Source organism: Rossellomorea oryzaecorticis, from assembly GCF_045897515.1.
Lineage (GTDB): Bacteria > Bacillota > Bacilli > Bacillales > Bacillaceae_B > Rossellomorea > Rossellomorea enclensis.
Genome location: NZ_JBJOSA010000005.1, coordinates 1 through 115,343, shown reverse-complemented (window position 1 = coordinate 115,343; position 115,343 = coordinate 1). Strand labels below are relative to the sequence as shown.

Annotated in this window: 120 protein-coding genes, 2 pseudogenes and 2 riboswitches (1 of these 124 running past the window's edge); of the genes and pseudogenes, 60 read left to right on the top strand and 62 right to left on the bottom strand. The window is 41.8% G+C overall.

The window, feature by feature from the left end; genetic code table 11:
- On the bottom strand, window positions 1–753 hold the 5' portion of the coding sequence (locus tag ACKA06_RS08060) for a D-alanyl-D-alanine carboxypeptidase family protein (RefSeq protein ID WP_411159404.1). It extends 555 nt beyond the left edge of the window; only the first 753 of its 1,308 coding nucleotides appear in the window; it begins with the start codon at window positions 751–753; its stop codon lies off the left edge, out of view.
- Between the two features lie 167 nt (window positions 754–920).
- Between ACKA06_RS08060 and ACKA06_RS08055 the strand changes: the two genes are divergently transcribed.
- The 5 genes from ACKA06_RS08055 to ACKA06_RS08035 all read left to right on the top strand — a co-directional run bounded on the left by ACKA06_RS08055 (window position 921) and on the right by ACKA06_RS08035 (window position 5,038).
- The gene (locus ACKA06_RS08055; RefSeq protein WP_032088547.1) at window positions 921–1,790 is read left to right on the top strand and encodes an ABC transporter permease subunit; all 870 of its coding nucleotides are present in this window, start codon (window positions 921–923) and stop codon (window positions 1,788–1,790) included.
- Window positions 1,787–2,794, top strand: coding sequence for an ABC transporter permease (locus ACKA06_RS08050; RefSeq protein WP_214874120.1), 1,008 nt, complete (start codon window positions 1,787–1,789; stop codon window positions 2,792–2,794). The genes ACKA06_RS08055 and ACKA06_RS08050 overlap by 4 nt, the downstream gene beginning before the upstream one ends.
- 75 nt (window positions 2,795–2,869) lie before the next feature.
- Complete coding sequence (locus ACKA06_RS08045; protein WP_214874121.1) at window positions 2,870–3,883, top strand: S66 family peptidase; 1,014 nt, start codon at window positions 2,870–2,872, stop codon at window positions 3,881–3,883.
- An 80-nt stretch (window positions 3,884–3,963) separates the two neighbouring features.
- A complete protein-coding gene (locus tag ACKA06_RS08040; RefSeq protein ID WP_058298751.1) occupies window positions 3,964–4,464 on the top strand; it encodes a P-loop NTPase family protein in 501 nt (166 codons plus the stop codon).
- 31 nt (window positions 4,465–4,495) lie between these two features.
- Entirely contained in the window at window positions 4,496–5,038 is a 543-nt protein-coding gene (locus ACKA06_RS08035; RefSeq protein WP_214874122.1) for a GNAT family N-acetyltransferase, read from the top strand.
- 46 nt (window positions 5,039–5,084) lie between these two features.
- On the opposite strand, the gene ACKA06_RS08030 is transcribed toward ACKA06_RS08035, so the two are convergent.
- Window positions 5,085–5,588: a GNAT family N-acetyltransferase gene (locus ACKA06_RS08030; RefSeq protein ID WP_214874123.1), complete on the bottom strand. Its 504-nt coding sequence runs from the start codon at window positions 5,586–5,588 to the stop codon at window positions 5,085–5,087.
- A 115-nt stretch (window positions 5,589–5,703) separates the two neighbouring features.
- On the opposite strand from ACKA06_RS08030, the gene ACKA06_RS08025 reads away from it, so the two are divergent.
- From ACKA06_RS08025 to ACKA06_RS07965, 13 genes are all read left to right on the top strand, one after another.
- Window positions 5,704–6,159 carry an HIT family protein gene (locus ACKA06_RS08025; protein WP_197670910.1) on the top strand — a complete coding sequence of 152 codons (456 nt, stop codon included), beginning with the start codon at window positions 5,704–5,706 and terminating at the stop codon, window positions 6,157–6,159.
- Entirely contained in the window at window positions 6,149–7,387 is a 1,239-nt protein-coding gene (locus ACKA06_RS08020; RefSeq protein WP_197670911.1) for an aminopeptidase, read from the top strand. The genes ACKA06_RS08025 and ACKA06_RS08020 overlap by 11 nt, the downstream gene beginning before the upstream one ends.
- A gap of 66 nt (window positions 7,388–7,453) precedes the next feature.
- Window positions 7,454–7,852, top strand: a complete 399-nt coding sequence (locus tag ACKA06_RS08015; protein ID WP_058298584.1) for a VOC family protein — start codon at window positions 7,454–7,456, stop codon at window positions 7,850–7,852.
- Window positions 7,849–8,886 carry a DUF2332 domain-containing protein gene (locus tag ACKA06_RS08010; RefSeq protein ID WP_214874124.1) on the top strand — a complete coding sequence of 346 codons (1,038 nt, stop codon included), beginning with the start codon at window positions 7,849–7,851 and terminating at the stop codon, window positions 8,884–8,886. Before ACKA06_RS08015 ends, ACKA06_RS08010 begins: the two co-directional genes overlap by 4 nt.
- Window positions 8,887–8,937: 51 nt before the next feature.
- A complete protein-coding gene (locus ACKA06_RS08005) occupies window positions 8,938–9,465 on the top strand; it encodes a GNAT family N-acetyltransferase (protein ID WP_214874125.1) in 528 nt (175 codons plus the stop codon).
- A gap of 201 nt (window positions 9,466–9,666) precedes the next feature.
- Complete coding sequence (locus tag ACKA06_RS08000) at window positions 9,667–10,434, top strand: DeoR/GlpR family DNA-binding transcription regulator (RefSeq protein ID WP_214874126.1); 768 nt, start codon at window positions 9,667–9,669, stop codon at window positions 10,432–10,434.
- A 150-nt stretch (window positions 10,435–10,584) separates the two neighbouring features.
- Window positions 10,585–11,145: a glycerol-3-phosphate responsive antiterminator gene (locus ACKA06_RS07995; RefSeq protein WP_032088537.1), complete on the top strand. Its 561-nt coding sequence runs from the start codon at window positions 10,585–10,587 to the stop codon at window positions 11,143–11,145.
- A 279-nt stretch (window positions 11,146–11,424) separates the two neighbouring features.
- The gene (locus ACKA06_RS07990; RefSeq protein WP_214874127.1) at window positions 11,425–12,255 is read left to right on the top strand and encodes an MIP/aquaporin family protein; all 831 of its coding nucleotides are present in this window, start codon (window positions 11,425–11,427) and stop codon (window positions 12,253–12,255) included.
- A 19-nt stretch (window positions 12,256–12,274) separates the two neighbouring features.
- The gene (glpK, locus tag ACKA06_RS07985; protein ID WP_411159403.1) at window positions 12,275–13,765 is read left to right on the top strand and encodes a glycerol kinase GlpK; all 1,491 of its coding nucleotides are present in this window, start codon (window positions 12,275–12,277) and stop codon (window positions 13,763–13,765) included.
- A gap of 199 nt (window positions 13,766–13,964) precedes the next feature.
- The gene (locus ACKA06_RS07980) at window positions 13,965–15,626 is read left to right on the top strand and encodes a glycerol-3-phosphate dehydrogenase/oxidase (RefSeq protein ID WP_411159402.1); all 1,662 of its coding nucleotides are present in this window, start codon (window positions 13,965–13,967) and stop codon (window positions 15,624–15,626) included.
- Between the two features lie 122 nt (window positions 15,627–15,748).
- Entirely contained in the window at window positions 15,749–16,330 is a 582-nt protein-coding gene (locus ACKA06_RS07975; RefSeq protein WP_411159401.1) for a hypothetical protein, read from the top strand.
- Between the two features lie 257 nt (window positions 16,331–16,587).
- Window positions 16,588–17,433 carry an SDR family oxidoreductase gene (locus tag ACKA06_RS07970; RefSeq protein WP_032088532.1) on the top strand — a complete coding sequence of 282 codons (846 nt, stop codon included), beginning with the start codon at window positions 16,588–16,590 and terminating at the stop codon, window positions 17,431–17,433.
- Window positions 17,434–17,589: 156 nt separating this feature from the next.
- The gene (locus ACKA06_RS07965) at window positions 17,590–18,018 is read left to right on the top strand and encodes a DUF4064 domain-containing protein (protein ID WP_081941157.1); all 429 of its coding nucleotides are present in this window, start codon (window positions 17,590–17,592) and stop codon (window positions 18,016–18,018) included.
- A gap of 79 nt (window positions 18,019–18,097) precedes the next feature.
- Here the strand turns inward: ACKA06_RS07965 and ACKA06_RS07960 are convergent, their stop codons facing one another.
- From ACKA06_RS07960 to ACKA06_RS07950, 3 genes are all read right to left on the bottom strand, one after another.
- The gene (locus tag ACKA06_RS07960) at window positions 18,098–18,289 is read right to left on the bottom strand and encodes a GNAT family N-acetyltransferase (protein ID WP_411159400.1); all 192 of its coding nucleotides are present in this window, start codon (window positions 18,287–18,289) and stop codon (window positions 18,098–18,100) included.
- A 1-nt stretch (window position 18,290) separates the two neighbouring features.
- A complete protein-coding gene (locus ACKA06_RS07955) occupies window positions 18,291–18,446 on the bottom strand; it encodes a hypothetical protein (RefSeq protein WP_411159399.1) in 156 nt (51 codons plus the stop codon).
- 248 nt (window positions 18,447–18,694) lie between these two features.
- On the bottom strand, window positions 18,695–18,790 hold the full coding sequence (locus ACKA06_RS07950) for a putative holin-like toxin (protein ID WP_224874344.1): 96 nt from the start codon (window positions 18,788–18,790) through the stop codon (window positions 18,695–18,697).
- A 265-nt stretch (window positions 18,791–19,055) separates the two neighbouring features.
- Here ACKA06_RS07950 and ACKA06_RS07945 point away from each other — a divergent pair, with 265 nt between their 5' ends.
- From ACKA06_RS07945 to map, 8 genes are all read left to right on the top strand, one after another.
- Window positions 19,056–20,153, top strand: a complete 1,098-nt coding sequence (locus ACKA06_RS07945; protein ID WP_411159398.1) for a M24 family metallopeptidase — start codon at window positions 19,056–19,058, stop codon at window positions 20,151–20,153.
- 149 nt (window positions 20,154–20,302) lie between these two features.
- Window positions 20,303–20,743 (top strand): DUF6376 family protein, encoded by a 441-nt coding sequence (locus tag ACKA06_RS07940; protein ID WP_411159397.1) that lies wholly within the window; start codon window positions 20,303–20,305, stop codon window positions 20,741–20,743.
- Between the two features lie 167 nt (window positions 20,744–20,910).
- Window positions 20,911–23,073 carry a DNA topoisomerase III gene (locus ACKA06_RS07935; protein ID WP_411159396.1) on the top strand — a complete coding sequence of 721 codons (2,163 nt, stop codon included), beginning with the start codon at window positions 20,911–20,913 and terminating at the stop codon, window positions 23,071–23,073.
- Between the two features lie 29 nt (window positions 23,074–23,102).
- Window positions 23,103–24,527, top strand: a complete 1,425-nt coding sequence (locus ACKA06_RS07930) for a PAS domain-containing sensor histidine kinase (protein ID WP_032088528.1) — start codon at window positions 23,103–23,105, stop codon at window positions 24,525–24,527.
- Window positions 24,528–24,648: 121 nt separating this feature from the next.
- Window positions 24,649–25,305, top strand: coding sequence for a type 1 glutamine amidotransferase domain-containing protein (locus tag ACKA06_RS07925; RefSeq protein WP_214871483.1), 657 nt, complete (start codon window positions 24,649–24,651; stop codon window positions 25,303–25,305).
- 189 nt (window positions 25,306–25,494) lie between these two features.
- Window positions 25,495–25,869 carry a CidA/LrgA family protein gene (locus tag ACKA06_RS07920; RefSeq protein ID WP_411159395.1) on the top strand — a complete coding sequence of 125 codons (375 nt, stop codon included), beginning with the start codon at window positions 25,495–25,497 and terminating at the stop codon, window positions 25,867–25,869.
- On the top strand, window positions 25,853–26,539 hold the full coding sequence (locus ACKA06_RS07915) for an LrgB family protein (RefSeq protein ID WP_214871485.1): 687 nt from the start codon (window positions 25,853–25,855) through the stop codon (window positions 26,537–26,539). The genes ACKA06_RS07920 and ACKA06_RS07915 overlap by 17 nt, the downstream gene beginning before the upstream one ends.
- 113 nt (window positions 26,540–26,652) lie before the next feature.
- Window positions 26,653–27,396 carry a type I methionyl aminopeptidase gene (map, locus tag ACKA06_RS07910; RefSeq protein WP_032088526.1) on the top strand — a complete coding sequence of 248 codons (744 nt, stop codon included), beginning with the start codon at window positions 26,653–26,655 and terminating at the stop codon, window positions 27,394–27,396.
- Between the two features lie 46 nt (window positions 27,397–27,442).
- Here map and ACKA06_RS07905 read toward each other — a convergent pair whose 3' ends face one another.
- Window positions 27,443–27,598, bottom strand: a complete 156-nt coding sequence (locus ACKA06_RS07905; protein WP_098151210.1) for a hypothetical protein — start codon at window positions 27,596–27,598, stop codon at window positions 27,443–27,445.
- 327 nt (window positions 27,599–27,925) lie between these two features.
- Between ACKA06_RS07905 and ACKA06_RS07900 the strand changes: the two genes are divergently transcribed.
- The 7 genes and pseudogenes from ACKA06_RS07900 to ACKA06_RS07870 all read left to right on the top strand — a co-directional run bounded on the left by ACKA06_RS07900 (window position 27,926) and on the right by ACKA06_RS07870 (window position 36,314).
- Window positions 27,926–28,720: a 3D domain-containing protein gene (locus ACKA06_RS07900; protein ID WP_032088525.1), complete on the top strand. Its 795-nt coding sequence runs from the start codon at window positions 27,926–27,928 to the stop codon at window positions 28,718–28,720.
- A 258-nt stretch (window positions 28,721–28,978) separates the two neighbouring features.
- The gene (locus ACKA06_RS07895) at window positions 28,979–29,572 is read left to right on the top strand and encodes a 3D domain-containing protein (RefSeq protein WP_411159394.1); all 594 of its coding nucleotides are present in this window, start codon (window positions 28,979–28,981) and stop codon (window positions 29,570–29,572) included.
- A 282-nt stretch (window positions 29,573–29,854) separates the two neighbouring features.
- Window positions 29,855–31,384, top strand: coding sequence for a glycine betaine uptake BCCT transporter (locus ACKA06_RS07890; RefSeq protein WP_032088523.1), 1,530 nt, complete (start codon window positions 29,855–29,857; stop codon window positions 31,382–31,384).
- 260 nt (window positions 31,385–31,644) lie between these two features.
- A pseudogene (locus ACKA06_RS07885) lies at window positions 31,645–31,722 on the top strand (YjcZ family sporulation protein); the annotation flags it as partial.
- Between the two features lie 154 nt (window positions 31,723–31,876).
- Window positions 31,877–32,503 carry a lytic transglycosylase domain-containing protein gene (locus ACKA06_RS07880; RefSeq protein ID WP_411159393.1) on the top strand — a complete coding sequence of 209 codons (627 nt, stop codon included), beginning with the start codon at window positions 31,877–31,879 and terminating at the stop codon, window positions 32,501–32,503.
- A gap of 139 nt (window positions 32,504–32,642) precedes the next feature.
- Entirely contained in the window at window positions 32,643–33,935 is a 1,293-nt protein-coding gene (locus ACKA06_RS07875; RefSeq protein ID WP_411159392.1) for a protoglobin domain-containing protein, read from the top strand.
- 129 nt (window positions 33,936–34,064) lie between these two features.
- Window positions 34,065–36,314: an AAA domain-containing protein gene (locus ACKA06_RS07870; protein WP_411159391.1), complete on the top strand. Its 2,250-nt coding sequence runs from the start codon at window positions 34,065–34,067 to the stop codon at window positions 36,312–36,314.
- A 57-nt stretch (window positions 36,315–36,371) separates the two neighbouring features.
- Here ACKA06_RS07870 and selD read toward each other — a convergent pair whose 3' ends face one another.
- Window positions 36,372–37,424, bottom strand: a complete 1,053-nt coding sequence (gene selD / locus ACKA06_RS07865; protein WP_214871490.1) for a selenide, water dikinase SelD — start codon at window positions 37,422–37,424, stop codon at window positions 36,372–36,374.
- Window positions 37,425–37,627: 203 nt separating this feature from the next.
- Here selD and ACKA06_RS07860 point away from each other — a divergent pair.
- Window positions 37,628–37,816: pseudogene (locus ACKA06_RS07860) on the top strand (Rdx family protein); the annotation flags it as partial.
- A 32-nt stretch (window positions 37,817–37,848) separates the two neighbouring features.
- Here the strand turns inward: ACKA06_RS07860 and ACKA06_RS07855 are convergent.
- Window positions 37,849–38,259, bottom strand: coding sequence for a hypothetical protein (locus tag ACKA06_RS07855; RefSeq protein WP_032088520.1), 411 nt, complete (start codon window positions 38,257–38,259; stop codon window positions 37,849–37,851).
- Window positions 38,260–38,359: 100 nt separating this feature from the next.
- Here ACKA06_RS07855 and selA point away from each other — a divergent pair, with 100 nt between their 5' ends.
- Window positions 38,360–39,790 carry an L-seryl-tRNA(Sec) selenium transferase gene (gene selA, locus ACKA06_RS07850; RefSeq protein WP_411159390.1) on the top strand — a complete coding sequence of 477 codons (1,431 nt, stop codon included), beginning with the start codon at window positions 38,360–38,362 and terminating at the stop codon, window positions 39,788–39,790.
- A gap of 42 nt (window positions 39,791–39,832) precedes the next feature.
- On the opposite strand, the gene ACKA06_RS07845 is transcribed toward selA, so the two are convergent.
- Window positions 39,833–40,093 (bottom strand): hypothetical protein, encoded by a 261-nt coding sequence (locus tag ACKA06_RS07845; RefSeq protein WP_198257609.1) that lies wholly within the window; start codon window positions 40,091–40,093, stop codon window positions 39,833–39,835.
- Between the two features lie 118 nt (window positions 40,094–40,211).
- Here ACKA06_RS07845 and ACKA06_RS07840 point away from each other — a divergent pair, with 118 nt between their 5' ends.
- Window positions 40,212–40,349, top strand: coding sequence for a small acid-soluble spore protein P (locus ACKA06_RS07840; RefSeq protein ID WP_032088517.1), 138 nt, complete (start codon window positions 40,212–40,214; stop codon window positions 40,347–40,349).
- Between the two features lie 123 nt (window positions 40,350–40,472).
- Here the strand turns inward: ACKA06_RS07840 and sspO are convergent, their stop codons facing one another.
- Complete coding sequence (gene sspO / locus ACKA06_RS07835) at window positions 40,473–40,622, bottom strand: small acid-soluble spore protein O (RefSeq protein ID WP_214871491.1); 150 nt, start codon at window positions 40,620–40,622, stop codon at window positions 40,473–40,475.
- 327 nt (window positions 40,623–40,949) lie between these two features.
- Between sspO and acnA the strand changes: the two genes are divergently transcribed.
- From acnA to ACKA06_RS07800, 7 genes are all read left to right on the top strand, one after another.
- Window positions 40,950–43,658, top strand: coding sequence for an aconitate hydratase AcnA (acnA, locus tag ACKA06_RS07830; RefSeq protein WP_197670929.1), 2,709 nt, complete (start codon window positions 40,950–40,952; stop codon window positions 43,656–43,658).
- Window positions 43,659–44,015: 357 nt separating this feature from the next.
- The gene (locus ACKA06_RS07825; protein ID WP_318293516.1) at window positions 44,016–44,615 is read left to right on the top strand and encodes a peroxiredoxin family protein; all 600 of its coding nucleotides are present in this window, start codon (window positions 44,016–44,018) and stop codon (window positions 44,613–44,615) included.
- Between the two features lie 94 nt (window positions 44,616–44,709).
- Window positions 44,710–44,856 carry an FbpB family small basic protein gene (locus ACKA06_RS07820; RefSeq protein WP_071617582.1) on the top strand — a complete coding sequence of 49 codons (147 nt, stop codon included), beginning with the start codon at window positions 44,710–44,712 and terminating at the stop codon, window positions 44,854–44,856.
- A 113-nt stretch (window positions 44,857–44,969) separates the two neighbouring features.
- Complete coding sequence (locus ACKA06_RS07815; RefSeq protein WP_032088514.1) at window positions 44,970–45,113, top strand: acid-soluble spore protein N; 144 nt, start codon at window positions 44,970–44,972, stop codon at window positions 45,111–45,113.
- A gap of 81 nt (window positions 45,114–45,194) precedes the next feature.
- On the top strand, window positions 45,195–45,428 hold the full coding sequence (gene tlp / locus ACKA06_RS07810) for a small acid-soluble spore protein Tlp (RefSeq protein WP_032088513.1): 234 nt from the start codon (window positions 45,195–45,197) through the stop codon (window positions 45,426–45,428).
- Window positions 45,429–45,583: 155 nt separating this feature from the next.
- Window positions 45,584–46,015 (top strand): acyl-CoA thioesterase, encoded by a 432-nt coding sequence (locus ACKA06_RS07805; RefSeq protein ID WP_032088512.1) that lies wholly within the window; start codon window positions 45,584–45,586, stop codon window positions 46,013–46,015.
- An 18-nt stretch (window positions 46,016–46,033) separates the two neighbouring features.
- Window positions 46,034–46,393: a hypothetical protein gene (locus ACKA06_RS07800; protein WP_411159389.1), complete on the top strand. Its 360-nt coding sequence runs from the start codon at window positions 46,034–46,036 to the stop codon at window positions 46,391–46,393.
- Here the strand turns inward: ACKA06_RS07800 and ACKA06_RS07795 are convergent.
- Window positions 46,375–46,665 carry a HesB/YadR/YfhF family protein gene (locus ACKA06_RS07795; RefSeq protein ID WP_032088510.1) on the bottom strand — a complete coding sequence of 97 codons (291 nt, stop codon included), beginning with the start codon at window positions 46,663–46,665 and terminating at the stop codon, window positions 46,375–46,377. The genes ACKA06_RS07800 and ACKA06_RS07795 overlap by 19 nt on opposite strands.
- A gap of 129 nt (window positions 46,666–46,794) precedes the next feature.
- On the opposite strand from ACKA06_RS07795, the gene ACKA06_RS07790 reads away from it, so the two are divergent.
- The gene (locus tag ACKA06_RS07790) at window positions 46,795–47,055 is read left to right on the top strand and encodes a hypothetical protein (protein WP_064565588.1); all 261 of its coding nucleotides are present in this window, start codon (window positions 46,795–46,797) and stop codon (window positions 47,053–47,055) included.
- Between the two features lie 330 nt (window positions 47,056–47,385).
- On the opposite strand, the gene ACKA06_RS07785 is transcribed toward ACKA06_RS07790, so the two are convergent.
- On the bottom strand, window positions 47,386–48,540 hold the full coding sequence (locus ACKA06_RS07785) for a CapA family protein (RefSeq protein ID WP_198257606.1): 1,155 nt from the start codon (window positions 48,538–48,540) through the stop codon (window positions 47,386–47,388).
- Window positions 48,541–48,769: 229 nt separating this feature from the next.
- Window positions 48,770–49,357, bottom strand: a complete 588-nt coding sequence (plsY, locus tag ACKA06_RS07780; RefSeq protein ID WP_411159388.1) for a glycerol-3-phosphate 1-O-acyltransferase PlsY — start codon at window positions 49,355–49,357, stop codon at window positions 48,770–48,772.
- A gap of 244 nt (window positions 49,358–49,601) precedes the next feature.
- Between plsY and ACKA06_RS07775 the strand changes: the two genes are divergently transcribed.
- The 11 genes from ACKA06_RS07775 (at window position 49,602) to ACKA06_RS07725 (ending at window position 62,514) form a co-directional block, all read left to right on the top strand.
- Window positions 49,602–50,897: a purine/pyrimidine permease gene (locus ACKA06_RS07775; RefSeq protein ID WP_411159387.1), complete on the top strand. Its 1,296-nt coding sequence runs from the start codon at window positions 49,602–49,604 to the stop codon at window positions 50,895–50,897.
- Window positions 50,898–51,033: 136 nt separating this feature from the next.
- Window positions 51,034–52,011, top strand: a complete 978-nt coding sequence (locus ACKA06_RS07770) for an ABC transporter ATP-binding protein (RefSeq protein WP_411159386.1) — start codon at window positions 51,034–51,036, stop codon at window positions 52,009–52,011.
- Complete coding sequence (locus ACKA06_RS07765; RefSeq protein ID WP_032088505.1) at window positions 52,008–52,667, top strand: ABC transporter permease; 660 nt, start codon at window positions 52,008–52,010, stop codon at window positions 52,665–52,667. Before ACKA06_RS07770 ends, ACKA06_RS07765 begins: the two co-directional genes overlap by 4 nt.
- 22 nt (window positions 52,668–52,689) lie before the next feature.
- The gene (locus ACKA06_RS07760; protein ID WP_411159385.1) at window positions 52,690–53,589 is read left to right on the top strand and encodes an ABC transporter substrate-binding protein; all 900 of its coding nucleotides are present in this window, start codon (window positions 52,690–52,692) and stop codon (window positions 53,587–53,589) included.
- 148 nt (window positions 53,590–53,737) lie between these two features.
- On the top strand, window positions 53,738–54,148 hold the full coding sequence (locus ACKA06_RS07755) for a CoA-binding protein (RefSeq protein ID WP_197670936.1): 411 nt from the start codon (window positions 53,738–53,740) through the stop codon (window positions 54,146–54,148).
- 317 nt (window positions 54,149–54,465) lie between these two features.
- Entirely contained in the window at window positions 54,466–56,415 is a 1,950-nt protein-coding gene (gene parE / locus ACKA06_RS07750; protein WP_098151233.1) for a DNA topoisomerase IV subunit B, read from the top strand.
- A gap of 3 nt (window positions 56,416–56,418) precedes the next feature.
- Window positions 56,419–58,848 carry a DNA topoisomerase IV subunit A gene (parC, locus tag ACKA06_RS07745; RefSeq protein WP_411159384.1) on the top strand — a complete coding sequence of 810 codons (2,430 nt, stop codon included), beginning with the start codon at window positions 56,419–56,421 and terminating at the stop codon, window positions 58,846–58,848.
- 286 nt (window positions 58,849–59,134) lie between these two features.
- A complete protein-coding gene (locus ACKA06_RS07740; protein ID WP_032088500.1) occupies window positions 59,135–60,562 on the top strand; it encodes an alanine/glycine:cation symporter family protein in 1,428 nt (475 codons plus the stop codon).
- Window positions 60,563–60,660: 98 nt separating this feature from the next.
- A complete protein-coding gene (locus tag ACKA06_RS07735; RefSeq protein WP_032088499.1) occupies window positions 60,661–61,452 on the top strand; it encodes a hypothetical protein in 792 nt (263 codons plus the stop codon).
- 40 nt (window positions 61,453–61,492) lie between these two features.
- Window positions 61,493–61,963 (top strand): staygreen family protein, encoded by a 471-nt coding sequence (locus tag ACKA06_RS07730; protein ID WP_198257601.1) that lies wholly within the window; start codon window positions 61,493–61,495, stop codon window positions 61,961–61,963.
- A 95-nt stretch (window positions 61,964–62,058) separates the two neighbouring features.
- Entirely contained in the window at window positions 62,059–62,514 is a 456-nt protein-coding gene (locus ACKA06_RS07725) for a PH domain-containing protein (protein ID WP_411159383.1), read from the top strand.
- 620 nt (window positions 62,515–63,134) lie between these two features.
- On the opposite strand, the gene ACKA06_RS07720 is transcribed toward ACKA06_RS07725, so the two are convergent.
- Genes ACKA06_RS07720 through ACKA06_RS07700 form a run of 5 tightly spaced genes read right to left on the bottom strand, consistent with a single transcriptional unit; the run spans window position 63,135 to window position 69,506 of the window.
- Window positions 63,135–64,316, bottom strand: coding sequence for a hypothetical protein (locus ACKA06_RS07720; RefSeq protein WP_159362043.1), 1,182 nt, complete (start codon window positions 64,314–64,316; stop codon window positions 63,135–63,137).
- A gap of 44 nt (window positions 64,317–64,360) precedes the next feature.
- On the bottom strand, window positions 64,361–65,938 hold the full coding sequence (locus tag ACKA06_RS07715) for a TniQ family protein (protein WP_159362044.1): 1,578 nt from the start codon (window positions 65,936–65,938) through the stop codon (window positions 64,361–64,363).
- Entirely contained in the window at window positions 65,935–66,915 is a 981-nt protein-coding gene (locus ACKA06_RS07710; protein WP_159362045.1) for an ATP-binding protein, read from the bottom strand. Before ACKA06_RS07710 ends, ACKA06_RS07715 begins: the two co-directional genes overlap by 4 nt.
- 19 nt (window positions 66,916–66,934) lie before the next feature.
- Window positions 66,935–68,842: a hypothetical protein gene (locus ACKA06_RS07705; RefSeq protein WP_411159382.1), complete on the bottom strand. Its 1,908-nt coding sequence runs from the start codon at window positions 68,840–68,842 to the stop codon at window positions 66,935–66,937.
- Window positions 68,832–69,506, bottom strand: a complete 675-nt coding sequence (locus ACKA06_RS07700; RefSeq protein ID WP_159362047.1) for a TnsA endonuclease N-terminal domain-containing protein — start codon at window positions 69,504–69,506, stop codon at window positions 68,832–68,834. Before ACKA06_RS07700 ends, ACKA06_RS07705 begins: the two co-directional genes overlap by 11 nt.
- Before the next feature lie 548 nt (window positions 69,507–70,054).
- Between ACKA06_RS07700 and ACKA06_RS07695 the strand changes: the two genes are divergently transcribed.
- On the top strand, window positions 70,055–70,639 hold the full coding sequence (locus ACKA06_RS07695; protein WP_159362048.1) for a hypothetical protein: 585 nt from the start codon (window positions 70,055–70,057) through the stop codon (window positions 70,637–70,639).
- Window positions 70,640–70,743: 104 nt separating this feature from the next.
- Here ACKA06_RS07695 and ACKA06_RS07690 read toward each other — a convergent pair whose 3' ends face one another.
- The 4 genes from ACKA06_RS07690 to ACKA06_RS07675 form a co-directional block, all read right to left on the bottom strand.
- Entirely contained in the window at window positions 70,744–71,763 is a 1,020-nt protein-coding gene (locus tag ACKA06_RS07690) for an ABC transporter permease subunit (protein WP_159362049.1), read from the bottom strand.
- Window positions 71,756–72,640, bottom strand: a complete 885-nt coding sequence (locus tag ACKA06_RS07685) for an ABC transporter permease subunit (RefSeq protein ID WP_159362050.1) — start codon at window positions 72,638–72,640, stop codon at window positions 71,756–71,758. Before ACKA06_RS07685 ends, ACKA06_RS07690 begins: the two co-directional genes overlap by 8 nt.
- Window positions 72,641–72,995: 355 nt before the next feature.
- Window positions 72,996–73,565 (bottom strand): LAGLIDADG family homing endonuclease, encoded by a 570-nt coding sequence (locus ACKA06_RS07680; protein WP_318293517.1) that lies wholly within the window; start codon window positions 73,563–73,565, stop codon window positions 72,996–72,998.
- 45 nt (window positions 73,566–73,610) lie between these two features.
- Window positions 73,611–73,961, bottom strand: coding sequence for an LAGLIDADG family homing endonuclease (locus tag ACKA06_RS07675; protein ID WP_411159381.1), 351 nt, complete (start codon window positions 73,959–73,961; stop codon window positions 73,611–73,613).
- A gap of 441 nt (window positions 73,962–74,402) precedes the next feature.
- On the opposite strand from ACKA06_RS07675, the gene ACKA06_RS07670 reads away from it, so the two are divergent.
- Complete coding sequence (locus ACKA06_RS07670) at window positions 74,403–74,588, top strand: CsbD family protein (RefSeq protein ID WP_032088496.1); 186 nt, start codon at window positions 74,403–74,405, stop codon at window positions 74,586–74,588.
- A gap of 59 nt (window positions 74,589–74,647) precedes the next feature.
- On the opposite strand, the gene ACKA06_RS07665 is transcribed toward ACKA06_RS07670, so the two are convergent.
- The 27 genes from ACKA06_RS07665 to ACKA06_RS07535 form a co-directional block, all read right to left on the bottom strand.
- A complete protein-coding gene (locus ACKA06_RS07665) occupies window positions 74,648–75,445 on the bottom strand; it encodes a serine hydrolase (RefSeq protein WP_411159380.1) in 798 nt (265 codons plus the stop codon).
- Window positions 75,445–76,449 carry an ABC transporter ATP-binding protein gene (locus ACKA06_RS07660; RefSeq protein WP_064565573.1) on the bottom strand — a complete coding sequence of 335 codons (1,005 nt, stop codon included), beginning with the start codon at window positions 76,447–76,449 and terminating at the stop codon, window positions 75,445–75,447. Before ACKA06_RS07660 ends, ACKA06_RS07665 begins: the two co-directional genes overlap by 1 nt.
- Window positions 76,446–77,372: a C40 family peptidase gene (locus ACKA06_RS07655; protein ID WP_411159379.1), complete on the bottom strand. Its 927-nt coding sequence runs from the start codon at window positions 77,370–77,372 to the stop codon at window positions 76,446–76,448. The genes ACKA06_RS07660 and ACKA06_RS07655 overlap by 4 nt, the downstream gene beginning before the upstream one ends.
- Window positions 77,373–77,391: 19 nt before the next feature.
- The gene (locus ACKA06_RS07650) at window positions 77,392–78,474 is read right to left on the bottom strand and encodes a dipeptide epimerase (RefSeq protein ID WP_411159378.1); all 1,083 of its coding nucleotides are present in this window, start codon (window positions 78,472–78,474) and stop codon (window positions 77,392–77,394) included.
- On the bottom strand, window positions 78,474–79,412 hold the full coding sequence (locus tag ACKA06_RS07645; RefSeq protein WP_411159377.1) for a S66 peptidase family protein: 939 nt from the start codon (window positions 79,410–79,412) through the stop codon (window positions 78,474–78,476). The genes ACKA06_RS07650 and ACKA06_RS07645 overlap by 1 nt, the downstream gene beginning before the upstream one ends.
- Before the next feature lie 73 nt (window positions 79,413–79,485).
- The gene (locus ACKA06_RS07640) at window positions 79,486–81,108 is read right to left on the bottom strand and encodes a peptide ABC transporter substrate-binding protein (protein WP_411159376.1); all 1,623 of its coding nucleotides are present in this window, start codon (window positions 81,106–81,108) and stop codon (window positions 79,486–79,488) included.
- 34 nt (window positions 81,109–81,142) lie between these two features.
- Entirely contained in the window at window positions 81,143–82,156 is a 1,014-nt protein-coding gene (locus tag ACKA06_RS07635; RefSeq protein ID WP_064565561.1) for an ABC transporter ATP-binding protein, read from the bottom strand.
- Window positions 82,157–82,162: 6 nt separating this feature from the next.
- A complete protein-coding gene (locus ACKA06_RS07630; protein WP_032088490.1) occupies window positions 82,163–83,116 on the bottom strand; it encodes an ABC transporter permease in 954 nt (317 codons plus the stop codon).
- Window positions 83,116–84,048 carry an ABC transporter permease gene (locus tag ACKA06_RS07625; protein ID WP_058298623.1) on the bottom strand — a complete coding sequence of 311 codons (933 nt, stop codon included), beginning with the start codon at window positions 84,046–84,048 and terminating at the stop codon, window positions 83,116–83,118. Before ACKA06_RS07625 ends, ACKA06_RS07630 begins: the two co-directional genes overlap by 1 nt.
- Window positions 84,049–84,063: 15 nt before the next feature.
- Window positions 84,064–84,888 carry a M55 family metallopeptidase gene (locus ACKA06_RS07620; RefSeq protein WP_411159375.1) on the bottom strand — a complete coding sequence of 275 codons (825 nt, stop codon included), beginning with the start codon at window positions 84,886–84,888 and terminating at the stop codon, window positions 84,064–84,066.
- Between the two features lie 191 nt (window positions 84,889–85,079).
- Window positions 85,080–86,369, bottom strand: a complete 1,290-nt coding sequence (locus tag ACKA06_RS07615) for a nucleobase:cation symporter-2 family protein (protein ID WP_198257585.1) — start codon at window positions 86,367–86,369, stop codon at window positions 85,080–85,082.
- On the bottom strand, window positions 86,366–86,965 hold the full coding sequence (locus ACKA06_RS07610) for a xanthine phosphoribosyltransferase (RefSeq protein ID WP_058298626.1): 600 nt from the start codon (window positions 86,963–86,965) through the stop codon (window positions 86,366–86,368). Before ACKA06_RS07610 ends, ACKA06_RS07615 begins: the two co-directional genes overlap by 4 nt.
- A gap of 135 nt (window positions 86,966–87,100) precedes the next feature.
- Window positions 87,101–87,202, bottom strand: a riboswitch (purine riboswitch).
- Between the two features lie 89 nt (window positions 87,203–87,291).
- A complete protein-coding gene (locus ACKA06_RS07605; RefSeq protein ID WP_411159374.1) occupies window positions 87,292–88,422 on the bottom strand; it encodes an MBL fold metallo-hydrolase in 1,131 nt (376 codons plus the stop codon).
- A 125-nt stretch (window positions 88,423–88,547) separates the two neighbouring features.
- A complete protein-coding gene (locus ACKA06_RS07600) occupies window positions 88,548–89,897 on the bottom strand; it encodes an L-cystine transporter (RefSeq protein WP_411159447.1) in 1,350 nt (449 codons plus the stop codon).
- Between the two features lie 159 nt (window positions 89,898–90,056).
- On the bottom strand, window positions 90,057–91,079 hold the full coding sequence (locus tag ACKA06_RS07595; protein WP_058298629.1) for a ThiF family adenylyltransferase: 1,023 nt from the start codon (window positions 91,077–91,079) through the stop codon (window positions 90,057–90,059).
- Window positions 91,076–91,840: a thiazole synthase gene (locus ACKA06_RS07590; protein ID WP_058298630.1), complete on the bottom strand. Its 765-nt coding sequence runs from the start codon at window positions 91,838–91,840 to the stop codon at window positions 91,076–91,078. Before ACKA06_RS07590 ends, ACKA06_RS07595 begins: the two co-directional genes overlap by 4 nt.
- 1 nt (window position 91,841) lies before the next feature.
- Entirely contained in the window at window positions 91,842–92,045 is a 204-nt protein-coding gene (thiS, locus tag ACKA06_RS07585; RefSeq protein ID WP_032088481.1) for a sulfur carrier protein ThiS, read from the bottom strand.
- Entirely contained in the window at window positions 92,046–93,149 is a 1,104-nt protein-coding gene (gene thiO, locus ACKA06_RS07580) for a glycine oxidase ThiO (protein WP_411159373.1), read from the bottom strand.
- The gene (locus ACKA06_RS07575) at window positions 93,146–93,760 is read right to left on the bottom strand and encodes a thiamine phosphate synthase (protein WP_411159372.1); all 615 of its coding nucleotides are present in this window, start codon (window positions 93,758–93,760) and stop codon (window positions 93,146–93,148) included. Before ACKA06_RS07575 ends, thiO begins: the two co-directional genes overlap by 4 nt.
- A gap of 11 nt (window positions 93,761–93,771) precedes the next feature.
- Complete coding sequence (locus tag ACKA06_RS07570) at window positions 93,772–94,575, bottom strand: energy-coupling factor transporter transmembrane component T family protein (protein WP_411159371.1); 804 nt, start codon at window positions 94,573–94,575, stop codon at window positions 93,772–93,774.
- A complete protein-coding gene (locus ACKA06_RS07565; protein WP_411159370.1) occupies window positions 94,572–96,008 on the bottom strand; it encodes an ABC transporter ATP-binding protein in 1,437 nt (478 codons plus the stop codon). Before ACKA06_RS07565 ends, ACKA06_RS07570 begins: the two co-directional genes overlap by 4 nt.
- Before the next feature lie 12 nt (window positions 96,009–96,020).
- Entirely contained in the window at window positions 96,021–96,599 is a 579-nt protein-coding gene (locus ACKA06_RS07560; RefSeq protein ID WP_032088476.1) for an ECF transporter S component, read from the bottom strand.
- A complete protein-coding gene (gene tenA, locus ACKA06_RS07555) occupies window positions 96,600–97,301 on the bottom strand; it encodes a thiaminase II (protein ID WP_058298634.1) in 702 nt (233 codons plus the stop codon).
- Between the two features lie 115 nt (window positions 97,302–97,416).
- Window positions 97,417–97,525: riboswitch (TPP riboswitch) on the bottom strand.
- A gap of 60 nt (window positions 97,526–97,585) precedes the next feature.
- Window positions 97,586–98,185, bottom strand: a complete 600-nt coding sequence (locus tag ACKA06_RS07550; protein WP_058298635.1) for a response regulator transcription factor — start codon at window positions 98,183–98,185, stop codon at window positions 97,586–97,588.
- A gap of 1 nt (window position 98,186) precedes the next feature.
- Window positions 98,187–99,302, bottom strand: coding sequence for a sensor histidine kinase (locus ACKA06_RS07545; protein WP_032088576.1), 1,116 nt, complete (start codon window positions 99,300–99,302; stop codon window positions 98,187–98,189).
- 129 nt (window positions 99,303–99,431) lie between these two features.
- Window positions 99,432–99,629, bottom strand: coding sequence for a hypothetical protein (locus ACKA06_RS07540; protein ID WP_032088473.1), 198 nt, complete (start codon window positions 99,627–99,629; stop codon window positions 99,432–99,434).
- Between the two features lie 169 nt (window positions 99,630–99,798).
- On the bottom strand, window positions 99,799–100,104 hold the full coding sequence (locus ACKA06_RS07535) for a DUF6509 family protein (RefSeq protein ID WP_321174896.1): 306 nt from the start codon (window positions 100,102–100,104) through the stop codon (window positions 99,799–99,801).
- A gap of 133 nt (window positions 100,105–100,237) precedes the next feature.
- Between ACKA06_RS07535 and ACKA06_RS07530 the strand changes: the two genes are divergently transcribed.
- Window positions 100,238–100,546 (top strand): hypothetical protein, encoded by a 309-nt coding sequence (locus ACKA06_RS07530; protein ID WP_032088471.1) that lies wholly within the window; start codon window positions 100,238–100,240, stop codon window positions 100,544–100,546.
- 35 nt (window positions 100,547–100,581) lie between these two features.
- On the opposite strand, the gene ACKA06_RS07525 is transcribed toward ACKA06_RS07530, so the two are convergent.
- From ACKA06_RS07525 to speD, 10 genes are all read right to left on the bottom strand, one after another.
- Window positions 100,582–101,046: a branched-chain amino acid aminotransferase gene (locus tag ACKA06_RS07525; RefSeq protein ID WP_197670956.1), complete on the bottom strand. Its 465-nt coding sequence runs from the start codon at window positions 101,044–101,046 to the stop codon at window positions 100,582–100,584.
- 22 nt (window positions 101,047–101,068) lie between these two features.
- Complete coding sequence (locus ACKA06_RS07520; protein ID WP_198257575.1) at window positions 101,069–101,833, bottom strand: exodeoxyribonuclease III; 765 nt, start codon at window positions 101,831–101,833, stop codon at window positions 101,069–101,071.
- 525 nt (window positions 101,834–102,358) lie between these two features.
- Window positions 102,359–103,756 carry a DEAD/DEAH box helicase gene (locus ACKA06_RS07515; RefSeq protein ID WP_411159369.1) on the bottom strand — a complete coding sequence of 466 codons (1,398 nt, stop codon included), beginning with the start codon at window positions 103,754–103,756 and terminating at the stop codon, window positions 102,359–102,361.
- Between the two features lie 281 nt (window positions 103,757–104,037).
- A complete protein-coding gene (locus ACKA06_RS07510; protein ID WP_032088468.1) occupies window positions 104,038–104,418 on the bottom strand; it encodes a peroxiredoxin family protein in 381 nt (126 codons plus the stop codon).
- A gap of 16 nt (window positions 104,419–104,434) precedes the next feature.
- Window positions 104,435–104,776 carry a DsrE/DsrF/DrsH-like family protein gene (locus tag ACKA06_RS07505; protein WP_032088467.1) on the bottom strand — a complete coding sequence of 114 codons (342 nt, stop codon included), beginning with the start codon at window positions 104,774–104,776 and terminating at the stop codon, window positions 104,435–104,437.
- 94 nt (window positions 104,777–104,870) lie between these two features.
- A complete protein-coding gene (locus tag ACKA06_RS07500) occupies window positions 104,871–105,266 on the bottom strand; it encodes a DsrE/DsrF/DrsH-like family protein (protein WP_411159368.1) in 396 nt (131 codons plus the stop codon).
- 63 nt (window positions 105,267–105,329) lie between these two features.
- The gene (locus ACKA06_RS07495) at window positions 105,330–105,623 is read right to left on the bottom strand and encodes a rhodanese-like domain-containing protein (RefSeq protein WP_064565533.1); all 294 of its coding nucleotides are present in this window, start codon (window positions 105,621–105,623) and stop codon (window positions 105,330–105,332) included.
- Window positions 105,624–105,751: 128 nt separating this feature from the next.
- On the bottom strand, window positions 105,752–106,849 hold the full coding sequence (locus tag ACKA06_RS07490; RefSeq protein WP_064565531.1) for a PRK06851 family protein: 1,098 nt from the start codon (window positions 106,847–106,849) through the stop codon (window positions 105,752–105,754).
- 325 nt (window positions 106,850–107,174) lie between these two features.
- The gene (locus ACKA06_RS07485; protein ID WP_411159367.1) at window positions 107,175–107,969 is read right to left on the bottom strand and encodes a TIGR00266 family protein; all 795 of its coding nucleotides are present in this window, start codon (window positions 107,967–107,969) and stop codon (window positions 107,175–107,177) included.
- Between the two features lie 123 nt (window positions 107,970–108,092).
- Window positions 108,093–108,908, bottom strand: coding sequence for an adenosylmethionine decarboxylase (gene speD, locus ACKA06_RS07480; protein ID WP_214871510.1), 816 nt, complete (start codon window positions 108,906–108,908; stop codon window positions 108,093–108,095).
- 197 nt (window positions 108,909–109,105) lie between these two features.
- On the opposite strand from speD, the gene ACKA06_RS07475 reads away from it, so the two are divergent.
- A complete protein-coding gene (locus ACKA06_RS07475) occupies window positions 109,106–110,236 on the top strand; it encodes a CAP domain-containing protein (RefSeq protein WP_032088460.1) in 1,131 nt (376 codons plus the stop codon).
- A 70-nt stretch (window positions 110,237–110,306) separates the two neighbouring features.
- On the opposite strand, the gene ACKA06_RS07470 is transcribed toward ACKA06_RS07475, so the two are convergent.
- The 3 genes from ACKA06_RS07470 to ACKA06_RS07460 form a co-directional block, all read right to left on the bottom strand.
- On the bottom strand, window positions 110,307–112,883 hold the full coding sequence (locus ACKA06_RS07470) for a helicase-related protein (RefSeq protein WP_318293520.1): 2,577 nt from the start codon (window positions 112,881–112,883) through the stop codon (window positions 110,307–110,309).
- A gap of 214 nt (window positions 112,884–113,097) precedes the next feature.
- Window positions 113,098–113,553 (bottom strand): CoxG family protein, encoded by a 456-nt coding sequence (locus ACKA06_RS07465; protein ID WP_032088459.1) that lies wholly within the window; start codon window positions 113,551–113,553, stop codon window positions 113,098–113,100.
- A gap of 80 nt (window positions 113,554–113,633) precedes the next feature.
- Entirely contained in the window at window positions 113,634–114,419 is a 786-nt protein-coding gene (locus tag ACKA06_RS07460; protein WP_032088458.1) for an HAD family hydrolase, read from the bottom strand.
- A 169-nt stretch (window positions 114,420–114,588) separates the two neighbouring features.
- Between ACKA06_RS07460 and ACKA06_RS07455 the strand changes: the two genes are divergently transcribed.
- The gene (locus ACKA06_RS07455; protein WP_032088457.1) at window positions 114,589–114,885 is read left to right on the top strand and encodes a DUF948 domain-containing protein; all 297 of its coding nucleotides are present in this window, start codon (window positions 114,589–114,591) and stop codon (window positions 114,883–114,885) included.
- Window positions 114,886–115,343 lie beyond the last annotated feature (458 nt).

Sequence of the window (115,343 nt, the reverse complement as noted above, 5' to 3'; positions counted from 1 at the left end):
GCCATCTGCCCCTTTAAAAGAATACGCACGGTCTTTCAGAAGTGCATTTGTATTCTTCATCAAGTACTCTTCATCCGTTCCTTTCCTGAAGTACTTATAATTCGTACCCGATGTTTTCAAAACTTCAGGATAGTCTTTGATCAAACGATACGCAAGTGTCGCCATATCTTCTGCAGATACCATATTTTCATCATCTACATCTGTCCCTTCAGGGTGCATGCCGAGCATGTCATAATTGCTCAATCCACTTGAATTGACAAATTTATAATGCTCCATTCCAAGCTGAGCCGCTTTGGCATTCATCCTTTTGACAAATTCTCCTTCGCTGCCGGCAACCGCTTCTGACAGTGCAATGGCCGCACCATTTCCGGATTTGATGACCATCGCTTCATATAGTTCTTTTATTGTATAAGCTTCTCCTGCACGTAAAGGCACATTGCTCAAGCCGGGAGCATTGGCAAGCTGATATACTTTATCACTTATCTTATACGTATCCGTCCACTCTATCTTTCCCTTATCGATTGCTTCAAGGACAAGATACTCTGTCATCATCTTTGTCATCGAGGCAATTCCGAGCGGCTGATCTTCATTATATTTATCAACGATTTTTCCGGTTTCTGCATTTACTAAGATTGCCGCATCTGCATTGATCCCTGTTTTGGACTCCCCATGAACGGTTCCCCCAAAAGAGGACAACGCCAAGAGTGAGATCATTGCTGCAGATAAATTCTTTTTCAATGTGACTTTTTTCAAACCAGTACCTCCAAGTGAATTTTTCACAACTAAATTAGTTTACCATAGAATCATGAAATTTAGATGAGATTCAAGAAGTCACAAAATTGTAAAAAAGTATTGCTATATAAAAGTAAAATGTTACCATTATTTAGTGTGGGTAAAAGTCAGAAAGGGGGAGAAAGCTAATGCCCAAAAAAATCATATCTATGGCAGGAGAGGTTTTACTTATCATAACCGGTATCATCTTTGTGAGTGCCTCTTCAGTACTTTTTGAAAACCAATCACTTTCAGTTTTCTCTTATATGAGGCAAATTGGGGAAGTATTCAAAGATTTACTGTCACCAGGAGACCTTGTTTACGTTAACCCGATTTCTGATATCGAGAGAGAGTTATTCCCTATTCTTTTCCTGGCATACTGGAGCAGTGCACGCATTTTCTTTCTATCATTAATACTGGCATTATTTTTTTCTGTCATTCTGTTAACCTTTTATTTCTCTATGAACAGGTTATTTAAAAAGGGTGTAAAAGCATTCTCATTCTTAATTGGATCTTTACCCGATATTTTCATTATCATCTTGACCCAATTGTCAATCATATGGTTTTTCAAGAAGACCGGTCTTCTCCTGATTGATACTGCGGCTGTCGGGGAAAATCAGGTGATATTGCTTCCCGCCGTCACATTGAGTGTACTTCCATCATTCTTCTTCTTCAGCAATATGGTCGGATTTCTCCGCGAAGAAGAGGGAAAGCCATATGTTGAACTGGCAAAGAGCAAAGGGCTTACTCAATTCAGGATCCTGTTTATCCATATGATGAGAAATGTCCTGGTCAGCCTTACATATCACGGCAAGCAGATTGCTTGGATGATGATCTCCAATCTATTGATCCTTGAGTATTTATTCAACGTTTTTGGCATAACGTCTTTCCTGTTCACTTATAATACCCCTTCAATCTTTGCAGTGGCCTCGATCCTGCTTTTTCTTCCGCTTTACCTGTGTTTAAAACTATTACAAGTGTTAATCCTTAATAAGACTGGAAAGGAGATGAGCCTTTGAAGACAGCTGCATTTTATCGGATCGGTTTGATTATATGTACAAGTTCCATTCTCCTGCTCCTGATCTCCAGTCTTATATACAACCTGCTTCCTGATAACGACATTCCACAAATGCTGCTTCTTCGGAATGATGATGGCAGGATTATAGGGGATGCACCTTTTGCCCCTTCATGGCAATTTCCTTTTGGGACTGACCGCGAAGGGTACGACATCGGATATAAGTTGCTGGAAGGTGCAATTTATACAATCGGGGCTGCAATTATCATTTCTCTCCTAAGTTTCATTGTTGCATTCGGAATTGGTATATTCGGGGGCTTTTCTAAGTTCAGGGTAAAATCTTTTGCCCATAAATTCTTTACAGCATTTTATTTCATCCCTCAGTCCATTATCGCCTATAACATTTTGTACCCGGTCATATGGGAGCCGATGGAAGGATTCACAACTACCCTTTCTGAAAGAATCGTTATAGAAGTACTTGTACTCGCTCTCATTACTGTTCCGACTACATCCATTCTTATATCGAACGAAACGGAACAGATTCTCAGCGAAGAATTTATTGCATCTGCCAGGGTATTGGGGGGGAGCCCATTATTCATTTTTTATAAACATGTGTTCCCTCATTTGAAGATGCGTCTGTTTATCATTTATCCAAAAATCGTCATCCAGATGCTTCTGATCATTGCACACTTAGGTTTTTTCACCCTTTATTTCGGGGGGACCGATGTATGTTACACCCCGTTTTGTCATCCCCCAAAGCCGTTCATTCAAGAATGGTCCGGGATGATGGGAACAAGCTATAAGGAGCTTGGTCTCTCGTGGTGGATATTCATGGGGCCGCTGCTGTGTTTCACCGTGACGATCTTACTGCTCAACGGCATCACGAAATGCATAGCGGGGCTCGTTGAACATGACCGTTATCAAAGGAAGCAGAACTCCTGTGAAGATGAGACTCATAGCTTTGAATCAGAATCGGATAAAGAAAGGTTTATCTTACTTAAAAACTAATATTAATGGAAAATAATTCTTGTTACCCATCAATTAATCTGCTAAAATTCTAAAAACGCATTGGGAGGTAAACAAATGATAACGTATCCAGTTTTAAATACACATTCAAAAATAGGCGTCACCGCACCTTCATCGGGGGTGTCTTCTGCCTATCACCCTTTATTGAGACAGTCAAAACAGAGATTAGAAGAAAAGGGATATACCGTATCATTTGGAGAAACTGTGTGGACACAGGAAAAAGTGAGGGCTGCAAGTGCAGAAAAGCGGGCATCAGAATTCATGGGGATGATGGGGGATGACGAGATTGAAGCTATTATTCCACCATGGGGAGGGGAGCTTCTTACTGAAATTCTTGAGTTCCTTGATTTTGAAAAAATGAAGGCTAAATGGGTACTGGGATATTCAGATATCAGCCCTTTGCTTCTCGCGATTACACTCAAAAAAGGAATCGCCACCGCTCATGGCACGAATTTCATTGATTTAAGGGGAGAATATTGGGACGAGACGACTGCGATGTGGGAGAAAGTACTGACCACAAAGCGTGGAGAATCCATTTCTCAGACATCTTCTATTAAATATCAAGATCAATGGGAGCACGAAAATCCATCTCCATGTGTCTTTCACCTTACCCATGAAACAGAATGGAAAACCGTCAGCAATAAAGATGAAAACCTTAAAGGAAGACTGCTTGGCGGCTGCATTGATATTATTCATCACCTGGCAGGCACACCTTATGGGGACGTTAAAGCATTTCATGAGACATTTGCGGACGGGGAACCATTGTTATGGTATTTTGAAAATTGTGAATTGAATACGACCGGGCTGCGCTGCGCTCTGGTCCATATGAAAATGGCAGGATGGTTTGATCACTGCTCCGGAATCATCTTTGGTAGAAGTGCCGCGAATACTCCTGTAAATGGCTATCTTGTAGAAGACGTTTACAGGGAATTGTCGGAAGAGCTTGGGATCCCTGTAATCTATGATATTGACTGTGGACACCAGCCTCCTCAAGTGACGCTTGTCAACGGTGCTTGTGCAGAGGTTAATGTTTCTGGGGGCAAAGGAGTTATAAGGCAATTTTTTAAATAGAACACAGTTAACTTGAGGCGTATATGTTTACAAAGTGGTAATCCAGGAAGATACGGAGATTGGAAAGGAACACTATATTCATGTTTAGAAAGAAAGAAAGTATCAATTCTAAACGGATCCACATCATTGGCTCTGTTGCCAGCGGTAAATCTACTTTAGCGAGAAAATTATCTGATGATATGAATATAGCATACTATGAACTGGATAATATCATGTGGGAGCGAAGGGAAAAGGGAGACCGGCGCAGGTCGGAAGAAGAGCGGACGGCCATCCTTCATTCTATCGTGTACCAGGAATCCTGGATCGTCGAAGGCGTGCATCACCAGGAATGGATGAGGGAAAGTCTCGAACAATCAGACCTCATCATTTTACTGGATACACCTAAACAAAAACGCACCTTCCGTATTATCAAAAGATTTATAGAAGAAAAAGCTGGAATCAAGAAAGGAAACTACAAACAAACACTTCGCATGCTAATGAAGATGTTCGAATGGAGTCGACGATTTGAGAATGAAGAAAAAGAAACAATACTCAGGCTGCTGAAACCTTACCACTCCAAAGTGAAAATTATGAAAAGCTAAGCCATGTCATTTAATGGAAGGAATTAATCAAATGAAAAGAACTGGAAACAACATTTATATAAGACCTTATTATCTTGATGACGCAGATGCCATGCTCTCATTTGAGCTTGAAAACAGGGACTTTTTCAAGGATTTCTCGCCCTTGATGAATGACGATTTCTATTCGATTCAGTCTCAGAGAGAGCGGGTGGAGCGGACTGCAGGAAGAATGGAGAGGGATGAATACTATGCTTTCGGTATCTTCCTTATCGGAACAGATGAACTAATCGGCAATATTTCGCTTTCTGATGTCATAAGAGGTCCGTTGCAGTGCTGTTATATAGGCTATTCTCTTTCAAAAAAGCATAATGGAAAGGGATATACAACGGAGGCGGTGAGGCTTGCAGTGGATTATGCCTTTAAAGAATTGAAGCTTCACAGGGTGGAAGCCGGGGTGATGCTTCAAAATATCGCATCGATGAGAGTACTGGAGAAAGCAGGTTTTCACAAAGAGGGGATATTTGTGAAAAATGTGAAGATCAATGGAAAGTGGGAAGACCATCAGCATTACGCAATCATCAATCCCGAAGATTGACCAATAGGAAAGAACGAAGATATCTGGTTCTTCGTTCTTTCCTGTATTAAAGAAATAAAACCATATATTCTTCGTCAAAATATTCTCCCTTATATTTGATCGCCCTTTTTTCAGTTCCATAACTATGAAACCCGATTGAGCTATACAACCTTTTTGCAGAATCGTTAGTGGTAACGACCGTCAGGTTTACCTGTTCAATACTTTTCAGATTCCCTGCTTGTAAGAGTGCTTTCTCAAGCAATGCTCTGGCAATCCCATTCCCTCGATGCTCAGGCGTCACATACATACCGAATATAGATGCCTTATGCTTCATTTTTTCAGCGGTTTCAGGAATCAGTACAAGCATGCCGGATAATGAATCGCCGATGTATGCACCAAATGTATAATTTTCTCTCTGATCAAGCCTCGCAGCGATGTGCTTAAGCGGATTTTCTCTGGATGCAGTTTCCTCATAGCTTGCCCCGAAAGCCTCTGGATTTGTCTTAAGAGCTTCCAGTCTAAGCTTAAGGTAGTCCTCCGCATGGGAGCTATCCAATCGCAAAACTTCCATTATTTACAACCCTTCTTTCTATAAAGTGTTATGATAGTAGAAACGTAAAGTTTCCGAATAGTATTTTATTCGATCAAAACTTTTTATTCCCTTTAATTTTGAAGGAGGCCGGAAATTGTATAAACAGGATTGCCTTGGCTGCAGGCTGGCCAACAAAGAGGAAAAGGTTTTCACGGTGTATGAAGATTCTTTTTTAAGCTGCATACTTGATCACGATCCCTTCAATCCAGGACATGTATTGATCCTCCCTAAGGAGCACTTTGAAGAAGGCGTGGATTTTGACATGAAAATGAATATAGCCGTTATGAAAGCCGTACAGCTGATTTCGAAAACGATAGAAGAAATTTATCTTCCTGATGGCATCACCATCTGTCAGAATGGAGGGATCTTCAGTGAATTGAAACACTATCATATGCATGTTGTCCCGAGATATAAAGGACAAAACTTTGCAGAGTTTTATCAAGATAGCCCTGATATCGCTGATCCGCATGAACCATTACCCTCTACAATGGTAAAGATGAAATCAATGATTGAAAGTTTAGTAGAAAGGGAGAAAGAAAATGTTACATAAAGAGTTTCAACAGAAATTGGATCAATATGCAGAACTTGCAGTCAAAGTTGGTGTAAATGTGCAGGAGGGTCAGGATTTATGGGTGGCCGCACCGCTTGGAACCGAAGAACTGGTAAGAAAAGTAGTACGGCATGCTTATAAGGCGGGTGCAAGAAGTGTGCATGTTCAGTGGGAGGATGAAGACATCATCCGTACACATTATGAGCTTGCACCTGAGGAAACTTTTCAGGAGTACCCTATCTGGCTGGCCGAAGCGCATGAATGGGTCGTTGATCGGAAGGGTGCCTTCCTGCAAGTGGAGGCGCCTGATCCTGATTTACTGAAAGGAATTGATCCTAATCGCATCCAGGATTTTGAAAAGGCAAAGGGCCTAGCACTCGACCATTTTTTTGAGGCGATTGACAATGATTCCGTTAGCTGGTCGATCATCGCAATGCCTTCCCATAAATGGGCGTCAAAGGTGTTTCCGCAGCTGGAAGTAGAAAAAAGGGTAGAAGCTCTTTGGGAACGCATCTTCACCGCGGTCAGAATAGATGCTGAAGACCCTGTGTCAGAGTGGAAGAACCACATTGAAACACTGAAAGCGAAAGCTGAAGAACTTAATAACATGAACATAAGAACGCTTCACTACAATGCTGAGGGCACCGATCTGACGATTGAGCTGCATGAAGATCACTTGTGGCTTACCGGGGCAAGCAAGACCCCGGAAGGCACCGACTTCATCGCCAACATGCCCACTGAAGAAGTCTATACGGTACCAGTCAGAACAGGGGTGAACGGGATAGTAAAAAGCACCAAACCGCTCGCATACAACGGCAATGTGATAGAAGATCTCACACTGAGGTTCGAAAATGGAAAGATTGTTGAGATGGAGGCACGGGAAGGTAAAGATATTTTAAAAAAGATGATTGAAACGGATGAAGGAGCTTCCTATTTAGGAGAAGTCGCACTTGTCCCTCACAGATCTCCAATTTCTGATACTGGAGTTCTCTTCTTTAATACATTATTCGACGAAAATGCGTCCAATCATCTGGCGATTGGTTCATCTTACCCTACATGTATCAAAAACGGCAATAACCTCACTGATGAAGAAAAACAGGAAAAAGGGCTGAACGAAAGCATTGTTCATGAGGATTTCATGATAGGTTCTTCCCAGATGGATATTGACGGAATATTAAGTGACGGCAGCAGGATTGCAATATTCAGGGATGGGAATTGGGCGTTTTAAATTATTAAGCAGGGAACAGTGCGGTGAGCACTGTTCTCCTTCATGTTCAGGAAAGGGGTAATGTTGATGATTTATGAAATGACCATACAAGTCCGTGTTCCAAACATGAGAGAAGGACAAAATTGGTATGAAAAACTTTTAAATAGAGGGCCTGACTTTGTTCCTCATGAAGGATTTGCTGAATGGGAACTCATTCCGGGGTGCTGGCTTCAGGTTGCAGAAGGTGAACCGTCTCTAAAAAGCGGACCGCTCCGACTTGGTGTGGCTGACATTGAAACAGAAAAAGCACGATTGATCCACTTATTGAATGTGGAAGATTTCATTATCCATTCAAGGAAAGAAGTACCCGTGAAATGGGCGACATTCGAAGACCCGTGGGGGAATGGAATCGGGCTGTTCCAATATCACGATCAGCAGGAAATCCAAAAGAGGATCATACCTATTTTAGGGAGGCACATCCAATGAATAAACAAGAGATATCACAGCGCTTTAAAACATTTGCAGAAATGGAATGCAGGGATTCGAGCCCCCTTTATGAATACCTTTCAATTAAAATAGCAGCTGATGATGAACTATTGGAGTTATGCACTTACTGCAGGGATGGCCAGCCTGTTCCTAATCTGTTTTTAGGCGGGGTTCATTTCCTGTTGATGAATGGCTCCTCCCATCACTTGCGAAACTATTATCCGAGCATCGTACAGGACCCACTGCCAGTCAAGAAATCATTTAACCACTTTAAACAATTCTGCCTTTTGAATAAGCATCAATTGATACCCATCCTTCAAACAAAGCTTGTCCAAACCAACGAAGTAAGAAGGTGCGCCTACCTATACCCTGCTTTCTGTTATATGCATGAATTGACGAATAAACCGCTTGCCTTGATGGAAATTGGAACGAGTGCAGGGTTGCAGCTTGGCTGGGATCAATACCGCTATCAATATGACATTGATGATGGGGAATACGGAAATAATTCATCCAGCATTCTGATCAGTTCTGAAGTAAAGGGAAATCATCATCCTGTCCTTTATCCAGAACCGCCCCCGGTTGCCTCCCGGACGGGATATGACTTACATATCAATCATAAAGAAGATCATCCGTGGCTGCTTTCCCTTATCTGGCCGGAACATGAAGAAAGGAGGAGTTTATTTACAGCTGCAGCCGAGAGTATCAAAGAGCTGGATATTGATTTCATAGAAGGTGACGGAATCGAACATTTCCCTGAAAAAATCAAAGAAATTCCCGACAACGAAGTCATTTGTATTTTTCATACCCATGTCGCCAATCAAATTCCTGAATCTGCAAAAAGAGTTCTTTATGACAAAATCAAAGAAATTGGCCGTCACCGTGATATCTTTCATCTATACAATAATATGTGGGACAGGCAGCTTCATTTGGATTGTTATATCAACGGAAAAGAGGACTGTCATCTTATTGGGGATACAGATGGGCATGGGCGCTGGTTTGAGTGGAATTTACTTCAAGAAAAATCTACCACATAAACGCATAACGTGGTAAACTATTTTAAATTTACTACTAAAGGAGAACAATAGATGGGGGAAATCGTAAGGCTGGTTAAACCGAATGTAGAATTGAGGGATGAATACCTTGATTTTTACCGGGAATGGAAAAATTCAGGGGAAGATATGGTTCCTTGGGTCATAAAGAAAGACCCGACAGACTTTGATAAAATGATTCAATCATTGCTTGATGCAGAGAAAGGGGAGAATCTTCCGGAAGGCTGGGTACCTGATTCCACTTATTGGCTGGTTGGCGAAGATGATCGGGTGATAGGGGTTGTCAATATACGTCACGCATTAACTGAATCTCTGTTGAATGCAGGCGGGCATGTGGGATATGGCATCAGGCCGACGGAAAGAAGAAAAGGCTATGCGACGAAGCTTCTCTCACTTTCATTGAAAAAAACAAAAGAACTTGGAATCCATAAGACTTTAGTTGTCTGTGACAGATGGAATGAAGCATCAAGAAGGACGATCCTGAACAATGGTGGAACACCCGCCGATGACTTTGTCGAAGAGGACGGCAATGTAATCCTTCGTTTCTGGATAGAGATGGAGTAAACATAATGAAGCATACTGCCCAGAGCCAGAGCCTGGGATAGATTATTTTTTGTTTCATGTAGGAAGGAGATATTGACTGTCGATCATGATTTCGACGGTTTTTTCCTGTATGTACCTTTACTTCCCTTACAAATAGAGAAATAATATGAATATGTATGCACTGAAATCATGAATAAACATGCATAAAGGAGGTGAGATGAGGTGTTTTCTGAAGAAAGAAGAGAAAAAATCCTCGTGAAAGTTGAAAAAATAGGCAGGGTTCTGGCAAAAGATCTCGCAGACGAATTCCAAGTATCGATTGATTCCATACGTCGGGACCTATCCATCATGGAAGAAGAAGGCCTGCTGAAGAGGACACACGGGGGAGCACTCCCAAATCCGAAAGCAAGGAATAAACCTCAGATGCCTGACGAACGGTATGGAGAAGCGAGCCAAGCCCAGAAAGCGATTGCCAGGGCAGCTGCAGGGTTAATTAATGAAGGTGAGACTGTATTCATAGGCGGAGCTTCCATACATAACGCCATGATTACATACCTGCCAAGGAATATCCCATATACTGTTGTCACTAATTCATTGGAAGTCGCATACCGCCTCAAGGAATACACCAATATTGAAACCCTTTTGATAGGGGGCATGGTGAAGCGATCCGGTAATATCATGGACAGCCTCGCCAATGAATACACAAAACAGTTCACGGTAGACGTAAATTTTGCTACGGCAGGCGGAATCTCCGTGCGGGGCTTAAGTACTTCAACAACGGAAGTGGCTGTTTTTCTCAAAACGGTCATGACACGTTCAAAGAAAAATATTGCATTGATGGAGCACCAGAAGTTAGGTGTAGATTTGTTTGCCGGATTGGATCTGCCTTTGTCAAAGGTCGACCTCTTAATAACGAATGACGAATCTGACAGAGAAAAAGTAGAAGTGTTTGAATCAGCGGGGGTAAAAGTCTGTATGGTGAGTGAGTAAAAAGTTTTTCACTTTTTAGAGGATGATCTGATTTTTGAAGGTTATTGGCTTCATTAAGACAGGTTATGTATAAATTTTTACCATCCTATTTTCCGGTTGTCCATGCGGAATAATGACTACTTCAAAATATATAAACAGGAGGTGATATTCATGAGTTTCGAAGGGCAAAAAATTCTTCCTGCGGTCAGGTCAATGAAGGACTTTGATAAGATGCTTGAGACATCATTTGAATATGGTGTGTTCCTGGACCTTCATGTGGGTATGCTGAAAAGTGTTTTTCAATATGCAAGACAACAAAATCGAAAGATGTTCCTGCATATCGATCTTATTCACGGACTCTCTAATGATGAGTATGGGACAGAGTATATCTGCCAGGAAGTGAAACCATATGGAATCATTTCCACTAAGGGGAATGTGATAAAAAAAGCACGGCAAAAAGGTGTATATGCCACGCAGAGAATGTTCGTGATCGACTCCAGCGCAATGAAGCGCAGCATAGACCTGATTCATAAAACGGAGCCGGATTACATTGAGATCCTGCCGGGAGTCATACCGAAGATCATAACAGAAATCCGTGAAAAAACCGGCAAGCCTATCTTTGCCGGGGGACTCATTGACACAATCGAGGAAGTGGAAGCAGCCATCGAGGCCGGCGCCACTGCCATTACAACATCAGATCGGACGTTATGGAAGCACTTTGATAAAAAGTAACTTCTCATTTTTAAACTAATATCGGAATTATTTCCTGTTGACAACGTTTTCAAAGCGTATTAACATAGAAGCCAAGTTAATACACTGTGCAGAGAGAAAAAGAGACTTACGCAATTCATGCCTTTAAAGGGGGCCATGTTTCGTATGTCTCTTTTTTATTTTTTAATAAAACTGTTTTCCATTGAAGAAAACGGGATATATAAAGTTAGAGTACTGACTGTACCCATTTATGAAAACGGTCTCTTCACAGACATCCCAATATGAAATGAGGTTAAAGATATGACAGCATCCTTAGGAGAAGTGGTAGGAACAGCATTACTCATTATCTTTGGTGCAGGTGTATGTGCTAATGTTAATTTGAAGAAATCCTTTGCCTATAATTCGGGCTGGATCGTCATTACTTTTGGATGGGGGCTCGGAGTTGCCATGAGTGTTTATGCAGTCGGTCAATTCAGCGGAGCTCATCTAAACCCGGCGGTAACACTTGGACTCGCTTTCAACGGTGATTTTCCATGGAGTCAGGTTCCGCAGTATATACTTGCCCAGATGATCGGAGCGATAATCGGGGCATCGATTACGTACTTGCATTTCCTGCCGCACTGGCATGCAACGAAGGATCCCGGCGTCAAACTGGGTGTATTCGCAACCGGGCCGGCCATTCCACATGTATTCTCTAATTTATTGAGCGAATTCATCGGTACATTTGTTTTGGTGGTAGGATTATTGTCAATTGGCGCGAATACTTTTACTGATGGATTAAATCCATTCATTGTAGGATTTTTGATCATCGCAATCGGGATTTCCCTGGGGGGGACAACCGGTTATGCCATCAATCCGGCGAGGGACCTCGGACCGAGGATTGCGCATTTTCTTCTTCCGATTCCGGGGAAAGGAACTTCGAATTGGGGATATTCCTGGATCCCGGTTTTAGGGCCTGCATTAGGGGGCTCATTCGGAGGGTTGTTTTACAAAGCGATCTTCACCGGTAAAGTGACTACCGGCTTTTGGGTTGTATCAATCCTTACTTTAGCCATTCTGGGTGCAGCTTACTTAAGCGACAGGAAATTAACGCTATCTCAGAAAGTAGAAAAATTATCAACTGAAAACTAAGTTCACGGGAGGAATCATCATGGAAACATATATTTTATCATTGGATCAGGGGACGACGAGTTCAAGGGCGATTCTTTTTAACAAGAAGGGCGAGATCGTCCATACGAGCCAGAAAGAATTCACTCAGCATTTTCCTAAACCGGGCTGGGTAGAACATAATGCAAATGAAATTTGGGGATCGATCCTCTCTGTCATTGCAACCGTTTTATCAGAAGCAAATGTGAAGCCTGAGCAGATCGAAGGTATCGGAATTACAAATCAGCGTGAAACAACGGTTGTCTGGGATAAAGAGACGGGGACTCCGATTTATCATGCCATTGTATGGCAGTCCCGACAGACAGCAGGGATTTGCGATGAGTTGAAGACACAGGGCCTCAATGATACATTCCGGGAAAAGACAGGTTTATTGATTGATGCTTATTTCTCGGGTACAAAAGTGAAATGGATCCTGGATAATGTAGAAGGGGCTAGGGAAAAAGCAGAAAAGGGACAACTCCTATTCGGTACGATTGATACTTGGCTTATCTGGAAGATGTCAGGCGGCAAGGCTCACGTGACAGATTATTCAAATGCCTCACGGACACTTATGTACAATATCCATGAGTTAAAGTGGGACAGCGAACTTCTAGAAATCCTTGGAGTACCTGAATCCATGCTGCCTGAGGTACGTCCTTCTTCAGAAGTATATGCCAAGACGATCCCACATCACTTCTTTGGACAGGAAATTCCGATTGCAGGTGCAGCGGGAGACCAGCAGGCTGCTCTTTTCGGTCAAGCGTGCTATGAAAAGGGAATGGGTAAAAACACGTATGGTACAGGCTGCTTCATGCTTATGAACACCGGAGATAAAGCCGTGAAATCAGATAATGGCCTTCTGACAACCCTTGCGTGGGGAATTGATGGCAAAGTGGAATACGCATTGGAAGGAAGCATCTTTGTAGCCGGTTCTGCCGTCCAATGGCTGCGTGATGGTCTCCGCATGCTAAAAGAGTCCAAAGATAGTGAGATATACGCAGAAAAAGTAGAATCGACTGATGGCGTTTATGTAGTCCCTGCATTCGTAGGACTCGGTACTCCATATTGGGACGGTGATGTCCGCGGGGCGGTATTTGGACTGACGCGCGGGACTTCGAAAGAGCATTTCGTGCGTGCAACGCTGGAATCGCTCGCATATCAGACAAGGGATGTACTTTCGGCAATGGAAGCAGATTCGGGTATCGCACTGAAAAAACTCCGTGTAGATGGCGGAGCTGTGAAAAATGACTTCCTGATGCAATTCCAGAGCGACATTTTAAATGTTCCGGTTGAAAGGCCGGTGGTCAATGAAACGACAGCTCTTGGTGCTGCATACCTTGCAGGACTTGCTGTAGGATATTGGAAAGATCGTGAAGAAATTTCGAAACAATGGAAGAAAGACAGTGAATTCGAGCCGGGGATGACGAAAGAAAACCGTGAAGAATTGTATGCAGGCTGGAAAAAAGCAGTTAAGGCAGCAATGGCTTTTAAATAAGATTCGTTTGTGTTATAATCAATTTAAGTTAATAAATCGGTAAGAGATCCAGAGAGACCAAGCTTCATTATGGATGAAAATCCATAATGTTAGTTTTGGTCTCTTTTTTTATGGATATACACTTACTATAATGTGCATTTATAAACAGAGTCGAAATTATTAATCCCTATACAAATTGTTATTTAGGAGGATATACATTATGACGTTTTCAAGTACAGCAAGACAGGAAATAAAAAACCAATTAGCTTCCGACCATTATGACATCATCGTTATTGGAGGAGGTATCACAGGTGCCGGAATCGCACTTGATGCTTCAAAGCGCGGCATGAAGGTGGCACTGGTCGAAATGCAGGACTTTGCTGCAGGAACATCAAGCCGGTCAACTAAACTTGTTCATGGAGGACTGCGTTATTTAAAGCAATTCGAAGTGAAAATGGTAGCCGAAGTAGGGAAAGAACGTGAAATCGTCTATGAAAACGGTCCGCATGTGACAACTCCGGAATGGATGCTTCTGCCTCTTCACAAAGGCGGTACATTCGGTAAATTCAGTACGTCAATCGGATTGAAGGTATATGATTATCTTGCAGGTGTTAAAAGAAATGAAAGAAGATCCATGCTTTCTTCTGCAGAGACCCTTTCTAAAGAGCCGCTTGTGAAAAAGGAAGGTTTGAAAGGCGGAGGATATTATGTTGAATACCGTACGGATGATGCCCGCCTGACAATCGAAGTAATGAAGGAAGCGATTGCGCATGGTGCAACAGCCATCAACTACACAAAATCCCAGCGATTCCTTTACGAAAATAAAAAAGTAGTCGGCATAGAAGCCGAGGATCTTCTAAATGGTGACACGATTGAAATAAGAGGGACGAAAATCGTGAATGCTGCAGGTCCATGGGTTGATGAAGTCAGAGGAAAAGACTACAGCACCAATAATAAGCAGCTCCGTCTGACTAAGGGAGTGCATATTGTCATCGATCAAAGTAAATTCCCTCTGCGCCAGGCTGTTTACTTTGATACACCTGACGGCCGCATGGTATTTGCGATTCCAAGGGACGGAAAAGCATACGTGGGTACAACCGATACTTTTTATGACAAAAACAAAGCGACCCCACAAATGACAACGGAAGACAGGGATTATATCCTTAACGCGATTCACTATATGTTCCCGGATGTAAATGTTTCGGAAGAAGATGTAGAATCCAGCTGGGCAGGTATCCGACCGCTCATATTTGAAAAGGGCAAAGATCCTTCTGAAATCTCGCGTAAAGATGAAATCTGGGAAGGAGAGAGCGGCCTCATCACGATTGCCGGCGGAAAGCTGACAGGTTACCGCAAGATGGCCGAAACGGTGGTAGATCTTGTATCGCAACGTCTAAAGGAAGAAGTTAAAAAGAAATTTCCTGCTTCTGCAACCAAGCACATGCCGATATCCGGCGGTCATGTAGGAGGATCTAAGAACCTACCGGCATTTATCGACCAAAAATCAAAGGAAGCCGTCCAATATGGATTGACTGTGGAAGAAGGGCGAAAGCTTGCCGGCATGTACGGGTCAAACGTCGATCAGGTGTTCAAGCTTGCTCATGCATATAGCGGCTCAACCGAAGTGAGTGAGGTGCCCGTCACCCTATATGCACAGCTCCTATATGCAATACAGGAAGAGATGGCTGCGACGCCTGTAGACTTCTTTATCCGCAGAACCGGTGCAATGTTCTTCGACCGTGAGTGGGTTGAGCAGTGGCATGAACCAGCCATCGAAATCATGGCTAAATTATTGAATTGGAGTGAAAGTCAAAAAGCTAAATACACTTCAGACTTAAAGAAAGAAATTAAAAACGCTGTAGTACCAGTCGATCAGCAGTAATATTTTTTCAGCAGGGTAATAAACCCTGCTGATTTTTTTGTTTTATAAAATCAGAAATAAAGACCTCTGAAATTCCGAGTATTTGGTATAATGGGAAAACAAGGGAAATTGGAGGTCTTCACGTGAAGTTATATCATACAAAAGAACATGAAAGGATAGCGGTCAAGAATGCGGCTGTTCCTAAGACGATACTGGCAGTCATCCTGACGGCGGTCATTAGTTCATTCCTTGTCAATCTTCTTGAAAAAAGAGATGTTCTTACTGCTGAATCAAATCTGGAGACGCATTTGAAAGATCTGATAAGGGAGAATCAAAAGGAAGTCAGTGTTGTTCTAAGAAAAAAAATCCGAGATCAATACTTCCTTGTATATTCAATAAAGGGAGATGAGCCTAAACTTGGATTAGCTCAATATAAAGAGGCAGATCTGCTGCCACTTTATGAACTTGTAAGTGTGGAAGAAGGAGAAGATGGTTTACTTGGATCGAGTTATTTAAATACCAGTCAATTCCTGGTTTATGGTAACCGAAAAGAAACAGGGGCAGCTTACTTTCAATATCGGGATAATATCGAATTTAAGAAGGTTGAGACAGGTAATGATCCCTATTTTTTACAGGTAGAAACATACGGAGGACAACTGGCTTTGCCTCTTGTAACATTTTACAACAATGAAGGGGAGGAAGTGGCTTCCGTTCCTGCAGAATAGAGAATATCATGATATGCTTAAAATTATATAAATATATGAATTCGTGTGGAAATCAAAACACTCTTCTGTGCATCGAAGCAGAGAAGCATTCTTAGCCTGATGATGCATTTGAAAGTTAAGGGATAAACTAGTAGTATAAATATGAAATTGACACCATATCCTCGATTTTGGCGGCTTCAATGGGATGAAGCCGCCTTTTTTCTATGACTTTCAAAGCCGGCAGATGAATATAAAGGACTTAAAGGACGTGAGTGACTATGAATAGAAAAACCGCCATCGTGACGGGTGCAAATAGCGGGTTCGGCTTGCTTTCATCGATTGAACTGGCCGAATGTGGATTTCAAGTATTGGCAACAATGCGTGACATTACTAAATCAGGGGAATTATTGGCTAATGCAAAGGAAAAAGGAGTACATTCGTTCATCACGATTCTTCCCCTGGATGTAACATCGTCAGGATCCATTCAGAAATTCAAAAATGAACTTGCTCAAGGATACACTTCGATAGACCTTTTATTGAACAACGCAGGTTTCGCGGTTGGAGGCTTTGCAGAAGAAGTCAGTCTTGAAGATTACAGGGAGCAATTTGAAACGAATGTTTTCGGGGTGATGGCAGTCACTCAAGCAGTTTTACCATTCATGAGGAATCAGCGAAAGGGAAAAATCATTAATATGAGCAGTATCAGCGGGCGTTTCGGGTTTCCGGGGTTAAGCCCATACGTTTCTTCAAAACATGCCCTGGAAGGATACAGTGAAAGTCTCCGCCTGGAACTGAAGCCGTTCGGCATAGATGTGTTTTTACTCGAACCTGGTTCATATCATACGAATATATGGACTACAGGCATGAAGGTGTCGTCCAAATCACGTGATAAAAAGTCCCCTTACTTCCCATATATGAAAAAAATCGAATCTGAATTAGAATCGGGCCGGGCCAGTTTAGGAGATCCCGCAGAAATAGCATCCATCATCGGGGCCATTGGAACAGGTAAAATAACCACATTCAGGATACCTGCAGGGAAAGGGACTAGGCTAACCATCATGTTGAAAAGCATACTTCCTTGGGGGCTTATTGAAAAAATCGTATTGAGGAGATTAAATATCTAGCTTTTGAAGAATTTATCTGAATTATGGGACTACTGCTTTATTGAAGGAGAATATTGTCAAAAGATAGAATTACATAGGAAAGCATGATCACATTCGTGATATGTTTGAGTTCTCTAAAAATAATCTAAAGAAAGACACGTAAAGGAGATGTTGTGAATGGTTAAAAGAACCGGAGAAGTTGTAATGGGAATTATCGGAATCGTACTATCAGCTTTATTTTCAATCATCGGGATCGTGACAAATATGAGTATTGACGATCCTATGGTCATGGAAGAAATGGAAAAGATGATCGAAAGCGATCCTGCGATTACAACCCAGGATTCATCATTTATTATAGGGATTGCTGAGTCAATGGGATGGTACCTTATCCTGATTGGAGTCATAGCTTCCATTCTTGGCCTCATTGCCGTTCTGACGATTGTTAAAAATAGAAAGCCGATTCTTTCGGGCATCATGTTCATTCTCGCCGCCATTGTGATAGGAGTCGGCACCATCGGCTTCGGCTTTATCCCCGGGCTGCTTTTCCTGATTGCGGGAATCATGGCATTCGTCCGCAAACCGAAACCAAGTGAAACGGTATATTAAGCAAGAAACATTGAAGCATAGAGGCTATCCCTCTAAGCTTCTTTTTTATAGCCTGTATACGCGAGGTTTATATAGAAGTTTATATTTTTGAGACTGTTACTGCCTGTAAATAATTCGAATCGGGAGCCCTTAAAACCTTTTCTATCGCTGTCATTAATTCTTTCCCGAAACCTATTCCTTGAAAATCAGGATGCACCATGAGCTTGGTGATGTGACAAGTTCCATTGTATTCCCTCGCACGTACTGAACCAATTATCTTTACATTCTTCAAACTAATTTGAGAATGTGACTCTCAAGTTAGTTTGAAGAAGAGGCTCGATTTCATAGTTGCCTTCAAGTTCCGCTTCACTTACATAAGCAAGTTTTTGTATTTTAAGTATTTCAGCTGCATCTTCAATTGTTGCCTCTAATATCGTCTTATTTATCATATTTACCTCCAATCAAAATATATTATCATTAACATATTCTTCAATTGGAGAGAAATCCCTTTTCATTGATACTTCTTGATTTTCTTTAACTTCTATACTATCTTGAAAATAGAGCATAACTAATAACAAAGAGACACCGGTTGCCGCCGATGTCTCTTGCCACACAGCAACTGCAAGGAAAGCAGTGGCCCAATAAAGAAAGGAAATAACTCTGCCCTTCCAAGTTCAGGCGCTTAACGAGGGTGGGGTTATTTCTTATTGTCATTCGAAATAACAATGGCAATGATGGAGACGATCAAAGAGCTGAATGTAATCATTAGCGTCAAAGCCTCATACGTTGTCACTATAGGCACCACCTCCTTTAGCCAGGAAGTGGCCACTCCCACCCTACATCTGCTGTGTATCAAAATTATACCATATAAGGACTCAACCACTTATAGGAAAGAGGTAGGAAAAGCATTACCTTTGCAAAAAAACAGATGGGTATCCTGTGGTTATCACTGGATTGTTTGATTGCGAACATTTCACGGAAAGAAAAAAATATGTTAGCATGAATATGCTCATAATAAGCGATTACATATAACTAAGAATTTTTGGGAGGAACAACATATGCAACAAAGATTAGAGACGTTTCAGCAGTGGTTGAAAGATGAGAATATAGAAGCTGCATTTATCAATTCAACGGAGAATGTGTTTTACCTGACTAATTTTCATACAGATCCCCATGAGAGGCTGATGGGTTTATTTATTTTCCCGGAAGCTAAACCATTTGTGGTGGTACCTGGAATGGAAGCCAGACAAGTAAAGGACGCCGGCTGGGCAGGTGAGGTCATCGGATACTCCGACCATGAGGATCCGTGGGACTTCATTAAACAAGCAATCAGTAAGCGTGGACTGCATGGAAATAGAGCAGCAATTGAAAAGGACGTATTGACATATGGGCGCAGTGAAGCGTTTTTATCCATGTTTAACAAACCAGAGGTTGTCAATCTGGAAGATAAATTAAACGATATGCGCGTGGTGAAAGACGAAAAAGAAATCGAGATCATGAGACGCGCTGCCGAGATGGCAGATTTCGGAGTAGAAGTAGGGGCCGCTGCCCTCAAGGAAGGCATAACCGAAATGGAAGTTCTTGCGAAGATCGAATATGAACTGAAGAAAAAAGGCATCAGGGAAATGTCTTTCTCAACAATGGTATTATTCGGTGAAAAGGCAGGCGATCCACACGGCAATCCCGGAGACAGAAAGCTCAAAGCGGGAGACTTTGTCCTTTTCGATCTTGGAGTGGTCCTTGAAGGGTACACATCTGATATCACCCGGACATTTGCTTATAAATCCGTTTCGGACAAACAAAGGGAAATTTATGAAACGGTTCTTAAAGCAGAGCTTGCTTCCCTTGAAGCCAGTAAGCCGGGCAGCCGGATTGGAGACCTGGATCAAATTGCCCGTGATATCATCACGGAAGCCGGATATGGAGATCACTTCCCTCACCGCATCGGTCACGGCCTTGGGATCAACGTCCATGAATTTCCGTCGATGAGCCACTTGAATGACGGCATTCTAAAAAAAGGCATGACGTATACAATTGAACCTGGTATCTATGTACCTGAAATCGGCGGAGTAAGAATTGAAGATGATGTACTCATTACGGAAGACGGTCATGAAACCTTAACCAAATTCCCTAAGGAACTTCAAATTATCGAGTAAGGAGTTAAGAGGAGCTGGTGCAATATCAGCTCTTTTTTTATTTTTTGGCATACGACTCAATTGGTAAGTCAGCGTAAGCCGATTTAAGTTGAAACTTATCTGCGGGTCAAACGTATTAAATATTATCAAGCATTAAAAAGGAGAGAGCTATGAAAAAATTTATATTAGTACTATTTTCAATATCCCTTCTTACCGGCTGCGGAATATTAGAAGAGGCCAATAACAGCTTAACGTACGCAGAAGAAATGACTGATTACTTGAACGAAGCTGAACAGTTTGCCAATGATTTTCCTGCCCTGGTGGAGAACGCTTCTGCAGACAATTCGGCTTTACCTGAATTAGAAAGACGACTGAACGACATGAAATCGGAAATAGAAGATATAAACAATCTGACTCCTCCATCCATTGCAGAAGATCTTCATGAGAGAGTTATTGATTATAATAATAAAGCTCTTCAGGGCATCGACGAGGCGCAGTCCCAAATCGATAGAGGGGAAGTAAGCTTGAGCGAGCTGCAAAATCTTGAGATCGTAAGAACGTTTGATCAGCTTCAAGATATAAAAGGAAACTTAGAAAACCTGGGTCAATAGTGTAACTTGAGGTATAGTAATGAACAAAATCATTGCTGTACCTTTTTATTTAAAATGAAAAGGATATATGTTAATTGAGGCGGGAAGGATTTATTTGTTCTTTAGAACAAGGGTTCGGGAAAACATGTTATAATGAAGAAATAATAAACATGAACAGGAGACATTCTATGAAAGTTGTGATTGCCGAAAAACCCGATCAGGGAGCAACTTTAGCCAAGCCGTTTCCTCATAGGAAGAAACAAGGATACATAGAAATTCATCCGAATGAAATATTTCCAACGGGTGCATATGTTACATGGGCTGTCGGACATTTATTTGGACTGCAGTCCCCTGAAAAATATGACAGCAAGTGGAAGAAGTGGACGCTGGAAGACTTGCCGATCATTCCCGGACGTTTTCAATATGAACTGTCCAGGGCAAAAGCAAAACAGTTTGGAGTCATCAAGCAGCTGCTTCATAATAAGGATGTAAATGAAATCATCCATGCTGGGGATGCAGGGCGTGAAGGGGAATTAATCATCCGTAACATTATCTCAATGGCACGGGTGCAGAAACCGATTAAAAGATTGTGGATATCATCACTGACGGAAAAAGCAATCATTAATGGTTTTAGGGGACTGAAAGAAGAACATGAGCTTCGTAACCTTTATTACGAAGCATATTCACGTGCCTGCGCTGATTGGCTCGTTGGAATGAACGCTTCGAGAGTGTACAGCATTTTACTGAAACAACAAGGCATGGCGGACGTGTTTTCAGCAGGGAGGGTACAGACCCCTACGCTTGCCCTTATCGTCAAACGTGATGAGGAAATCGAACGATTCAACAGTGAACCATTCTGGGAAGTGAAGGCTGATTTTCAATTTGGGGAACACATTTATGAAGGCACATGGCAAAGAGAAGGAGAAAGCCGAATTCAAAGTGAGGAACTTGCCAGGAAGATATCTTTATTCTGTAAGGATAAACCGGCTGTGATTACAGAAGTGAAAACGGAAAGAAAAGAATTTTCACCTCCTATGCTGTTCAATCTTTCAACATTACAAGCAACTATCAATAAGATGTTCAAATTTTCTCCAAAGAAAACGCTGGATATACTTCAGAAACTTTATCAAAAAGGCATCGTATCTTATCCCCGGTCAGATTCTCAATATGTAACCAAAGGGGAAGCTGAGACGTTTCCTGAGATACTCAATAAATTAAAGCAGTTCGAACCTTATCAACAATGGATCCCGGCTCCTCAAATGAGCTTGATCAACAACAAGAGATTTGTAAACGACGCCAAGGTATCCGATCACTATGCCATCATTCCAACTGAACAGGTTACTGACCCTTCTTCTTTGTCACAGGATGAGAAAAAGATCTATGATATCATCATTAAACGTTTCATCGCTGCACATCATGATAAGGCCGTCATAAATTACACGTCCATCATAACAGTTGTCGATGGACGTGCTGAATTTGTTTCCAAAGGAAAACAGATTCTTCAAGAAGGCTGGAGAAAGATCATCATTGAGAATGATAAAGAAAAAGAACCTCTGCTGCCTCCTGTAAATGAGGAGGACCAGGGTATAGTGAAAAAAGTGAATATGAAGGAAGGCAAGACTCAGCCTCCTAAAAGATACACTGAAGGTCAGTTGATTACTTTAATGAAAACAGCCGGGAAATATATAGAAAATGATGAACTTGAGAGGGTTCTCAAGAAAACGGAAGGTCTGGGGACGGAAGCGACACGGGCCGGGATCATCACAATGCTGAAAGATCGTCAGTATATCACGATACAAAAAAACATCGTATATCCAACCGATAAAGCAAAAGTGCTCATCCGTGCAATAGGAGAAAACGTACTTGCCTCTGCTGAGATGACTGCAAAATGGGAGCAGCGCCTGCATCAGATAGGCGTCGGAAAAGCTTCAGCTCCTGAGTTTATGGAACAAGTGAAGAAATTGAGTCACTCACTTGTTCAAAACGCATTAAAGGAAGCGAAAGCCTGGAATTTTGAGGGCCTTGATACAGAATCCATACAACGTAAAAATGGGAAATATGGAAAGCGGGGAAGTAAAGCAAGTCTGGGTGCTTGCTTAAAGTGTGGTGGCAAAGTCATCGACAAAGGAAAATTTTACGGCTGCAGCAATTACCAAAAAACAAAATGCAGCTTTACGATTTCAAAAACAATCCTTTCCAAAAAGATTACGGGTGCCGTTATCAAAAAAGTGTTAAAAGAAGGAAAGTCAGATCGAATCGACGGATTTAAAAAAGGGGACAAGCAATTTTCTGCTTATCTTGGATGGGATCATCAACAAAAAAAGATACAATTTTTATTCGATATAAAGTAAGTGACAAAAAGAAATAAGGCGGTGACATCATGCTGGCAGCCAGTCTGTTTAAAGAAGTTTTCTATCAGTCAAGGATTCCTCAGCTCGTGATGACCTTAGATGAGACGAAGGTGATGGTCAATCCCGCTTTCAAACAATTTATCGGTTATATTGATGAAACATGGCCATGGAGTTCACTTAAAGATTTTTCCCACCCTGAAGATTATGAGACCGATATGCAATACCTCGGGGAAGTCATTGAAGGAACCCGACATGAATACCAAATGGAAAAACGCTTTATCACAAGGACGGGCGGGATCAAAACTGGAGACCTGCATGTATCACTCATACAGGATCAAGGAGTGTCCTATGTATTGGGGCAGGTAATCGATATAACAGAGAAGAAAGAGATAGAGGCAAAGAAACAAAAAAGTGACGAAAAATATCGGCTGCTTGCTGAAAACTCTTCTGATATCATCAACCTCCATGAGCCGGATGGATCCTATATTTATTTATCTCCATCCATCTCTTCCCTGGGTTTCTCTCCGGATGAATTGGTAGGCAGACATCCTTATGATATCATTCATCCTGAAGATCAACAGAAAATTGAAGAATTATTATCATCTCTTAACGAAGAGGACCATGTCATCCAGGTCACATATAGGGTTAAGGGAAGTGAAGGGGAGTACAGCTGGTTTGAAAGTGTCCTGAAAGCCATCTTTGATCCCGAATCAGGAGAAATCCTGAATATTGTTTCTGTTTCACGAAATATTGAAGAACGGCGTAAAATCGAGGAACAAATCAAGAAATCGGAGAAGCTTGCTGTGATTGGACAAATGGCTGCAGCAGTTGCTCACGAAATAAGAAATCCTCTTACTCCGATTAAAGGATTCCTCCAATTGTGTGATGATAAGAAACAGTACAACGAAGAATATTTGAATATTGTAGTGAAAGAGATCAATAGAATGGAAGAAATCATTTCGGACTTCTTATTTCTTGCCAAACCCCAAGGGATTTTACGTAATCCTTTAAATATAGATGAATTGCTGAAAGAAGTTATCACGATTGTTGAAACCGGGATAAAAAGTAAAAACGTTGTCATAACCATGAATGCGATTGAGCGGAATGTAGCTCTATATGGCTGTCCTAATGGAATGAAGCAAGTACTATTCAATATCATTCAGAACGCCATCGACGCCATTTCAGTCAATGGAAGTATTGAAATTGATACAGCCATTTCAGGAAATGAGTTCGAGATATCCATTAAAGACGATGGAGAGGGCATCCCACAAGAAGTGTTTAAGCATTTGGGAGAGCCGTTTTATTCAACCAAAGAAAAAGGAACCGGATTGGGCTTGTTGATTTCCCACAAAATCATAGAAAATCACAGCGGAAGAATAGCTTATGTTTCAAACCATGGTGAAGGAACAACAGTGAAAATCAGCTTACCGCTTCAAAACAGTGATGCTTCGTAAAGGCGTCGCTGTTTTTTATGTATTGAAAGTAGAAAGAATTCTCCCTTCCACGTTTAATTCCTGCTAAAAAGGATAAAACAACTATGTACACAAAGAAAAGTTGTTTATGGAGGGTTTATAGATGAAAAAAATATTAATGGTATTGACAAATGCAAGCAAAATCGACGATGAACATGAAACAGGCTTATGGCTTTCAGAGTTTGCAGAACCATACGAGGAGTTTACAAATCAAGGGTTTGAAGTTGATGTAGCCAGCCTGAAGGGAGGCAGGATTCCTCTTGACCCAAACAGTCTGGATGATGAAAATGTAGAAACTTGGAAAGGAATCACCAAAGAACTCGATCAGACATTGGTCCTTTCCCAGCTGAATGTGAATGAGTATCATGGAATCTTCCTGCCTGGTGGTCATGGAACGATGTTTGACCTGCCTGACAGCCCGGAATTGAAGGAAGCTTTGGCTCATTTTGCAGAAAATAATAAAGCGATCGGAGCTGTTTGTCACGGTCCAGCCGGCTTCACAGGAACAAAGTTATCAAACGGCAAATTCCTTGTTGACGGAATCAGTATGACCGGGTTCACAAACGAAGAAGAACAGCAGACGGGTCTGGATTCTTTAATGCCGTTCCTGCTGGAAACAAGGCTTCGCGAGCAAGGAGCGCAATTTGAAAAGTCGGAAGCATGGAGTGAACATGTTATAACAGACGGTAAATTTGTTACGGGTCAAAATCCGCAATCAAGCCAGGTGACGGCAGAAGCATTCGTTAAAGTACTATCTTGATTTTAAAAATGACACTGCTTAAAGAGTTACTCCAAGGAGCTCAATATAGCTTTTAATTTCCAAAGATGGTCCCCGCACTTTCAAGGGGCCGTCTTTTTTTCATTTCAAATGGTAAGAAGCATCCATATTAATTCTTTCACTCCCATATGGTAAAATCTAATGGGGACATTTATCGAAAGGAGTACGGTAATGATCAGATTATTTATACAGATCATGATTTTATGTTTATTTAATGAAGCAGGAAAATGGTTCGCGGCCTTCTTTCATATACCAATACCGGGAAGCATTATTGGAATGCTGATATTATTTATACTTTTAGTCACAGGAGTCTTTAAAGAAAAGTTATTGATAGAGGGAGCAAACTTTTTTCTGAAGTACTTCTCATTTTTTTTCTTGCCATTATCCGTGAGTGCCATTGCCCTTGGTCCATATCTATCTTCGTATGGATGGAATCTTATCTTGATTCTTATTATAAGTGTCTTTGCAGGATTTGCAGCCACTTCTTCATGGGTTCAGGGATATATTCACATGAGGGAGAAAAATTTATATGATAGCAATCATTAAAATAATTGGAACAATAGGGGTTACTGTCTTGTACTTTATCCTTTCAATAAAAGTACACCGTTTGTGGAGCAGACCGATTACCATTCCTATTTTCTTGAGCTCTTCGGCACTCATTCTTACATTGCTCACTCTCAACATACCATACAAAACTTACGCAGAAGGCACTGAGATTATTACTTACCTGCTTGGGCCTGCCACTGTGGCGCTTGCCTATCCTTTGTATCAATACCGCAAGCTTATCCTGAGACACTGGCAGCCTATTTTATCAGGAATCGCGACAGGCAGCGGGGTATCCATGCTGCTCACTCTTCTTCTCGCAACTTTAATGGACATACCTGCAGAGTTCATCCGTTCCTTCCTTGTAAAAACAATTACCACCCCTGTAGCCGTGGACATTGGAAGACTGATACATGCAAAGATTGAAGTGATTCCCGCTGTAGTTATCGTGACAGGAATACTGGGGGCCATGTTTATGCCATCCATTAACAAACTATTAAACATCACGCACCCGATTGCGAAGGGTCTGCCATTCGGAGTCATTTCGCATGGTATCGGTACGGCTCAAGCGCTCAAAGAAGGGGAACTTGAAGGTGCCGTAAGCGGAGCTGCTATGGCATTAACTGCCGTTATCATGTCCTTTATCATACCCATTGTGTTCTTGTTTGTTTGAGGAAGAACGTTTTTTCAACGACACACTGAGGTTTTATAGAGCTTTTCCTTTTAAAAAATAGCTGGTTTAGGTATAGTAAGGGAAGATGAAATCAAATAGAGAAGGAAGATTGTATGATAGTAAAAACAGAAGAAGATTTGCAAGCATTAAAAGAAATCGGCCGAATCGTGGCAATGATACGGGAAGAACTAAAATCTCAAACAAAACCAGGTGTCACTACCAAAGAGCTTGATGAAATCGCAGGAAAGATGTTCACAGAGTATGGAGCGATTTCCGGGCCAAAAGGGGAATATGATTTTCCCGGCTATACATGTATCAGTGTAAATGAAGAAGTGGCGCATGGAATTCCCGGTGACAAAGTGATTCAAGAAGGCGATCTTGTTAATATCGATGTATCCGGTTCGAAGAATGGTTATTATGCAGATACCGGGATTTCATTTCTCGTCGGGGAAGGCGACCCGAAATTGGCAGCTTTATGTGAAGCGGCGGTTAAGTCTTTTGAAGCCGGCCTTCATAAAGCAAAAGCGGGGTCAAAACAGAATGGCATTGGCAAAGCAGTCCAAAATGAGGCAAAACGAAATGGCTTTACGGTCATCAAAAATCTGACTGGACATGGCGTTGGTAAATCACTGCACGAGAAGCCGGATCATATCCTGAATTACTTCGATCCATGGGATAATGGGCTTTTAAAAGATGGGATGGTTATCGCATTTGAGCCATTTATATCAATGAAAGCACAGAATGTAATAGAAAAAGGCGACGGCTGGACATATATCACGCCTGATAAGAGCCTCGTGGCCCAAATCGAACATACCATCATCATTACTAAAAATGAACCGATCATCATAACTCAGTAAATAAAGAAGGGACGTACCTAAAACACAGGCACGTCCCTTTTTTGAATTACACGATTTTCGTTTTGCCGCATTCCTGGCATTTCCGATAAAATTTGCCGTCCAGAACGGTTGATTTAAATACGTTATTGCCGCATTCACAACGTCCTGCATGTTCGTCCGGTTCATCTCTATAGAGTACGATATTTTCTTCTTTATTTTCCACAGGTTTTACCTCCAAAGCTTTACAGGATTCTCAACAAGTATAAATTGAAAAAAATAACTTGTTAAGTGTTTTCTCAATCTTCATTATTAATTTCCGGAAGAAGACAATTATCCATTATCAACCATGCAAACCATAAATAACTATTATTTTTGGTTTTTTATTCCTTTGGAAGATAATTTATACAAGAAAACACTTAATATTACAGGTTTGAAATACTTCTGACGCATCTTTATAATTTCCTTGTTATTGTATTGAGATTTTACTATGTTAGTATTTTCCCTGTTAGCAAAAATAAATAGTGCTAGCTACATAAGGAGGAATTTTTCTATGAAACTAAAAAAATCGATTATTTCTGTAGCTGCTTTCACTACACTTGCAGTTTCAGGTGGTGCGAGTGCTTCAGCACAAGAAATCGAAGTCAAAAAAGGCGATACGCTGTGGGGATTGGCGAAGGAATATGGAACAACTGTTGATCAACTAAAAACTTGGAACAATTTAGGGTCGGATCTTATTTTTCCCGATCAAGAACTAAAAGTATCATCAAAAGAATATTATACAGTAAAAAAAGGTGATTCGCTGTGGGCCATTGCATCTAATTACGGGGTTTCAGTTGACAGCCTGCAAGGTTGGAATGCTTTAGAGAGCGACCTTATCGTGCCAGGTCAGGAATTGTTAATCAACTTGGATGATAAAACACCTTCAACTCCTGTAAATACTTCTGAGCAAGAAGAGGCTGCACCGGCACCTCAACCGGAAGAAAAACCAGAAGTAGCTCCAGAAGTTGAAGAAGCTTCAGCTGAACCGCAACAGGAGCAGGAAGCCGTTGCAAATGAACTATCTGTGGAGGCTACAGCTTATACTGCTGACTGTGAAGGATGCTCTGGTATCACTGCAACGGGTGTAAACCTGAAAGAAAACCCAGATGCAAAAGTCATCGCTGTTGATCCCGACGTGATTCCACTCGGATCTAAAGTATATGTAGAAGGTTATGGATATGCAACTGCTGAAGATACTGGAGGAGCAATTAAAGGCAATCGAATCGATGTATTCATCCCATCTCAAGACCAAGCGACTGATTGGGGAAGAAAAACGGTAAACGTTAAAGTACTTGAAACTAAATAATTCATATAGATCAACCCATTGGGATTTGAGCCCAATGGGTTTTTTGTGCAATTTCTTTCTCATTCTATCCAAGTGTTACAAAAGTAGGAACTACTGGAAGTTCAATGATTGAAAAACTCTCAATATTGCCAACTGTTACAGATGTGTCATCTAATTGTTATTTGATTATAAATAAATTGATATATGACTGAAGCATGTCTATGTTACCATTTCTTTTGTTGGTTTACTTATGAACCACAAAAGGAGGAATTTGACAATATGAAAAAAGTATTATTTTCCATTATTTCCTTCTCATTCATTCTTTCAATCGGTTTGAATTCTGCATCTGCAGAAGAAGACGATAACACTGAAAAAGCACTTAATGAGTATCATAATATAGAAAAAGGCGATATCCTGTGGGAAATTGCCAATCGTTATCATATTTCCATTGAAGAAGCAGTCACCCGCCAGGAGTTGCTTGAAAAAGGGATTACTGTGAATGAAGAAGAAGCTAAGAATGATGCTGTAAAAGCTGTAACTGAAGAAAAGAACAGCACGAATGAAAATAAATCAGGGGTCATTAAAGAGGTCGATGTTACAGCGACAGCCTATACTGCTCACTGTGAAGGCTGCATCGGAATCACCAAAACAGGTGTGAATCTTCTTGAGAATCCTGAAGCCAGGGTTATTGCTGTCGATCCTAATGTCATTCCGCTAGGCTCAAAAGTATATATCGAAGGATATGGATATGCCCGTGCAGAAGACACAGGCGGAGCGATTAAAGGGAACCGCATTGATATCTATATGGAACATGAAGATGATGCCCTTCAATATGGTGTTCGCGACGTAAAAGTAAAAATAATTGAAGAATAGGTAAAAGCGACGGTCTTTCAAAATGAAAGGTCGTCTTTTTTTTACCTTATCAGTCACCTGTCCAATCATAATCATTGAAAATTATTGGAATGAAAACGTTCTATTCGCAAATAATAGGTGAATCAAAGGTTATTGCTTGCATTCTTATGTTTATTTTTGATAGGGTAACAAATGTTGGTTTCGAAAGCGGAAAAGAGGGAATAAGGAAATGGGCCTATTTCTGTTTTTACTCTCCGCACACTTATTTAAAATACTTAAAACAATCAAAGAAAGGAGATTTTTATGAAAAGAATTTCAAATGTTTTTTGGATCACAGTTGTACTCGTTGCTGCAGCTGTAGCATATGGAGTGATCGCTCCAAAGTCTTTTGAGGACGTAACATCAAATATGCAGGAATTCATTACCTCTACATTTGGATGGTATTATCTAATATTAGTAACTGTCATCGTCATTTTTTGTGTATTCCTTATTTTCAGCCCTATGGGAACGATCCGCCTTGGTAAGCCCGATGAAAAGCCTGAATACACAAAAGGTACATGGTTTGCCATGTTATTCAGTGCTGGTATGGGAATTGGACTTGTATTCTGGGGGGCTGCCGAACCGCTTTCCCACTTTATGGCTCCGCCTCTTGCTGAAGGAGGAACCAATCAGGCAAATAAAGAAGCGCTTCGTTATACCTTTTTCCACTGGGGCATACATGCGTGGGGGATATATGCGATAGTTGCTTTGGCACTAGCATACTATAAGTTCCGTAAAGATGAGCCTGGGTTGATCTCAGCTACCCTGAGACCTATCTTTGGTAACAAGGTAGACGGGATCCTCGGTACGATTATCGATGTACTTGCAGTATTCGCAACAGTGGTCGGTGTTGCCACTACCCTTGGATTCGGAGCGGCCCAGATAAATGGAGGGTTGTCATACTTATTCGACATACCGAATAACTTTACCGTTCAGTTCATCATCATTGCGATCGTTACTGTATTGTTCATGATTTCTGCGTGGTCTGGATTGAGTAAGGGAATCAAATATTTATCCAATACAAATATGGTTTTGGCAATTGGATTATTCATCCTTGTCTTTTTCATCGGTCCGACATTATTAATCCTGAATATGTTTACGGACACCATCGGGGCATATATTCAGAATATCGCTGCTATGAGTTTCAGGATTGCTCCATTGAATGAAGAGCACCGTTCATGGATCAACGGCTGGACAATCTTCTATTGGGCATGGTGGATCTCATGGTCTCCATTTGTCGGTATCTTTATTGCACGTGTTTCAAGGGGAAGAACGATTCGGGAATTCCTTATCGGAGTATTGCTTCTGCCGGCACTTGTCAGCTTCCTGTGGTTCGCTGCTTTCGGTACGTCAGCGATCGAGGTACAGCGGGCAGGAACAGATTTGACTCAATTTGCTACAGAAGAAGTCCTCTTCGCTGTCTTTAACAGTTTTGAATGGTCTACCATCTTGTCGGTTGTAGCCATTACACTGATCGGTACATTCTTCATTACATCTGCCGATTCAGCAACATTCGTACTTGGAATGCAGACGACATATGGTTCATTGACACCGCCTAACTATGTAAAATTAACTTGGGGAATTGCACAATCTACAGTGGCATTGATCCTTTTATATAGTGGTGGATTACAGGCCCTCCAAAATGCTCTGATTGTAGCGGCCCTGCCGTTCTCAATTATCATGGCACTGATGATGGTATCACTGTACAAGTCATTGAATCATGAGAAAAAGGAACTTGGCCTTTACATTAAACCTAAACCAAGGAAGAAAACAGAAGCCCACGAAAAAGTATAAGCTAAAAAAGCGTCCAGACCGGGTCTGGGCGCTTTTTAATATCTGGTCGTTTTAATCAATTTTTCCGCTTCATCGAAGAGAGAAAGCTTATCATACCGCAAATTGGAATTAAAAACATTTCAAAACTCAACCGTAATGATTAACCTACAATTTGTCCTATACATACAGTAATATCGTAGTTAGATAACTGGAGGTGACTGATTATGTATGGATACGGATACGGCGGATACGGATGCGGATACGGCGGATACGGCGGAGCAGGATACGCGGGAGGCTTCGCACTAATCGTTGTTCTATTCATCTTGTTAATTATCGTTGGAGCAGCGTTTTGTTACTAATACCAATCAAATTGGATGATCCGAAGAGTTCAGAAATGACTCAATCGGGTCATTTTTTTATTTTTATGGTAAAAGGATATATTCTCTGATTGTATTAGAAAGATTCCCGTATTAAAATACATAATGGAATCACTTAGAGAGGAGGCGTACCAGCGTGACGAAAAAATATAAAAAGAAAAAGACTCATCATAAAAAGAAACGAGCCTCCCCCGTCAAAATACTAATGATTCCTTTCTTCATTTTGATGTTATATTTTTACCTTAATAACATAGCTCAACCAGACAAGCTTTCATTACTCGGAAAAGAAGAGGTGCCTTCTGAGTATTTGCCGATTTATAAAGCCGCTGAAAAAGAATATGGCGTCCCTTGGAATTTACTGGCTGCCCACCATCGTGTTGAAACTAAATTCTCCACAATGAATTCCCTTGTTTCACCTGTCGGCGCTGAAGGTCATATGCAGTTCATGCCATGCACTTTTGTCGGCTGGTCACATCCATCTTGCAGCGGTTTGGGAAAAGGAGATATCCCTGAGAAACAGAAAACCGATCCTGCCATCATTGAAAAATATGGAGGATATGGTGTAGATGCCAACGGTGACGGTGTTGCTGATCCATTTCAAATTGAAGATGCAGTATTCAGTGCCGCAAATTATCTTGCCCGAAACGGGGCGGCTGAAGGTGAAATCGAACAAGCAGTCTTTGCCTATAATCACAGTGATGAGTATGTGGAAGATGTTCTGTATTATGCTGAAAAATATATCGAGGAACCGAAGGGTAACTGACATCACCATCATACAAAAGTCCCTTTTTAGTCATAATCTTTTCAAAAAACACCCTCCTTACATGGGTGTTTTTTGATATAGTAAGTAGATAAGTTTTTTCCTTTAAAGGATATATTATACAGACAAAAGAGGGGTTTCCGTGCTATTAAAAAAGAGAAAGAGTGTTAAGGCAATTAGACTGCAAGAATCAGCTTGGAATAGTGATGTATCGATCAATGTTTCAAAGGAAATGGAAAAGCAGCTCGAAATGATTCAGCTGACCGGGGAGGACTTGACTGTTCTGAAAGCCTGCCATGACGTTGTAGAGGAAAATATAAGGGAAGTTGTAGACGGCTTTTATTTTCCAATTGAACAAAATCCCACCCTTACATCTATCGTGAATAAGTACAGTTCAATAGATCGATTAAAAGGTACACTCGCAATTCATATCACAGAGATGATGAATGGAAAAATCGATCAATCATTCATTGACAAAAGAAGAAAAATAGCAAAGATGCATATTCACATCGGGTTACCGACCAAGTGGTATATAGCTTCCTTTCAGAACCTGCAGATGACACTTTTTCAAGTACTGTTTCGTGCTTATTCAGATGTAGAGGATTACCATAAAGTGATCAAGTCAGTAACTAAGATCTTAAATCTTGAACAACAGCTGGTATTGGAGGCGTATGAATCCCAAAACGAACAAATGAGGGAAGATGCACGCCTGCTTAAGGAAAATGTCACCACTAGTGTACAGGAGGCTACGAATGGACTTGCAGCAATCTCGGAAGAATCAATGGCCTCACTTGAAACCATAACTGCGCGCATGGATCAGGTTAGTACGTTAAGTTCAGAAGGAACCGCAGCTATCGAAAAGATCGGGGAATTCTCAGTTGAAGGAAAAGAGAAAATGGGCCTTCAGAGAGACCATATGAGAAAGATCCTTTCTGATTTGGGAGAAATGTTGAAGGAAATCCATCAGCTTCAGCAAATATCCAACCAAATTTTTGACATCGTATCCATTGTACAGACCATTGCTGAACAAACAAATCTTTTATCCCTTAACGCCAGTATAGAGGCTGCCCGTGCAGGGGAACACGGAAAAGGTTTTGCTGTCGTGGCAGAAGAGGTGCGTAAATTGTCTGATCAGACGAAAAGTTCGGTAACGAATGTTTCAGGTCTGATATCTGGGACAAAGGAGCAGGTAGACAAGATCTCAAGATATATTACATCCGTGGAAGGTCTTGCAAAAACCGGTATGGTTTCTACTAATGAGGCTCATGTATTTTTTGAAGGGATAGTAGATTCGATCGACCAAAGTAAAGTTAAAAGCGAAAAGGTTGAAGGAGAAATGAAAGAAATCTCCTGTGCTGTCGAAGAAATCTCACAGGCGATCTCCCAATTGGCCCAGTCTGCTGACAAACTAAGCAATTTGACAACGGAATTATAACGATACTCATAAGGAAATCGGAGGAAGAGCCGGTTTCCTTTTTTTATACGCCTTTTAACTTCACACCTTTAAGTGAAATTGTTATGATTAAACTTTGTGTGAATTTTTGTAACTGCAGGTGGTAGAACAATGAACATTACATCTTTAATAGAAGAGTGGAGGACCGCTCTTGAAATAGAAATAGCGCATTTAAGAAAACGTGATACTTCCGGGGTATTTATAGAAGAAGGAAAATGCCTCAGAAAGGGTGATGCAGCTTTCATCTACTGGTTTACCCTTGTGTATCCTGTGTCCATTCCAGAAGGAGGGACGGTTACGTTTGAAACCCGGGGAAAAAAACTATCCGGAACAGTGATCAGCTCGGAAGAAAGGGAGTGTGTGATTGAGTTTGAACAGTTTATCGGAGACCCCATTACATCGGGGACACTCTTTCACGATCAAGGAGAACTGCTTGAAAAGCTGATTGAAAGGCTTGAAGAAGCAAAAGAAAGACATGAAAAAGCACTAAGAATCAGGGATATAATGCTCCCGCCCAAAAGCACTTCACATAACAAAACACCAATCAAAAGCACCCTGCATGAAGCATACTTAAGGAGCAAATACAATCCGGTTACTTATCTGTGGGGGCCTCCAGGAACAGGTAAAACCTACACACTTGCCCGTGTTGCTTCTTATCATTATTCGGAGGGCAGGCGCATTTTACTATTATCACACAGCAATGCAGCTGTTGATGTATTAATAGAAGAAATGTATCATTTCCTGTCAGCTCACGACCGCTGGAAATCTGGAGAAGTCATCCGATACGGCATCAACAGGAAATCATATCAGGAGGACATAACTGATCTGAATGTGATACAGCTGTTGGAAAAGCAGTACCCAAAGCTTGCAGAAGAAAAGGGGAAAGTTGAAACGTATAGAAGGAGATTGAGAAAGAAGTTGTCATTAAAATTCTCAAGCTACGATTCAGAACGATTATCCCAATTAGAAGTACACTACCAAAAACTGAAGGAACAACTGAAAAGAAAGGAAGGAACGCTTCTTGATGATGCAATGGTGATTGGTACAACCCTGAGTAAAGCGGCCATCGACCCGCTCATTAATGGTGAGGAATTCGACCTCGTCATTGTGGATGAATCAAGTATGGCCTATGTGCCGCAAGTGGCATTTGCATCGACGATTGCAAAACATATCATCATATGCGGTGATTTCAAACAGCTGCCTCCCATAGCAGGAAGCTTTCATCCGTTAGCTGAAAAGTGGTTGAAGAATGATATTTTTCACCTCTCGAAAGTAGCGGACTCGGTTGAAAAAGGAAACGTAAATCCTCAATTACTGCTGCTTCCTGAACAAAGGCGCATGCATCCAAGCATATCTGCATTTACCAACCGCCACATTTATCACTCCCGGGTTGGCGATCATCCAGATGCTGCACAGATGAGAGACGGCATCCTGAGAAGTGAACCTTTCTCCGGGGAAGGTAGTATTTTATTTTCTTTACAGGAAGGATCTGAATGGGGAGAAACCGACCGGGGATCAAGATGGAACATCTTTTCAAGTTTCATCACTTTGATTCTCGTCATCAGGGCGCTGAATGACCCAGGCATTTCAATAGGGATCGTCACCCCCTATCGCGCGCAGGCAAGATGGTATAATCTGCTGATTCAAGAACTGATTGAACCCTTCTTCCCGAAAATGAAAACCAATCTTTATGCTGCTACAGTTCACGGTTTTCAAGGATCGGAAAATGATATGATCGTCTTCGATGCTGTAGATGGGACTGCGCATGAAAAGGTTGGTACACTCTTTACTAAGAAAGGAAGCGACAGGCTTATCAATGTGGCCGTTACACGTGCCAGAGGGAAGTTCATCCTGGTTGCTAATGATACTTTTTTCAGAGAAAAAACAAATGTCAGACAGCCCATCCATCAATTAATTGACTTCCTTGTCACGAAAGGTACTGTTAAAAGAGGCATTGAAGTAGTTGACTCCAACAAAAGTCCATTAAAGAAATTCACATGGTATCCTATAACTGATACTAGAAGGATTCATAATGATCTCTTGGCATGCAAAAAGGAGATCATCATCAATGTGAATCAATTTAGCGACATACCAATCAAAATGTTAAATATTCTATCGGATGACAGAATTAAGGCAACGATAAAAATACTATGTAAACATGATGATCTAGGTAATCATGGTTTCACAGTAGAAGAGCCTGCGTCCATTATCCCGTTTATCAGTCTCGATAAGAAAGTCATTTGGTTTAATTGCTTTCCGACTGCAGGACGGAAAAGGCACCCTTTACAGATAAGGATATTTTCAAAATTGGTTCATCAGAATTTTTTCAAGCTAATAAATAAAAACGCCCGGGAAGTCTAATTCCAGGCGTTTTTATTTGGCTTATTCAATTCTTCGTCTTCAGGGTTCGGATAGTACCTATTTGGTAACATAAAGGCGTTTATCTGCCTTCTCTGTGACTTCACCGATAATCCACGCATGGAGTGAACGCCTTTTCATATCCTCCTGATACCTCTTAGCCTGTTCTTTCGGCATGCTGATCAATAATCCGCCTGACGTTATTGAGTCACAGAGAATTAATTGATCTTCCAAGGTCAGAACAGGGTCGAAAAGCACATCATCTTTCAACCATTGATGGTTGGCTTTCGATCCGCCAGGTATAATGCCTTGCAAAGCCAGTTCTTTCGTACCCGGCAGCTGCGGAATGGAATCATAGTTAATATGCAAAGTTACATCACTTCCGCCTGCCATTTCGAAGGCATGTCCCATTAGCCCGAATCCGGTTACATCTGTCACGGCATTCGCAGGATAATCCGTTAGCACTTCAGAGGCTTCCTTATTTAACGTCCGCATTGCCTCCACCACTTCATTTTCCTGTACCTTGGTGACAGCCTGCCGTTTAATTCCTGTCGTCAAGATCCCGACTCCGATAGGCTTGGTCAATACAATGGCATCACCGGGCACTGCACCAATATTGGTCCAGTACTTCCTTGGATGAACGACACCAGTGACACTCAGTCCGAATTTCGGTTCCTGGTCATCAATTGAGTGGCCGCCAACTGTAACTGCTCCTGCTTCCGCTACTTTACTCTGGGCACCCGTAAGGATACTGGCAAGCACATCGCCACCCAGCTTTTTAATGGGAAATCCAACAATATTCATAACGGTCTTAGGCGTTCCGCCCATTGCATACACATCGCTCAATGCATTTGCTGCAGCAATTTGACCGAATAGATATGGGTCATCGACAACAGGAGTAAAGTAATCAACAGTTTGAACAAGAGCGATTTCATCCGTTAATTGATAAATACCGGCGTCATCGGCGGATTCATTTCCGACCAGTAATTCTTCATGTTTTGTTTGAGGGGGCAGCTGACGCAAAACTTGCGTCAAGTCACTTGGACTTAATTTGCATCCTCAGCCGGCTTTTGAAGAAAGTGAAGTCAGACGGATGATTTCTTCTTTACTCATAGCATTCACTCCTTTATGTATAGATACCCATATTGTACAGGAAAGATAATGGTATTAGCAAAATATAAACAGGCCTCACATTGTGATTTGCAACAATGAGAGGCCTACTTTAAAATGAAAGAAAATAGAAAAGAAAGGTGGTTTTCTTTATGGATAACCTGAAAATCAGGATTGAGTTCTGCCTGAGGTGAAACTACTCACCAAAAGCCGCGAGTTTCGCGGAACAGTTGTTTACCCATTTCAGATATGATATTCCAGAATTATTGCTAATCCCATCTTCTGGCGGAGCCTTTGAAATCACAGTAGGCGAAAACAAGATCTATTCCAAACTTGATACTGGTGTCTTTCCTGACGTAAATGACATCATTTCTAAAATTGAAGAGATGCGATAAACCTGAAAAGCCTGGCTGCTCCAGGCTTTTTCTTAATACATGGAAGGGCTGTCTTCATTGCAGATTCCCTGAACACGGATGACCAATGAGGTGTTCTCTTTACATTCCTGCTTAGGTACATTGATTTCAATTGTGTGGTGCTCCAAAGAATAGGTTAAATCCCGCTGCTTTAGACAAAAAGGAAATTCAACAAATCTGCTTCTCGCTTTTAATTCATTTTTCAATCTGATTGATATAATGAGCCGGTGATCTCTTTTCATCAAGATCAATTCATCCGGACAAATATTTTCTGTTTCCACTTCCACGATGAACGCATCTGTCGTGTCCAGGAAGTCAATTCGGAATTCTTTTTCATCTAGCCGAACTGTATCGGGATCCAACAGCCAATCTTTCATTCGCTCTTCCCAGTTCTCTAAATAAAAATCTTCCCTTTCCTTACTCATTTACATCTGACCCCTAACTTTCTCTTTTACACATTCTATTCTTTCTGCATTAATTGGTGAGGGTGTTATAATGGGGGAAAAGCAGTAAAGGAAGGTAATCATGAAAGAACTGCTGAGGAAGATACCCCCGATCCATGAAGTCCTTGAAACTGGCGGATTCAATCGATTTATCGAAATCAATGACCTTTCCTTCAATCAAGGAAAAGAACTGGTGAAAGAAAGCGTAACATCAATCAGGAAGTACATTCTTGAAGGAACTTGGGAGGGACCGCCTCCAGACACCCAAGGTTTTCTTGACGCAGTATTTATGCATGCGGAAAAAATAAAAAAGCAAAAATATTCAATATCTTTACATAGAGTCATCAACGCAAGCGGGACCGTCTTACATACGAATCTTGGCAGGGCCAGGATTGGGGCTGAAACGATTGAACATATAAGCAGTGTTGCAGGTTCATATAATAACCTTGAGTATGATATTGATGAGGGAAAAAGAGGAACGCGCCACACACATGCTGAAAAATTCATTTGTGAATTGACTGGGGCAGAGGCTGCTATGATCGTCAATAATAATGCGGCAGCTGTATTCCTCATACTGTCTGCTCTGGCGAAAAATAAAGAAGTGATTGTGTCCAGGGGAGAACTCGTTGAAATTGGCGGGTCATTCAGAATTTCTTCGATCATGGAAGAAAGCGGGGCAAAGCTTGTAGAAGTGGGCACGACCAATAAAACTCACTTGAAGGATTATCAAGGACATATTGTAGAAGATACTGCGATGATCATGAAAGTGCACCAGAGCAACTTTGTCATGAAAGGTTTCACATCCGCTGTTGAATCGGAAGAGCTTGCAGGGCTGTCAAAAGAGTATGATCATGTCCTGTATTATGAAGATTTAGGCAGCGGGGCACTTTTTGATTTTTCCCAATATGGCATTGGAGAAGAACCACTCATAAGCGATGTGATCGAGAAAGGGGCCGACCTCGTTTCCTTCAGCGGGGATAAACTGCTGGGCGGTCCCCAAGCGGGGATCATAGCAGGCAAGAAAGAAGCTGTTGATCTGCTAAAAAAACATCAGCTTGCACGTGTACTGCGTGTTGACAAAATGACCATTGCAGCACTGGAAATGACCCTTCTTCACTATTTAAATAAAGAGGAAGATAAGATTCCTGCCGTATTCAGCATCACCCGGCCGAAAGAAGATATCCATCAGCAATCGATAAAACTGGTTGATCAGCTTAAACACCAGAACGTTTCATTCATTCTTGAATTGAGTGAAGGCATAAGCAAGGTAGGAGGCGGGACCATGCCGGAAGTTGAACTCGATACATATCTTGTTTCTGTTCAACATAATCGTGTTCCTGCCAATGAAATTCATAAAAGATTAAGAAAGCAAGATCCAGGAGTCATTACCAGGATACACCAAGATCGCATCTTTATCGATCTCAGGACCGTTACACCTGAGGAGCATGACGAAATCCTGGAAGCTCTCGTGGAACTAAATGGTCAAATTGAAAATGACTTACCTTTCAGCTAAAAAAAAAGACACTTTCCAATAATGAAAGTGCCCTTTTTTACTTTATTGCTCTCCGTTTACTTCACTTACAATCGATCCGAGATCGGATTTGAATTTTTGAAGCTGCTCTTTTTGTGTGTCAGAAGCAACTTCGAGTGCATTTTCGATTTGCTGATACGCTTCGTTCACTTCATTTCGAAGATGTGAAAGCTGGGAACCATAGCTTCCACCGTCCAGAACCAGTTCATTCACGGTATTCTGTACGTCAGTGAACCCCTGCTGGGCAGCTTGAAACGCTTGTTGTTTATCTTTATGATAAGGCATTTTCATTCTCTCCTTCAAATGTAAAATAGCCTTTATATTATAGGCATATCAATGCCTTTTTATACATATGCATAAACCGGCGGACGTGTATCCATCCTAATTAAGAGGAGGGATGGACATGAACAAAAATGACAGCAAAGACATGAGAAAAAATGCACCTAAACAATCCGGCCAGCCAGAACCGTTGAGCGGATCCCATAAAGTAAAAAACCAAAACCATACGCGCCAAAAGCATAATAGCAACCACGATATGTAAGCAGTAAAAAACTCTGCAAGGAATTTGCAGAGTTTTTTGTTTATTTATGTTAAGAACGGGTAATAAGGGAGGGAGTCCGGATGGAGTTCCCTGCGCCTGAATACATAGATTCAGTCCCGGAATTTATTGATTTGTTTTTCGCTTTTTATTGTTCTGCCGCTGCGCTTCCGTCAATGGCTCGTTAGAGTACTCTTCGTTGTAACCTGCACCTTTACCCTGTGCTTTAGCCGCGTTCATTCCATTAATAATGTGGTTTGCTTTGCGTTTGGCCAATCTAAACACCTCCTACAGTTAGGGTGCCACTAGAAAAGGGCAGCTATTAGAGGAAAACCCTAACATGTCCCAATGTTTTTTTGAAATAATTATTTTCTGCAGCCGACATCTTTTGACAATGACAATAAAGCTGTTACATCAGTCATTTGTTAGAAAATGAAAGGTGTTTAGTTTTTCAGATAAGTAAAACTTATCAAAAACAATAACTTTATTGTTATTTACTTATGTAATCGCTTGTATTAAGATTATTAATGTGAGAAAAGTTCGTTAGTTAAGAACGAAGACTTTTCGACTTAATGCGCATTTGTAGTTAGAGGGGGAATTAAAATGGCAAAGAACGATGTATTTAATGCACGATCTTCCTTCGAACTTGAAGGGAAACGTTATCATTATTATCGTTTAAAAGCACTTGAAGAAGCAGGCGTTTCAAACATTAACCGTTTACCATACAGTGTAAAGGTATTACTTGAATCGGTACTGCGCCAATTTGATGGACGTGTAATTAATAAAGATCATGTGGAAAACTTAGCGAACTGGGGAGCAGCAAGCAAGGATGCGGAGGTTCCATTCAAACCTTCCCGTGTTATCCTTCAAGACTTTACAGGAGTTCCTGCTGTCGTTGACTTGGCTTCATTGCGTAAAGCAATGGCTGACATCGGGGGAGATCCTCAGAAAATCAACCCTGAAATTCCGGTTGACCTTGTAATCGACCACTCTGTACAAGTTGATAAATACGGTACAGCAGACGCTTTGAAAGCAAACATGGATCTTGAATTCGAACGTAATGCCGAGCGTTACCAGTTCCTGAGCTGGGCTCAAAAAGCATTTGAAAATTATCGTGCCGTTCCACCGGCTACAGGTATCGTTCACCAGGTGAACTTAGAATTTCTTGCAAACGTAGTCCACGCTGTGGAAACAACAGAAGGCGACTTTGAAGCTTTCCCGGATACACTTGTCGGAACTGACTCCCATACAACCATGATCAACGGTATCGGTGTTCTTGGATGGGGTGTAGGCGGAATCGAAGCAGAAGCAGGCATGCTTGGACAGCCTTCATACTTCCCGATCCCTGAAGTAATCGGTGTTAAGTTCACCGGTGAGCTTCCAAACGGAGCAACGGCTACTGACTTGGCACTTAAAGTGACTCAAGTCCTACGCCAAAAAGGTGTTGTAGGTAAGTTTGTTGAATACTTCGGTCCTGGGGTTGCCACTCTGCCACTGGCAGACCGTGCAACCATTGCCAACATGGCTCCTGAATATGGTGCAACTTGCGGATTCTTCCCGGTTGATGCAGAATCCCTCGATTACCTGCGCCTGACAGGCCGTGATGAAGAGCATATCAAAATGGTAGAAGAGTACCTTAAGAAAAACGAAATGTTCTTCACACCTGAAAAAGAAGAACCAACATACACTGACGTAGTCGAAATCGATCTTTCTGCTGTGGAAGCAAACTTGTCCGGACCAAAACGTCCACAGGATTTAATTCCACTTTCAGAAATGAAAGAAACTTTCCACAAATCAATCACAGCTAAAGAAGGCGTTCAAGGCTTTGGTCTGGATGCATCTGAAATCAACAAAACAGCTAAATACACAACGGAAGACGGTAAGGATGTAACGATGCCTACAGGAGCGATTGGAATTGCTGCAATCACTTCTTGTACCAATACATCAAATCCTTATGTCATGCTTGGAGCAGGTCTTGTAGCAAAGAAGGCTGTGGAACTTGGAATGAATGTTCCTGACTTTGTAAAGACATCATTGGCTCCTGGTTCAAAGGTTGTTACAGGTTATCTAAGGGATTCCGGATTGTTATCTTATATGGAACAAATCGGATTCAACCTTGTAGGTTACGGCTGTACGACATGTATCGGTAACTCCGGACCGCTGCGTCCTGAAATTGAAAAGGCAGTTTCTGATGCAGATCTTCTATTAACATCTGTGCTTTCAGGTAACCGTAACTTCGAAGGACGTATCCATCCATTAGTGAAAGCAAACTACCTTGCTTCACCGCCGCTTGTGGTTGCTTATGCGCTCGCAGGCACAGTCGATATCGACCTTCAAAATGATCCAATCGGTAAAGATAAAGACGGCAATGATGTTTTCTTCAAGGATATCTGGCCATCTCAGGATGAAGTGAAGGATGTCGTGAAAGCTACAGTGACACCTGAACTATTCCGCAGGGAATATGAGCATGTGTTCACTGAAAACGAACGCTGGAATGAAATCAAAACAAGCAATGAACCATTGTACAGCTTTGATGATAAATCTACGTACATCCAAAATCCTTCATTCTTCACAGGTCTTGCACCAACACCTGAAGACATCCAGGGCTTGAACGGTCTACGTGTTGTAGGAAAATTCGGTGACTCAGTAACAACTGACCACATTTCTCCTGCAGGTGCGATCGGTAAAGATACACCAGCCGGTAAATACCTTCGCGCGAATGGTGTTGAACCACGCGACTTCAACTCATACGGTTCCCGCCGCGGTAACCACGAAGTCATGATGCGCGGAACGTTTGCGAACATCCGTATCCGAAATCAAATCGCTCCTGGTACAGAAGGCGGATTCACTACGTACTGGCCAGAAGATGAAGTAATGCCGATTTATGATGCATGCATGAAGTATCAAGAAGACGGAACTGGACTGGTTGTCCTTGCAGGTAAAGATTACGGTATGGGATCTTCACGTGACTGGGCAGCAAAAGGTACGAACCTTCTTGGAATCAAGACTGTCATCGCTGAAAGCTATGAGCGTATTCACCGTTCGAACCTTGTGATGATGGGGGTCCTTCCACTTCAGTTCAAGAAAGGCGAAAGCGCTGAAACTCTAGGCCTGACTGGAAGAGAAACCATTTCTGTTAACATTACGAATGATGTTAAACCACGCGACATCTTAACTGTCACTGCTGTGGCCGAAGATGGAACGAAGACAGAATTCGAAGTTCTTGCACGCTTCGACTCAGAAGTAGAGGTTGACTACTACCGTCACGGTGGTATCCTTCAAATGGTTCTGCGCGGCAAGTTCCAATCATAAGAAACAGATAGATGAGGCTGGGACGAAAGATGTTTTAGCCCAAATAAAACCCGAACTGATTTGCTGAGATTTGGTAAATTAGTTCGGGTTTTTAGATTATACATATAGATATAAACTCATTCCAGCGGTTGATTGGAGTGAAAGCGAAGTCTTGCACGGAAATCAATAGCGTTGTTTGAAGCTCATTCTAAAATGTTCGTCTTAAGTTATTGGCTTTATAGTTTGAATAACCGAGTTCTAATCTAAAACCATTTAACACAAAGTTTCCTTCATAATTTACCCACTATTCACGACTAAACTGAGACAAGCCATCATATGCTAATATAAGCAACTAATCGGAAGAGGAGAGACGGACTTTTGAAATCTTTTTTTGGAGTATTGCTTATCGCATTATTGGTCTACACTTTTTATGTTGAAAATAAGTCCAGCCCTAATGATATTTCCGAAGACCAGTTTGAACAGGCATCTGTCAATCAATCCTTCGACCAGCTGATTGATGTTGAAGAAAGTGAAGCAGCTGACAGCTCAGAACCAGCTGAACATTTTCCGGGACCTAATGCAGGGGATAAAGCCATTGACTTCAAACTAAAAAACTTATCGGGTGAAGAAGTGACACTGTCACAATTCAAAGGTAAAAAAGTGATCATCAACTTCTGGGCAACCTGGTGTCCCCCTTGTAAAGAAGAAATGCCGGTCATGGAGGACTTCTACCAGAAGAATCGTGATGAAATCGAGATCCTCGCCATCAATATTGATCCTCAGTATAACGTTAAGGAATATCAAAAATCATTGGGACTTTCCTTTCCTATCCTTCTTGATGAAGATGATAAGATCAATAAGGCCTATGATATTCTAACGGTTCCGACAACTTACGTAATCAATGAACAGGGTAATATCACCCATAAGCAAATCGGTGCAATCACAAGCCTGGAAGCCTTCAAGGCACTAATAAAATAAGGGAAGGGCTCTCTTTATGACCTTTGTTTAAAATATCTGAAATTTGGATATACTATTTGTACAAGTCGATAAAGAGAGTGAGGTTTTCCTTTATATGCGCAGACCAAGAAAGAAATCTTTTGCCGACCTGGTAAAAGAGAACAAAAAACAGCTGCTTCTAGATCAGGAAGCCATGAATGCAATTGAAGAAAGAATTGACGCACGATTTGAAATCAAGCGACCCCTGAATAAAGCCGAGTAATCATTTACGAGGCTTTATTTTTTATTTATACGGATAATAATATACTCCTGCCAATTATTACGCCTAACATTCCTCTCTAAAATGGAAATGATACTAGTAAGGGGGGAAGTACAATGAGCAATCCTAAAAGAAACAACAAGCATTTCAATCCAAATCATATCGGAACCCAATCGAGAGAAGCTGGTGGAAATAAAGGAAAGCAGATGCAAGATAAATCCGGAAAGCATGCACAGGTAATCCAGACAAAAGGTGAATAACATCACTTAGTTTGAAGAAAAATAATGAAGGGACCGACCCAGTTTGTGGTTTGTCTTCAAACAACTAAGGGGGAATTCAAGATGGCATGGAACAGTAAACCGAATCCGGATGATCGCAGTGACAACGTCGAGAAGCTTCAGGGAATGGTTCAGCATACGATTGAAAACATGGAAAAAGCAGAAGAATCCATGGCTTTCACTGACAGTGAAGAACAGCTTCAGTCTATCAAGGCCAAGAATGAACGCCGCCGCGAAAGTCTTGAGGCATTCCGAAGCGAAATCAAAGATGAAGCCGGTCAAAATAATAACCAGTAAATAATTCCCTGGTACAACGCGCGAATATGTTCCTATAAAAGGGCATATTCGCGTTTTTTCCATGCGGGTCAGCAGCAAGCGTATTTATACAATGACGGGCGCTACTGTGTTACTATTAGTAACATGATTGAAATAATTACAGAGGTGAGCACAGAGTGCATATTTCAGAAAACACAGTTCAAGTAAGGTATGCTGAAACTGATCAAATGGGTGTCGTTTACCATGCGAACTATCTCATCTGGATGGAACTAGGGAGAACCAAACTTATTGAAGATCTCGGATTTAATTATGCAGAGGTAGAAAAAGACGGGATCCTGTCTCCTGTCGTGGATCTTACTATAAGTTATAAGACACCGGTGAGATATGGTGAGAAAGCGCTTGTGAAAACATGGGTTGAAGAATATGACGGAATCAGAATTACATATGCATACGAAATCTATAATGAGGAAAATAAGCTGGCAGTCAGCGGGCAGTCAAAACATGTTTGCGTCAAGAAGGAAAGTTTCAGACCAATATCAATCCGCAGAATGTTTCCGGATTGGCATGAAGCTTATGAAAAGGCAAAAAAGCAGGCTGATCAGCAATAGAAGAAGAGAGGAAGTCAAATGGCGTTTGGGGTAAACAGGAGAGAACTGGACAACTGGAAAGAACAGGTCAGAAAGGGTGAAGTGGCATTCATCACACATTTCTGGGTGGACGAACGTTTCCCTGCAGTCAAATCCATTACGAAAGCAGGATGTGCGGATCTTGAGAAACTCTCTGAATGGGGTAAAAAGTATGGATTGAAAAAAGAATGGATCCATATACGGGGAGACGGCTTTCCACATTTTGATCTTATGGGCGATACTCAGCTCCATATCTTGAAAGAGGAAGGCCTGCATGATCAAATTAAACGTTTCATTGAAAAAAAAGAGGACGGATCCATTGATCAGTCCTCAGCACCAGTTTATTTTTTATATTCATAAAGTGGTTCTTCGAGTTCTTTATTGAAACCAACATGTAGATCGTGTCCATCAAAGTACCACAGATCCCTTTCTTCCACAAAAAACATGCGGTCTTCAACCTCGATGAGTTCACCAGCTTCTATAGGTTCTTCCTTCATGACGCCTAATGAGAAACTGTCATGCAAAGGGCTGGAACCTCCATAGCGTACATAAAAACGGACATATTCGCCTTCATTTACGAGCATTTCGTCCTTGAACCATTGGAGGGCATCTTGTGATATATGTATGTTCATAAGCAAAGGACTCCTTTCGCTACAATGATTTTCCAACGCGGCTCTCCTGGACAAACCGGAGACCGTCTTAATATTATGTACATAACAACACAGTAACATCAACTATTTCGCACAGAAGGAGTGAGGTTATTGAAAACTCAGGCACTTTTATATTATATCGGGGCCCTGATATTCGGGGGGCTTGGTGTATTGACCTTCTTACAGCTGGAAAAAGCGAGCTATAAGATAGAAGCAGGCACATTTATTATCATATCTGCGCTTCTTTATTATGGTATGGTCACACTTTATTATCGAAGCAGGAAAAACACATTCCTGACCGTTAATCTAGTCTTGGCCATCCTTGCATTAGGTGGAATCTTCTTCAATCATGTACTATTTGGAACACATTAAACGGATGGAGAAAAGAAGTTGGAACAAAACTAAAATCCAATGTCAAAAGACGAACATTTTAGAGTGAATTTTAAACAACGCTAATGATTTCCGTGCAAGACTACGCTTCCCGCAGGAGTCTTCTTCTTGCACTCCAATCAACCGCTGAATGAGCAAACCCCTTAAAAGTACAATGAACAATTGAAAACCCGAACTAATTTGCCTCATGTCAGGCAAATTAGTTCGGGTTTTACTTAGTAAAAAAACTTTTGACCCCGCTTAGTATAAACGGGGCATTTATACAGCTCTGCACAGATGCGATGATATTCAAATGATAATTCATCGCATTTCTTATTGCGCAACTCCATTCATCATATGAGATACCATCTCTTCTTCTGAGTATGTGATGAATCCATTTTTTTGAGCAAAATCAAGCGGATAAATACGATAATTATTATAATTGTTCTCAGCTACAAACGTAGGATGGAACTCGATTGATGGATAAGTAATAACTGTACCCGCTGGACTCTGTTGTTTTTCCACCTGTATCTCTGCCATGCCGCCGATGTCCTTGAAATCATCTTTTTGACCTGACAGGAAATTCCCGAGGGAGTAGATGACAACAGCGTCACGACCATCACTGGTCTTATATGTCTGAATAGGCTGCAGTACGTGTGGGTGATGACCGAAAATAATATCTGCACCGTTATCAGTCAAAACCTTTGCAAGTCTTTGTTGCTCGTCAGTAGGAAAACGTTGGTATTCATTTCCCCAGTGAAGGCTCATTACAACAAGATCCACGTCCATTTCCCTGGCTTTCTTGATTTCGGCAACCATTTTCTGTTCATCCAGAAGATTGACCAGGTAATCCTTTCCTTCGGGTACCGGGATTCCGTTCGTGCCATACGTATAGGAAAGCAGGGCAAACTTGATGCCATTCACATTGAATGTACGGATTCTTTTTTTATCTTCCGGGCTTTTAAAAGCTCCCACATACGGCATTGAAATCTTTTCGTAGTAATCGATTGCACTCAGAAGTCCTTTTTCCCCTTGATCCAGCGAGTGGTTATTTGCTGTGGTGACTGCGTCCACACCTGTATCCTGAAGCGATTTAACAATCTCTTTGGGGCTGTTGAATAGAGGGTAGCTTGATAGGCCGATCTCACTTCCGCCCGGCGTGGATTCCTGATTGGCTATCAGGAAGTCGGGTTCTGCCAGCATCTCCTTAACGGGTGCAAACATCGGGGAAAAGTTATATCCGGACCCTGATTTTGCATCATTATATACTGTATTGTGGAGAAGGATGTCACCGATGGCAGCTATGCTGGCGGTGGATTTCATGGTCTTTCCTTCTGCCTGCACTTCCCGCGTCGCATGAAGAAGGGAAGTCTTGGCGGACTGCTTATCCGAATTCCAGCTTTTATATTGGTCAGTAATCAAGTATCCTATCACCATTACCAATGGAATCACGAGAAATAAACCCATATAGTACATCTTTTTGTTCATGTTCTAACCCCTTTGTCCTTTTTCACATACACAACATTATTTTACAGGAAAAATATGAAAAGCGGAATCACTATTTATACCATTATTGCCTGATCAATAGCGGAGTAACCGTATTCTATTTATGTGCTTCGCCTGATGGCCATGCACGTCAAAACGATGATGAGAAGGTAAATAAAAAAGCGGCTGAAAGCCATTCATATTTTGAATGATTTTCAGCCGCTTGTTCCTTTTAAAGCCATTTGATTTTAGGTTCGGTTTTATTTTTGATGCGTACAATATTTGCCCGATGCCTGTAGATGACAAAGAAGGCAAGCACACCTACAACAATCATCAAGGGTATATCCCCGGTAAATAACGTATAAGTAAAAGCAATGATGGCAGCAATCATCGAAGATAAGGAAACGTATTTAGATACATATAATCCGAGAAAGAAGACAGCCAGTAAAATGAAGAACAACAGGGGATCGTACCCCAAAAGGACGCCTCCGGACGTAGCGACGGCTTTTCCGCCCCGAAAGTTTGCGAAAAGCGGGTACATATGTCCGATTACCGCAAATATACCGGCCACCAGCATGAACATCTTTGGTTCAACACTGAAAAACAGCGGCAATAATGCTGCGACTGTCCCTTTCAGGATGTCCATGATGGTGACGATAAGCCCTGCTTTCACACCAAGTGTTCTGAAAGTGTTCGTACCGCCGAGATTTCCACTTCCATGTTCCCGTATATCTATTCCGTAGAACCTCTTTCCGATGATCAACCCTGAGGGGATGGAACCAAGCAGATAAGCTATAACAAGGATAAGGGCATAAAACATGATCACTGCTCCTTTTTTATGTATTGCGTTCTTTATTTTACCATGAAAACGGGAGAAAATCAGGCTTTTTTTTAGTACCTGTTCATAAAACTAGATAATATCATTAAATCAGGTTGAATTTCCGGGAATTCCCTCTTGCGTGTGGTAAAATGAATACGCCATATGATAAAAGTTGGCGATTGAGCGAAACATTCAGTTGATGATGCATCAAGCTGACACTAGATGAACAGAAGGTGAATATTCAATGCATTTATTTTTATCAGCATTGCAATGGGTGGCTTTTATGATTGCAGGGTCAATTGCCGCTCCCATTGCAATAGCGGATTTATTTCAACTGCCGCCGGCGGAGACAGCCGGCTTCATACAGCGCACTATTTTTGTGCTGGGTGCAGCAAGCCTCATCCAGGCTTTGATCGGGCATAAACTGCCAATCAATGAAGGGCCTGCTGGATTGTGGTGGGGTGTGTTTGCTATTTATGCAGGGTTCTCAGGGACCCTTTACAACAGCCAGCTGGAAGTACTGACTGTCCTGCAGGGCGGGATGATCGTCAGTGGAATCATTTTCTTCATTCTGAGTGCGTCCGGCCTGCTAAAAAAACTGACCACACTATTTACTCCGACCATCACATTCGTCTATTTGATGCTGCTGATTTTACAGCTGAGCGGGTCGTTTGTGAAAGGGATGTTCGGAATCAGCGGGGAAACGGAAACACTGCAGCCGGTCGTGCTGCTTGGAAGTGTGCTGACAATCCTGATTGCACTTTATTTTTCAAGCCATAAGATTAATTGGATTCAACAGTATTCCATCATCCTCGCCCTTATTGCGGGCTGGATCATTTTTGCTGCGATGGGGCTTGGCGGTCATGTAACGGTTTCGGATTCTTCTTGGTTCTCCCTGCCTCAGATTTTCGCTTTTGGGGCACCAGCTTTTGATACTGGTGTTATTGTCACGGCTGTTTTCATCACCTTCCTGCTTACGACAAATATGATTGCCTCTATCAGGGTCATGGAGGAAGTGATGAGATCAAAAGACGAACCTGTATATGAACGCTATACTGCAAGCGGGTTTGCATCCGGTATCAATCAGATTCTGGGGGGGTTATTTTCTGCAATCGGTTCTGTTCCGATATCCGGATCGGCAGGCTTTGTGACTGCCACCAAAATGTACCGCATATTACCGTTCATAGCGGGAAGTGCCCTGATCGTCATCATCTCTCTCGTTCCAAAAGTGATGAATGTGTTTGCGAGTCTGCCTGCTCCCGTAGGATATGCTGTCACGACTGTCATCTTTATCAAGATGGTGGGGCTTGCGCTCGGTGAATATCAAAAAGAAACAAATATGGAGCGTACGCATTTTGTTGCAGGTATTTCCCTGATTGTGGGTGTCGGAGCGATGTTCGTGCCCGCCGATGCTTTCACGGATGTACCAGTCGCAGCAGCTTCACTGCTCAATAACGGATTGATTCTTGGTACCGTAACTGGAATCATAGTAGAGCAGACGGTTAAGGCAAAATCTGATAAATCCATGAAAAGCGAGTAAACTATTTGTTTACTTGCTTTTTTTCGTATAGCATGGTTGTGTGGAAGAATTTTCTTATGAGGATTCCGACATGTTTACCCAGTTAATATTGGGGGTATTCTTAATATGTTTAGACTAGATTCAGGCAGGTGGTTACATGATTGAGTTCAAGAATGTCAGGAAAGTGTATGAAGACGGGACAGAAGCGATAAAGGGAATTGACTTGCTTATCCCCGAAGGAAAACTTGTCGCGTTGATCGGGCCAAGCGGATGCGGTAAAACGACCACAATGAAAATGATCAATAAGCTGATTGGACTGACAAGCGGTACGATTACAATCAACGGACGGGACATATCGGAAGAGGATGAAGTGGAACTGAGAAGGAATATAGGTTATGTCATTCAGCGCATCGGCCTCCTCCCGCATATGACGATCGAAGAGAATATCAGCCTGATTCCCCGATTGAAGGGCTGGAAGAAGGAAAAGTATGAAAACCGGGTGGACGAGTTGATGAATCTGGTTGGGCTCGAACCCGAAACCTACCGGAAGAGATATCCCCTGGAGCTGAGCGGCGGCCAGCAGCAGCGTGTCGGTGTCATACGCGCACTTGCGGCAGAACCTCCTATTATCCTGATGGATGAACCTTTCAGTGCACTCGATCCGATCAGCAGGGAGCAGCTGCAGGACGAACTGAAGCATATCCAAAGTTCTATACATAAGACTATTGTATTTGTCACGCATGATATCGATGAAGCGCTTAAAATCGCCGATGACATCGCCGTCATGAGAGACGGGAGAATCGAACAGATTGCTTCACCCGGCGAATTGGTTTCTTCCCCCGCAAATGAATTCGTACGTTCCTTTATCGGGGAACACCGGCTGGATGAAGGCAAAAAAGAAATGTCCGTTTTGGATATCATGAGTGAAGATCCGATTATTCTGGAATATGATGAATCTGAATTCGAAAGCATCCCGCATGATGCCACGATAGCTGAAGCTGCGGCTCTCTATGTTTCAAAGGAACCTCCTATTCTGGTCGTAACAAAAGAGGGGCGGCGCATCGGAAGTGTATCCAGAAGCAATATCCTGGAAGCGGTCGCTTCAAAACAAAGAAGGGAGGCACAGTCACAATGATTCATGCCCTTTCGCTATCATTCATCACTACGATTACAAACCGCTCTGATGCCATCATGACGGGGTTGGTAGAGCATCTATATCTTTCATTCGTATCGATTTTCATCGCGATTGTCATCTCATTGCCGCTTGGGATTTATATTTCACGAAAAAAGAATATTGCAGAATTCTATATTGGGATCACCGCTGTCTTTCAAACCATACCGAGTCTTGCATTATTCGGGTTCCTGATCCCGCTTCTCGGTACAGGGAGCACAACGGCTATCATCGCCCTCACTGTATACGCCCTGCTTCCGATATTAAGGAACACATTCACCGGCATTGCAGGAGTGGATGAAGGGGTCATAGAAGCAGGAAAAGGAATGGGAATGACGAACTCTCAGCTTTTATTCAAGGTCGAACTGCCTCTTGCCCTGCCTTTTATCATGGCCGGCATCAGGACCGCAACCGTGTTGACAGTAGGTGTCGCAACGCTTGCAACATTTGTCGGGGCAGGAGGACTGGGTGACCTGATTTACCGAGGGCTTTCCACCTGGAATAATTCCCTTGTACTTGCAGGAGCGGTCCCGGCTGCATTATTGGCATTATTTTTTGATTTTCTGTTAAGACTCTTAGAAAAGGCAACGACACCAAAAGGCTTGAAAGCCCGTAAATAAAAAAATGAAAAGGAGCATACATATGAAAAAAATATTTTCGCCTATCATCATTCTGCTGGCTGCATCCTTATTGATTGCAGGCTGTGGAAACAACGGCGGCAAAGACACGATTACTGTTTCGGGGAAAATGTGGACTGAACAATTTATTCTTACCCAGATCATGGCTGAGTTACTTAAGGAAAAAACAGACCTTGATGTTAAGGTTGACGAAGGGTTGGGAGAGGTTTCGATCCTCACACCCGCTTTGGAGAAAGGCGATATTGATGTGTATGTTGAATACACAGGAACGGGACTGGAAGCCGTGCTCAAAGAACAGGCAGCTGAAGGAGCTTCAGGAGACGAAATTCTCGAACAAGTAAGAAAAGGGTATGAGAAGAAATTTGATGTGACCTGGTTAAAACCCCTTGGATTTGAAAATACCTATACACTTGCTTACACAGAAGATCAGGATTTTGATGCCAAGACATTCTCTGACCTTGTTCCTCTTTCCAAAGATCTCAGCTTTGGAGCACCGCATCAATTCTATGAACGCGAAGGAGATGGGTATGACGCTTTCTCTAAAGCATACGGCTTTGAATTCAAAGCGAAAGAAAGCTACGATCCAAACATCATGTATGAAGCCGTTAAAAATGGTGATGTCGATATCATTCCTGCATTTACCACCGATGGAAGGATCGAAAGGTACAATCTGAAGTCAACTGAAGATGATAAAGGATTCTTCCCTCCATATCATGCTGCTCCGATCATCAGACAGGAAGTACTGAAAGAGCACCCTGAAGTGGAAGATGTCCTGAATGAACTGGCAGGCAAGATATCTGAAAAAGAAATGAGCGAGATGAATGCCAAGGTGGACATCGATAAGAAAGAACCAAAAGATGTCGCCAGGGAATTCCTCATTTCGAAAGGCTTAATAAAAGAATAATCAAAGATAAAGTGAATCCAATCCAGGATTCACTTTATCTTTGAAAGACTTATTCGTAAAATTTTGAAAAATAAAGGATATTATGCTATAAAAAGAGAATAGGACTTTAGAACGCTTACAAGGATATTCAAAAGGACGGTGCATTTTCATGATCGAAAATCCAACACGTGAAGAAATCGGACAGATTCTAAAACGATCCAAGCGGATAGCAGTCGTGGGACTGAGCGACAATCCCGAACGAACTTCTCACTCGGTATCAAAAGCCATGCAGGATCAGGGCTACGAGATCATACCGGTCAACCCGGTCATCGACTCGGCTCTTGGAGTGAAAGCAGTCGCTTCGTTAGAGGAAATTGAAGGCCCTGTTGATATTGTCAATATTTTCAGGCGATCGGAATTTCTGCCTGACCTCGCACGTGAATTTGATAAGATAGATGCAAAAATATTCTGGGCACAGCTGGGTGTCATGAACGAAGAAGCTTACTCTTTCCTTAAAGAACGAGGCTACACGGTCATTATGGACCGATGCATAAAGGTTGAACATGCTTTAACCAAATAGTTCTATCCGGGTGCAAGCGGCGTCTACCGCTTGCTTTTTTTCGGACCGCATTGATGTCTTGAATTCACACTCTTTTTTAAGTGAATAGGGGGAAAAAAGTATACTTTGACTCAGGGGCTATTCATAAAATTAATTTGCGAAAATGAAATTAAGCGCTACAATATAGCATAGTGGTTTACTTGAAATGATGAAAAACAGGTAAACGAACAAGTGTTCTTGTGTTATGATAATAAGAGAACATAAAATCCCGTATACGTTTTTATATACGGGCAGAGAAGTTTGAAAGGGGAATGTTCGTGGCCAACAAGACACAGCCCATGGCTTATAATGATGATGCAATTCAGGTTTTAGAAGGCTTGGAAGCCGTTCGCAAAAGACCTGGGATGTACATTGGCTCTACTGATACAAGAGGGCTGCATCATTTAGTATATGAAATTGTAGATAATGCAGTAGATGAAGCTTTAGCGGGCTTCGGAAATGAAATCATCGTCACCATACATAAAGATAACAGTATTTCCGTACAGGACAGGGGACGGGGGATGCCAACCGGCATGCATAAAATGGGTAAGCCCACACCTGAAATCATCCTTACGGTCCTTCATGCCGGCGGTAAGTTCGGTCAGGGAGGATATAAGACAAGCGGCGGTCTGCACGGGGTAGGTGCCTCTGTTGTTAATGCGCTTTCCGAGTGGCTTGTCGTTACGATTGAAAGAGACGGGATCAAGTATGAACAGCGTTTTGAAAACGGAGGGAAACCGGCAACGACTCTTGAAAGGATCGGCAATACAAAAAAAGCGGGTACACTTATCCACTTTAAACCAGATCCCCGTATATTCAGCACCACTACTTATAATTACGACACTTTGTGTGAACGTTTAAGAGAATCAGCTTTCCTGCTGAAAGGCTTGAAAATTGAAATCAAAGATGAGCGTCATGACCAAAAAGAAGTGTTTCATTATGAGAGCGGCATACAGGCATTCGTACAATACTTAAATGAAGAAAAGGACTCCCTTCACAAAGTTGCTTTTTTTGAAGGCTCTAACCATAACATAGAAGTAGAATTTTCTTTTCAGTTCAACGACGGTTTTTCTGAGAATATCCTCTCATTTGTTAATAATGTACGAACTAAAGACGGCGGTACCCATGAAGCCGGAGCCAAGACAGCCATGACCAGGGTGTTCAATGAATATGCACGTAAGACGGGCATCCTTAAAGATCGTGATAAAAACCTTGAAGGGACAGATATCAGAGAAGGTCTCGCAGCCATCGTATCGGTGCGGATCCCGGAAGAACTGCTTCAATTCGAGGGTCAGACAAAAGGAAAGCTTGGTACCAGTGAAGCCCGTTCAGCAGTGGACTCCGTCGTTTCAGAACATCTGCTTTATTTTCTTGAAGAAAACCCGGATACAAGCTCGCTTCTGATCAAGAAATCGATCAAAGCAGCCCAGGCACGGGAAGCAGCGAGAAAAGCACGGGAAGATGCACGGAACGGTAAGAAACGAAAAAGGTCGGAAACCGTTCTATCTGGCAAGCTGACCCCTGCCCAATCGAGAAACCCTCAGCGAAATGAATTGTACCTTGTCGAAGGTGATTCTGCAGGGGGATCTGCCAAACAGGGACGTGACCGTAAGTTCCAGGCTATTCTGCCTCTCCGCGGTAAAGTCATCAATACTGAAAAGGCGAAATTGCAGGATATCTTCAAGAATGAAGAGATCAATACCATCATCCATGCCATCGGAGGCGGAGTCGGACCTGAGTTCAACGTGGATGACATTAATTATGATAAGATTGTCATCATGACTGATGCGGATACCGACGGAGCACATATCCAAGTCCTGCTTCTGACATTCTTCTACCGTTATATGAAGCCGCTTGTTGAAGCAGGTAAAATCTATATTGCCCTGCCGCCGCTTTATAAGGTAAGCAAAGGAACAGGGAAGAAAGAGAAAATAGAATATGCCTGGACAGATGAAGAGCTTCAAGGTGCCATGAAGAAAATCGGGAAAGGGTATATGATCCAAAGATACAAAGGTCTTGGTGAAATGAATGCAGATCAATTATGGGAGACGACCATGGATCCCGAGACGCGCGCTTTGATCAGAGTACGGATCGATGATGCTGCACGTGCTGAACGCCGTGTGACCACATTGATGGGGGACAAAGTGGAGCCGCGCCGTAAGTGGATTGAAAGCAATGTGGCTTTCGGATTGGAAGAAGACGGCAGCATTCTGGAAAATGAGAACATTACAGTCCAGGAGGAGGGGTAATATATGACAACAGTGGAAAGATATCAAGATTTGCCTCTCGAAGAGGTGCTGGGCGACCGATTCGGACGATACAGTAAATACATCATTCAAGAACGTGCGCTGCCTGACGCAAGGGACGGACTTAAACCGGTACAGCGAAGAATTCTTTATGCCATGTATGTGGACGGAAACACGCAGGAAAAAGGGTTCCGTAAATCTGCCAAAACTGTCGGTAATGTAATCGGTAACTACCATCCCCACGGTGATACATCCGTATACGACGCGATGGTAAGGATGAGTCAGGATTGGAAAGTACGTAACTTCCTTGTAGAAATGCACGGCAACAATGGGAGTATAGATGGAGACCCCCCTGCTGCGATGCGTTACACAGAAGCCCGGCTTTCAGCAATCTCGATGGAACTGCTCCGGGATATCGATAAGGATACGGTTGAATTCATCCCTAACTTCGATGATACGTCAAGTGAACCGACAGTCCTGCCATCCCGGTTCCCTAATCTCCTGGTTAATGGTTCGACGGGGATATCTGCAGGTTATGCAACGGATATCCCGCCCCATCATTTAGGTGAAGTGATCGATGCAGCGATTATGAGAATCGAGAAGCCTCAATGTACGGTCGATGATTTAATGACCGTCATGAAAGGACCTGATTTCCCTACCGGGGGAATCATCCAGGGTGTGGATGGTATCAAAAAGGCATACGAAACAGGAAAAGGGAAAATCGTTGTCCGAGGGAAAGCTGAAGTGGAAAATATCCGCGGAAGCAAGCAGCAGATCGTCATCACAGAAATCCCTTATGAAATCAATAAAGCGAACCTTGTCAAAAAGATGGATGAATTCAGAGTAGACCGGAAAGTCGAAGGGATCGCAGAGGTACGCGATGAGACAGACAGGGAAGGATTGCGGATTGTCATCGAATTGAAGAAGGATGCGGATTCGAGCGGCGTACTGAATTATCTTTATAAAAACAGCGACCTTCAAATTTCTTACAACTTCAATATGGTGGCCATCCATAACCGCCGTCCGAAGCTCATGGGGATCGAAGGGATGCTGGATGCCTATATCACCCACCAAAAAGAAGTGGTTACAAATCGCACCAAGTATGACTTGAAGAAAGCCAGCGACCGTCAGCACATTGTAGAAGGCTTGATGAAGGCATTATCGATCCTTGATGAAGTGATCGCGACCATTCGTGCTTCCAAGGATAAAAAAGATGCAAAAAACAATTTGATAGACAAGTACGGTTTCACAGAAGCCCAATCTGAAGCAATCGTCAGCCTGCAATTATACCGCCTGACAAACACCGATATCACTGCTCTTCGCAGTGAAGCGGAAGAATTGGATAAATTGATTGCTGAATTGACGTCTATCCTCGAAAGCGAAAACAAGTTATTGAGTGTCATTAAAAAAGAGTTAAAAGCGATCAAGAAACAATTTGCAGATGCAAGAAGGACTAAGATCGAAGATAAAATCGAAGAACTTAAGATCAATCTTGAAGTATTGATTGCAAGTGAAGACGTCATGGTGACGGTTACTCAGGATGGTTACATTAAACGCACGAGTCTTCGTTCTTACAGTGCTTCAAACGGGCAGGACCTCGCCATGAAGGAAACGGACAGGCTGCTCGCCCAATATGAAATGAACACTACCGATGTCCTCCTTGTGTTTACCAACAAGGGGAATTATATTTACTGCCCTGTACATGAACTGCCTGATATACGCTGGAAAGACCTCGGGCAGCATGTGGGCAACATCGTGCCGATCGACCGCGATGAACAGGTATTAAAGGCCATTCCGGTCAAGGATTTCACAGAAGATCAATATCTTCTTTTCATCACCAAGAACGGAATGACGAAGAAGACCGAGCTTGCACAATATAAAGCGCAGAGATATTCACGACCTCTTGTGGCCATCAACCTGAAAAGTGGCGATACACTGGTTGATGTTCATCTCACAGACGGCAAGCATGACCTCTTCCTTGCCACCAGTCAGAGCTACGGATTGTGGTTCACCGAAGAAGAGGTAAGTGTCGTCGGTCCGAGAGCTGCAGGAGTCAAAGGGATCAACCTTAAAGAAGGGGACTTTGTAGTCTCAGGCAAGATTGTGACCGCTCGGGATAAGGAGTTTGTCTTCCTTGTCACACACCGAGGGGCAGTGAAAAAGATGAAACTGTCCGAATTCGAAAGAACTAGCCGTGCTAAACGCGGCGTCATCATGCTCCGTGAGCTTAAATCAAACCCTCATAGAGTGGCTTCGATTGAGATTGTAAATGATACACATGAAGTAGAACTCATCAGCTCAAAAGGCAGGACGGAATATGTCAGGATAAGAGACCTCCGTGCAAACGACCGTTACTCCAATGGTTCATTTGTTATGGATGAGTCGGAAAGCGGAGCTGTGGTCCGCAGCATCTTAACTACGATGGAAGATAAATAAATAATAGGCAGACGACTAAGAACTTTTTCTTGGCCGCCTGCTTTTTTATTAGATTTTCTGAAGCTCTCACCTCACAGGATCAATTTTGTATAAAAATAAGGATACATGCCGAAATGGGCAAGATTTCTTAAGCTTCCCAAGCGGATTATTTATATTTTTACATCAAAATCTCATTAATATTTGATTGGATATTGTTTATTTGGTAGATTAAAAAAGTGTCACTGTGGGTAAACATACATAGGTTCAAGCGTTTACATTTTATTACAACTAGAAGGGGGAAATATGTATGGAGTTATTTAATTCAATACTGGGAACTCTGAATGATTTTATGTGGGGGTATATCCTGATCGCCGGCCTTGTAGGCCTTGGTCTTTATTTTTCCTTGCGTACTAAGTTTGTGCAATTCCGTTATATAGCCGAGATGGGACGGCTGCTTACGGATAAAACAACCATTTCAGCAAAAGGGAAGAGAGGGATTTCCTCTTTCCAGGCATTCACCATCAGTACTGCTTCCCGTGTAGGTACCGGGAATCTTGCCGGAGTAGCAACTGCTATTGCGGGGGGAGGCCCCGGAGCGGTTTTCTGGATGTGGCTTATTGCATTGCTAGGCGGTGCAACCAGCTTCATTGAAAGTACTCTTGCTCAAATCTATAAAGTGAATGACGGGAAAGACGGTTTTCGCGGAGGACCTGCCTATTACATGGAAAAAGGCCTGAATGCACGCTGGATGGGAATCCTTTTCGCCATCATCATCACTTTTTGTTTTGGTCTTGTATTCAACTCAGTTCAATCGAATACCATCTCCCTCGCTATGGAAGGAGCCTACTCCTTTGATCGTTTAACGACCGGGATCATCCTGGCTGTACTGACAGCAGTCATCATCTTTGGAGGGATCAAGCGAATTGCAAGCGTCACGCAGATTCTGGTTCCAATCATGGCAATCCTTTATATCATACTTGCGCTCTATATCCTGATTACCAATATCACTTTGCTCCCTGATATGTTCGCCATCATTTTTGAAAGTGCGTTCGGACTTAGGGAAGTGGTAAGCGGCGGAGTCGGAGCTGCCATCATGATGGGAATCAAGCGAGGACTATTCTCGAATGAAGCGGGTATGGGTAGTGCACCGAATGCTGCAGCCTCTGCCGGGGTGACGCACCCTGTCAAACAAGGATTGATCCAGACATTGGGTGTATTTACGGACACGCTTATCATCTGTACCGCGACTGCGTTCATGATCATCCTTTCCGACCAGTACACGACTGGGATCGACGGAATACAGCTCACACAGGCTGCCCTCAGCTTCCATGTGGGTGAATGGGCAGATACGTTCGTTGCAGTCGCCATTTTCCTATTTGCCTTCAGTTCAGTAATCGGTAACTACTATTATGGTGAAACAAATATCGAATTCATCAAGTACAGTCCTGTGGCTCTATTTATCTATCGATTGGCAGTAATCGGAATGGTCATTTTCGGAGCTGTAGTGAAGCTTGATGTGGTATGGGGACTGGCAGACCTGTTCATGGGTCTCATGGCGGTCATCAACCTGATAGCCATTACTCTGCTGACAAAGATCGCATTGGCAGCCCTGAAGGACTATCGTGCCCAGAAGAAAGAGGGAAAAGATCCGGTATTCTATTCCAATTCCATTAAAGGATTGAAGGGTATTGAATGCTGGGACGAAAAACCCGGAACGGAATCAAGAGATCGATAATTTTAAAAAACCAACTCTCTCGTGAGTTGGTTTTTTTACATACTTTTTCCTAATCTGGTCAAGATAATAGAGAATTATCTTACTGAGGAGAGGACACTATGCGTAAAGAATTATTGTTTGCTTTTGGTGCATTTTTCATTTTGTCCCTGCATGCAATCGCCGGAAACTTTTCAGATGATGCAAATGAACAACCAAAGGAAGCTGAATTGACAATCCATACTTACTCAAAAGATATAACCGGAGACGGAAAAAAAGATAAGATCAATCTGATGGCCATTCCTTTTTCGCCTGATGCCTTATTCCTGAAAGAGGTGTGGGCAGAGATTACTACATCAAATGGAAGTAAGATACGGATCGACTATGATGGCGGATACGAGCCGAAAATGGAGTTCGTGGATCTGAACCATGATGGAATCAAAGATATGCTGTACTCTGCAGCAACAGGAGGGAGCGGTGGACTATATGACATGAATCTGCATACTCTTGCAGGGAACAAGTTAATTGACCTCGGATTGCCCCAAGGACCTGTCATTCAGGGACAATTTCAAGACGGCTATAAGGCAGTTGTTACATTCCCAGATACCAATCAATCCTATACGATTGATTTAAGCAGCCGTAAAGAAGATTATGAACGGCTTGGCATCTATACGGATGGAAAATTGAATGAACCGATGGAACTGATGGTACTGCCCGCTGCGTTTTATAAACCTGCCAAAATAGAAGGAAAACAGGGGAAGGGGTTAAAAGGCTATCAGCAAATCAGCGGTGCATATAAAGCTGATGGAATCGGCACAGCCGTTTCCAGCTGGTACTATGAGAATGATAAATGGAATCTCATTGGGATAAAATGGGATGCTGATCCAGTGCAGACACAGAAAATGGGCGATTGACATACACTATTACAGGCCAAATTCTGAAGGAGGCTTATATATGAGTGAATTCAATCCTGAGAAGTTGTCTCTAACCTATTTGCCGCCGGCATCGATCTTTTTTCCCATTGATAATAGAAGATATACATTGACTCATTCTGACATTACCGGGGATCTTTACTTAAGTATCGGATGTCATTACGATTCCACTAAAATAAATACACAAATGAGGGATGAAGTGCTTGCTGAATGGCGCCGGGACGGTGGTCAATATACTCTTTGCGGAAGGGTGTACGTAAGCGGGGGAGAATTTGATGAAAAGCTTTCACAGGTGAGATTCATGATTTTCAAAAAGGAACTTCCCCTGGCACTAAGTGCAATCGTGAATGGTGATGAGGGATTCTTTACCTATTACCCTTGGCTTCTTGATGCACCTGTGTATATTCATTTCGAGTCTGTTTTTGAACAGTTCAATCAAGTGATTTATTTCGGTACTCCCAGACAATATTTATTAAAACTGAATCCAGCATAAAGAGCGGCTGCTCTTTATGCTTTTTTAGTATAGCAGCAATTAGTTGAAACCATTTTCAACCTAATTCGTAATAAGAATAAAGAGGAGGGAGATACATGCGGTTTTACTCCAAAAAAGGGAAAGTGTTGTTTCCTATACTTATTGTTGTATTAATACTGATGGCGGCATCTTCACTGGCTTCCGTCATGGATTTGGAGTTCCTTCAGAGAATACCCGGTGCTGACAGCGGGAATGGTCAGGGTTCTCTGTTTGTAACCGTGCCAATAATGGCGCTGATCATCTGGCTGGTTGCAGCGACTTATTATGAAATAAGCGGGGAAGAGCTGAAAATTGCTGCAGGTCCGATTCGCTATACGATACACATTCATACAATCCGGTCGATTGAGGCTTCAAAAAATCCGATTTCAAGCCCGGCATTATCACTGGATCGGCTGAGGATAGACTATAATCAGAGCAATGTTGTATATATTTCACCAAAGGATAAAAAGGAATTTACAGATGAGTTATTGAAAATCAATCCGAATATCAGGGTTCATCTGGAGAAAAAGTAGTTGTTATTATGTAAACTTATATCAATATGGATGATGAAGCAGGTATTGGGAAACGAACCAGCAGATTCAACCGTATTGATATTTTTTTTGAGTTTTATTTGATTGATGTATTTATGGGAAGAAAATTTCAAAACGACGGTTAAAATGAATACGCAGCGGAACGAATAATTTTTTTGTGATTAATAATTCAATAAAAAAGAAAAAAGCAAATTAAAGACAAAACTGACTAACGGATAATAACCATAGAATTACAGAATTTTTTAGTTTTGTCTCAATATTAATAGTATACTTTTGATATGAGACTATTTTGGATATTTTTGTTTAGGTTCCTAGAATTGATATTATGTTAACCTTATAAAAAATTCACATCTCTTATATAACCAATAAAACCAGCCGTGTTGACGAGCGACACAAAAGTACAGACAAATGTGACACAAAAGTTTAGACACTATCCTTTTTGACACAAAAGTCAGGAACCTTCCCCTATTGCTTTAATTTTGAATTACTGTTCGAATGATTTGTTGGGTTCATTATAAAATTGAGAACTTCTTATAAAATTTAATCCTTAATTGTTATGACACAAATTTATAGACAAATTGACACAAAAGGACAGATTATACCTATGGTAGCTCTTCGATTACATATACCTTCTGACGCTTTGGATGAATTACTACTCCAAAAAATATATCGTCATTAATAAAAGCCCAATCACCGTAAAGAATCTTTTCAAGAGTACTACTCTTAACTTTGGTTAATTGCCTTGATATCCGATTATATTCAAAAATTAACGATCTAGAAAGTATCATTAATAGAAAGTTCTCTATATCTTCTTCAGATGCTTCTTGGAGCTTAAGGATTACATAAAGGTCATATAAAATTACATCATACAATTTCGCAGCAAATTTTGGTTGTTCATATATTACTGGGTACCTTTCCTTGCCGTTTTCAATGGAACGAAGATCTCGGCTTATATTGATATACAATTTCCATATTAAGTATGTTGTTAATCCTCTTGTATACTTTATTTCACTAAGTGAATTCCTAGAAATTAGTTTAACACTTCTTAATTCCTCAATAGTCATTTTACTTTTTAGGTGTCGGTTAATAGAACTGACTATTTTCCTTGAAGAATGAAAAATGTTATCTAATCTTGCTTTACTAATCCCTTTGACTCTTCTATATTCATAAGTGGTGATTGTAAACTTTTCACCAGATTTATCGTTTTTAATTAATTCAAACAGCTCCAATGGTATGATGCCATTCAATCTGAAAATATTTACTGATTTTTTAATTCTCAAATCAGATTCAAGCCACGATCTAATTTGTTTCATTGGTAAATCATAAGTATGTGTAGATACTTGTCCATTCATTAGCTTAGATAGATCAGATGCAAATTCATACCCGCAGGGGCACAGATATAGTGAAAAATTTGGGATTACTCTTTTGTAGGGATGCTGTTTGTCACATGATGGACAACCACTAATTAATTCGACTGAATGAAACGGACACTTTGATATAAGAGTAAATTGATGTAAGTAACTATGGTAACCAACTTTAATGCAAATTGGGCATACCCTTACTTTTGGATAACAAAAATTGTTTAGTATTCTTCTCCCCAATATAGGGATGGAAAGATCCTCTTTGGCTTTTTTGTTTTCAATTGAATCCCCTAATATTTCTTCCCAAAATGGTGCCATGCTCTTCTCGGTTATATTAGAAACTTGATTACAGAATTTGAATTTTTCAGAAATACTTAATATAGATTCATACGGCTGTACCCAAACATTTTTCCATGTGAACATAAAAGGATTACCTGCCCGTCGCTTTTTTATCATTATAGACAGGTTTACATATTGTCAATCGCCTCTTTAAACGGATTCCTCTTATAATATACACCCCTTGCTTTTTTTCTTTTGCGTCTCTCCCTTTCTGTGAACTGAGGGCAATTGCAATTTTTCTTTGCATTTTCTAATAGTGAAAATAAATCAGGAGAATCTTTTCTTATTTTTTTGAATATTTTACCTTCTTTCCTGATTATAAGTAAGGGGAAGTATTTTAAACTGTAGATTGAATTAACTGAAAACTTTTCTTTTGGAGGGTCTCTCCTTTGCAAAGCATATTCTAAACATCTATAGAACTCAGCAAGGATTAATTCTGAAACTAAGTGAAGCGTTATCCAGGAGTAACTTACCTTTGATATAGAATAATTTTCGGGGAAGATTTCTCCATATTCTAATTGAGATAGGTAATTCGAAAAATTATACTGATCCACAGGAAATCCATAATTATATATATATTCCCTGAAAAATGGCTGGGTTCCCTCATTATCCACATCTTTATAACTGTTAAAACGTTGCAGTCTTGCTCTCCATAGAGTATAAGCAATAGCTAAAGGACATAACTCATTATTGGGAATTTCTTCTCTATATCTTGTTAACTCGACTATACAACCCCTATGACATTTCAGCGTAGTATTTCTTAAATTCCGAGCAATACTTGAGCATACTTTATCTGATTTCTCATGAAGATCTTCTAAATCTTCTTTTGAGAAAGTATGTTCATAAATCTGTACGCTTTTAATCCATTTAGCTTTTCTTCTTCTCTCTCTCACTAACCTTTTCTCTAGATAATCATAATTTTCACCAATCGTTGCAGTCATGTACTTCTGGTCAAGTGAATGTAATAAAAAGCTAAGGTCGTATTTAAATGATTTCTTTTCATCGTTGTTAGATACTAAATTCTCATTAAAAATAATACTATTTCTAACTTTATTAATTTCGCTCTTTTTTAATGAGAACCAACTTATTAAATCTTGCGCTCTAATAATTGGTCTAAATGTTTGCGATGGTAAGGGATTAATTTTATTTGAGGAAAATTCGAACCCACATATACATTTATAATCTAAAGAAAAGCTATTATCTTCAAGTATATATGGAAAGTTTTCATTGCATTCAGGACAATTTGCAAATAAGCTTATTTGGTGAAATGGACATTCCTTAATAAAATTGAATTGATGGAGTGTGGAGTGATATTTCTTTTCAAGGCAGAGCGGACAGAAGCGTAAGATTGTACTAAAATATTGATATAAAGAAAAATCTTCATTAAAGAGAGGACTTATAATATCGTCAAGTAATTCTTCGTTCTTTTCTTTCAAAGGAAAACTTATTAATTGTTTCACTATATTCTCGTCCAAACCATTTAAGTTGTAAAAAGACTTATGATATTGTCCAATTTTCCCTTTCAATTTACGCACATCGTCATTTCCAGCCTCTAATAGGAATTGCCTAAAAGAAATTGAGTTATAGTGACAAAATTTTTGAATTATGCTCCAAGGTGATTCGTAATCTAAAATCCAGCTAGATCTCCATGTAGTCTTTGTGTTTTTCAATTCTGCATAGGAAAAAACTAACTTCCCTGATTTCATGACTGAAGCACCTCCGCGTGAATGAAACCAGATACTTTGATTGCTTCTTTCCATAATGTTTTTGTGGGCCAGTCAATATTACCAACGTTATTTGCACCGTATTCTAGCAGTACATGGTTAACGATTGAAATTAAGTAGTGCATTGGGATTTCCACTTTTTTATTTATTCCATTTTCGGCTCTTAACTCTAACAATGAACTCCAAATATATTCTGCCTCATTTTCTAATCTAAAACCTTTATTAAATCCATTTGGGAAAAAGAAGTTTGTATAGCTGCAATTACTCCCAACTGGAAACTCTGTTACTTCGTCATAAGAAGATAACATATAGGATAATTCGTCCATCTCTCTAACTCCGTAAAATCTTTCTTCATGCACCATGAACCTTCCGACAATTTGCTTTGCTGTTGTTAAATAAGTGCTTCGACGATGGGTAAGTTCATTTTGACCAATTAAGATCGTCGTTAAAGTAATACCGAATGAATCGAGTTCATTATATATGTCCATAAGCCACTCAAATTCAATGTCAGTTAACCTTTGGGCATCATCAATAAATAATACGATTTGCTTTCTAATCGTCTGATCCCCTTTATCCAATAAGAAATTTGATAACCGGTTCCTTTTGGCAACTGCTTTACCTTGTGAGTACAAATCGTGTCCTACATCCTTTAAGAAGAATTCGAAAAATGCATCTTCACTTGGTGTTTTTCTTTTTCTTGTCTTAATTTTCAAATTCAACCACTGGTTTGGGTATTTGTAGTCAAACGTATTTTGAATATATTTGATCGCTCTTGTCTTTCCTAATCTAGGAGCACCATAAATAATTCCACCTGGAACCCTCATTTGTATCCAGTGTCTCATTGGTTCTAATATTTCGTTAATTGCAATTGTGTCAATGATGTAGTCCCCAGTCTCAACTGGGTGTCCACCTATCGGGATAGATGGTCGGTTATGGTTACTAATTATTTTCTCTTCCATAAACTGTTCCTCTTTTCAATCAAGAATTGAAAAAATATCTTTCAGCTGGTATTTTTTTCTTCTTTCTTTGATTTGACTGTTCATCTGTTAAATTTATTCGGGAGTTAACAACAAAGTTAGTTTGTTCTTTTGGATTTTCTCTTAGATGACTTTGCATTTGGGCAATTTGGTTTCTTGAATTTTTATTTTTTGTGCCTTTTTCCCTTAAATAATCATGGTAAAAATCAAGAGGATCATCATCAAAAGCTAACCTTATTTCCCCATTTTTAATCAATTTATTTATTACTTTTCTAAGTCTAAGGGAATGTTTCCTAATACCCCATTTTCCATTAGCTGTCAAAATCCCAAGCTCGCTGCCATCAGGTAAAAAGGCAGAAATAAAACGCAAGTCATCTGTGTCTATTTTAAGTGATAACGTTGTATTAACAAGATGGAAAGAGTCGGCAAGAATTTCATTCCTATAATCAACACCCAAGTAATGAATGTAGGGTCTTCTACCGTCTGTAATCTTCCCTCTTACTGTTCTTGAGTCGTATTGAGAGGTCAATTCTTTACCATCCCTGTATTCTTCTTCTAATGTCTTGAAAGGCATCATTCTATTAATCCTTTGCCGCATTGCCTCTAATGGTGTTAATGAATTTATACCTTTGGAAGGTCTATTATTTTCTTGAGCAATCAAGATTTCGACAAGTTGTTCAATTTCATATGGTGTAATTTCATACTTTTTTGCCTCGTTTTCAGAGTCTTTTCTTCTGGGATCAGACGGCTTACTTCCAGTTGTATTAGTTAATCGGTGAAATCCATTCTCCTCTAATAAATCAAAAAATTTCTCTATAATTGGCCTTCTAGTAGGAGTTGCTACCGGGCCTGCGTTCACACCACAGCCTATGATCTTTTTACAAATATCTTTTACAATTTTTGCAAGATTAGCTTTGGCATTATCCATTGAAATTTCTCCCCAAACTGCAAATTTTGTTTCAGGGATGACTTGTGAATGATATCCTTTTTCGGGTGCATTCAAGCCCGGTATAGTAAAATTCGGAGACTTATGAGGAAGAATTGATTTCTTGATGCATAGTAGTACATCTAAAGCAGAATATTCTTTAGCTAAGCAAATATGGTATCCCAAAACAACTCTGGTTGCACAATCCCTAATCGCAAGCAACCATATTCTCTCAATTGATTCAACAACTTCATCGCCTTCTAGAGTTGTATACTTAATAGCTAATGAGACATCTATCTTATGTCCATCAAACTCTACCCTTTCGAATGGTCGTTCGATGTTCTTAGGAGACCCTCCTATACCTGTATTGTTATATAACATTTTTGCATTAGAACCATAAGAACTTATAGTTTTAGAAGGATTTTTGCTTTTTAAATTGTCTATATAGCGATATAGTGATCTTTTGGCATAATCTTCAGTATTAAAGGGATAATCTCCATTGTCTGGTGAAATATCTAATCTTTTACACTCCTGTATGAACTTTTTATGAATTTCCTTTACTCTCAAGACTGAAGATTGGGGTCCTCTCCTCTTATTTGGAAAAACTAAGTCGAAAATAAATTCTTCTAGTTGTGGATAGATTTTTAAGAACTTATTAAAAGCTCCGGTTAAATTTTGGTCGTCCTTAAAGCCGTTAATCGTCTGCTTTCGTTCATATTCAATTGTTCTTTTATAGGGTATCAATGCCGTATATCCATAGGGGATCCCCTCTACATTTGTATCCAAACACCTTCCAATCATCCTATACAGTTCTGATCTTGCAATTCCACTGGTTTCGCCAATTTCTTTTAAACTTTTGTTATTATCTATATAAGCATCTACTGCATATTTTCTATTCAAAAAGATTTTTTTATCTCTTTCACTGAGGCATTCTATATTTACAGACGGCCATAAGTCACGAGATATATTTTCTTTATTTATCATTTTCAATTACCACCTCTGTTTCAGAATTAAGCAGAGTGTTTTTCATGTCTATCCATATCTGTTGATCAATATATAAAGTGAAAACAGCATCATAAAATTCTGGAAGTGTCAAAGTGCTTAAATTGTGAAATAATTGCCTAAAGCTAGAAGGTTTTCTGTTAGAAAGTGCCTCTAATACCTGTTGTTGATTTATTGAGGTTTGATCTGAAGGATTTCTATGAAGTTTAAAATACGGAAGTAGGATTTTATAGTTATCTAAGAGTGGGTATTGTCTAATGTGTTTCTCTGTTGCAATTCGATGAATATAATTGTTTTCTTTACACCACTTTTCCTGTACTTTAATTTGGGTAGCAACCCGATTCTTTACATCGTTTAGGTTTTTTATATCTTTTTCATACTTAACTTCTATGAATTCCTGAGTGCCGTCGTGCCATTCTATCCACATATCAACTATTGAACTTTTTACTTCATTGTCTATGTAGGCAGTCATTTCACGCGGTTGTTCACAGAATGATTTTATTTCTCTAGTACACTCTATTAGAATCCAATGATGATACTCCAATTCACTAAAAAACATTACATCACGATTGACCTTGTAACTAAAACAGTCCCAAATGTTGTTCCCATAATGACTAATGTTTTTTTGTTTTATAGGACTATACATAATAGAACCACTCCTTACGATAAAGTTTGAATTAATACTCTCATTATTATTGGCAAGACAGATATTAATTAAACTTATAATTTTCGAAATATTTAGTCATTAAGAAGCTTACCCCTTTTTCATTTTTTGAAACTTATTTTATTTGTGAATTATTATGAAAGAAAAAACCGATCCAAGCGCAAGAAGCTTGAATCGGTTATCGCTGCTCAGTGTAAAGCTAAGGAATATTATACATCTACCTAAATTCTCTTAATTGCCAAGTCAGCTATTGTTAGCTTTAGGTAGCGTTTGAAGTTATCTTCGGTTTTTCCCCTGCTCCGCACCGAACGTGCTAGTTTTTCGGCATTTGGCGGTCCATCTACTGATATGTACTAGATTATAAGTTCCTCGTTACTTTAACAATTAGAATCAAATACTTCTTTTAATTTCTGAATATTATTGACGTTAAACTGATTATAAATTACCATTAAATTGTAAATATATTGTAAAGAATACTTAGAAAGTGGTGTTTTAAACGTTTTTCTATATGGAATGAAAGGAGGCTCCAAATGAGAATTTTCAATATATCCTGCTTTCTGATAACCCTATTTCTTATAATGATAACACTATCAGGTTGTAGGGTAATACTGTTTAGTGAAGATTCCACCCCAATAGTGAAAGAAATGGGGAAACAAAGAGTTCACATAGAGGCAAAAGCTTTTGTAAGATCCGCTTCTATAGTAATAAGGAGTGAAACAACCTTCCCTCCAGGCACTATATTTGATGTCGAGCTCAAGCCATACCCAGAGGAAGCAACAGCATTTCAAGTAGAGACCTATTCGGTTGCCCCACTGAAAGAAAACGCAGTATCTTCTACCATGACTGTAAACGAGAAGGGAGAATTAGAAGGAGTAGTAATTGATAGACCAGATATTAATACTCGATACAGGATTCAGATTACATTTAATCCGGCATCTCAACCAAAGAAAGTAGTAAATATATTAGGTAGTAATGGTGAACAAATGGAAATTAGCCCCGGAGTAGAGCAATTAGAAAACAGCGAGACTTTTGTATATAGAAAATTTGTCAACATAATGAAAAAAAGCGAACCTTTTGGTATTGGAGCAAAGTTAGACTTTGTACCTTTGAAATAGAGCAGATCCGAACAACAAAGTTATATAGATGCGAAATTATGTAAGTATTAAAAAGCTTCCTGAACGTTCAGGAAGCTTTTTATTTATACCTTTTTATTGTAAGTCTATCTAGAAGGATTCGTATAAGTGAAACTACTCTCATCTATCTTTAATGTTTCTGTATTAGTGTTCTGTGTTTTAGACTTTGGTTTAATTTCAATAACCTGGGGGTCTAACAATAATTGTTTCAGATTCTGGCTAATGACATTTACCAAAAATATTAAAATGGAAAAAAACAATAGAGGGGCTACTACAAGCCATGGATTTATAAATATCTGTTGTATATTCATACTAATCATCGCTGCCCATTCATGAGTGGCAGAAAAATATTCTGGCTCTGTTCCTGCTATTCCAAAATTAAGTTCCTTTAGTCCACCTAGACACAAATAAATGATGCCCATTTGTATAATCAATGCCAGGGTTTGAGAAATTTGCTCTGAAAACAAAACGATTGACCTTCGACAGTAATGAGGCAATAAATGTTTTTTTATAATATGCATCTTGCTTGCTCCCATCACTTTAGAAGCTTGTAAAAATTCATTTTTTAAAAAAAGTTTCATTTCCTCTCCAATGTAAATACCCAACGATGGAATGATTACTATTGCTATTACTATCATTTGAAGAATGAAATACTCTGTAGAAGGGAGTAGTCCGTTTAAAAAGGCTGTATTCAAGGTGAATAATGAGGCATAAACCACAACTACCAAAGGTATAAACTGAAGAGCCTCCCCTAATCCTTTTAAGATCTTTGCTATTCTTGGTGGAAGAAACGCATAAGCAAGCCCAAAAATAAAACCGAATATCATTCTAAAAAAAGCAATACCGATGGAAGCAAGTATTGTATACTTTGCCCCTGCAAGTAATAGGTATAACAGGTTTCTTCCAAGCTTATCACTCCCTATAGGGGGCATCTCTTCTGGAGAAAATGGTGGTGCAGAAAAAATATTTCCGTCACTATCCCTCATATAATCAACAGTTTTAGTTTCAAAGTCCGGATACGCGTATGGAATTAAAAAGCTTATGACCAAAAGAATAAAAAGAATACCAATTGGTCCCCATATACCAACATAAATTTTCTTATTCATTGTTTGTTGCTCCCTTCAGCCAAAGCTTCAATCCAAGAGATCCTATCGAATAAATAAGATAAAAGGGAATGAATATGTAAACCAATCCAACAAAAAAGCCGGTAGGAGATTGGGTGGAAAGAATTAAAACAGCTTTCATAAATCCATGAATATTAAAGAGAATTTCAATAATCAGCAGGTTGGATAACATTAAAAGAAAGACCGGTTTTGAATGAAGAAAGAAATGAATCCAGACATTCCTAAACATATGCACCCAAACAGTATATTTTTTTGAAAACCCTTTAGAAAATGAAAATTCAATATAGGGCTCTCTTTCCTCTTCCTGTAGCTGAAAGAGAAAATTCTTCAGTAAGTATGTAAAAGGCAATATTGATAAACAGACAATCGGTAAAAAGTATATTCGATCTTCACCGAGTGTATAAATGTCAAATAAGAGAACATCTGTCTTTTTAAATAACCAAATAATAAGGAGTTGAAGTAATACCACAATAAAAACATCAGGAAACGCATCAAAAAGGTTCATGGTTTTTTTAATGAGTTGCTGTGGCTTCTTTGGAATCAGCATTACCAAAAAACTGATTACAATAGTAAAGACAATTGATAGTAGAAAGGCTAATAATAATATGCTAAAAGAGTACAAATACGTGTTTGCAAATACTTCCGTGAGAGGATATGCTCTTCCACCTTCCGCCCACGTCATAGTAATTGTAGAAGTGTTAAAAATATCAAAGATAGTATTGATTAAAGAAGCAAAATATGCATTTAAGTTTATAATTAGTTCGTAGTCATATTGCAGAATGGTACTCACTCCACTTAATAACAGAAAGCCTGCTAAAACTAAAAAGAGATGAAAAGTTCCTCCTATAATCGTCTTCATATTCCCTCCTCGAATATACACTTTTTTACAATAATAACATTTAAATCAAAGACATGTAAGTATTTTTCTGAAAAGTTAAATAACTGTTGTGTTAATTGACTGTTTTTTTGAAAAGAATCTTCTTTCACTTTTAAATTAAATAGCCGTTTTAACGGAATAAGGGTTTGTAATGGCTTTTTCAATGTTGTTAATACCTTTGTGTCATTTAACAAGGTTGTAACCACTATTGTGTCAAAAAAAATGACACAATAGTCCAGATTGGTTACTATAAAATACAGTAATACCAAAGACAATTGTGTCAGGGCTTTTGTGTCGCTCGTCACGTGTCCCTCTTTCTTCACGACTGGTTTTATAATCATATATAATGAATTTTATTTACAGCTTGTCTAAATTCAGTATCTTCCTTAAGCCATTTATGGTAAGTACTAATACTAATTTTCAATTCTTCACAGATACTTTCGTTAGATATATTTGTTTTTCTTAATTCTATAAACTGATGCTTTCTTTTCATGATTGCTTCTTTTGTTCTTTTTAGGGAGCGCTCAGGAATCTGATTAATATCCTTTATCGGCTCTAATTCAAATTCTTCATGTTTTCTAGCACTATAAAGCTCTTTATTTTCATACACCCAGCGTTTAAAGATTTGTATTGATCTTGTTCCTGTTATAAACAATCTCCAATGTTTGCTATATTTTTTTATATAGGGGCTTAGCTTCAAAGCTTCTAGTTTTATTTTTAATTCTTCCTGAAACAATAAAGAACTCCCAACAAAGGACACAACTCTCTGTTTATAATTTACACATCCGTCGCCATCAAAATATCCCCTGACGAAGTAACTTAGGTATTTGTCTGGTATAGTGGGAAATGTAAGAGTATGTGATTTCTCAGAAGACATTCCGTGCAAATTGATTAAGTCTTCTTTCATGATTTTACTTCCGATGTTGAGCAAATACACTCCGGTGGAATCATTTTAGGTCAAAGGTTGGTTAGATCCTAATTCATTTCGTATTTGCTCCAGTATGGATTTGTCTTTCTGTGAAAATGTAACCAGTTGTGTTCGACTGGAAATATTGCCATCCGCTGCAAAAAACCCCAGAATATAAGCCATATTATTCGACCAGGTCTTAAAATAATGTTCATTCACTGTGTATTTCCGATTCCAGCTGCCTTTCTCTCTTCTTTTTACATTATTTTTGCGCAGCACTTGGTTTACATAACGCGGTGAAACATTGGCCATCTCTGCTATCTTCACTGTCCTCATGCCTTCTTCGTATAATTTCACGATCTCAAGAGCTTCTAAAGTGCATTTATTCTTTGCCATTCCCAACACCACCTTATTCATCGTTAAATCCATTATGCGAACAAATGTTCCTAAACGCAATTTTGGGCACTTTTTAAAGAATTTTACTTAATAAGCAAGCAAAATAAAGTATAAAACATGCAGTTTCTATTATATGAAATTTAACAAATCAGCACTCAAGATCACGAAATAATGAGGTGATACCCTTTATCTGGCCTTTCTAGCACTTGATAACAGAGCAAGACTAGGACTCTCGCGGGAAAAGCGAGTTAGGTGGGCCTCCGCAGCCTTGCCGAGACTCACGGGTCACCCACGGAAAGTGAAGTCTTGCACGAAAATCAACTGCTGGTATGTAACTGGAAACACATTGTCATAAATTGCTATCAAATATTAGTTTAAGTACACCTTCAATCGGTTAATGATAAAACATGAAAACAAATTAAAGAAAAGAGGTAGATTTCAATGGATGAAAAAAATAAAGATCAAGTTAAAGGAAAACGCAAGCAAACGGAAGGTGATTTAAAGAAAACCTTTGGCAAGCTTACAATGAACGATGAGAAGATCGCCGAGGGTGAACGTACAAAAGATAAAGGTAAGTTCCAGGAAAAAGTCGGCGATGTAAAAGAAACCTTCAAAAAGAACTGGTAACACATCAAATAAAGTAAAGCAGGCGTGTCTCCTAAATCACATTGGAGACACGCCTGCTTTTAGGTTAATAAGTAATCATTCAGGCATTTTCCAACCTTCATGATTAACCCGCTCCCTTCTGAGCTATCCTTCAGTTCATCAATTAATACCGCAGCATACACCGTTTTTTGGTTATACCGGATAATGGCACTGTCGTGTTCGACTCCGGGAAGCTCACCCGTTTTATTCGCCGTAAATACCTTATTACGGTCCATACTTCCGGGGAGCTTCTGGTAAAATTGCTGATTTTGCAGAATCCGGATCATTGACTCCCTGCTGCTCAATTGGAACAGAACCTCGTTTTCCATAGCTTTTAAGCATTTTACTGCATCGGTTGCAGAGATATGGTTATCGACCCCCGATTCCAATGCTTCAAAATCCATCAGCTTTCGATTTAATTTTGTTTGCTCGAGACCGAGCAATCTGCACATTCCATTGATGGAATCCATCCCCATCCGATCGATAAGCAGATTGGATGCCGTATTGTCAGAAACAATGATCATTAAGGTCAAGAGGTCATGAACCGTCACCTTAGTATGAGGTGATAAATGACTGAGCACCCCCGCCCCTCCCACTTTATCCTCCTGAGTTACGGGAATGACCTCCTCAGGGTCCAGCTTCCTTTCCTGGATCTGTCGGAACCCTTCCAGTAATATCGGGAGTTTGATTAAGCTTGCCGCAGAATATGGAACGTCTGAATGCAACTGTATGGTATGTGCAGGCAGTTCGATGTTTAAACTGATTTTGCCCTCCACACCTTCAACCAGTTCATGTATCTGTCGTTCCAGGAACTTATCTTTCTCTTTCATCCTATCCATTACTTCGTTGCAGCCACTTCATCGGTATCTTTCCGGATTGTCTTATCATACAGATGACATGCTACAAAATGATCTTTCTCCGCCTCATGCCATTTAGGCACGGTTGTCGCACAGGCATCCATGGCTGCAGGGCATCGGGTGCGGAATACACAGCCGCTCGGCGGATTCATGGCGCTTGGGATTTCCCCTTTCAGAATCATTCTCTCACGCTCATCCTCTACATCGGGATCTGGTATGGGTATGGCCGACAACAAGGCCTGCGAATAAGGATGAAGAGGTTTTTTATATAAATCACTGCTCTCGGTCAGCTCAACGATATGCCCGAGATACATGACACCAATCCGGTTGCTGATATGCTTGACCATTGAAAGATCATGGGCAATAAACAGGAAGGTCAGCCCCTTTTCTTTCTGAAGCTTTTTAAGCAGATTGACGATCTGGGCCTGCACGGATACATCCAATGCTGAAATCGGCTCATCGGCAATGATGAATTCCGGGTTAAGTGCAAGGGCGCGCGCGATACCGATCCGCTGCCGCTGACCGCCGCTGAATTCGTGCGGATAGCGGTTTGCGTGATCACGGTTCAGTCCGACGTCTTCAAGCAGTTGATAAATTCTTTCTAGCTGTTCTTTTTTATCTTTATATAGCCCGTGTGCTTCCATCGGTTCTGCTATGATTTCACGGACAGTCGACCTGGGATTCAGCGAGGCATACGGATCCTGGAAGATCATCTGCATTTTGCTGTAAAACGAACGTTTTTCTTTATCAGTCTGCGTATGGACGTTTTTTCCGCTGTAAGAGACTTCTCCTTCTGTTGCATCATAAAGTCCGATGATCGTCCGGCCTGTAGTGGATTTACCACATCCTGATTCACCGACCAGTCCGAATGTTTCGCCCTTGTAAATATCGAATGACACATCATCGACTGCCTTCAGCACCTTGCCTTTTTCAAGGGAAAAGTATTTTTTCAGATTCCTGACTTCCAATATCTTATCTTTTTTCATGAAGCATCACCCGTATCCTGCCAGTAGCGTCTTGCTGCACAAAGCTCTTTTTCATAATACGTCCCTTCAATCGTAATGATTTCAATCGTCTTACCGGTATTCGGAGAGTGGATCATCTTACCGTCTCCGTAGTAAATCGCGACATGATGGATGCTGCCTTTCCCTTCTTCATATGCAAAAAACAGAAGGTCCCCCGGTTTTAATTCATGCAGAGGTACACCCTTCCCTTCTTTTGCCTGGTCCCCGGCATCCCGCGGTATGACATACCCATTTGCTTTACACATCGAATAACTGAAACCTGAACAGTCAAATCCATAGCTGCTCATGCCACCCCATAAATAAGGTAGATCAAGGAATGCTTCCCCTGTACGCACGATATCAAGTCCGCTTCCTTTTTGATCACTTACTGCTGCCGAGGAAATATATACATCCTCTCTCTTCACGTATCGAGTCCCAAGCGGGGTGGACACTGCCAGCCGGTCACCTTCTTTTTTTTCAATAGAGAGAGAGGTGAGAAAACTTAATTCCATTTCTCTTTTATCATCTTCAGTTAAAAGATCAGTGAATTTTGTCTTTACAATGGCAAAGGATTTTCCTTCGTGCATATCGGTGCTTTCGCCGAGCTGGACGGAAGGGACCCAGCCGGGATAGCCGCGCTTATCCTTGGATGATGCCTGGTCAGGGACAATGATGTGTGACCATCCTTCCCTTTCTTCAAGGACCAGCACCTCCTGACCGAATAAGATCTGCGACTGAATCCGGTTTTCATCACAGAGGGCAAGCCTGGTTTCATGTGTTAACGAATCCAGCCATTTCTCCATGTATACAGGATTTGTTAATGCTGGCGCATCGAGGTCCCTTGCCGAATCCGGTGATGTCCAGACCGTTGCCACTCCTGCGTTGACTGCTGCTTTTTCTCTCATATGTATTCCTCCTATTGCATCAATGTATTTGAACTGCTTTGACACCGAGTCCCGGAGAGTCCGGGAATGTGATGGTTTTCCCATTATATTGAATTCCGCCTGCAATGATGTCGGTTGACAGCATCAGCGGGGCATCGAAATCAAATCGTGTGATATTCTTCTTGCTTGCTGCAAAATGGGCAGCAGCTGTAATGCCGAGGCGGGTTTCAATCATACTGCCGACCATGCATTCCACTCCGCACACTTCCGCGAGATTGTTGATTTTCTGGGCCTGATAGATTCCCCCGGCCTTCATCAATTTAATATTGATCAGGTCTGCACTTCTTGTTTTTAGGACCTGGAAAGCCTGCTGCGGTGTAAATACACTCTCATCAGCCATGATGGGCGTCTCCACATTGTCTGTGACCTTCTTCAGCCCTTCAATGTCATGGGCGGGAACTGGCTGCTCCACCAGTTCAATAGTTAAATTCAAATCTTCCATCTTCCGGATTGCCCGGACGGCCGCTTTTGCTTCCCAGCCCTGGTTTGCATCGAGCCTTATTTTCACGGAGTCCCCAATTACCTGCCTGATAGCCTGGATTCGTTTGATGTCTGTTTCGATTGCATCTTTACCGACTTTGATCTTCAGGACATCGAACCCCCTCATGCTGTACAGCAGGGCATCTTCAGCCATTTCTGAAGGACTGTTCACACTGACGGTATAATCTGTTTCAAGTTTGTTCCGGTATCCGCCCAGGTATTGATAGAGCGGAAGTCTGCTATATTGTGCCAGACAATCATAAATGGCCATATCCACAGCCGCTTTTGCGCTGTTATTACCTACGAGAAGCTTATGCATCTCCTGAAATATAGATTCATGGTTTAGTAGGGATTTTCCAACCAATGCAGGCTTCAGGACATGCAGTACGGCAGATTCGATGCTCTCGAGGCTGTCTCCTGTTATCACAAGTGTAGGAGGTGCTTCCCCCCAGCCGTTTATCCCATTATCACAAATGATATTGACCACGACGGCTTCAGCGGTATGAACCGTCCGGAGAGCCGTCTTGAATGGGGTGTGCAATGGTACTGCTGCACGAAAGGTTTCAATCTGTACTATTTTCATCAGGCTTCATCCTTTTCCTTTATGCCGCTTTCGACAATGAATGATTTGCTGGATGTATCGATCTTTCCATATGAGCCGACAGGAACGGCAAGACTTGGAGAAGAATGACCTATATAGAATCCTTTAAGAGCCGGCTTACCTGCTTTCCTGATATACTCATCGAATAATTGATCCAGCGTAAGGGATTCCTTTCTCTTATCGGGTTCACAGTTTTTAAAATTACCGATGATGATTCCCTCAGCATCCCTGAATTTACCGGCCATCTTCAGCTGGTTTAGCATCCGGTCAACTTTGTAGGGTTCTTCATCAAGATCTTCGATGAAAAGGATTTTCCCTCTGGTGTCCACTTCATATTCCGTCCCCAATGTACTCACCAATAAGGTCAGGTTTCCCCCTGTGACCGGTCCGCCTGCCTTCCCTTCCACAATCACTTCCACGGGGGACAACGTTGGTGAGAACTCCACAGGTTTACTCTCAAATAACTGCCTGAATGTTTCCTTGGTCTTTTCATGGACCTCCTTCAACCCGACATCCGAGCTCAGCATCGGTCCATGGAACGTCACCAGTCCTGTGTTCTGGTGGATAGCAGTATGCAGGAACGTAATATCACTGTAACCCCAGAAAATCTTAGGGTTCCCGGCAATCAATTCATAATCCAGTTTTGACGCGATCCTTCCTGTACCAAATCCTCCGCAGGCACAAAAGACAGCTTTTATTTCATCATCATGGAACATCGTATGTATATCTTCAACTCTTTCTTCGTCTGTCCCTGCCAAATAGCCATATGTTTTGTGGAGAGATGAACCAAGTTTCACCTTCAGGCCAAGACCTTCCAAAAAGGAAAGAGCTTTACCGAGCGATTCCTGCTTCGGCGGGCTTGCCGGAGCTACCACTCCAACCGTATCTCCCCGTTTAAGTTTCCGGGCTCTTATCACCATTTTTTTCACTCCTTCAGTAGAAAAAGAGGGAGAGACTCTTTTGAAGAATCTTCTCCGCTCCTTTTGAATCATCTTATTTTTTGTCTGCCCATTTCAATTCCATGTATCCTACAGGATGACGGACAATCCCTGATACATCTTCGTTTTGCAAGTATACATAGTTATAGAAGTGAATAGGGATGATCGGCATATCTTCCATCAGGATCTTCTCTGCCTTATACATCAGTTCAAAGCGTTTCGCTTCATCTGCTTCATTCTTTGCCTGCTTGATCAGATTGTCGTATTCTTCATTACTCCAGGCTGTACGGTTCATTGAATGACCAGACTGGAAGTTTTCAAGGAAGTTGATCGGATCACCGTAATCGGCCAGGAAAGAGCTTCGGGATAATTGGAACTTCCCTGCTTTTTGCTCATCCTGGAACACATTCCATTCCATATTCGCCAGTTTCACATCGACATCCAGGTTCTCTTTGAACATTTGCTGAAGTGCCTCAGCGATTTTCTGATGGGTATCACTTGTGCTGTAAGTCAGTGTCACTTCAGGAAGTTTGTCGTACCCCTCTTCTTCCATCCCTTTCTTAAGCAGTGCTTTTGCTTCTTCGACATTGGTTTTCACAAGGTCTCCGCTCGTTTCACGGAAGTCGTTGCCGGATGGATCTTTAAACCCGCTTGAAACAAAGCCATAAGCAGGCTTTTCTTTATTTTTTGTTACAAAATCAACCATTTGCTGCTGATCGACAGCCATCGCGAATGCTTTTCGGATGTTTTTGTTTTGGAAAGGTTCCTTATCCAGGTTGAAACGGTAGAAATAGGTTCCTGCCTGATCTTCTACATTCACTTTCCCTTCTTCGAACAGCTGTTTACTTAAGTCGGCCGGTACGTCTGCCGTATCAAGTTCACCGGTTTTATATAATTGATAATCGGTATTTGAATCATTGACCATCGCCCAGTTCACTTTATCAAGCTTCACGGAGTCAGCATCCCAATACTGGTCATTCTTTTCCATTACAAAGTGGCTGTCATGCTCCCATTCAGTCAGCTTGAATGGACCGTTTGCAACGAACGTATCCGCTTCTGCGAACCATTCAGGGTTGTCTGTTGCAACCTTTTCATTGATCGGGAAGAATGCAGGATTCGAGATGACACTTAAAAAATAAGCCTGTGGACTTGTGAGAGTCACCTCGAATGTCTTATCATCCACTGCCTTTACTTTCACATCGTCTGCCGGTCCTTCTCCATTATTGAAAGCCTCGCCGCCTTCGATGAAATAGCCAAGGAATGCAGCAGGAGACCCGGTTTCAGGGTTTAGTAATCTCTTCCATGCAAACACGAAATCTCCGGCGGTTACATCATCACCGTTTGACCATTTGGCGTCTTCACGGAGATGGAAGGTGTACACTTTCCCATCTTCAGACACATCCCATTTTTCTGCCATCGCCCCTTCAGGCTCGTGATCGGTATTTAAACGGGTCAGCCCTTCCATCAAGTTGTTAAGGGCAGTCCAGGAATACGAATCAAATCCGATTGGAGGATCAAAAGAAGTCGGCTCGGCACCGTTATTCAAATACAACACCTTTTCACCGCTGTCTTTCCCATCTTTGCTGTCCGATTCTTTGCCTGCATCCTTTGTTGCTGTACAGGCTGCCAGTACAAATAATAGTAACCCTGTCAGAAAAATTGATAAAATCTTTCTCATGTTCTTCCCCCTCTTTGTTTTTTCTATCATTCTATCAGCGTATGTTATAACTGATAGTTGAAAGCATCGCTTTTGCACGTGGATCCTGCAGCCAGCAATCAACATGGTGGTCCCCTGAAAGGTCCGTCTTAGCCGGATAAACCCGGTCACATACTTCCATCGCGTAATCACAGCGGGCTGAGAATGGACAACCTGCCGGCGGTGAGAATAAATCCGGCGGTGAACCCGCTATCGGTATAAGTTCAGCTCCATCAAGGTCGAGTCTCGGCACCGATTTCAACAGGCCCTTTGTATAAGGGTGCTGAGGATGATAGAAGATTTCCCTTCTCGTTCCTTCCTCGACAATTTTCCCGGCATACATGACAGCGATCCTGTCTGCCACCTGGGCAACGACTCCCAGGTCATGTGTGATCAAAATGATGGAGACACCTGTTTTACGCTGGACTTCTTTAAAAAGTTCAAGGATCTGCGCTTGGATCGTTACATCGAGTGCGGTTGTCGGTTCATCGGCTATCAAAACATCCGGCTGGCATACGAGGGCCATCGCAATCACGATCCGCTGCCTCATCCCGCCGCTGAATTGATGTGGATACTGCTTCAGGCGTTCCTCTGGATGAGGGATGCCAACAAGATTGAGCATGTCAACCGCTTTTTCGGAGGCCCCTTTTTTAGAAATGCTCTCATGCTGCATAATCCCTTCCATGATTTGCTCCCCTATGGTGAGTGTCGGGTTCAGGGCCGTCATCGGATCCTGAAAGATCATCGAGATATCTTTCCCCCTGACACTTCTCATTTCCTTTTCCGACAGGTGGAGCAGGTCCCTGCCATTAAATGAAATGGAACCTTGTGTGATTCTGCCCGGTGGATCCGGGATCAGTCTCATGATGCTCTGTGAGGTTACACTCTTCCCGCACCCGGATTCACCGACGATGGCAAGCGTTTCTCCTTTATTCAAATGAAAGTTCACGCCGCGGACCGCTTTGACCTCCCCTCCATAGGTAGTGAATGATACATGAAGGTCTTGAACGGCCAGTACTCTGTTTTTCATCGTTGTTTACCTCCTCAGCTTTGGATCTAGAGCATCCTGGAGCCCGTCACCCAGGACATTGAACGAAAACATCGTCAATGAAATGAACAGTGCCGGGAAGAAGAGACGCCACCAGTAGCCTGATAGAATCGTAGATAATCCGTCATTTGCCATGACGCCCCAGCTTGCATACGGCGCCTGGATCCCAAGACCGAGAAAGCTTAGGAATGCTTCGGCGAAAATGGCGCTCGGCACCGTCAGGGTCATCTGTACGATGATCGGTCCCATTGTGTTGGGAAGCAGGTTCTTGCGGATGATCCTTGCTGTTTTCGTGCCGAACGTTTTCGATGCCAGGATGAACTCGTAGTTCTTGATTTGGAGCACCTGCCCCCTGACGATCCTGGCCATTCCGATCCATCCGGTGACCGTCAAAGCTACGATGATGGTGGACAGCCCCGGTCCCATGACGACCATCAATAGAATCACTACAAGTAAGTATGGGAGACCATACAGGATTTCGACGATGCGCATCATCACGTTATCCGTCTTCCCGCCTTTGTATCCAGCGATGCCACCGTAGATGATACCGATGACAAAATCAATCAATGCGGCCATAAAACCTACAAATAAAGAAATGCGGGCCCCGTACCAGGTCCGGGTGAATACATCCCGTCCTAAATCATCCGTCCCGAACCAATGCTCCCCGGAAGGAGGCAGGTTCTGGCTCGCGAGCGTCTGCTTCGTGACGTCATGGGGTGAGATGATGGGTCCGATGACGGCCATTGTAATCAATAGGGTCAAGAACACGAAACCGAGCATGGCAAGTTTATTCTTAAGGAGCCGGTGCCAGGCATCCTGCCAGTAGGAAAGGCTGGGACGTACGACGGCTTCTGCTTCCCCCTTATTTTTTTCTTTTGGGATGAACCATTTGTCCAATGATTCATCTGTTAAGTTGGTACCTTGTTGTTGAGGAGCACCCATTATTTCGCCTCCTTCTTATGCAGCTTGATGCGCGGATCCAAAAAGCCGTACGCAAGATCGACCAGGAACAGCATGACAATCAGGAATGCACTGTAGAATACCGTCGTTCCCATGATGACAGGGTAATCACGCTGATTGATGCTCTCTACGAAATATTTGCCCATCCCGGGGATTGCAAAGATCTGTTCGATGACGAATGTACCTGTCAGAATGCCTGCAGCAAGTGTACCGAGGACGGTCACAACAGGAAGCAGCGCATTGCGCAGCGCATGCTTGACGACAATTTTAAATGGTGACAATCCTTTTGCTCTTGCGGTCCGTATATAATCCTGAGTCAAGACTTCAAGCATGCTCGAACGGGTCAGCCGGGCGATGATCGCCATGGGGCCGGTAGCAAGCGCCAGTGTCGGCAGGATCATATGTTTCCAGCTGGTCCATGTGGCAACCGGAAGGATCTCCCAGTTAACAGCGACTTGCTGGATCAACAACGTTGCCATGACGAAGTTCGGAATCGAAATACCAAGTACCGCAAATGTCATGGCCATATAATCAATCATGCGGTTGTGACGAAGCGCAGCCAGTATTCCGAGGATGATCCCTGAGAGCACCGCTATTACAAGCGTGATCATACCCAGTTCAAAAGAGATCGGGAACCCCCTCCCCAGCAGATCGTTCACGGTTTGTGAGGGCTGGGTGATTGATGGACCGAAATCCAATGTAACAAGTGATTTTAGATAGAGTCCGTATTGAACAAGTATAGGTTCGTCAAGATGATAGTGCGCTTCCAGGTTTTTCTGTACCATTTCACTGGTGTTCCTTTCTTCATTGAAAGGGGAACCCGGAATGGCATGCATCAGGAAAAAGGTAAGTGTGACAATCAGCCACAATGTAATGCCCATGGCAATAAGCCGTTTAACCAAATATGTACCCATTCATTTTCACACTTTCTAACAGAATGTCGTTTTCATCGCCAGTTCGGTCATGACCACCATCGCGCGATAAGCTTCCAAAATGTCCTTTGCATTAAAGCGGACGATCGTCGTGCCGGGATCGTGAACGGTTCCGGGCATCATACTTGCCCATTCTGCCTGTCCATAATTGGCAAATTCGATTTTGAGTTCAGGATGATCAGGAGGGATGAGCGGTTTGACTTTTTGACGATTTTGCAATGCTTGTTCCGTTTTTATCATTAACAGCTCTTGTGATTTTGACGGTGTCAGACTCTTTGCAACTGAGCGGGAGATCGTCTCCTTAACAATGGCAGTCGTCACATTCGGTATGAGTTCCTCCGCTTCCAGTGCGGCCTGATCATCACCGGCAACCAGCAGGACAGGGACACCGAAGTACCCGGCCACATAAGCATTGAAACCCATTTCTCCAACGGCTTTATCGTTTATGTACATATGCCTGACACCGAAAATCATAGAGTGGGACATGACTCCCTTCATGGATGCCCTTGCATGATACCCAACAAAAAAAGCACCTTGGAACGTTTCATCCAGCCCTTGGACCATCGAATATGGCTTTACTCCTCCGGATATCAACTTCGCTTCAGGGTGCAGCTTTTCAATTAACAGATTGTTCATTTGAGAATGGCTGTCATTGACTAAAACCTCACTGCATCCGCTGTCAAAAGCGGCATGAATGACAGCATTGGCTTCTTCTGTCATGATGGCTCTTCCTCGTTCGTAATTATGTTTGGATGAATCCACTTGTGTATGGTCAACCAGTCCTGTGATTCCCTCCATATCCACCGAGACGTATACGTTCATATTGTTCTCACCTCCTTTATAGGAAAAATTGTTTAAATTTTCTTAATATTATAGATTTTATTTCAGAATATTTCAATAACATTTCAGTCAAAAAGGAATATATTCCTAGTTTTTACACCTGGAGGAAACACCTTTTTTCCCAGCAAATAAAAAACCCAGAGCATGATGACCCATGCTCCGGGTTTCAGTTTTCATGATGCTTTTTGCTCTTTTAACACAAGAGGTTGCTGCTTTTTTCTCGCCGCGTTAAAAAATACATTTAAAAAGATTGCTGTCAGGCTTCCAGCCACGATACCATTATCCGTCAGGATCCGGATGCTTGATGGCATCTGGCTGAATAGCTCAGGTACTGCTGTCACCCCGAGCCCCATTCCGACTGAACATGCAATGATCAAGAGGTTTTCCTGAGAGGAAAAGTCCACTTGGCTGAGCATCTTGATGCCATAGGCGATGACCATTCCGAACATTGCCACCATCGCCCCTCCGAGAACCGGTGCAGGGATGATGGTCGTCATCGCGCCTATTTTGGGTACAAGTCCGAGGACGACAAGAAAGGCACCGGTTAAATAGATGATGTGGTTTTTCTTGACCCCAGATAGTTGAAGCAGCCCAACATTTTGTGAATAGGTGGTGTATGGAAAGGCATTGAAGAGGCCGCCGAGGACGATTGCCAGCCCCTCGGCCCGGTACCCCCTTGCCAGATCCTTTTCTTCCACGTCTTTTTTACAAATATCAGCCAGGGCAAAGTAAACTCCCGTCGATTCTACAAGACTTACCATCGCGACCAATATCATCGTTAAAATCGCTGAAAGTTCAAAAGTCGGAAGGCCGAAATAAAAAGGCTGTGCCATATGGAACCATGAGGCATTCCCTACTTCACTGACATCGACCATCCCCATGAAAGAAGCAGCCGCGGTTCCTATGATCAACCCTGCAAGAATGGAGATCGATCGGATGAACCCTGTGAAAAACTTGTAAAGAACAAGGATGATCAGTAAAGTGCCAAATGCCAGCGACAGATTTATCAGTGACCCGTAATTACTGCTTCCTTCACCGCCGGCCATATTATTCATGGCAACCGGGATGAGTGTGATCCCGATAATCGTGACAACCGATCCCGTGACAACAGGCGGGAAGAATCGGACCAGTTTGCCAAAGTACTTACTGATTACAATGACGAATACACCCGACACTAGAATGGATCCATAGATGGCTGAAATGCCGTACTGACCGCCGATCGCAATCATCGGACCGACGGCTGTGAAGGTACAGCCGAGGACTACCGGAAGGCCGATGCCGAAAAATCGGTTTTTCCAGACTTGAAGAATCGTTGCTATTCCACACATGAAAATATCAATTGAAACGAGATAGGTCAGCTCTTCACCTGATAAGCCCAAAGCGCCTCCGACAATCAGGGGTACAATGACCGCTCCCGCATACATGGCAAGGACGTGCTGGATTCCGAGTGATACATTTTTCATGAATGAGCCGCCTCCTCTGCTTTACTTTGTTTAAATGAAATAATCCCATCTTCGAGTGATTCTATTTCTGCCAGAGATTCTACGCGGAAGCCTTTCTCCCTCAACAGCCTTCCACCATCCTGGAAGGACTTCTCAATGACAATCCCGATTCCTGCAATGTTGGCACCGGCCTTTTCTGCAAGTTCGACCAGTCCAAGAGCAGCTTGTCCGTTTGCCAAAAAGTCATCGATGATAAGGATATTGTCACCGCCGTGTATGTATTTGCCCGATACAGAGATCGTATTTTCTTCCTGTTTTGTGAAGGAATAAACCTTCGCTGTGACGAGATCTTCCGACTGTGTCAGCGATCTGCGTTTGCGTGCGAAGACCATCGGCACCCCAAGAGTCAATGCAGCCATTAATCCAGGGGCGATGCCGGATGATTCAATGGTCAATACTTTTGTTATGGCTTGATCTTTGAACCTTTTTGCAAATTCTTTTCCGACCGCGTCCATCAAGACGGGATCCACCCCATGGTTTAAAAACGAGTCAACCTTCAGGACATGATTTGATAATACGGCACCTTCTTCAATCATTTTCTTTTTCAATAATTCCATTTCGATCTGCTCCCTTCGGATCATAACTGGCATAATAAAAAAACAAAAAACCTGAAGACCATAGACACTCAGAAAATGAGTGAACAATGACCTTCAGGTATACGTAAAAGGTAAAGAAAGCAAACAGAATATGCATGCAGTCCATCGCTCACCCATAGTCGGATGCTTTACGGTCATCCGGTAGAAACTTGCAGGCCATATCCCCGCGATTATATGAGTGAATGTGTATTTGATTACCGTTAGTATAAAGGTAATCAAATAAGTTGTAAAGCCGAAAAACAAACATTCTTTATTCTTTTTATATTTTCGTTCGTGTTTTTATATGATTATTTGATTGCACACCGATTCGGCCCGATCTCCATTTCCCGTTGCTTTTCGTTATCCGGGGCGATCTTCCCCATATTGGTTTCCCTGATTTCCTGGTATGCATTCGGCTGAGGCGGGAGGTTTTCACTGACCGCTTTCCTGAACTCTCCTTCGTCTCGAATATTCAGCCCGTGATTTTTTTGATACAACACTCCCAGTTTCTTAGAGAAACTGCCATCACCGTTCAATTCATTGATCGTCATGAAATGGGCAGGGAGCACGATCAAATTTTTATCCAATGACGCATACTTTTCATATAAAGTATCCCGGAGATGATCTGCCCAGTCACCTGCTTTTCCGGCGAGATCCGGCCTTCCGATTGAATCGATGAACAAAATGTCACCAGTCAGTAAATAAGCTTCATCGATAATCAAAGAGGTGCTGCCGATCGTGTGGCCGGGTGAATACACAGGATGTATGGTAATAACGGAATCCCCAATACCGATGTCTTTCCCTTCTTCGAGAGCCGTGAACTCGAATGTCACCTCACCGGCATCCTTTGGAGGAAGATAATACTGGGCTCCCGCTGACTCAGCCAGCTTCCTGCCTCCTGAAATATGATCTGCATGAAGATGGGTATCAATCAGCGCTTTTATCTTAACCCCTTTTTCCTGTGCAAAGTTTTCGAAGACCTGAGTCATCCTGGTTGCATCGACTACAGCCGCTTCTCCATTAGATTCAATAAAATAGGAGAGGCAGCCTTTTCCGATTCTGACAAATTGATAAATTGAGCCTCCTCCATTAAGTTCACCGATTTTCACAGGCTCTAAATGTTCACTCCACGCCTGCATGCCTCCTTCAATTGAATACACTTGATCATATCCATATTCTGCAATCTTCTCGGCGGCTTTCTTCGAGGAATTTCCTTTTGAACAGATGACATAAATCGGCTCATCTTTTGGCAGGTGTTCAACGATGGGATCAATCCCATCCGTTAACTCGCTAAAAGGTGTATTGAAGACCTCGATTGATTTCCCCTCCACTTTCCAATCATCAAAATCCCCTGTTTTTCGGACATCCAGTATGAATGCTCTTTCATTGCGCATGACTTTTTTTGCGATTTCTTTTACTGAGATTGTTTCTACTGACAAGATTGAGACCTCCAAACTTATTATTCAATCACTAGTGACTGAAAAACGACATTTAAAAAAGGAATGCATACACAATGTAGCATTCCCCGGATTCATCTCAATATTTAAATAAATCTTCCTGCAAATTATTCTTCAGCAATATCAGCATTCTGATATAAGCCAGTATCCAATTCTCCAGTCGCCTTACTTGTAATGACCCCTGCAGTCATCGCTCCGCTGACATTTACGGCAGTCCTGCCCATATCAATCAGTGGTTCGATGGAGATCAGGAGACCAGCGAGAGCAATAGGAAGGTCCATCGCTGACAACACGAGAATGGCGGCAAAAGTGGCTCCTCCTCCCACTCCGGCTACCCCGAATGAGGAAATGGCAACAATTAAGATAAGCGTCAATATGAAAGAAGGGGTCAATGGATCTATCCCTACAGTAGGAGCAATCATGACGGCAAGCATGGCAGGATATACACCGGCACACCCGTTTTGACCGATTGACAGACCGAACGAACCGGAGAAATTGGCGATTCCTTCAGAAACACCAAGCTTCTTCGTCTGGGTATGAATATTCAATGGCAGCGTCCCCGCACTGGATCTGGATATGAATGCAAAAGTAAGGACAGGCAATACTTTCTTTACATACGTCAGTGGATTAAGACCCGAAAGCGTCAACATGAGCAAATGAATGGCGAACATAACAAGAAGAGCAACATAGGAGGCAACCACAAATTCACCCAGTTTTGCTATAGCATCGAAGTCACTGAGGGCGACAGTCTTCGCCATAATGGCCAGCACACCGTATGGAGTCAACCGCAGCACCAAAGTAACGACTCTCATGACAACGGCATAAATGGAATCTACGATTTTTTTGAAACTGGCTGCGGCCTCCGGTTCTTTTCTCTGGACCCCAAGATAGGCAACTCCTATAAAAGCGGCAAAAATGACGATGGCAATCGTGGATGTTGCACGCTGGCCGGTGAAGTCATAAAATGGATTCGCCGGAAGGAGTTCGAGAATTTTCTGTGGATAACCCTGACCTTCCATGGCAGCTGCACGTTCCTCCAGTTGCATCCCTCTGGCAGCCTCCGCATCACCCTGTTCGATTTGAATGGCTTCAAGATCAAATGCAGCGGTGGTTCCAATTCCAACAGCAGCTGCAACGGCAGTGGTCCCAACGAGAAGACCAAGTATCAATACGGAAATCCTGCCGAGGTTATGCGATTGTTTCAATTTTGTAAAAGCGGAAATGATTGAAACGAAAACCAGCGGCATCACGATCATTTGCAGTAGTTTGATATAGCCGCTGCCGATAATATTGTACCAATCGATCGACTGAGTTAGATTTTCATCAGCGGGATCATATAACCATTGCAGGGCGAAGCCGAATAAAATCCCCAGACCGAGGGCTGTAAAGACCCTTTTAGAAAATGAAACCTTCTTTTTTTGTAAATAAAATAAAACACCAATAAGAACGATAAACATCAGAAGATTCAACAATACGATCCACACATCCATGATAAAACCTCCTTTTCAATGATGTTAAACCTTGCTGCCTAAAGGCTTATTACAGTTTATGATGCGTTTAAAAAAGATATGATGAAGGCCCGTCCCCCTTTATCAAGGAAGACGGGCCTTATCAAATCAGTTTAAGTATCTATGATAAAGCGACTTTGCTTCGGTTATATCTTTCGTTCCGTGGATGAGTGTCCGGCCGTCCCTGAACAGAACAATACGGTGCTTTCCGGTTTGACAGGCAAGGAGATATTGATTTCTGTCTACTCTGTCCATATGTCTTTGCAGCTGTGATGCCATGTGCTCCAAATCAACATCCACCATTTTGGAAGGACGGATCTGCACGGCGTCCCTGCCGCATAAAACCGCTGTTTTCAGCTGGTTATCGTATTGAAGATAAGGATAACGGGGATCTGCACCGCAAGTGGGACAGCCCCGTTTCTTCAATCTTTGCACATCTAAGGAGCTGTACTCATTTTTCCACAAATCAAATGATATAAGTGTTTGTCGTACCGCACTTATATCACCAGCCAAAATCTTCAATGCCTCGGAGACTTGAAAGGAAACAACCAGCGAAACTGCAGGAGAAATAATACCTGCAGTGTCACACGTCATACTCGATGATGGGATGTCTTCCATAAGGCAATTGAGACAGAGGCTCCTTCCTGGCAGGAATGTACAGGTAATCCCATAACTTCCTGCACATCCCCCGTAGATCCAAGGGATCTTCTTCTGAAAGGAGATATCGTTGATCATCAGCCTGATATCGAAATTATCCGTGGCGTCAATGATAAGGTCAGTATTTTCCGTAAGACGCCGTAAGTCATTGGGACCCACATCCATAATATGCGCCTCAACTTCGACGTCTGAGTTGATCTTCATTAGATGTTTCATTGCTGCCGCGGCTTTTGGCATGCTGTCCACTGCATCACTCTCCGTGTATAGCTGCTGCCTTTGGAGATTACTCCATTCCACATAATCTCGGTCGGCGATCGTTATTTTGCCGACGCCTGCACGGACCAGCGCTTCTGCACAACCGGTGCCAAGTGCCCCGGCACCTATAACCAGAACATTCTTGGAGGAAATGCTCAACTGCCCCTTATCTCCAATTGGCGCAAATAACGTTTGTCTTGAATATCGTTCACTTCTCACCCGACGATTCCCTCCATCGGACTGCTTGCTGATGCATATAGCTTTTTGGTCATCCTGCCTGCATCGTATCCCATCCTGCCTGCCTTGACAGCAAGCTTCATCGCTTCAGCCATTTTAACCGGGTCTTTTGCAGAGGAAACAGCTGTATTCAATAGGATTCCATCCGCACCGAGCTCCATCGCATATGCAGCATCCGCCGGAGAACCAATCCCTGCATCGACAATGACAGGGACGTTTGACTGCTCGATGATAAAGCGCAGGTTGACCGGATTCAGTATTCCTTGTCCAGAACCGATCGGGGAAGCTCCAGGCATAATGGCGTGCGCTCCCGCTTCCTCCAGTCTTCTTGCAAGCACGACATCATCAGAGATATATGGAAGGACAGTGAATCCTTCTTTAACAAGTTCTTCTGTGGCTAGTATTGTTTCGACAGGATCGGGAAGGAGGGTCTTGGCGCACCCTATCACCTCAACCTTTACCATGTCACACAAACCTGAAGCCCGTGCCAGTTTTGCATGCCTTACCGCTTCCTTGGCGGTTTTCGCTCCCGCTGTATTAGGGAGAAGGGAATACTTAGAAAGATCCAGCCGTTCAAGCAGGTTGGGCTGGTGCTCTTCGAATATATTCATTCGCCGAACAGTGAATGTAAGGATTTCTGTTTCTGACTCGTCCACTGCTTTTTGCTGGGTTTCAAAATCAGGATATTTACCTGTACCAAGGAGCAACCTTGACTGAAATTCATAGTTTCCTATCTTTAACATCTCATCCGCCTCCTACAAAATGTACGAATTCAATAGAATCCATTTCATTAATCATTGTCGTGTCATACTGTTTTTTGTCTTTGATCTCTCCATTCAGTTCAACGATGAGTATACGGTCACTTAATGAAAAGTGATTGATCAAATCTGCGATGGACGACAGGTCAGCGGGGAGCTGGACATACTGCCCATTCATTTTCACTCTCATTTATTTCAACATCCTTTCATGATGGAATCCGAAAATGGGATCAATCTCTATGCTGTCGATTAAATCTGCCATTAATATTCCAGTAAGGGGTGCGAGCAGAATGCCGTTTCTGTAATGTCCGGTTGCAACAGCAAGACATTCCCGCCCCGGAAGCCTGCCTATGTAAGGCAGAAAGCGGTCCGTTTTCGGCCTTACACCCGCCCAGGATTTCTCCAATCTGGCAAATGCAAGATCAGGGAGCAAATCGATGGCTTTTCCCAATAGATGATGAATCCCTCCGGCTGAAACTTTCGAATCAAAAGTATGCGGATGTTCGGTTGCCCCGACCAAATAGTGATTCCCCCGTTTTGGGACAATGTAGCATTCTTTTGTGAAGATTGTCCTTTCCACCAGCTGTTTACAAGCACTAACTGAAACGCACTCACCTTTAACTGGTAATCCGCATATTTCAAACCCGGCACCTCTCAGTATCTTGCTGCTCCAAGCTCCCCCTGCGACGATCACTTCCTGGGAATGATACGTTTCATGTAAAGTCTTCACTCCGATGCATCTGTTCCTTTCCATGAGAAAGCTTATAACTGGTGTGTATTCCTGTATGTATGCACCGAGTTTCACGGATGATTTTGCAAGAGCCCGGGTAAGTTTGCCTGCAGAAACATTTCCGTCCCTGTATGCATACAAGCCACCGTGATGATTCCCTTTTGATAACTTTGGTTCTAATCTTGCCACGTCTTCTTCCGACAGCCACTCAACATCTGTACTTAGCTGCAAGATTTTCATCATTTGGCCTTTTTCAATTTCTGAACAGGCAGGTTTGATCATCCCATTATGTGAAAGTTCTATGTCTATTCCGCTTATTTCCTTTAACTCTCGTGACAGCTCCGTGAACATATCCCTGCTTCTTAAAGCAGCGTTCAATAAATTTTGGTCACCAATGAATTCACTATGCACCCCCAGCATACCTGCTGCTGCAGATGATGCTTCACCTCCTATTTTGTTCTTCTCAATAAGGAGTACTTTTTTCTTTCTTTTGCTCAGCTGGTAGGCGATTGAACATCCAATTACACCAGCGCCCACAATAATGACATCATAGGACTTACTCAAAAACCCCCGCCTCCTTCCAGATTCATCCGATATTCGTATGCGGTGCTTTCCGGGTCTTCGGCCAGGAAAATACCGGACAAGACCGCTATGCCTGCCGCACCCGTGCAGATGATATCCTTTGTGTTTCCCGGTTTGATGCCGCCGATTGCAATGACAGGAAGGTCCACTGCATCCACTACCGCTTTAAGGTTCTTTGTTCCCATTCCATCCTTTCCCTTTTTAGAAGGGGTGCTGAATACGTTTCCATATACAAGGTAATCCGCTCCCTCAACTTGGAGGGAGACCGCTTCATACACTGAATGAACAGACCTCCCTGCCTTCAAGTCGGGGAAGCTCCTTTTCACATCCGAGACTCTTAAGCTATGACAGCCAAGATGAGCACCGCGGATCTCCATTACAGAAGCCACATCCACTCTGTCATTGATGATGATTTTTTCAGGAGGAAGGCCTCCCTCTATCAATAATGTGACAGCCTCTGCCAATTCCCTTGCTGTCCAGGTTTTTTCCCTGATGTGGAGAAAATCAATATAAGATCTGACGGCCAATGAAATACTGATCATTTCATTCATCTCTTGCTGACCTGTTGTTATAACATGTAACTGTCTCTTCATACGACCGCCTCCTATCCTTGATAACGTACATCCCCGGCCGGGAAGACCGGAAATACTGCCGCAGCTTGCCAGCCGAACACCAGCATGGCGGAGATCATTACAATAAAAAATACATCATATTTTGAAAAATCTGTTTGGTAAAAGTACGTCCTTTTACCGCTTCCATTAAATCGCTTAGCCTCCATTGCCACTGCAATCCGATGTGCTCTCCTTATGCTTTGGGCAAGCAGCGGCAGCGCCGAGGACCGAAATGTGAAAAGCAATCCAGCTATGCCTTTTTTCCGGTTAAGACCCCTTACATTCATAGCCCGGCGGATTGTCAAGAATTCCTCTGCTAAAATGGGGATTATTCTGAATCCAGCCATAAAACTGTAAGCGTATTTAGGTTTCAGCCTAAGCTGCAGCATCAAAGAATAGAAGAGCATCACCGGCCTGGTTGATAACGTAAATAGCAATCCAAGCAGCCCAAAAAGTAATGCCCTGAAACCAATATGAAGGCCCCGGTAAAAGCTTTCCTCTGAAATTTCGATAAGTCCCCACTTCAGCCAAATCACGTCTCCCTTACCAAATAAGATCATGGAAGAGGCAGTAGAAACGAACATCAGGATAAAAGGCAGAAACAGCAGGAATTTGACTTTCCATGTAAGTCCAGAGCAAAACCAGAACAGCAAAAAAGAAAATACCGTTAAATAGAAAAGGATATTTAATTGATGGATCATCAAACTCAGGAGGAACAGGAGAACCAGGATGATGAGTTTGAAACTTGGGTTGACCCCGTGCATCCAAGTCTTATTGTGCAGGATGTCTTGCTTCACATTGATCCCTCCTTTGCTGCGGTTGATATAGAGCAAGCTTCATCCTTAATCAATTCCCCCTTCTCAATCGTCCATACTCTATCCGACACGGCCTTTGCCACTTCGATGTCGTGAGTGACCATAAGGATGGTGGAACCTTGATGCTGCAGCTCTTTCAGCATATGCAGTAATTGAAACGTATTCACTGCATCCTGACCGAAAGTAGGTTCATCCAGAAGAATGACATCCTGGCTGATCAGAATGGAAGCCGCGACACTCAATCGTCTCTTTTGCCCCATGGATAACTGAAACGGATGCAAATGGCTGCATTCTTTCAAATTGAACCGTTCCAGCATCTCCCCTGTCCTTTGATCCAGCTCAGCCCCGCTGATTTTTTTCAGCTTGATGCTGAAGGCGATTTCGTCATATGCGGTATTTGCAACAAATTGAAATTCGGGGTTCTGAAAAACAAATGAACAATGTTCAAGTATATTCTCTTTGGTTTTATTAAGGCCAAATAACTCGTATCTTCCAGTTGTTTTAATGAATTGCATCAGTCCATGGAGAAAGGTTGATTTTCCGGCTCCGTTTCTTCCAAGGATAGAAATCCATTGACCTCTGTTTGCAGAAGCATGTTCAACCGTTATTTTTGGAGTCTTATTCAGATATCCTTTAAAATGCTCTATTTCTAACGCTGTTTCATCCGAAAAGATATGCCTTTTCCTCTTGAATGATCTTAAGTAGTCTTTACGTGCGCCCGGATACCAGACGCCATCCTTCTTGATGGTCTCATAATGTTCTGTAAGGACTTTTTCTGTCTTTCCATCTGCAATCACTTCTCCAAACTTGTTGAAGAGGATGATCCGGTCGATCAATTCGACAACCTGATCCAGCTTATGTTCAACGATGACCACCGTTTTTTCCTTACTGATCCTTTTGATTGTGTTCCAAATTTCCTTTGTTCCTTCCTGATCCACTAAAGCGGTCGGTTCATCCAAAAAAAGTGTATCCGGCTCCATCGCAAGGACCGCAGCGATGGCCAGCCTTTGCTTCATCCCTCCAGACAGATCAGAAATCTTGATATGGGGGTTCTGAAAGTTCAAACCCACTTTTTGAAGCAGTTCCTGAATGATTTCATCCATATTTTCTCTCGGTACATTCAGATTTTCAAGGACGAATGCCATCTCCTCGTCCACATAAGGCATGCAAAACTGCGCGTCCGGATCTTGGAACACATAACCCCAGGAGGAAGGATATGAAATGGATGATACTTTCATCGGCACTTCATACGAATGGGGGATCAGCCCCGCACATACGTTAAGCAGCGTTGATTTTCCGCATCCGGAAGGACCGAGGAGAAGGACCTTCTCCCCCTGACCGATCGAAAGTGATAAATCTTTAAACAGTAATTGCTTTTCTCCCTGAAACTTCAACCTTAATTTCTTGATCTCCACTGCGACTCACACCTATCTGTCAAGAGCTTCGTAATCTTCTTTTTCTGCAGGTCTCACAAGGCTTGTCACACCCGTTCGTTCCAGGGCCTTCACAAGATAGAAAGCCCCCATTCCAGATATCAATATCGAACCAAGTAATCTTGCCCCCAGGAATAAAAGCAGATTCCATACAGCCAGATCTCCTATATAGCCTTTGTAACTATCCATTAAGATCGATCCAAATGCTGACATCACAGCAGCGAGACTAATGATGAACAGGCTGTTTCGTTTATACTTAGTAACAAAGAATACCGCCTCAGCAAATAACCCCTGCACAACCCCGAAAAGGAGGACCTCAAGTCCCCATTCCGATCCCATTAGAAATTCACCGGATGAAGCCGCAATCTCGGCGAGCAGGGCGACGCCAGGCTTACGGATGATCAAGAATGCAACCGTTGCTGCCATGAACCACATCCCATAGATGAGTTGATCTGCGTGCAGGCCAAATGGCTTTATCATGTTGTATAAAGGGCCCCAGACTTTGTAAATAATACCGAATCCGATCGAGATGACAACCGTGACCAAAATGTCCGTCAATTTCAGCTTTGCCATTTACTTCACCTGCTTTCCTGTATTTTTCATGAGGTGGTATTCAAATGGCCATTCTTCCATGGAGTAGGCCATTTCCCAGAATTGGAGCTCATATATACTGCTGATCATAAATAGCTCTTTCATCAAAGCTTTTTCTTCCTCAGATGCTTTTTCAGCCAGCTGATCCAACCGATTGATTTGCTCTTTCACCAGCTCTCCGAACCATTCACCGCCATAAGCTGAAATCCATTCCTTATAAATCGGTTCATCAGGAGTAAACATGTTAAGGCGCTCCCCGACTTCATGGTAAAGCCAATAACAGGGCAGGATTGCAGCGAGAATTTCTTTTAGCCCTCCGAATTGTGCTGCCCTGTACATATGGGAAGTATAAGCGTAGGCGGTCGGAGAAGGCTTGAATCGTTTCTTTTCCTCCTCTGTAATACCAAGTTGAACAGAGAATGTTTCATGCAGGGATAATTCTGCTTCATTCGTTCCCTGTGCGTGAGCTGCCATTCTTGATGTCGTATGTAAATCTGGTGCTTTGGCAGCTCCCAATGATTGGACCCTTGAAAAGTGAGATAAATAATACGCATCCTGCAGGATGTAGTAACGGAAGTTGTCGAGCGGCAGCGTACCGTCCCCGATCCCTCTTACAAACGGGTGATTAAAGCTCGCCTCCCAGACCTCATCGACTTCTTTCCTTAATTCATTTGAAAATGTCATCATAGACTCTCCTTTTCCACGACGACCCATCTCAGGGAAAAATAAAAAGCCACTTTCCATACGCAAAAAGCGAACAGAAAGTGGCTTGAAAAGGCATCACACCAAAATAATATGTAACCTTCAAACACCACTTCCCTACGCTGGTCTCAACCAGATCAGGTTCAAAGGGTCTTAAAGTCACACTTTAATCTCAGCCTTCATGAAAGGCACCCCTAGTGGATCGTCATATGAAATTTTGAATTCGATGTTATCGTAACATGAATATATTTCTTGTCAATCTTTTTTTACTTGAACCAGCCTTTTTCTTTGGAATGTGTAATGGCTTCAATGCGATTTTTCACTTCGAGCTTATCAAGGATGGTGGAAATGTAGTTACGTACCGTTCCTGTCTTCAATTGGAGTTCATCGGCGATTTCTTTTGTGTTTTTTCCATCTGCCACCAATTCCAGCACCTCTTTCTCCCGGTCAGTCAAAGGATTCTCTTCACTGTACATATCATCCATCAATTCAGGGGCATACATTCTTTTCCCCTGCATGACAAGTCGAATGGAGGTTGCCAGCTCTTCACTGGGGCTGTCCTTCAATAAATAGCCTTTAACCCCGGCTTTGATTGCCCGCTGAAAGTAACCGGAACGGGCAAATGTCGTCAGAATGATGACTTTGCATTCTTCCCCTTTTAATTCTTCCGCTGCTTCAAGCCCTGTTTTCTCGGGCATTTCAATATCCATCATACATATATCAGGCTTCAGTCGGCGGACGAGGGAAATCGCTTCTTCCCCATTGCTCGCCTTCCCCACTACTTCAAGGTCATCTTCCAAATCAAGCAATGATCCCAAAGCGCCGAGCATCATGCGCTGATCTTCTGCGATTACGATGCGAATCATCTTAATCCCTCCCTATCTGCTTGATTACTTTTGGCACTCTCATGATCAGTATCGTGCCTTTATCGGAAATGATATCGAGCGTCCCGTTTACAAAGTCCAGACGCTCCTCCATCCCTCTTAATCCGCAGCCTCTCGACAAGTCTTTATCCTTGCTGAGACCGATGCCATTGTCTTTTACCTTTATCGTCAGTTCATTGTCATGATCTTCGATGGTTATTTCACATAAATCCGCCTTGCTGTGTTTCACGACGTTTGTGACGGCTTCTTTCAGGCACATGCTCAATATATTTTCAAGAAAGAGTGATGTGGCTGGTATAGGGGTTTCTTCATCTATGATCAATTCAATATCTGCCGCTTTAAGGATCTGTTTGATTCTGACCATTTCATCTTCCAGACGAATCCCGCGCATTTGTGAGACCATCGTCCTAACCTCAGAAAGTGCTGTCCTCGCTGTTTGCTGCACATCTTTCAACTCTTCTTTTGCCTGTTCGGGATCTTTGTGAATCAGTTTCCGAGCCAAGTCACTTTTTAAACCTATGAGGGACAGCTTTTGCCCTAACGTATCATGCAGATCCCTTGCTATCCGCTGTCTTTCCTCTTGTTTGACAAGTTCTGATATCCGTTTATTCGCATCTTCCAGCTTTTCTTCAAGCCAACCTTGTTTGTTGCGATTGTATATGTTGAAAGGAAGCAGGATTACACTGATCCAGATAATCAGGATGAACGGTATTTGGGAAAGAAAGAGAGCTGCCTGTTCAACGAATTTATAGTTGATCGATGCAGTTGTAAGTACAAGGTGAATAACATACAGCGTCAAGAAAGCGATTCGATTTTTTATATTCCCGTTATAGTAAGCTATGTAAAATGCAAAATAAATAAAATTAAACTGAATGGTCATCGTGATGGAAATGGCAATTAATAATGATGTCCACACATACACCGGCCAATTTTTTGATAGGAAAGCAAGCCGTAAGAAAATAAAGAATAATATCGTCAGTGTTATGCCGACTATGATTTCAATTGAAGAAGATGATTGAAAGATAAAGTAAAAAGGGAGAATGCTTATGATACTCCAAATATAAGGTGAAATACCTGAGCTCTTTTGAATTTTAATCAATTTATCCGGAAGCTGCACGATCAATACCCCGTTCGTATGAATGTTTGTTGTTATCTTACCATATCCGTCATTGAAGTGATAAATGAAGAGCGTATACAATTGGGATGTATATGCTCTTCAACATGACTTTTAGTATTTGCGGTTTTGGATGGCGATTTGTTTTAACATAAGTTCATGGGATTTTTTGATGATATCTGTAAGAACGTCACCTTTGTATATTCTGCCAATCTTCGCTTTTTCCTGGTAATATTCAACAATTTCGTCCAATTGTTGAGCTGTTTCTTTGTCGACCCTGACGTTAAGCTGGATTCTATCATTGGTGCTCATAAAGTGTTTAACCCTCCAAAAAACGATGTGCTATCAATTGATAGCATCATTATAGCATACTCTTTCATTATGATACATCCTATTCCGACAATGTTTTCAGCAGTTTGATGTATTAAATCTTTTTTTGCATAAAAAAACATCTTATCCAGAAAAGATAAGATGTTTACAGTCAATTGGTCACAGCTTCTTTGCAATATTGCAGAAGTTGGGCTTCTTCATCTTCTTCCAATTCAAAATCGAGAATGGATTCAGAGTCTCTTTCAATGATTTGATATTGTGCAATACGTGACTCATCTCCGTCTTGAACAAAGATGGCTTTTATATATAACCCGGACTCTGAATACATTTCATCGTCTTCAGGGACTTCAATCGCCAGCATCATTTCATGGCGGCTGCCGCTTAAGATACCTGTTGGATCTTTAAGTTCTTCCATAGTATGGCCAGTAATGATCATTAAAAAATATCTTCCTTTCACTTCGCATATCCCTCAATTATACACTGGATCATAGTAAAAGAAAACCATGATGTCCCACTCATGTTTTTTAATAGGATTTGCTCCTGTCCTTCGATATAATGATAGTCGACAGTATCTTTAAGGAGCGACTAAAATGAACAATAAAGAACTTGAAGACAAGATCATTTCAAACTATCAGAAAGACGAAAACATGATGATTCTTGTGTTTGCGCAGTGGTGCGTAAATAATGACCTTAACCCTGCAGACCTCTATAAAAAGGCCTATCCTGAACAAGCGGCAAACCCTGCACTTAAGCAGGGAATCGACCTGACTGTGCCGAAGGAGGAATCCGAAGAAATCGCCGACTCGACCCTGTTGGGCGTACTCTCCTTATTTGGCAATACAGACCTTGCCATTGTGGTATCAGAGGAAATGGCAAGGGTAAGGGATCAGAAGAGATAATTCACCAGCTGCACCTCGAAAAGTGATCGGGGTGCTTACTTTTTTCCTGAAACTTTTTCAAGCAGTCCAGAAAGATACGAATAAACCTCTTCAACCGCTTCCTTCAACGTCATATTACTATGATAAGAAGGAAGATCATTAATGGAAAGATTCACATCCCACAAGCCGTCTTCTCCGTTAAAAAGAAGATTATATCCCTTCTTCCCATGCAGCGTACTTTCGAAGAAGGAGACGATCTCTTCTCTGTACTTCTTTTGCAGCTTCAACCCGAACATGGCATCGTAATGGCCGAACAGGTCATCAAGTTCCATTGACAGTCCGTCAATCTTAATCTTATCGAACTCATCTGACTCAATGAAAATGTATTCATTTTCATTAGATTTCAGGTACTCCAAAGCCTCCTCCAAAAATGAAGAAGATACCTGTCTTATCAATTCATCGGTCTCTTTATTACATAATTCGACTTTAAGTGTCTCAAATTTCAATTTGTCATTTCCCATACATATTCCTCGCTTCATTCAGTTAATTAATTGTCTCGTCCAACTCCAAGTATACAGGACAATGATCGCTGCCCAATATTGTACAATGAATGTCTGCATCTTTTATACTAACAGACATTCGCTCTGACATAATAAAATAATCGATGCGCCATCCAATGTTCCTTTCCCTGACCTTGCTCATATAGCTCCACCATGTATAGGATTCATCTTTGTCAGGATATAAATACCTGAATGTATCGACAAAACCTGATTCAAGAAACAGAGTCATCTTACCTCGCTCCACATCCGTGAACCCGGAATTACCACGGTTTGCGCGGTCATTCTTAAGATCTATCTCTTTATGCGCGACATTCAGATCCCCGCAGAGGATCACTGGCTTTGTCCGATCAAGTTCCATCAGATAATCCCGGAGCGAATCTTCCCATTGCAGTCTTTCATCCAGTCTCGACAAATCTCTTTTTGAATTTGGCGTGTATACATTTACAAGATAGAAGCGTTCAAACTCACAGGTGATGATCCTGCCCTCAGGCTCAGTTTCCCCCTCCTGTAAACTATATGATACTGAGAGGGGCTTCTTTTTAGTGAAAACAGCCGTTCCCGAGTATCCTTTCCGTTCAGCGTAATTCCAGTATTGTTCATACCCCGGCAGCTCCAGGTCGATTTGCCCCTCCTGGAGTTTCGTTTCCTGGATACAGAAAATATCTGCATTGACTTCCTTAAAGTAATCCAGGAATCCTTTTTTTACACAGGCTCTTATTCCATTTACATTCCACGAAACTAATTTCATTGTAGTTTGAAAATCTCCTTTTTCTATTCATTTCTCTGCTGTTATCGTAACATAACAGGCTATAAATCTATTATTATTCTAAAATAATATAGAGTAAATTGTTTATTATTTTAGAATAATATCGATATTTTCTCGATATACAATGCTTGGTGTAAGGAATGAGCGAAGTGATTTAGACTTCTCAACTTCTTTGATCCCATTTTTGATTTCCGGACAAAACTTTACTTTCCTCGGGCTCCCGTTATCCACCTTCTTCATATTCAGGGAAAGAACTGTCCAGCTGCTGGGCTTAGGCACATGAATTAAGCCACACGCATCTCTTAAAAGCTCTTCCGCATTTCTAATAGGTGTCTGCGTTTCGCACTCCAATCAACCGCTGGAACAGGTAATGAAAAAGGATACGTTTACGCATTATCAACCTGATTTAGCAAAACACCATACTCACTTTTTAACAAATAAAAAACCGGACTACTTTGCATCTTGGGAAGCAATGTAGTCCGGTTTTTTATAGACTTACGTTTCTCATTAGTTTTTTGGTTTTGTTGGACGGGCTGCCGGCTTTTTGTTGGACTTAGCACGTTGGTTAGTGACTTTTTTTCGTTCTTTATTCTCTTTTATCGATGGTCTTGCTGTTTCACGCGAGGCCTTTTCCGATTTTTTATTTCCCGGCCGTTTTCCGTAAAATCCTTCTTTTTCAGCATTTTGCTCTTTGCTGCTTGTCTTTGTCGAATTGTTTCGGTTTGATGAAGGTCTTTTTCCTTTATTTTTTTTCTTTTTGGATGTTGAGTTTTCTTTATCTTTAAGGGAGATGGTGTTCCCTAAATTTTGTTTTTGAATTCTCGACTGTAAATCACTTTCAATTTTATCGAGTAACGGCCTGTCTTCTGAAGTATAGAGAGTATAGGATAAACCTTCTGCTCCAGCTCTTCCTGTCCTGCCTATCCGGTGGGTATATGTTTCGGTATTTTCAGGAATATCATAGTTGAAGACATGGGTAACCCCTTCGATATCCAGTCCACGGGAAGCTACATCGGTTGCGACCAGTAAAGGTATTTCCCCTTTTCTGAACGCTTCCATCACTTCTTCACGTTTATCCTGAGGAATATCACCATGAAGTTCGCCCGCTTGAGTTCCGTTTGATTTAAGAACTTGATAAAGTTTCGAGACCCTTCTTTTGGTCCGGCAGAATATTACTGCCTTTTTCGGATTGAATGCATCCACTAATTGAAGAATCGTTTCCTGTTTTGCTTTATCCACCGTGAAGATGGCAAATTGATTAATTGAAGAAGGAGCGGCTTTTTCTTCGATCTCGATAGTTTTTGGCTCTTTCATATATTTAAGGGCCAATTTTTTGACAGGTGCCGGCATGGTGGCTGAAAACAGCATCATCTGCCTTGAACGAGGTGTTGATTTTATGATTTCCTCTACTTTATTCAAAAAACCGATCTGGAGCATTTGATCTGCTTCATCCAACACAAAAAATCGTACATGCGAAAGGTCCAGATTCCCACGTTTGATTTGATCCAATACCCGGCCCGGCGTACCGACAAGATAAGCCGGATTTTTTTGAAGCTCTTCTAGTTCCTGCTCATGACTTTGACCGCCGTACATTGCTAAGATGTCCGTATTCTTTTGTTTCTTTGTCAGTTGTTTTAAAACATCCGCAACTTGTATGGTCAATTCTCTGGTCGGAGTGACAATGATACCCTGGATGTGGCTGCCGCCCTTTTTACTTTTTTCAAGTATCGGCAAGGCAAATGCATATGTTTTTCCAGAACCGGTTTGGGCTTTTGCCATGACATCCCGGCCTTTCATTACTTCCGGAATGACTTCCCTCTGAATGGGTGTCGGTTTCACAATGCCCATCTTCGACAGTGTTTTATCCATTTCTTCTGAAATCCCTAAGGATCTAAATATATTCAAGTACAGTTCCTACTTTCTTTTGCTAGTAATCGTTCGCTTATTAATATTGAAGGTTTCAGTGTTAAAAATCAATAGGATAAAAAAAGAAGAAGCCTCATTTGACTCCTTCTTTAGAAAAGCTTATTCAATAATAAGATGACTCCTGCCAGGAGCCACAGCCACAAGCCCGGTCATATAGGCGGTATATATCGTTTGCGGCTTTTCTTTGAAGATTTGCTTCATGTCCCATTTCCACAATTCGATTTCTTCCAGTTCATATTCTCCATCCTTACTTTAAGATACTAAAAATGAACAAACAAATCCGCTGAATTACTTTCATTCAGCACCCACTTGATGGGAACCTGCTCGGCAGGGTAGATAAGATCCAATTTTTCATGATGGTCAGCATCCACTATATAAAATCGCACTCCGGCTTCCGCTGCCAGCTCAACCAGCTCGTTGATTGTCGGTGCATTGAATGCATCGAGTGCCTGTGATAAATATTCAATTCCTTTCGATGGCTTAGGGACAAAGTTGTTTGTCAAAATGTTGACACCCTTCCTTGAGAATGCCAATATAACATCTGCACCAGAGGAGGCTGCACCTACTGCGATATTCAGCGGAGGATAAACAGACTCCAATTCATCATGAAGTGCGAGTACTACAACTTTTCTTTCAGGCATACCGGATTGCCCCCCTTCAATAGCTTAATACTGCATCAGCTCCATAAGCAATCTCAAGAAACGTGACGACACCAGCCAATTCAACACCATCGACTAATTCTAATCCATCTGCCACAAGAATGTTCAATTGGCAGCCGTAGAGTCCGATCCCTAAGGAATGTGCCTGTTGAAGCAATTTCTCCATATCCACTCCATGGGACCTCTCCAGTTTCTGCGTGTACCGTTTATCCAATACATATGCTCCATCCAAATCGAAGAAAATCATTACTTCATCGCCGCTTTTCTTTCGCTCGATACCCTCTTTGATCACATAGGGAGCATTAGAACTTAAAGTGACAAAATAGACCCATCTCTTCATAAGGTACCACTTCTTCCAATGGATTCTGTTTAAAACAGTTTTTAAAAGAGAGCTATTGGAAAACCCAATAGCTCTTCTTATACTGAATTTTCAATTAGAATGTTAATGTAACATCTGCATCTTTGGCAAATTCTAAGAATGTGACGGCTCCGCCTACTTCTATTCCGTCTACAAAAGCTTCTTTATCCAGTCCCATGACGTCCATAGTCATTTGACAACCAATAAATCGAACACCCATTTCTTTCGCCATTTCTACAAGCTCAGGAATGGCCGGTACATTTGCTTTAGTGAACCCTTCTTGGAAATGTTCTTTACCTTCAGGTATCGGCAGCTGTTGATGGGCTTCTTTATGAATTAAATTTAACCCTTCGAATGTGAAGAAAATAGCTACCTCCTGATCTGTTGCAGCTGCTGCCGTTGCAATGTTATAAACCTTATACGCATCAAATAATCCACCATTACTAGCGATGATTGCTACTTTTTTACTCATATCATAATTCCTCCTGTTAGTTAAATTTAATACCTAATAGGGTATAAATGCACTCAAAAAAATTTATTTGACTTCGCCTTCCCAGGCCATCATTCCACCAGTCATATTTATAACTTTAAACCCTTGATTTTCAAGGATCCGAGCAGCTCGTCCACTTCGTCCGCCCGAACGGCAGACCATGATATATTCCTTGGACTTATCCAGTTCATCCATCCGTGATTCAATCGATCCAAGTGGGATATGCTTGGCGTCAGGGATCATACCAGCTGCTACTTCATCATCCTCCCGGACATCGATTATATTAGGTTCATCATTTTTTAGTAATTCCTGTACTTCTTTTGTTGATAATTCTTTCATAAGTAAATTCCTCCTGTAGAAAGATTCATAATTTGTTCTTGAGTTAATAATATACCTATGTGGGTATATTGTCAATGCTATTGCACAGAAAAAAATCACGCAGTCTTTCCCGCGTGATCTACACTTTCTTATATCGAATCAACAATGGATTTCATCTCATTAAATATTTCTTCTTTAAGTCGATCAACTTCATTGAAATCCATCGCATCTACATAAATGGCCTCCAGATTCTCCCTCAAGGCCTTCGCTTCACTCAAATACGAGATTGCCTCTTTCATTTTATCTTTATACCCCTTTGTGGTCCTGGCAATTCCCTCGGCGAACTTCTCATCGGTGCCAGGAGTGATGCAGCGTTCGTACATATCGACGATTTCGTCGCTATCGCGGTCAGGGAAATATTCATGAGGGGCAGTACTGTCGAATATGGCTATTCCCTGTTCGCGGATGATGACCATATCCAGACTGTTCGGGTCAAAGCCGCAATGGTAGATTTCGACATCAAACCCTTTTTCCTCACCTGCCGCCGCGATTTTCTTTAACATAGTCGATTTCCCTGAGCCGGCACGCCCCTTGATGAAATAACGTTTCTCCACATCCTGGGTCAGGTTTTGGATATAATCGACAGCTCCATCGGGCGTAGCCGCACCAAGGAACCGGTGTACCACTTTCGCTCCCTTTTTAAGATAGTTGTCTCCATAAAATAAATTGATCAGCTCCTGAGTTAACTCATTGGCTCGGTTAAAGTCCATATTGGAAATATAAATTTCTTCAATGTCATCATGGGCTGCCAATGCTTGAGCGAAAGTATGATATGCCGTCTGGAATTTATCAGAAATTAGATCATTCAACTCCAGAATTTCTTTTTTATGTTCTTTCAATACATTCGAATCCCAAGCTGTACCGAGATTGACATACTCTTCAATTACTCCCGGTGCCTTCGGTTCGATTATATGGGGTGCTGTCCCATCTACAATCCCGACTCCCCACTGAGGCAGGATCACTCCGTCAATCGATTGATTATCTGATGCACAATGCAAATATTCAACGTCGATTTCCCTTTCTTCGAATCTTTGCCCAATATCCTTCATTAACGAAGATTTACCCGTTCCTGGCCCGCCCTTCAATATAAACAACCGATTCATTCCATCCAGGACCGAATCATACAGACTGTAAAATCCTTTCGCTGTATTGCCTCCTGCATAATAATGCCGTACACTCCCTGACATAAAACCACCCTTTCCATTTCATCTACTATTACATATGTCAAAAAGAAAAAATGGGTGAATAACACAGAAAAGCGGAAGGGCTTCGATCAGAGGCGGGTGGCATAAGACGAACCGGACGGGAAGGCGTTCTTTGCCTTCATGACCGGTTTGGCTTATGACATGTGCCTCTAAGCCCTGCAGCTGGACAATGAAAAGCGGAGGCGGCTTGGTCAGAGGCGACAAGCATAAGATGAATGGGCCTTTGAAGGCGTTTTTAGCCTTCATGGCATAAACCGGCAAATAAAAAAGACAGCAAATAACCTGCTGTCTCGAATACTCTAATATATTAATCATCACCGTTCAAGAAATCACCGATTCCGCCTAAAATACTGCCTTCTCCAGTTGATTTTCCGCCTCCTGGGGCATTTGCATAAATTCTTTCTGCCAGGCGGCTGAATGGAAGTGATTGAATCCATACATTCCCAGGACCGCGCACCGTGGCGAAGAACAGTCCTTCTCCTCCTAGAAAAGCAGACTTTACCTTGCCAACATACTCAATATCGTAGTCAACATCTTTAGTCATGGCGACCAGGCATCCTGTATCGACTCTCAGCAATTCACCTGGCTGGAGTTCCTTTTTATATATAGTGCCCCCGGCATGCAAAAATGCGAGGCCGTCCCCTTCTAGCTTCTGCATGATGAATCCTTCTCCGCCGAAGAAACCCGTACCCAGTTTCTTTTGAAAATCTATCCCGACTGAAACACCTTTTGCTGCACACAAGAAAGCATCCTTCTGACAGATGACTTTCCCGCCTAATTCACTTAAGTCAACAGGGATGATCTTACCAGGGTAGGGAGCAGCAAAAGAAACATGTTTCTTGCCGCTTCCTTCGTTCGTAAAGACAGTCATAAATAAACTTTCTCCTGTCAACAAACGCTTACCGGCTCCGACCAGCTTGCCGAATAAGCCGCCTCCCCTTCCATCATGGGCTCCGTCACCGAAGATCGTTTCCATCGAAATGCCGTCATCCATCATCATGCCTCCTGCTTCCGCGACGGCACTCTCTCCTGGATCAAGCTCGATTTCCACGAACTGCATATCATCTCCATGGAGCTTAAAATCTATTTCATGTGAATTCATGGGTAATCCTCCTTATGATTATCTACCATCCCATTATACTGAATGAAAGGATCCAACGGGGTGGTGACCTGTGAATTTTTTCAAAAAAAATCCCCTGTCGGCATATACCAACAGGGGATCGGTCTAGTAATGAGTGTGTATATTCTTTCCGTAAAAGATTTCATCCATTTCCATCTTTAATTTCTTCGTTATTTCATAAGCCTCTTCCTTTTCAAGCTTCTCCTTTGAATAACCGAACAGATAGTTATTCAAGTCGAATTCCTTCAATTTACATTTTGTGTGGAAGATATTTTGTGGATAGACGTTTACATCTATCATGTCATATTCGTCTTTGATTTCTTCCGGAATATAATTCTGGATGGAATTGATATCGTGATCAATGAATAATTTTCGACCATTGATATCCCTCGTAAAGCCGCGCACCCGGTAATCCATCGTCATGATATCAGTGTCAAAAGAGTGAATCAGATAATTGAGTGCCTTCAATGGCGATATTTCACCGCACGTAGACACATCAATATCTGCACGAAATGTACTGATCCCTTCATGAGGATGATATTCAGGATAAGTATGAACTGTAATATGGCTTTTATCCAAATGCATCGTCACGGAAGATGGAAGCGGTCCAGGCGATTCATCGAAATGTTCAGTCGGGACTTCTACGATGGGTCCCTCTGACACAAGGATCGTCACACTTGCCCCCTGGGGTACATAATCCTGTTTCGCAATATTCAGGACATGTGCCCCTATGATGTCGGAAACGTGCGTAAGTATCTTTGTGAGCCTCTCTGCATTGTACTGTTCATCGATATATTCTATGTAAGCTTCCCTTTCTTCCCTTGTCTTTGTATAACAAATATCATACATATTGAAACTCAAGGACTTTGTCAGATTATTGAATTCATGCAGCTGTATTCTTTCTTCATGTGTAAGTTTCATTGATTAATTCCCCTTTTCATTTATTTCCCGGTCTTAAATGGAATCTACTTTTTATGTTACCCATACAAAACTATACTAAAACAGGGAATATGGATTGAAAGGATGCAAGATGGGGTATATAGAGGTGAAAAGTTTTCCTTTCGTTTTCCTTCCATGATTTTTTGGGTAAAATGAAGGATAGATTGGAGTGTTACCGCATGAAGCGATTAATAATGCTTATTGTTGTTATATTTATTGCATATGGTTCAAAACCGGTCTGGGAGGAAAAAGTAGAGGCGACCGGATTGGATTCCATGCTTTCTAAAATACAGGAAATGAAAGACAACCCGAAAGTACAGAATGCTTTTGACCAATTTTATAATGAATTGAATCTGCTTTTGGTCAAGCTTGATGAGTCAATCGGAGAAATGAAAGATGGCGAAGACAAGCAAGACCGTGGAACCATCGATAAGCCGTCTCTTTCCGCTCCGGAAAACCAGGAATTTTCCATACATAATATTGAACTGGGTGATTCAAGGGGTTCGGTGGAAAAAGAACTTGGTGCTCCAGTACGTAAAACACTTAACGAGTACGGGTCGTACTGGCATACCTATCATGAAGATTATCAAAATTTCTTTATGGTTTCCTATGATTCCGAACAGCATGTGAATGGATTATATACCAATCAGGACTTACTGACTTCTTCTACAGGGATAGAAATTGACAGTCCGAAAGAAACGGTTCAAGGCAGGCTTGGTGATCCCTTGACGTCGATAAGAAAAGGACTTACGGTCTACCAGCTGCAAAACAATGGAGAACATGATGTCTTCCAGGTAGATGACAGCTATGTCACCTTCTTTTATGACAAACATGAACAGGATTCTGTCACAGCAGTGCAAATCATTGATCGAAGTCTGGAACAAAAGAAGCAGGGATTTTATACAGAACCGAATCCGGAACTGAAAGAAGGATTCGAGTTTCAGTTATTCGACCTTACCAATGCCGCCAGGGTAAATCACGGATTGCTTCCCCTGACATGGGATAATGGGGTGAAGAAGACGGCACGCAAGCACAGTTTGGATATGGCGGACAACAATTATTTCAGCCATACAAACCGCGAAGGAAAATCTCCCTTCGACCGTATGGAAGAAGACGATGTGGCTTTCAGGACAGCGGGAGAAAATCTTGCCTACGGACAGATGAGTTCAATATTCGCACATGAGGGATTAATGAATTCAAAAGGTCACAGGGATAATATCCTTCAGTCACACTACGAATATCTTGGTGTAGGGGTTGCCTTTAATGGTGAATCGCAGCCTTATTATACAGAAAACTTCTTCAGCCGATAATGCAGATAAAAAAGCAAGCGGATCCCGCTTGCTTTTTTACGTTAAGTATTCAATTATTGCCGATGACCACTTACCCCTTCCTTCTTTCCCGCCGCTTACGCTTCAACGCGTGGCATCTGTCACAAATTGGGAAACCAAAGTTGGGTGGAAGCTTCTTCCCGCAATTCCTGCATTTCTTTGAGAGCCCTTTCACTTCGGTCCGTAAGCTTTCATGCACACCATCAGCGATTTCCTGCCTTGTTCTTTCCCAATAGTATGCTTCTGTCTGCCTTCCTAAACGGTAAAGAAGTAATAAATGCAGCCCTACTGCCTTATAGGAAATTTCCTTATGTTCAAGGTTTTTATTACTGATATCCGGCTCAGGAAGCTCCTCGTCATTAACAATCGCATGCATGGAATCCAGCCATTGCTGAGTGAGCTTGTTTTCTTTCTTCGAAAACGGCAAGTGCAGAAATCCGTATAAATCATTAAGGGAGAGCCTTGCTTCTATATCTGTCCCCCGGACGAGTCCGTACAATTCCCTCTCTTCTGTTAAAGAAGCTTTTTCTGTCCCGTATGGACTGTCATAGCGGTCCCATAATTCGAAGAAGGTATCCAAATCATGATAATAACGCTGGAATCGTTCAAAAACATTGCTTGTAGGGGCTATCGCAAATGTTTTAAGGGAAGGGTCATCCTGCGTCAATAAGTGCGTCATTTTTTTAATATCCTTGGTGAAGGCGATCTTCCCAGCCTCATAGATGCCTTTTCTTCCAGCTCTTCCTCCGATTTGCTTGACTTCCTGTGATGTAAGGAGCCTTCTTCTTGTCCCGTCAAACTTATCGTTTTCCAGAAATACGATTCTCCTTATCGGCAGGTTCAAACCCATTCCAATCGCGTCTGTTGCCACGATTACCTTTGTCTTACCTGTAATGAATTGCATCATCTGTTTCTTCCGCGTCTCTGGAGGCATGCTTCCATAAATCATGCTTACTTTGTGGCCGTTATTCTGAAGTCTGGAGGCTGTATCCAGCACTTTCTTTCTGGAAAAGCAGACAATGGCGTCTCCCTGCTTTGCATGCTTTAATTTAAATTCCTTCTTTTCTACCTGTAAAGGAATCTCTCTTTCATAATTGTGTATCTGCACCTGCTCTTCTCCAACCAGGCCGAGTAAGAGAGTCCGTACGTTTTCACTCCCGATAATATGGACCTCTTTTGCCCTGGCTTTCGTTATGGCCTTATACCATGAGAAACCTCGGTCCTGATCGGCAAGCATCTGTGCTTCGTCGATAACAACCACTTCGTAATCGTTCTTTTCGTGGAACATCTCAACTGTGCATGCCATATGACGTGCCCAGCCGACTTCTTTTTCTTCCTCTCCGGTCTTAAGGCTGCATGGCACTCCTTCGCTATTCAGCTTATCAAAAACTTCCAGGGCCAATAATCTTAAAGGGGCAAGGTAAATCCCGCTCTCGGCAGCTTTCATGCGGGTCAACGCTTTATGGGTTTTACCTGTATTCGTTTCTCCTATATGGAGGACGTATTCTATCCCTTTTCTTTGGGATGGACTGTATTCCTGGCCGAATATGTCATGCAGTATCCGCGCATCTTCTTCTTGCTTTTCTTTTAATAACGCTTCTTCTTCCTCTTTAAGCTGGAGTCTCTTTTCAAGCGCTGTTCTATAAAGTGACAGATGCTCTTCTATATCAAAAGGTACAGCTGCAAGCTCCATCAAATCGACGACATATTCTTCTCGGATCCGATTGAAGAAAAGTGTTTTTTCTTTCAAGATGACAGGTTGTGCCCATTTGATAACTTGCTCTTGTGAAAGTTCTCGTCCGTAAATTTCCTTATAAGAAACCAGGATATCAGCCGGAAGATTCTCACATACATAAGATGAAATAACATTCTCTGTGCAAGAAGAAATGAACCGTTCATAAGGAAATTGATACGTTTCGTATTCCCAGAGATTTTGTTCCCATTGTTCACTTTTCTTATGAATGGATCCAGTAAATTCCTTTAGTATGTCAGACACTGTAGTAAAATCATGATTGCTGAGCATTCCTTGTTCTTCTAACTTATCCTCAAGTGCAAATGGATCGATTTGTTTATATTTCGGTTTTGAATTCAAGTCACTCACTATCTTTTTTGAGAATATATACCTTAATTCCAAGTACCAGTTAAGTTCCTGGTCTTCGACCTTTTGCTCAAGGAAGTATAAGATTTCTTTTTGGACACCTTTTCTTTTCGAAGCCGTTAACCTTTCTTCCATTTCTTTGAGGTATCGTTCCCTTTCCTTACGGTGACGAGTTTCCCATTCCTGCTCATCCGGCGCATTCTCCTGAACCCACTCCCTAACATGGAAAGGGCGTTCATTCCGGACTTCATTTCGGAACATTTTATTCAGAATCTTTTTATCGACTCCTTCTACTTCATATCCCTTACTACGCAGAAATGATTTTTTATGACTTCTAAGAATATTATTTGTCACCTTGTTCAGCCATGTATTCAACCAAATCTGCTGAAAAAAGCCGCTTCTTTCTGACAAATAGTCCTGAAATGCAGGACATTCCTTGTGTGACGCAAGAAAATGCGAAATATCTTCTTCAATCTTCATTTTTGTTTCCTCAATCGCTTTTTCGCGGATCGATTCAAGGTTTTGCATCATATGACCCCTCTTTAAAACTTACTGCTTATAGTGTATGTAGTTCCCTGGATTTTTTCGTTAAAAAATTCCATGCTTTATTCAAGCCGAATTATATCTTAGCATAACCTATGTTTTTTCAACTAACAATGAACCTCTGACGGGATGAACCCCGATTTATAAGATTAATTGGAAGAACCAGCGGATTATTTACTCCGCTGGTTCAGCTTTGTCATCTTTATAAGTTGTGGGAATAGAGCCTTTCGATTTCATCGGAAACGTTGTTTGTTAATTCCCTTGTCATATCGGGGACCATTCTTTCAATTATGGGAGTGATCAGTTTACCCATTGAACTATCAGGCCTGATGGACAATTTTCCCCTTACAATGGTTTCGTATGTTGAAAGACGGGAAGCTTCGAATGAACCGCTGCCAGAAAACTTTTCATTGAGCCCTGTTAAAGTGAATGATACTTTGTTGGGTTTTATCCATTCTTTGATTTCCACTTTTGCATGAATCTTTTTTTTGAAAAGACCTGCATCTACTTTGAATTTCCACTCCGATTCTGCATCACTGATTATTGTATGTTCCATATAGCCGGGGACAAGCGCAGCCCATTTCTCAAGGTCGCTTACTAAATCCCATACTTTATCAATCGACGCATCCACCAACTTCTCATGAAATCCATTTGCCATACGGTGTGCCTCCTTCATGTTGAAAACTACCCTCATGCAGTGCACATTTTATGAAAGCGGGTCACTGAATATGAGAATAATTATAATTGTTTCATCAATTCTGGAAGTCCGCTCAGCTCAGATACTTCGAAATCAGGAATGACTTCTTCTGGTTTCTCATTCCTTCTATTTATCCATATACTTTTTATGCCTGCTTGATTTGCGCCTTTTATGTCTGTCTTTAGATTGTCACCTACCATAATGACATCTTCCTTAGCGAGAGACAGCCGGTCTAGCGCATGCTGAAACATCGCCTTATCGGGTTTACCCTTTCCGACCGCTCCGGAAATAATGACTTCTTCGAAATAAGGAAGGAGTTCCTTAGTCATTTGCAGTTTTAGGTTTTGAAGATCAGGGGAACCATTAGTGAGAAGGACCAGCCTGTATTCCTGCTTTAAAGCGTCCAGTACCTGGAATGTGTCTTGATATACAAAAGGATGATTCTTCCTTTCAGTCCTGAAACGTTCCGCCAATTCCTTGCCCAGATCTTTGTTGTGTATTCCCGCATTTTCTAATCCTAGTGTCCATGCTTGTTCGCGATATTCAGGCACGATTTCCTTCATTTTCATAAATTGTTCATGATGTTCATCGGGAAAATCACCCCAAAGACCTTCAAAGGGATTAATGCCGATCATTTTCGTGAATTCATATGTATCGTACGAAGAGTATAATTCCATGGCTTTTTTTCTTACTTCCTTTTCTAACCTCTCAGGATCAATATCCACCTTAGAACCAGCATATTTACAAGTTTCATCAAAAGCACTTTGGATGCTTTTTGCATCCCATAACAATGTATCGTCCAAATCAAAGAATATTGCTTTTACCATCCACTTTCCCTCCGCTCTCATAAACTTATCAATAGATTACTAGCTGTACGATCGTTAGTAAAGCCATATAGTTAAGAAAATAATAATTAATGAATAAGAAACAGTTAATTTTCTTGAAAACAGGGAAAATATAATAAAACAGAATTAAATATGCAAAGGTGGAGATCATATGTGGCTAATCTATTTAAGTATCGCAATTGTGGCAGTTGCTCTAATAATGCTTGCTGTCAGCGCAAGAAAAACATTCAAAGAAACAAAACCGGCGATAGATTCAATTAACCAAACAGTCAGCAGTATTCAGGCAGATATGAATCGCGTGACTGCAGAAACCGACCAGCTCCAAACAACCCAGGGAGAAATTCAGACAGACATTCAAATGAAAAAAAGCTCGATTATGTACACTGTGAATGAAGCAAAAAGAACACCAAAGGTGGCAAAGGAATTTGCAAGAAGCATGAAAAAATAAGAAAGAGGCTGGGACAAAAGTGATTTAGCACAGCAAAACCCGAACTATTTTGCATGAGATGAGGCAAAATAGCTCGGGTTTTTAATTTGTTCATTGTACATCTGGGAATTAGCTCATTCAGCGGTTGATTGGAGTGCAAGACGAAGACTCCTGCGGGAAGAGTAGCTTATTAGAAAAGCGGAAGGGCTTCGCTCAGAGGCGGGGGGCATAAGACGAATTGGTCACGAAGGCGTTCTTTGCCTTCTTGGCCGGTTTGGCTTATGACCTGTGCCTCTAAGCCCTGCAGCTAGACAAGTGAGACCCCGCAGGCTTGCCGAGGAGCATTCCTGTTATAAAGTAAATTGCGTTTATATTGAAGTTTTTGCGATGTGCATAAAAAAACCCCCTTGGTACGATAGAGAGTGTCATGCATGACCTCGAATTAAGTACCGAAGGGAGACTTCAATAATGGATTTTAC

Coding starts and splice junctions, on each gene's coding strand:
- ACKA06_RS08055 (WP_032088547.1), top strand. CDS start 921: ATGCCCAAAAAAATCATATCTATGGCAGGAGAGGTTTTACTTATCATA.
- ACKA06_RS08045 (WP_214874121.1), top strand. CDS start 2,870: ATGATAACGTATCCAGTTTTAAATACACATTCAAAAATAGGCGTCACC.
- ACKA06_RS08040 (WP_058298751.1), top strand. CDS start 3,964: ATGTTTAGAAAGAAAGAAAGTATCAATTCTAAACGGATCCACATCATT.
- ACKA06_RS08035 (WP_214874122.1), top strand. CDS start 4,496: ATGAAAAGAACTGGAAACAACATTTATATAAGACCTTATTATCTTGAT.
- ACKA06_RS08030 (WP_214874123.1), bottom strand. CDS start 5,588: ATGGAAGTTTTGCGATTGGATAGCTCCCATGCGGAGGACTACCTTAAG.
- ACKA06_RS08020 (WP_197670911.1), top strand. CDS start 6,149: ATGTTACATAAAGAGTTTCAACAGAAATTGGATCAATATGCAGAACTT.
- ACKA06_RS08015 (WP_058298584.1), top strand. CDS start 7,454: ATGATTTATGAAATGACCATACAAGTCCGTGTTCCAAACATGAGAGAA.
- ACKA06_RS08010 (WP_214874124.1), top strand. CDS start 7,849: ATGAATAAACAAGAGATATCACAGCGCTTTAAAACATTTGCAGAAATG.
- ACKA06_RS08005 (WP_214874125.1), top strand. CDS start 8,938: ATGGGGGAAATCGTAAGGCTGGTTAAACCGAATGTAGAATTGAGGGAT.
- ACKA06_RS07995 (WP_032088537.1), top strand. CDS start 10,585: ATGAGTTTCGAAGGGCAAAAAATTCTTCCTGCGGTCAGGTCAATGAAG.
- ACKA06_RS07990 (WP_214874127.1), top strand. CDS start 11,425: ATGACAGCATCCTTAGGAGAAGTGGTAGGAACAGCATTACTCATTATC.
- glpK (WP_411159403.1), top strand. CDS start 12,275: ATGGAAACATATATTTTATCATTGGATCAGGGGACGACGAGTTCAAGG.
- ACKA06_RS07980 (WP_411159402.1), top strand. CDS start 13,965: ATGACGTTTTCAAGTACAGCAAGACAGGAAATAAAAAACCAATTAGCT.
- ACKA06_RS07970 (WP_032088532.1), top strand. CDS start 16,588: ATGAATAGAAAAACCGCCATCGTGACGGGTGCAAATAGCGGGTTCGGC.
- ACKA06_RS07965 (WP_081941157.1), top strand. CDS start 17,590: ATGGTTAAAAGAACCGGAGAAGTTGTAATGGGAATTATCGGAATCGTA.
- ACKA06_RS07955 (WP_411159399.1), bottom strand. CDS start 18,446: ATGATAAATAAGACGATATTAGAGGCAACAATTGAAGATGCAGCTGAA.
- ACKA06_RS07945 (WP_411159398.1), top strand. CDS start 19,056: ATGCAACAAAGATTAGAGACGTTTCAGCAGTGGTTGAAAGATGAGAAT.
- ACKA06_RS07940 (WP_411159397.1), top strand. CDS start 20,303: ATGAAAAAATTTATATTAGTACTATTTTCAATATCCCTTCTTACCGGC.
- ACKA06_RS07935 (WP_411159396.1), top strand. CDS start 20,911: ATGAAAGTTGTGATTGCCGAAAAACCCGATCAGGGAGCAACTTTAGCC.
- ACKA06_RS07930 (WP_032088528.1), top strand. CDS start 23,103: ATGCTGGCAGCCAGTCTGTTTAAAGAAGTTTTCTATCAGTCAAGGATT.
- ACKA06_RS07925 (WP_214871483.1), top strand. CDS start 24,649: ATGAAAAAAATATTAATGGTATTGACAAATGCAAGCAAAATCGACGAT.
- ACKA06_RS07920 (WP_411159395.1), top strand. CDS start 25,495: ATGATCAGATTATTTATACAGATCATGATTTTATGTTTATTTAATGAA.
- ACKA06_RS07915 (WP_214871485.1), top strand. CDS start 25,853: ATGATAGCAATCATTAAAATAATTGGAACAATAGGGGTTACTGTCTTG.
- map (WP_032088526.1), top strand. CDS start 26,653: ATGATAGTAAAAACAGAAGAAGATTTGCAAGCATTAAAAGAAATCGGC.
- ACKA06_RS07900 (WP_032088525.1), top strand. CDS start 27,926: ATGAAACTAAAAAAATCGATTATTTCTGTAGCTGCTTTCACTACACTT.
- ACKA06_RS07895 (WP_411159394.1), top strand. CDS start 28,979: ATGAAAAAAGTATTATTTTCCATTATTTCCTTCTCATTCATTCTTTCA.
- ACKA06_RS07890 (WP_032088523.1), top strand. CDS start 29,855: ATGAAAAGAATTTCAAATGTTTTTTGGATCACAGTTGTACTCGTTGCT.
- ACKA06_RS07870 (WP_411159391.1), top strand. CDS start 34,065: ATGAACATTACATCTTTAATAGAAGAGTGGAGGACCGCTCTTGAAATA.
- ACKA06_RS07855 (WP_032088520.1), bottom strand. CDS start 38,259: ATGAGTAAGGAAAGGGAAGATTTTTATTTAGAGAACTGGGAAGAGCGA.
- selA (WP_411159390.1), top strand. CDS start 38,360: ATGAAAGAACTGCTGAGGAAGATACCCCCGATCCATGAAGTCCTTGAA.
- ACKA06_RS07845 (WP_198257609.1), bottom strand. CDS start 40,093: ATGCCTTATCATAAAGATAAACAACAAGCGTTTCAAGCTGCCCAGCAG.
- ACKA06_RS07840 (WP_032088517.1), top strand. CDS start 40,212: ATGAACAAAAATGACAGCAAAGACATGAGAAAAAATGCACCTAAACAA.
- acnA (WP_197670929.1), top strand. CDS start 40,950: ATGGCAAAGAACGATGTATTTAATGCACGATCTTCCTTCGAACTTGAA.
- ACKA06_RS07820 (WP_071617582.1), top strand. CDS start 44,710: ATGCGCAGACCAAGAAAGAAATCTTTTGCCGACCTGGTAAAAGAGAAC.
- ACKA06_RS07815 (WP_032088514.1), top strand. CDS start 44,970: ATGAGCAATCCTAAAAGAAACAACAAGCATTTCAATCCAAATCATATC.
- tlp (WP_032088513.1), top strand. CDS start 45,195: ATGGCATGGAACAGTAAACCGAATCCGGATGATCGCAGTGACAACGTC.
- ACKA06_RS07800 (WP_411159389.1), top strand. CDS start 46,034: ATGGCGTTTGGGGTAAACAGGAGAGAACTGGACAACTGGAAAGAACAG.
- ACKA06_RS07795 (WP_032088510.1), bottom strand. CDS start 46,665: ATGAACATACATATATCACAAGATGCCCTCCAATGGTTCAAGGACGAA.
- ACKA06_RS07785 (WP_198257606.1), bottom strand. CDS start 48,540: ATGAACAAAAAGATGTACTATATGGGTTTATTTCTCGTGATTCCATTG.
- plsY (WP_411159388.1), bottom strand. CDS start 49,357: ATGTTTTATGCCCTTATCCTTGTTATAGCTTATCTGCTTGGTTCCATC.
- ACKA06_RS07775 (WP_411159387.1), top strand. CDS start 49,602: ATGCATTTATTTTTATCAGCATTGCAATGGGTGGCTTTTATGATTGCA.
- ACKA06_RS07770 (WP_411159386.1), top strand. CDS start 51,034: ATGATTGAGTTCAAGAATGTCAGGAAAGTGTATGAAGACGGGACAGAA.
- ACKA06_RS07765 (WP_032088505.1), top strand. CDS start 52,008: ATGATTCATGCCCTTTCGCTATCATTCATCACTACGATTACAAACCGC.
- ACKA06_RS07760 (WP_411159385.1), top strand. CDS start 52,690: ATGAAAAAAATATTTTCGCCTATCATCATTCTGCTGGCTGCATCCTTA.
- ACKA06_RS07755 (WP_197670936.1), top strand. CDS start 53,738: ATGATCGAAAATCCAACACGTGAAGAAATCGGACAGATTCTAAAACGA.
- parE (WP_098151233.1), top strand. CDS start 54,466: ATGGCTTATAATGATGATGCAATTCAGGTTTTAGAAGGCTTGGAAGCC.
- parC (WP_411159384.1), top strand. CDS start 56,419: ATGACAACAGTGGAAAGATATCAAGATTTGCCTCTCGAAGAGGTGCTG.
- ACKA06_RS07740 (WP_032088500.1), top strand. CDS start 59,135: ATGGAGTTATTTAATTCAATACTGGGAACTCTGAATGATTTTATGTGG.
- ACKA06_RS07735 (WP_032088499.1), top strand. CDS start 60,661: ATGCGTAAAGAATTATTGTTTGCTTTTGGTGCATTTTTCATTTTGTCC.
- ACKA06_RS07730 (WP_198257601.1), top strand. CDS start 61,493: ATGAGTGAATTCAATCCTGAGAAGTTGTCTCTAACCTATTTGCCGCCG.
- ACKA06_RS07725 (WP_411159383.1), top strand. CDS start 62,059: ATGCGGTTTTACTCCAAAAAAGGGAAAGTGTTGTTTCCTATACTTATT.
- ACKA06_RS07720 (WP_159362043.1), bottom strand. CDS start 64,316: ATGTTCACATGGAAAAATGTTTGGGTACAGCCGTATGAATCTATATTA.
- ACKA06_RS07715 (WP_159362044.1), bottom strand. CDS start 65,938: ATGAAATCAGGGAAGTTAGTTTTTTCCTATGCAGAATTGAAAAACACA.
- ACKA06_RS07710 (WP_159362045.1), bottom strand. CDS start 66,915: ATGGAAGAGAAAATAATTAGTAACCATAACCGACCATCTATCCCGATA.
- ACKA06_RS07705 (WP_411159382.1), bottom strand. CDS start 68,842: ATGATAAATAAAGAAAATATATCTCGTGACTTATGGCCGTCTGTAAAT.
- ACKA06_RS07700 (WP_159362047.1), bottom strand. CDS start 69,506: ATGTATAGTCCTATAAAACAAAAAAACATTAGTCATTATGGGAACAAC.
- ACKA06_RS07695 (WP_159362048.1), top strand. CDS start 70,055: ATGAGAATTTTCAATATATCCTGCTTTCTGATAACCCTATTTCTTATA.
- ACKA06_RS07690 (WP_159362049.1), bottom strand. CDS start 71,763: ATGAATAAGAAAATTTATGTTGGTATATGGGGACCAATTGGTATTCTT.
- ACKA06_RS07685 (WP_159362050.1), bottom strand. CDS start 72,640: ATGAAGACGATTATAGGAGGAACTTTTCATCTCTTTTTAGTTTTAGCA.
- ACKA06_RS07680 (WP_318293517.1), bottom strand. CDS start 73,565: ATGAAAGAAGACTTAATCAATTTGCACGGAATGTCTTCTGAGAAATCA.
- ACKA06_RS07675 (WP_411159381.1), bottom strand. CDS start 73,961: ATGGCAAAGAATAAATGCACTTTAGAAGCTCTTGAGATCGTGAAATTA.
- ACKA06_RS07670 (WP_032088496.1), top strand. CDS start 74,403: ATGGATGAAAAAAATAAAGATCAAGTTAAAGGAAAACGCAAGCAAACG.
- ACKA06_RS07665 (WP_411159380.1), bottom strand. CDS start 75,445: ATGGATAGGATGAAAGAGAAAGATAAGTTCCTGGAACGACAGATACAT.
- ACKA06_RS07660 (WP_064565573.1), bottom strand. CDS start 76,449: ATGAAAAAAGATAAGATATTGGAAGTCAGGAATCTGAAAAAATACTTT.
- ACKA06_RS07655 (WP_411159379.1), bottom strand. CDS start 77,372: ATGAGAGAAAAAGCAGCAGTCAACGCAGGAGTGGCAACGGTCTGGACA.
- ACKA06_RS07650 (WP_411159378.1), bottom strand. CDS start 78,474: ATGAAAATAGTACAGATTGAAACCTTTCGTGCAGCAGTACCATTGCAC.
- ACKA06_RS07645 (WP_411159377.1), bottom strand. CDS start 79,412: ATGGTGATAAGAGCCCGGAAACTTAAACGGGGAGATACGGTTGGAGTG.
- ACKA06_RS07640 (WP_411159376.1), bottom strand. CDS start 81,108: ATGAGAAAGATTTTATCAATTTTTCTGACAGGGTTACTATTATTTGTA.
- ACKA06_RS07635 (WP_064565561.1), bottom strand. CDS start 82,156: ATGAAAAACAGAGTACTGGCCGTTCAAGACCTTCATGTATCATTCACT.
- ACKA06_RS07630 (WP_032088490.1), bottom strand. CDS start 83,116: ATGGGTGCTCCTCAACAACAAGGTACCAACTTAACAGATGAATCATTG.
- ACKA06_RS07625 (WP_058298623.1), bottom strand. CDS start 84,048: ATGGGTACATATTTGGTTAAACGGCTTATTGCCATGGGCATTACATTG.
- ACKA06_RS07620 (WP_411159375.1), bottom strand. CDS start 84,888: ATGAACGTATACGTCTCGGTGGATATGGAGGGAATCACAGGACTGGTT.
- ACKA06_RS07615 (WP_198257585.1), bottom strand. CDS start 86,369: ATGAAAAATGTATCACTCGGAATCCAGCACGTCCTTGCCATGTATGCG.
- ACKA06_RS07610 (WP_058298626.1), bottom strand. CDS start 86,965: ATGGAATTATTGAAAAAGAAAATGATTGAAGAAGGTGCCGTATTATCA.
- ACKA06_RS07600 (WP_411159447.1), bottom strand. CDS start 89,897: ATGTTTATCGTTCTTATTGGTGTTTTATTTTATTTACAAAAAAAGAAG.
- ACKA06_RS07590 (WP_058298630.1), bottom strand. CDS start 91,840: ATGTTAAAGATAGGAAACTATGAATTTCAGTCAAGGTTGCTCCTTGGT.
- thiS (WP_032088481.1), bottom strand. CDS start 92,045: ATGAGAGTGAAAATGAATGGGCAGTATGTCCAGCTCCCCGCTGACCTG.
- ACKA06_RS07575 (WP_411159372.1), bottom strand. CDS start 93,760: ATGAAGAGACAGTTACATGTTATAACAACAGGTCAGCAAGAGATGAAT.
- ACKA06_RS07560 (WP_032088476.1), bottom strand. CDS start 96,599: ATGGCAAAGCTGAAATTGACGGACATTTTGGTCACGGTTGTCATCTCG.
- tenA (WP_058298634.1), bottom strand. CDS start 97,301: ATGACATTTTCAAATGAATTAAGGAAAGAAGTCGATGAGGTCTGGGAG.
- ACKA06_RS07550 (WP_058298635.1), bottom strand. CDS start 98,185: ATGATTCGCATCGTAATCGCAGAAGATCAGCGCATGATGCTCGGCGCT.
- ACKA06_RS07540 (WP_032088473.1), bottom strand. CDS start 99,629: ATGAGCACCAATGATAGAATCCAGCTTAACGTCAGGGTCGACAAAGAA.
- ACKA06_RS07530 (WP_032088471.1), top strand. CDS start 100,238: ATGAACAATAAAGAACTTGAAGACAAGATCATTTCAAACTATCAGAAA.
- ACKA06_RS07525 (WP_197670956.1), bottom strand. CDS start 101,046: ATGGGAAATGACAAATTGAAATTTGAGACACTTAAAGTCGAATTATGT.
- ACKA06_RS07520 (WP_198257575.1), bottom strand. CDS start 101,833: ATGAAATTAGTTTCGTGGAATGTAAATGGAATAAGAGCCTGTGTAAAA.
- ACKA06_RS07510 (WP_032088468.1), bottom strand. CDS start 104,418: ATGCCTGAAAGAAAAGTTGTAGTACTCGCACTTCATGATGAATTGGAG.
- ACKA06_RS07505 (WP_032088467.1), bottom strand. CDS start 104,776: ATGAAGAGATGGGTCTATTTTGTCACTTTAAGTTCTAATGCTCCCTAT.
- ACKA06_RS07500 (WP_411159368.1), bottom strand. CDS start 105,266: ATGAGTAAAAAAGTAGCAATCATCGCTAGTAATGGTGGATTATTTGAT.
- ACKA06_RS07495 (WP_064565533.1), bottom strand. CDS start 105,623: ATGAAAGAATTATCAACAAAAGAAGTACAGGAATTACTAAAAAATGAT.
- ACKA06_RS07490 (WP_064565531.1), bottom strand. CDS start 106,849: ATGTCAGGGAGTGTACGGCATTATTATGCAGGAGGCAATACAGCGAAA.
- ACKA06_RS07485 (WP_411159367.1), bottom strand. CDS start 107,969: ATGAATTCACATGAAATAGATTTTAAGCTCCATGGAGATGATATGCAG.
- speD (WP_214871510.1), bottom strand. CDS start 108,908: ATGAAACTTACACATGAAGAAAGAATACAGCTGCATGAATTCAATAAT.
- ACKA06_RS07475 (WP_032088460.1), top strand. CDS start 109,106: ATGAAGCGATTAATAATGCTTATTGTTGTTATATTTATTGCATATGGT.
- ACKA06_RS07470 (WP_318293520.1), bottom strand. CDS start 112,883: ATGATGCAAAACCTTGAATCGATCCGCGAAAAAGCGATTGAGGAAACA.
- ACKA06_RS07465 (WP_032088459.1), bottom strand. CDS start 113,553: ATGGCAAATGGATTTCATGAGAAGTTGGTGGATGCGTCGATTGATAAA.
- ACKA06_RS07460 (WP_032088458.1), bottom strand. CDS start 114,419: ATGGTAAAAGCAATATTCTTTGATTTGGACGATACATTGTTATGGGAT.
- ACKA06_RS07455 (WP_032088457.1), top strand. CDS start 114,589: ATGTGGCTAATCTATTTAAGTATCGCAATTGTGGCAGTTGCTCTAATA.